Below are 111,543 nucleotides of genomic sequence, written 5' to 3' on the forward strand. Positions count from 1 at the left end.
GCTCGGGGCCCATGGGTGCGATCGGCACCCGGCTTTCCCTGCGCCCTCTGTTCAAGGAGAGGGCGGAACGAAGAGCAAAGCTCGGGCAGATCATGTCGCGAGAGCGCGAAAATATGACTCACAGCGAACCACAAATTCGATGTCGTCCCGGTCAAGCGAAGCGCGACCCGGGACCCATAACCACGAATGCCAGTTGCTATGCACCGCTGGAACGACGAGTCCCGCCTACAACATCTGCTGCGGCGTATGGGTCCTGGCTTTCGCCAGGACGACGGTGGTGAATGTGGCGCCGTCATCGCGCCATTCGCGGACTTGCGCCGCGAACAGAGAATGCCGTTACTAGATCGGCTTGCCTGTATACGGCATCGACGCGGTGAGGCCGCCGTCGACCGGGATGGCCTGGCCGTTGACGTAGGACGCCTCGTCGCTTGCCAGGAACAATCCCATCGCGGCGAGTTCGTGCGGCTGGCCGGGGCGCTTCAGCGGATTGAGCTGGCCGATCTTGTCCTGGGTGCCGCGCTCCTTGGCGCGATCGAACACCGGTTTGGTCATGCCGGTCTCGATCAGGCCCGGGCAGACCGCGTTGATGCGCACGCCGGTGCCGGAGAGCGAGTAGGCGGTGGTCTGCACCAGGCTGATGACGCCGGCCTTGCTGGCGCCATAGGGATGTCCGCTGGCGCCGGCCTTCAGGCCCGCGACGGAGGCGGTGCAGACGATCGAGCCTGAGCCCTGCTTGGTCATATGCGGGATCGAATGCTTGATCGCGAGGAACGGCCCGATCAGATTGACGCGCAGCACCTCCTGCCAATGTTCCGGGGTCTGATCGGCGAGCGGCACGAGGCCGCCGCTGACGCCGGCATTGGCCCAGATCGCATCGAGCTTGCCGTACTTCGACAGCGCCTTGTCGATGAAGGCCTTGACGTCGCTCTCCGAGCCGGCGTCCGCAGTGACCGCTTCGACGGTGCCGCCGGCATCGCGCACCAACTTGGCGGTCTCGTTGACGCCGTCGGTGCGATCGACCGCGATCAGCTTGGCGCCTTCCTTGGTGAACAGCAGCGAGGCGGCGCGGCCGATGCCGCTTCCAGCGCCGGTGATGATGACGGATTTGCCTTCGAGGCGGCCCATGGTTTTTCTCCCTGTTCACATGGTTAGTTCGAGTGATCCTTGGCGCGTCTGCCGCGCGACGGAATTCAAACAAAATTTCAAACGTCCGAAGCACTTGAGACGATGTGCGGCGTGACGTACAGCGAGACGGGACAGTATTGAAGGGCTCATCCGATGTCCAATCCAGACAAGCCTCACGTGACGGTGACGCGGTGGTGGTGGGTTCGCCACGCGCCGGTGCGCAGCGACGGCGGCAACATCTACGGACAAGAGGATATCGACTGCGACACCGGCGACGTCGAAGTGTTCGAGGCGGTCGCCAAGATGCTGCCGCGCGATGCGGTGTGGTATTCGAGCAATTTGAAGCGCACGCACAAGACCGCGGAAGCGATCTGGGCCGCGGGTTTTCCGAAGCCGGCCAACATGACGCAGGAACGCGACTTCGCCGAGCAGCATCTCGGCCGGTGGCAGGGCATGAACCGCGCCGCGCTGCTCGCGCGCCAGCCTCCCGGCAGAAGCTGGTTTGCCGACGTCAACGAGCCCGCGCCCGGCGGCGAGAGTTTCATGGATCTCTACACGCGGGTCTGCCGCACCATCGTGCGGATCACGGCCGCGGAGCCCGGCAAGAATATCATCGCGGTCGGCCATGGCGGCGTGATCCGCGCTGCGGTCGGTCTTGCGCTCGGCGGCCAGCCGGACCGGGGCCTGTCGTTCGATATCGACAATGTCTCGGTGACGCGGCTCGATCATATCGCAGGCGTCGGCCTGTCGACCTGGCGGCTGCCGATGGTGAACCAGCAGCCCTGGATCGCCGATCCGCGCCACGCCGCGATGCATCAGCCGTCCGGACCTGAAGTCCGCCCGGCCAGCAAGCTTGCGTGAATGCCGCTATCGCAACACGATAGCGCTGCCTAAGCTCGACACAGAATTCAAACGCTTACATCAGGGAGAGAAACATGACCTTGTTCGACATGAAGGGAAAAGTCGCCGTCATCACCGGCTCGACGCGCGGCATCGGGCTCGCCATCGCCGAGCGCATGGCCGAGCACGGCGCCAAGGTCGTGATCTCCTCGCGCAAGGCCGACGTCTGCGAGCAGGTCGCGGGCGACATCAACGGCAAGTTCGGCAAGGGCACCGCGGTCGCGATCGCCGCCAACATCTCGTCGAAGGAAAACCTGCAGAACCTGGTCGACGAGAGCAATCGCGCCTTCGGCAAGATCGACGTGCTGGTCTGCAACGCGGCGTCGAACCCGTATTACGGTCCGCTTGCCGGCATCTCTGACGATCAGTTCCGCAAGATCCTCGACAACAACATCGTCGCCAACAACTGGCTGATCTCGATGGTGGTGCCGCAGATGATCGAGCGCAAGGACGGCTCCATCATCATCGTGTCCTCGATCGGCGGCCTCAAGGGCTCGACCGTGCTCGGCGCCTACGCGATCTCGAAGGCCGCCGACATGCAGCTCGCGCGCAACCTCGCCTGCGAATATGGCAAGCACAATATCCGCGTGAACTGCATCGCACCCGGCCTGATCAAGACCGATTTTGCGAAAGCGCTGTGGGACAATCCGGACACGCTGAAGGCCTCGACCGCGCGCTCGCCGCTGCTGCGCATCGGCGTGCCTGACGAGATCGCGGGCGCCGCCGTGTTGATGGGCTCGCGCGCCGGCGACTTCCTCACCGGCCAGACCATCGTGATCGACGGCGGCGCGACGATCAGCTGACGCGAAGCGTCATCTCCGGGGCGCGCGTGGGCGCGAACCCCGATGCGCGATTGCGCATCGGGGATCTCGATCCGCAACGGCTTTATTCCACCGCCGCGTACACGCCGTTGCGCACCAGCGAGCGGGTGTATTCGCGCTGGCCCGGGCCCTGCATCATGAAGACCGCGATCAGGTCTTCGCGCGGATCGATCCAGAAGAACGTGCCGGCCATACCGCTCCAGAAGTACTGGCCGACCGAGCCGGAGAATGGCGCGACGCCCTGCTGCATGCGCACGGCGAAGCCGAGGCCGAAGCTGTGGCCGGGCGACACCAGCGTGCCCTGGACCTTGACGCCGGTGCCGAGGTGATCGGAGGCCATGAATTCGAGCGTCTTGCGTCCGATGATCCTGGTGCCGTCGAGCGAACCGCCGCCCAGCAGCATCTGCGCGAAGCGGGCATAGTCCATCGTGGTCGACACCAGTCCGCCGCCGCCGGATTCCATCGCCGGCTTCTCCAGCATGTTGAACAGCTGCACCATCTCGTTGGTCCAGGGATCGTTGGCAAAGGCCTCGGCGAGCCGGCCGGCATTGGCTTCCGGGGTGTGGAAGGCGGTTTCGTTCATCTGCAGTGGCGCGAGGATGCGCTCGGTGAGGAATTCGCCGAGCGTCTTGCCGCTGACGACTTCGATGATGCGACCCAGGATGTCGGTGGAGCGGCTGTAGTTCCACTCGGCGCCGGGCTGGCAGACCAGCGGCATGGCGGCGAGCATGCTGGCGTGCTCGGCATTGGTGATCTTGCGGCTGCGCAGCCGCGACTGCTTGTAGAGCTCCTGCACCGGGCCGTTGCCGGTGTGGTCGTAGGTCAGGCCCGACGTGTGGCGCAGCAAGTCCTGGATCGTCATCTGCCGCTGCACGGGGACCAGCTCGAGCTTGCCGTTGTGCTCGACGCCGACCTTGGTCTCGGCGAATTCCGGGATGAACTTCGCGACGGGATCGTTGAGCAGGAAGTGGCCGTCCTCGAGCAGCTGCATGATGCCGATTGAGACGATCGGCTTGGTCATCGAGAAGATGCGGAAGATCGTGTCATGCGTCATCGGCGCCGCGGCCGTCGGGCCTTGCCGGCCGATCGCGTCGAACCAGCCGATCTGGCCGCGCCGCGCCACCAGCACCGTGAAGCCGGGCGCGGTTCCCTTGTCGACCTCGCGCTTGAAGGTGTCGGACAGGGCCTGCAGCCGCGCGCTCGACAGCCCGATCGATTCGGGTTTGGCGAGGGGGAGGGACGGGGTGGTTTGGCCGGCGGCGTGCTTGGCGGCAGTCTGGGCGTTCATGGTCTCTCCCGGTTCTTGATTCTTGCGGCGGAGTGCCGACGTGGTGTGATGGCCGAACTCTGGCGCAGAAGTTTTGCAATGAACAGAAGCTTCGCCGCTTCGCCCTTGCAAACCGGCCATGCCCTGTGCTTGAAACGGCGCGAACCGGCGGCGACGCTGGTTCCCTGCAGGAGTGTAGCTCAATTGGTAGAGCACCGGTCTCCAAAACCGGGGGTCGCAGGTTCGAGCCCTGCCACTCCTGCCAGCTTTTACCCAATCATTTGAATGTCTTGGCCGAGGTCCTGGACCCGGGCCATGATCATTTTGACTTACTTGATGAGCGGGCAGCCGCCGTCCTTGAGTGGCCGGAACGCCTGCTCGCCGGGCACCTCGGCGAGCACCTTGTAGTAATCCCACGGCGCCTTCGATTCCTCGGGCTTCTTCACCTCGAACAGGAACATCGAGTGCACCATGCGGCCGTCCTCGCGCACCACGCCATTGTCGGTGAAGGCGTCGCGCACCGGAGTCGCGCGCATCTTCGCCAGCACCGGCTTGGTCTCCCTGGTGCCGGCGGCCTTCACCGCATTGAGGTAGTGCAGGGTGGCGCTGTAGGTCGCGGCCTGGTTCATCGTCGGCATCCGCTTCATGCGCTCGAAGAAGCGCTTGCCGAAGGCGCGGGTGCGGTCGTTGAGATCCCAGTAGTAAGCCTCGGTGATGATCAGGCCCTGGGCGAGTTTCAGCCCGAGGCTGTGGATGTCCGAGATGAACATCACGATGCCGGCGAGGTTCTGCCCGCCCGCGACGATGCCGAATTCGGCGGCCTGCTTGATCGCGTTGATGGTGTCGCCGCCGCCATTGGCGAGGCCGACGATCTTCGCCTTCGACGATTGCGCCTGCAGCAGGAATGACGAGAAGTCCGGCGTGTTGAGCGGATGCCGGGCGCTGCCGAGCACCTTTCCGCCGGCGGCGCGGACCACATCGCCGGTGTCGCGCTCGATCGAATGGCCGAACACGTAGTCGGCGGTGATGAAGAACCAGCTGTCGCCGCCGTTCTTCACGATCGCGCTGCCGACGGTGTGGGCGTTGGCGTAGGTGTCGTAGGTCCAGTGCAGCGTGTAGGGCGAGCAGGACTTGCCGGTGATGTCGGAGCTCGCCGCATCCGTCACGATCATGATCTTCTCGAACTGCTTCGACATCTCCATGCCGGCAAGCGCGGTCGCCGAGGTCGGCATGTCGATGATCATGTCGACATTCTCCGCCTCGTACCATTTGCGGGTGATGGTGGCGGCGACGTCGGCCTTGTTGAGGGCGTCGGCGGTGACGAGCTCGATCGGCTTGCCGAACATCGAGCCGCCGAACTCCTCGATTGCCATCTTGGTGGCTTCGACATTCCCGGCGCCGCCGATGTCCGAATAGACCGACTGGAAATCGGTCAGCACGCCGATCTTGAGCGGCGTCTGCTGCGCGAGCGCAGGCCCCGTCAGCGCGGCGGCGATCAGGCCGGCCGCGGACAGACTCGTGACGATGGATTTCATGGTGATGCGCCTCCCCGGGGGTGTTCTTATCGGTTTGTCCGACAAAGCTAGATTTGGCCGGTTCCGCTGTCAATTCCGGTCGGTCGGGTGCGACAATCCGGCCAGTATGGGCCAGTTTGACGCTTTAGGGGCCGTCGCCTATTCTTTGTCCGACAAACGACAATTGAAAGCCCCGGGAGCTGAAGATGCCCGCCACGCCGCTGTTCCGGCGCATCGACGTCGCGCCGGCCTATCAGAAGGTCGCGGATGCGATCGAACGCGAGATCGTCAACGGCCGGATCAAGCCGGGCGAGCCGATCGGCACCGAGCAGCAGTTGGTCGAACAGTTCGGCGTCAATCGCTCGACGGTGCGTGAAGGCATTCGCGTGCTCGAGGAAGGCGGGCTGATCCGCCGCGATTCCAGCCGCCGCCTGCAGGCCTGCCTGCCGCGCTACAACAAGCTCGCCACGCGGCTGTCCCGCGCGCTGATCCTGCACGAGGTGACGTTCCGCGAATTGTTCGAGACCTCGATGACGCTGGAGGTCGCGAGCGTCGAGGGCGCGGTGGAGCGCGCGACCGATGACAACATCGCCGAACTCGCCGGCAATCTCGAGCGCAGCGCCGCTGTCGTCGGCAATCCCGCCGATCTCGCCGAGCTCGATGCGGAGTTCCACTTGCTGATGGCCAAGGCCTCGCAGAACCGCGTGCTGCAGCTCGCCCGCGAGCCCGCCGCGCAGCTGTTCTTTCCGACCACGGAGATGATCGTCGGCGGCGTGCCGGAAGGCGGCGCGCGGCTCGTCGAGGCGCATCGCCACATCCTCGATGCGATCACGCGGCGCGACAAGGAGGCCGGCGTGTTGTGGACGCGGCGGCACTTGCAGGACTGGCGGCGCGGCTTTGAGAAGATCGCCTCGCTCGATCGCTCGGTCGAGCACACCTACATGGAACACGTCTACGCTGCCCGGCAGTAGGGACGGCAAGGCCAAGAGCGATAAAGACAAGACAACGACAAAAAGCACATTCGGGAGGGACAAATGAGCGGAGACATCGCAGCAACCATCCAGCGCGCCCGCGAGCACAGCATCGGCGATCTGTTGCGCCGGTCGGCCAAGCGCTACCCCAACAAGACCGCACTGATCTGCGGCGAGGTGAGCTGGACCTTCGCGGAGATGGACGCGATCTGCAATCGGCTCGGCCGCGGCTTGCTCGGCCTTGGCGTTGCGAAGGGTGACCGCGTCGCGGTGCTGTCGCGCAACTCGCACGGCTTCGCCGCGCTGCGTTTCGCGGTGGCGCGGATCGGCGCGATCCTGGTGCCGATCAACTTCATGCTCAATCCCGACGAGATCAATTTCATCCTCGCCAATTCCGGCGCGAAGCTGCTGGCGGTCGGCCCAGATTTCGTGGAGACCGCGCACGCGGCTGCCGCCAAGGGCTCGGCGGTGGAAACCCTGATCTGGCTGCCCGGCGAGGATCCGGCCACCGCGCCCGACGGCATCACGACCTTCGACAGCCTGCTGCACAGCGACGCCTCGGCGCCGGATGCTTCGGTCGACAGCCGCGATCCCGCGCAGATCATCTACACCAGCGGCACCGAGTCGCTGCCGAAGGGCGCGATCCTGACCCATGAAGCCGTGATGTGGCAGTATGTCAGCTGCATCATCGACGGCGGCATGGCAACCGACGACACCGTGCTGCACGCGCTGCCGCTCTATCATTGCGCGCAGCTCGACGTCTTCCTCGGGCCCGCGATCTATCTCGGTGCCACCAGCCTCATTACCGGCAAGCCGGTGCCCGACAATGTCCTGGCGCTGATCGCCGCCCACAAGATCAATTCGTTCTTCGCGCCGCCGACGATCTGGATCGCGATGCTGCGTTCGCCTTCATTCGACCGCACCGACCTGTCGACGTTGCGCAAGGGCTATTACGGCGCCTCGATCATGCCGGTCGAAGTGCTGCTCGAATTGCAGCGCCGGCTGCCGGACGTAAAATTCTGGAACTTCTACGGCCAGACCGAGATCGCGCCGCTCGCGACCGTGCTTTCGCCGGAGCACCAGCTGCCGAAGGCAGGCTCGGCCGGCAAGCCCGCGATCAATGTCGAGACGCGGGTGGTCAGGCCTGACATGACCGATGTCGGGGTGGGCGAGGTCGGCGAGATCGTGCATCGCTCGCCGCATCTGTTGTCCGGTTACTACAACGATCCGGTCAAGACCGCGGCGGCGTTTGCCGGCGGCTGGTTTCATTCCGGCGATCTCGCGACCGTGGATGCTGACGGCTACATCACCGTCGTCGATCGTGTGAAGGACATGATCAAGAGCGGCGGCGAGAACGTCGCGAGCCGCGAGGTCGAGGAGATGATTTACCGGCTGCCCGCGGTGTCGGAGGTCGCGGTGGTCGGGCTGCCCGATCCGCGCTGGATCGAGGCGGTGACGGCGATCGTCGTGGTCAAGGCCGGCGCGAACCTCGATGCTGACGCCGTGATCAAGCACTGCGCGGCGTCGATGGCCCATTTCAAGGTGCCGAAGCGGGTCATCTTCGTCGATGCCCTGCCGAAGAACCCGAGCGGCAAGCTGCTGAAGCGCGAGCTGCGCCAGCGTTATGTCGGCGGCGCCACGCTGGATCAGGCGGTCCAGAAGAGCTTTGCCGGGTGATCCGCCCGGCTTCCGCGGTAGGCGGCCGGGGCAACGGACCTCGTGCCGTCCGGCTAAGTATTTGATTCGAGAGGCCCCGTTCCGGCTTGCCGTAGCCCTGGGTGGGGCGGGGCGCGGCCCCGCCGACCTTGACCTTTGGCCGGTCCCGCAGTAGATACCCGACACTCGCAGCCGGCCCGCTTTGATCGCGGATATCCGGCGCGGCCTAATTCCCCGAACATTCGAGCTCGTTTATCGGCTCAACCTTCCAAACGAGGGCTGGGTCCGCAAGGTCGGCTGTTCGGATTCCTTGAAACGTTGCAAATCGTCCGGAGACGGACGCGGATCTCACGATGGCTTTCAGCCCGTTCAAATTCCTGCAGGAAGTACGCTCGGAGACCGCCAAGGTCACCTGGCCGACGCGCCGCGAGACGACCATCACCACCATCATGGTGTTCGTGATGGTGGCGCTGGCCTCGATCTTCTTCTTCGCCGCAGATCAGATCATCCGCTATCTGATTACCCTGATACTGGGCATCCACTGATGAGCATGGGAACTCAATTGATGGACAAGCGCTGGTACATCGTTCACGCCTATTCGAACTTCGAGAAGAAGGTTCAGGAATCGATCCGCGAACAGGCCAAGCAGCGCGGGCTGGAAGAGCTGTTCGAGCAGATCCTGGTGCCGACCGAGAAGGTCACCGAGGTGCGCCGCGGCCGCAAGATCGACGCCGAGCGCAAATTCTTCCCGGGCTATGTCCTGGTGAAGATGAAGCTGACCGACGAGGCGTTCCATCTGATCAAGAACACCCCGAAGGTGACCGGCTTCCTCGGCGCGGAAAACAAGCCGATGCCGATCTCCGAGGCCGAGGCGATGCGCATCCTGCACCAAGTGCAGGAGGGCGTGGAGCGTCCGAAGGCGTCGGTGTCGTTCGAAATCGGCGAGAACGTGCGCGTGGCCGACGGCCCGTTCGCCTCGTTCTCCGGCGTGGTGGAAGAAATCGACGAGGCGCGCTCGCGCGTGAAGGTCGCGGTGTCGATCTTCGGCCGTGCGACCCCCGTGGAACTGGAATTCGGTCAGGTCGAAAAGGTGGTCTGACCGGACGGCGCGGGGTATATGCGCCCTGCGTCAAGTGAGAGGCCGTGGGAGGGAGGAGGCGGTCGCCAGCCCCTTCAACCGAACCACGGAACCTGAAACCGCCGGCCCGTCCGGCACAACAGGAGTGATAAATGGCAAAGAAAGTGACCGGATACCTGAAGCTTCAGGTCCCGGCCGGTGCGGCGAATCCTTCGCCCCCGATCGGTCCCGCGCTTGGTCAGCGCGGTCTCAACATCATGGAGTTCTGCAAGGCGTTCAACGCGCAGACCCAGAAGGAAGAGAAGAACACCCCAATCCCGGTGGTGATCACGATCTACGCCGATCGTTCGTTCACCTTCGAGATGAAGACCCCCCCGATGTCGTTCTTCCTCAAGCAGGCTGCCAAGATCCAGTCCGGCTCGAAGGCGCCGGGCCGTGACAAGGCCGGCAAGGTGACCAAGGCGCAGGTGCGCGAGATCGCCGAGAAGAAGATGAAGGACTTGAATTGCGACTCCATCGAATCGGCCATGAAGATGGTCGAGGGCTCTGCCCGTTCGATGGGTCTGGAAGTTGCGGGGTAACGGGCCATGGCAATCGGAAAGCGTTTGAAGAAGGCCCGCGAGGGTGTCGATCGCGAGAAGCTCTACCCGCTCGCGGACGCCATCAAGATGGTCAAGGAGCGCGCCAAGTCGAAGTTCGACGAGACGATCGAGATCGCGATCAATCTCGGCGTCGACCCGCGCCACGCCGACCAGATGGTCCGCGGCGTCGTCAACCTGCCGAACGGCACCGGCCGTACGCTCCGCGTCGGCGTGTTCGCGCGCGGCGCCAAGGCTGAGGAAGCCAAGGCCGCCGGTGCCGACGTCGTCGGTGCCGAAGACCTGGTCGAGAAGGTGCAGGGCGGTGCGATCGATTTCGATCGTTGTATCGCCACTCCCGACATGATGCCGCTGGTCGGCCGCCTCGGTAAGGTGCTCGGTCCGCGCGGCATGATGCCGAACCCGAAGATCGGAACCGTGACCATGGACGTCACCAACGCCGTGAAGGGTGCCAAGGGCGGTTCGGTCGAGTTCCGCGTCGAGAAGGCCGGCATCGTGCAGGCCGGCATCGGCAAGGCCTCGTTCTCCGAGGACAAGCTGGTCGAGAACGTCAAGGCGCTCGCGGACGCGGTGTCGAAGGCGAAGCCGGCGGGTTCCAAGGGTACCTACATCCAGCGCGTGGCGGTCTCCTCCACCATGGGTCCGGGCGTAAAGGTCGAGCCGGGCACGATCCTCGGCTGAGATCTCTGACCGTGACGAGATAAACAAGGGCGGGATCGGGCAACCGGTTCCGCCCTTTTTGCTGGCGCGTAATCGAGCGAAGTGGCTAGGCGGCTTCGCGTGAAGAAAGCAAGAATCCAAAGAAAGCAAGAATCCAAAGCCTCATTCCGATTCAACTGGAATGGAAAAGGCTCCAGGTGAAGTTTCTCGCAGGAAACAACAACAATGCCCGATAAGGTGCTGGTCTATTCCCGCTTTCCCAGAAACGAGCTGGTGCGCTTCGGCGAGCGCTACGAGCTTTTGAATGCCGCCGGCAAGCCGCCGACTGAGATGTTTTCGGCCGAAGAGCTCGGCGAGATCCGGGCGATGGTCACTGCGGGCGGGACCCCACTTGGCGGTGAGGCGATGGATATGCTGCCGAAGCTTGGCGCGATCATCTGCTACGGCACCGGGTATGAGGGGATCGACCGTGCTGCGGCCGCCGCGCGTGGCATTGCGGTCGGCCACAGCCCCGGCGCCAACGCCGCATCCGTTGCCGACATCGCTGTGACGCTGATGCTGGCGGCGGTCCGCCGACTGCCGGTCGTCGATAACTACGTCCGCAGCGGCGACTGGATCGCCGCCAAGCCGTCGCCAATGATGCGGCCGCAGGCCGGCATGCGCGACCGCAAGGTCGGCGTCTATGGCCTCGGCGAGATCGGCCGCAAGATCGCGGCGCGCGCAGCCGCGTTCGAAACCGAGGTCGGCTATTTCAGCCGGTCGCGGCAGGACGTGCCGTATCAGCATTTTCCGAGCCTCGAGGCGCTCGCCGACTGGTGCAGCGTGCTGATGATCGCGGTGCGCGCCGGTGCGGACACGGTCCATGCCGTCAATGCCGACATCCTGCGCCGGCTCGGCAGCAGCGGCATCGTCGTCAACATCTCGCGCGGCTCCGTCATCGACCAGAAGGCGCTGGTGGCGGCCCTTGCCAATCAGTCGATCGCCGGCGCCGGCCTCGACGTGTTCGCTAGGGAGCCGCACGCGCCGGATGAGCTGACGGCGCTGCCGAACGTCGTGCTGTCGCCACATATCGGCGGTCACACCCTGGAATCGCATGTGGCGATGCAGGACTGCGTGCTCGCCAATCTGGAGGCGTTCTTCGCCGGCAAGCCGCTGCCGTATGGGGTAAGGGGCACCTGAACGCCGCCGGTTCCTGCCTCGGAACCGGCTCATCGGCCGCAAGACGAAACTGGTCTGAAATTTGCTCTTGGCAAGCAGAGCGGGACCGGTTACATAACGGCTTCCGGGCGTGCTGGCACTTGCTGGCATGTCCGTGCTCGCATTCCGAAAACCTGAGATGATAGGAGATCATTCCTTTCCGCATGCCCGCAAGGATGCTCGAAAGGAAGGAAACCCGTCGCCTCCACCGGAATGAGGGCAGGGCGTTCGGCCTCGGCCGATAGCCCGATCCTGTCCAAGACTGCAGGCGCCCGCGAGAACTTCGTGTTTTCAACGGCTTAATCGCATAGCCTGCATAGACGGGTGAAGACCGGATTTTGTGCTCCACGTCGCGGCTTGTTCGCGGCTTGGAGGCTGGTTTGGTTCGAACCTCGACAGCCCATGGCCGCAAGGCTCTGGGAGGGCAGGCTTCTAGATGTCGTCTTGCCCGGCATGTCCGATGGGCGTTGCGCCCGAAGGATCAGGTTTAGGGCGGGACGATGGGTGCAACCCGGCGGTCCTGCCTTCGCGGAAAGGCCGCCAACCGGAAAGAGCTTGCTGTGGAACGAGCGGCAAAAAAGGAGTCGGTCGAACAACTCAACGAGGTCTTCAAGACCACGTCGGTTGCGATCGTTGCTCATTATTCCGGCCTCACCGTGGCCCAGATGCAGAAGCTGCGCATGCAGATGAAGCAGGCGGGCGCATCGGTGAAGGTCTCGAAGAACCGTCTCGCCAAAATTGCTCTTGAAGGCACTGACGTCGCTGCCATCGGCTCCCTGCTGAAGGGACCGACCGTGATCGCTACTTCGAACGATCCGGTTGCGGCGCCAAAGGTTGCCATCGAATTCGCCAAGGCGAACGAGAAGTTCGTCATCCTCGGCGGCTCGATGGGTAAAACCGTCCTGAATGTCGACAGCGTGAAGGCGCTTGCCTCACTGCCGTCGCTCGACGAACTGCGCGGCAAGATCGTTGGCCTCCTGGTGGCGCCGGCGACCAAGCTTGCTCAGCTGTCCAACGCGCCCGCGGCCAAGCTCGCACGCGTCATTCAGGCTCATGCCTCAAAGAGCGAAGCGGCCTGACCCCTTCGCTAATCTCAAACCTGGTTCGAACCAAACGTTTAAGGAACTGAACAATGGCTGATCTGCAGAAAATCGTCGACGACCTCTCGAGCCTCACCGTGCTCGAAGCGGCCGAACTCGCCAAGCTCCTCGAAGAAAAGTGGGGCGTGTCCGCCGCTGCCGCCGTCGCGGTTGCCGGCCCGGCTGCCGGCGGCGCTGCCGCTGCTCCGGCTGAAGAGAAGACCGACTTCACCGTCGTGCTGGCTGCCGCCGGCGACAAGAAGATCGAAGTCATCAAGGAAGTCCGCGCCATCACCGGCCTGGGCCTGAAGGAAGCCAAGGACCTCGTCGAAGGCGCTCCGAAGCCCGTCAAGGAAGGCGTGAACAAGGAAGAAGCCGACAAGATCAAGGCCCAGCTCGAGAAGGCTGGCGCCAAGGTCGAACTCAAGTAATGCGCGATCCGGGAGCGCCGCAGGGCGCTCCCGGGCCATCCAAACGGCGTGCGACAGGTTGTCGCGTGGCGTACCGGACACAAAAAAGTGTGGGGATCCGTGGACTTAACCCTCGAATCTCCTTTATTGCCATCCCATATCGGGTTGGCAGCGGAAAAACACGGTAGGCGGCGGGGGCGGCAGGGCACCCGGCGGAAGCCGTTGGGAGACAGTCAGATTTCGGGCTTTTTCAGTCCGTAAAGCGAAGCGTTTGGACGAGCGGGTGCAGTGATGTGCCTCGCGCGTCGTTTTGCGTTTTGGAGGTAATGGGGGCCGGGCCGGGGATTTAATTCCTGACTTTGCGCTTCGTTCCTTCGGGACGATTCGAAATTCAACCCGGGGTCGATGGCAGTCGCTCCCGGAAGGTTCGCCCCACAAAGGCGACGAAAATGAGAGGCCACGATGGCGCAGCAGACATTCACCGGTCGCAAACGCGTACGCAAGTTTTTCGGTCACATCAAGGAAGTCGCCGAGATGCCGAACCTCATCGAGGTTCAGAAGGCGTCCTATGACCAGTTCCTGATGGTTGACGAGCCGGCCGGCGGTCGCCTCGACGAGGGCCTGCAGGCGGTATTCCGCTCGGTATTTCCGATCTCGGATTTCTCGGGCACCTCGATGCTCGAATTCGTCCGCTACGAGTTCGAACAGCCGAAATATGACGTCGACGAGTGCCGCCAGCGCGGCATGACCTTCGCTGCGCCGCTCAAGGTGACGCTGCGCCTCATCGTGTTCGATATCGACGAGGAAACCGGCGCCAAGTCGGTGAAGGACATCAAGGAGCAGGACGTCTACATGGGCGATATTCCGCTCATGACGATGAACGGCACCTTCGTCGTCAACGGCACCGAGCGCGTCATCGTCTCGCAGATGCACCGTTCGCCCGGCGTGTTCTTCGACCACGACAAGGGCAAGACCCACTCGTCCGGCAAGCTGTTGTTTGCCGCGCGCGTGATTCCGTATCGCGGTTCCTGGCTCGACATCGAGTTCGACGCCAAGGACATCGTGTTCGCGCGCATCGATCGCCGCCGCAAGCTGCCCGTGACCTCGCTGATGTATGCGCTCGGTCTCGACGGCGAGCAGATCCTGTCGACCTTCTACAAGAAGATCACCTACAAGCGGACCAAGGACGGATGGCGCGTGCCGTTCGACGCCAACCGCTTCCGCGGCTACTCGACCATCAACGACCTGATCGACGCCGACACCGGCAAGGTGGTGCTCGAGGCCGGCAAGAAGCTGACCGTGCGCAGCGCGCGCCAGATGCAGGAAAAGGGCCTCAAGGCGCTCCGCATGTCGGACGAGGAGCTCGTCGGCAACTATCTCGCCGAGGATCTCGTCAACCCGAAGACCGGTGAGATCTACGCCGAAGCCGGCGAGGAGATCACCGAGAAGTCGCTCAAGGTGCTGAACGAGCAGGGCTACAAGGACCTGCCGCTGCTCGACATCGACCATGTCAACGTCGGCGCCTACATCCGCAACACGCTGTCGGCGGACAAGAACATGACGCGTGAGGACGCGCTGTTCGACATCTACCGCGTGATGCGTCCGGGCGAGCCGCCGACGCTGGATTCGGCGCAGGCGATGTTCCAGTCGCTGTTCTTCGATGCCGAGCGCTACGACCTTTCCGCGGTCGGCCGCGTCAAGATGAACATGCGCCTCGAGCTCGATGCGCCCGACACCCATCGCACGCTGCGCAAGGAAGACATCCTGGCGGTCATCAAGACGCTGGTCGACCTGCGCGACGGCAAGGGCGAGATCGACGACATCGACCACCTCGGCAACCGCCGGGTTCGCTCGGTCGGCGAGCTGATGGAGAACCAGTACCGGATCGGCCTGCTCCGCATGGAGCGCGCCATCAAGGAGCGCATGTCGAGCGTCGATATCGACACCGTGATGCCGCAGGACCTGATCAACGCCAAGCCCGCGGCTGCCGCGGTGCGCGAGTTCTTCGGTTCCTCGCAGCTGTCGCAGTTCATGGACCAGACCAACCCGCTGTCGGAGATCACCCACAAGCGGCGCCTGTCGGCGCTTGGCCCGGGCGGTCTGACCCGCGAGCGTGCCGGCTTCGAAGTCCGCGACGTGCATCCGACGCATTACGGCCGCATCTGCCCGATCGAAACGCCGGAAGGTCCGAACATCGGTCTGATCAACTCGCTGGCGACGTTCGCGCGCGTCAACAAGTACGGCTTCGTCGAGACGCCCTATCGCAAGATCAAGGACGGCCGGGTCACCGACGAGGTGGTCTATCTGTCGGCGATGGAAGAGGGCCGCTACCGCGTCGCGCAGGCCAACGTGCCGCTCGATGCCAAGGGCCGCTTCACCGACGACCTCGTGGTCTGCCGTCATGCCGGCGAAGTGCTGCCTGTGACGCCGGACAAGGTCGACTACATGGACGTGTCGCCGAAGCAGCTGGTTTCGGTCGCCGCGGCGCTGATCCCGTTCCTCGAGAACGACGACGCCAACCGCGCGCTGATGGGCTCGAACATGCAGCGCCAGGCGGTGCCGCTGGTTCGCGCCGAGGCGCCGTTCGTCGGCACCGGCATGGAAGGCGTGGTCGCTCGTGACTCGGGCGCGGCGATTGCCGCGCGCCGTTCGGGCGTGATCGACCAGATCGACGCCACCCGCGTCGTGATCCGCGCCACCGAGGATCTCGATCCGACCAAGTCGGGCGTCGATATCTACCGGCTGATGAAGTACCAGCGCTCGAACCAGTCGACCTGCATCAACCAGCGTCCGCTGGTGAAGGTCGGCGACATCGTCAAGAAGGGCGACATCATCGCTGACGGTCCGTCGACCGATCTCGGCGAGCTCGCGCTCGGCCGCAACGTGCTGGTCGCGTTCATGCCGTGGAACGGCTACAACTTCGAAGACTCGATCCTGCTCTCCGAGCGGATCGTGAAGGACGACGTGTTTACCTCAATTCACATCGAAGAATTCGAGGTGATGGCCCGCGACACCAAGCTGGGCCCTGAGGAAATCACCCGCGACATTCCGAACGTCTCGGAAGAAGCGCTGAAGAACCTCGACGAAGCCGGTATCGTCTACATCGGTGCGGAAGTTCGCGCCGGCGACATCCTGGTCGGCAAGATCACGCCGAAGGGCGAAAGCCCGATGACGCCGGAAGAGAAGCTGCTCCGCGCGATCTTCGGCGAGAAGGCCTCCGACGTCCGCGATACCTCGCTGCGCGTGCCTCCGGGCGTGCAGGGCACCATCGTGGAAGTCCGCGTGTTCAACCGCCACGGCGTCGACAAGGACGAGCGTGCGCTGGCGATCGAGCGGGAAGAGATCGAGCGTCTTGCCAAGGACCGCGACGACGAACAGGCGATCCTGGACCGCAACGTCTACAACCGCCTCGCCGAGCTGCTGGAGAACCGCCAGGGCATCGCCGGTCCGAAGGGCTTCAAGAAGGATACCAAGATCACCCGTGCGGTGCTCGACGAGTATCCGAAGTCGCAGTGGTGGCTGTTCGCTTCGCCGAACGACAAGCTGATGGCCGAGATCGAGGCCATGCGGAAGCAGTACGACGAGTCGAAGAAGGGCCTCGAGCAGCGCTTCCTCGACAAGGTCGAGAAGCTGCAGCGTGGCGACGAGCTGCCGCCCGGCGTGATGAAGATGGTCAAGGTCTTCGTCGCGGTGAAGCGCAAGATCCAGCCCGGCGACAAGATGGCCGGCCGTCACGGCAACAAGGGCGTGGTGTCGAAGATCGTGCCGATCGAGGACATGCCGTTCCTCGAGGACGGAACGCACGCCGACATCGTGCTCAATCCGCTCGGCGTGCCTTCGCGCATGAACGTCGGTCAGATCCTCGAGACCCATCTCGGTTGGGCCTGCGCCGGCCTCGGCAAGCGCATCGGCCAGACCATCGACGCCTACTATCAGAAGCAGGACCTCAAGCCGCTGCGCGAGACCCTGAAGAAGATCTATGGCGAGGATGAAACCATCAAGTCGCTGAACGACAACGAACTGGTCGAACTCGGCCGCAATCTGAGCCACGGCGTGCCGATCGCAACGCCGGTGTTCGACGGCGCCAAGGAAGCCGACATCGAGGAGATGCTGAAGCTCGCGGGCTTCGACGCCTCCGGCCAGTCGACCGTCTATGACGGCCGCACCGGCGACCAGTTCGATCGCAAGGTGACGATGGGCTACATCTACATGCTCAAGCTGCACCATCTCGTGGACGACAAGATCCACGCGCGTTCGATCGGTCCGTACTCGCTCGTCACCCAGCAGCCGCTGGGCGGCAAGGCGCAGTTCGGCGGCCAGCGCTTCGGCGAAATGGAGGTCTGGGCGCTGGAAGCCTACGGCGCCGCCTACACGCTGCAGGAGATGCTGACCGTGAAGTCGGACGACGTCGCCGGCCGTACCAAGGTGTACGAGGCGATCGTGCGCGGCGACGACACCTTCGAGGCCGGCATTCCGGAATCGTTCAACGTGCTGGTCAAGGAAATGCGCTCGCTCGGCCTCAACGTCGACCTGCACAATTCCAAGGTGGGACCGGCGTCGACGTCGGAAGCGGCCGAGTAACGCTGAGATTTACGCCCGGCGCGAAAGCGCCGGGCCTTCGCGCTCCGCTCGGACGTTGAGTGGGGCGCGCGTTGAATAAAAGTTTCGAATTTGCTGCCGGTGACGATCGGCACGCGAGGAGAAGACCATGAATCAAGAGATTATGAATCTTTTCAATCCGACGACGCCGGCTCAGGTCTTCGACCAGATCCGGATTTCGATCGCGTCTCCGGAGAAGATTCTGTCCTGGTCCTACGGCGAGATCAAGAAGCCGGAGACCATCAACTACCGCACCTTCAAGCCGGAGCGTGACGGTCTGTTCTGCGCGCGCATCTTCGGGCCGATCAAGGACTACGAGTGCTTGTGCGGCAAGTACAAGCGGATGAAGTACAAGGGCATCATCTGCGAGAAGTGCTCGGTCGAGGTGACGCTGTCGCGCGTCCGGCGCGAGCGCATGGGCCATATCGAGCTGGCGGCGCCGGTCGCCCACATCTGGTTCCTGAAGTCGCTGCCGTCGCGCATCGGCCTGCTGCTCGACATGACGCTGAAGGATCTCGAGCGGATCCTGTACTTCGAATACTACGTCGTTCTCGAGCCGGGTCTCACCGCGCTGAAGGACCGTCAGCTGCTGTCGGAAGACGAGTATCTGAAGGCGCAGGACGAGTACGGCCAGGACAGCTTCACCGCCATGATCGGCGCGGAAGCGATCCGCGAGCTGCTGAAGGGGCTCGAGCTCGAGAAGCTCGAGGCGACGCTGCGTGCCGACATGGCGGAGACCGACTCCGACATCAAGCACAAGAAGCTCGCCAAGCGTCTGAAGATCGTCGAGGCCTTCCGCGTCTCCGGCAACAAGCCGGAATGGATGATCATGACGGTGGTGCCGGTGATTCCGCCGGACCTGCGTCCGCTGGTGCCGCTCGACGGCGGCCGGTTCGCGACCTCCGACCTCAACGACCTCTACCGCCGCGTCATCAACCGCAACAACCGCCTGAAGCGGCTGATGGAGCTGCGTGCGCCCGACATCATCATCCGCAACGAAAAGCGCATGCTGCAGGAGGCCGTCGACGCGCTGTTCGACAACGGCCGCCGCGGCCGCGTCATCACCGGCGCCAACAAGCGCCCGCTGAAGTCGCTCGCCGACATGCTGAAGGGCAAGCAGGGCCGGTTCCGTCAGAACCTGCTCGGCAAGCGCGTCGACTATTCGGGCCGTTCGGTGATCGTGGTCGGTCCCGAGCTGCGCCTGCATCAGTGCGGCCTGCCGAAGAAGATGGCGCTCGAGCTGTTCAAGCCGTTCATCTACTCGAGGCTCGACGCCAAGGGTCTGTCCACCACGGTGAAGCAGGCCAAGAAGCTGGTCGAAAAGGAGCGTCCGGAGGTCTGGGATATCCTCGATGAGGTGATCCGCGAGCATCCGGTGCTGCTCAACCGCGCGCCGACGCTGCATCGCCTGGGCATCCAGGCGTTCGAGCCGGTGCTGATCGAAGGCAAGGCGATCCAGCTGCATCCGCTGGTCTGCGCCGCCTTCAACGCCGACTTCGACGGCGACCAGATGGCCGTGCACGTTCCGCTGTCGCTCGAAGCGCAGCTGGAAGCGCGCGTCCTGATGATGTCGACCAACAACATCCTGCATCCGGCGAACGGCCAGCCGATCATCGTGCCGTCGCAGGACATCGTGCTCGGCCTCTACTACGTCTCGATCATGCGCGAAGGCCTGCCCGGCGAGGGCAAGATCTTCGGCGATATGGCCGAGCTCGAGCACGCCCTGCATTCGAAGGTCATCCACCTCCACACCAAGATCAAGTACCGGTGGGAAGGCCTCGACGAGGAAGGCAAGATGTCCAAGCGGTGGATCGAAACCACCGCGGGCCGCGTCATGCTCGGCAACCTGCTGCCGAAGAGCACCAAGATCTCGTACGACATCATCAACAAGCTGATGACCAAGCGCGAGATCTCCGGCGTGATCGACCAGGTCTACCGTCACTGCGGTCAGAAGGAGACGGTGATCTTCTGCGACCGCATCATGGCGCTCGGCTTCTACAACGCCTTCAAGGCGGGCATCTCGTTCGGCAAGGACGACATGGTCGTGCCGGCGTCGAAGTGGAAGATCGTGGACCAGACCCGTACGCTGGCGAAGGATTTCGAGCAGCAGTACAATGACGGCCTGATCACCCATGGCGAGAAGTACAACAAGGTCGTCGACGCCTGGTCGAAGGCCGGTGAAGAAGTCGCCAAGGCGATGATGAAGGAGATCTCGTCCACCAAGAAGACGGCGGCGGGCGCGGATGCCGACATCAACTCGATCTACATGATGGCGCACTCCGGTGCGCGTGGTTCGCCGGCCCAGATGCGTCAGCTCGCCGGCATGCGCGGCCTGATGGCCAAGCCGTCGGGCGAGATCATCGAAACGCCGATCATTTCCAACTTCAAGGAAGGTCTGTCGGTGCTCGAATACTTCAACTCGACCCACGGCGCCCGCAAGGGCCTCGCGGACACCGCGTTGAAGACCGCGAACTCCGGCTACCTGACCCGCCGTCTGGTCGACGTCGCGCAGGACTGCATCATCACGCAGACCGATTGCGGCACCACGCTCGGCATCAAGATGCGCGCCATCGTCGATGCCGGCACGGTCGTTGCCTCGCTCGGCTCGCGCATCCTGGGCCGCACGGCTTGCGACGACGTGCGCGATCCCGCCACCAACGAGGTCATCATCAAGCGTGACACCTTGATGGAGGAGACCCATGTCGACGCGATCCAGCAGGCCGGCATCCAGGAAGTGAAGATCCGTTCGGCACTGACCTGCGAGCTGGTCAACGGCATCTGCGCCAAGTGCTACGGCCGCGATCTGGCCCGCGGCACCCCGGTCAACCACGGTGAGGCCGTCGGCGTTATCGCGGCACAGTCGATCGGTGAACCCGGCACGCAGCTGACGATGCGCACGTTCCACATCGGCGGCGCCGCGCAGCTCAACGAGCAGTCGTTCGTCGAATCGAACTTCGACGGCAAGATCGTGATCAGGAACAAGGCCATCGCCCGCAACAGCGAAGGCAATCTGGTCGCGATGGTGCGCAACATGGTCGTTGCGATCGTCGATGCCGACGGCACCGAGCGTGCAACGCACCGTATTCAGTACGGTTCGAAGATGCACGTCGACGAAGGCGACATGGTCAAGCGCGGCCAGCGCATCGCGGAGTGGGATCCCTATACCCGTCCGGTGCTCACCGAAGTCGAGGGCACGATCGGGTTCGAGGATCTGGTCGAAGGCCAGTCGATCTCGGAAACGCTCGACGAATCGACCGGTATCGCCAAGCGCGTGGTCATCGACTGGCGTACGACGCGCGGCGGTTCGGACCTGCGTCCGGCCATCGTGGTCAAGGGCAAGGACGGCAAGGTGATGAAGCTCGCGCGTGGCGGCGATGCCCGCTACATGCTGTCGGTCGACGCCATTCTGTCGGTCGACGTCGGCGCGAAGGTGATGCCCGGCGACATCCTGGCGCGTATCTCGACCGAGAGCGCCAAGACGCGTGACATCACCGGCGGTCTGCCGCGGGTGGCCGAACTGTTCGAGGCTCGCAAGCCGAAGGATGCGGCGATCATCGCGGAGACCGCGGGAACGATCCGCTTCGGCCGCGACTACAAGAACAAGCGCCGCATCTCGATCGAGCCGATGGACAAGACCGAGGAGCCGCGCGAGTACCTGATCCCGAAGGGCAAGCACATCCACCTTCAGGACGGCGACATCGTCGAAAAGGGCGATTTCATCGTCGAAGGCAATCCGGCGCCGCACGACATCCTGGCGATCAAGGGCATCGAGGAACTCGCTGCCTATCTGGTCAACGAAATCCAGGAGGTCTACCGGTTGCAGGGCGTGCTCATCAACGACAAGCACATCGAGGTGATTGTCCGTCAGATGCTGCAGAAGGTCGAGGTCACCGATCAGGGCGACACCGACATGATCTCGGGCGAGCAGGTCGACAAGATCGAGTTCGACGCGCTCAACACCAAGGCCAAGGAGGAGGGCAAGAAGCCCGCCACGGGTACGCCGGTTCTGCTCGGCATCACCAAGGCGAGCTTGCAGACCCGCTCCTTCTTCTCGGCGGCGTCGTTCCAGGAGACCACGCGCGTGCTCACCGAAGCTGCCGTCAACGGCAAGGTGGACCCGCTCGAAGGCCTCAAGGAGAACGTCATCGTCGGCCGTCTGATCCCGGCCGGCACCGGCGCCTCGATGGCGCGGATCCGCGAAGTTGCGGTCAAGCGCGACAAGCTGATCCTCGACGAGCGCGAGAAGCAGCAGGCGGCGATCGTGCCGACGGCTCCGGAGGCGGAGCCGCTGGCGCTGCCGCCCGCGGAATAGGCATCCGCAAGACTACGGGTGCGACGAGAAGGCCGGCGTTCTGCCGGCCTTTTTGTTGCTTTCTTGCCTTGCTGCGGTGCAGGGACGCAGTTTGTTCATCTTCCCTTCAGGCAAAAAAGTGCCTTTGCTAGGGTGACTTAGACCGGCTGTTTGGCTCGTGCCGGAGACGACGGAAGCGATATGCTCGACTTGGCGATTGTAGGCGGCGGCCCCGGGGGGCTGATGAGCGCCTGGTATCTGAAGCGCAAACTCGGCGACCTCTGCCGCATCACCATCTTCGAGGCGTCGAACCGTCTCGGCGGCAAGATTGTCACGCGCAAATTCGACACCGCGCCTGCGATGTACGAGGCCGGCGTCGCCGAGATCTACGACTACTCGATGACGGGACCGGACCCGCTGCGCGAGTTGATCCAGCATTTCGGCTTGCAGACCATCCCGATGGATGCCGAGCAGGTGCAGCTCGACGGCGAACTGCTGGCCGACGTTCCCGGCATGCGCCGCAAATACGGCGCGAAGACCGCGGCCGCGATCGAGGCGTTCCGCAAGCGCTGCAGCGAGCTGGTGTCGCCGATCGAGTATTACGAGGGCGTCGGCGCCCACGACAACGAACATCCCTGGGCCTACAAGACCGCCGAGCAGATCCTCGACGAAGAGGTCGAGGACGTGACTGCCAAGCGGTTCTTCAAGGTGATGGCGCGCTCGGACCTTGCGACCGAGAGCCACAACACCAACGGCCTCAACGCGCTGAAGAACTACGTGATGGACGTCGACGGCTATATCGGCCTGTATTCGATCCAGAACGGCAACGAGCAGCTGATCGATTGCCTGCGCTCGGAGGTCAGCGCCGACATCCAGCTCAACCATCGCGTGCTCAAGGTCGGCAAGACCGCAAGCGGCCGCTACCAGCTCAACATGATGAACGGCAAGGGCCCGGAGACGCGCGACTTCGACCTCGTGCTGGTCTGCCTGCCGCACTCCTGGCTCGCCACCATGCGCTGGGACGGCGAGCAGCTGCGCAAGTCGATGGTCAAGCACGTCGCCTATTTCGACCGTCCCGCGCATTATCTGCGCGTCTCGATCCTGTTCGACGAGCCGTTCTGGGGCGAGAAGATCCCGGGCGCCTGGTTCATGTCGGAAGCGTTCGGCGGCTGCTGCGTCTACAATGAGGGCGCGCGCCACGACGTCGGCAAGCACGGCGTGCTGAACTGGCTGATCGCCGGCTCCGACGCGCTCGCCTTCGCCAATCTCAGCGACGAGGAACTGATCGACGCCGCGCTGAAGTCGCTGCCGGCCTCGCTCGGCGATGCCCGTGCGCATTTCCTCGAGGGCAAGACCCATCGCTGGCTGTCGTCGGTCAACGCGCTGCCGGGCGGCCTGCCGGTGCGCGACGTCATGACCAACCACCGCCCGGATCCGAAGGAGCACCCCGGCATCGTGGTGGTCGGCGACTATCTGTTCGATTCCACGCTGAACGGGCTGCTCGATTCCTCCGATGCCGCGACCGACATCGTCGTCACCGAGATGATGCGGCTGCGCCGCGCCCGTGCGCAGGACGAAGGCGCGCTGTCCGACAAGATCGACCGCAACTATTTCGAGAATTATCGCGGCGCCGGTCCCTACAACGAAGTCTGGCGCAACTTCACCGACCCGGCCTACCTGACCGACCTGATCAAGACGGTGTGGGGCAGGGCGAAGGGCTACAAGCTGCTGATCGCCGGCTCCGCCAGCGGCGAGCTGGTCGGCGCGCTGCGCGAGCGCGGCATCGATGCCTGGGGCATCGAGAACAACCGCTACATCCACGGCAAGACGCCGAAGGCGCTCAAGAAGTACAACAAGCTCGGCTCGATCGCCGACATGCCGTTCAAGGACAACGAGTTCGACTTCGTGTTCGAGACCTCGCTGTGCCATCTCGGCGAGAAGCAGGTGGTGCGCGGGGTGCGCGAACTCAACCGCGTGGTCAAGACCGGTGTCGTGTTCGCGTCGGTGACCTCGGACATGGCGCCGGCGGTGATCGATCGCTACGACCTGCTGCGCGGCGTGAAGAAGCTCGGCACCTGGTGGGAATGGTCGGAATTGTTCTTCGGCAACGGCTTCGACCTGTCGATGCACCGCCGCGACTGCACCGATGCGCTGTGGACGTTGACGCTTGCCGCCAACAAGGGGCCGGGGCAGTGGTACGCCGACTCCGACAGCCTGCGCTATTCCTTCTTCGACAAGGTCGAGGCCGATCACGACGACTAGCGGCAACACGGCCATGCCGTGATCCCGAATCCACGGGACCACGCGGCGCGCTGTTCCAAACGCTTTGCCGAATTCATTGTGATCGCATAGGATTGTACCAGCAGCGTTCGCCGCTGCGGTTTCGATTTGCGGTCATGCCGGCCGTGGAGCATCGGTTGGTTTCATGGCGCCAAGACCTCCTGCATCAGACGACCCGAATCGATCGGCGGCCGATGATCCCGAGCTGAAGAAAAAGTCTGCCGCCGCGGCCGGTCCGCCGGTGGCAACCGCCTCCGCCAAGCCCGTCTCCGCCAAGCCGGCCGCCGCGCCCGACGACGACGATGATGACGAGGACGACGAGTTCGAGCTCGATGACGATGATGACGAGGATCTCGTCGTCTTCACCGCCAAGGAAGCCGCCGGCGCGCTCTCCACGATCTTCGGCTTCATCAAGCCGATCCTGACCAACTACAAGAAGCCGCTCGCTTTCGTCGCCGTCGGCGTGCTGGTCGAGACGTTGTTCAACGTCATCATGCCGCTCAGCCTGAAATTCCTGATCGACGACGCGCTCGGCGAGGAGGATTTCCAGGCCCTTTACAAGATCCTCGGCGTACTCGCGGTCGCCGGCATCGTCACCTCGATCATCGCGGTCTGGTACGAGCGCTGGGATGCGCGGCTTGGCGCGGGTATCATCGCCGACGTCCGGACCCGCATCTTCGATCACGTCCAGAACCTGCCATCGGCCTATTTCGCGCGCACCAAGCGCGGCGAGATCCTGTCGCGCTTCTCGATCGATCTGTCGGCCTTCGAGGGCTCGATCAAGACCTTCGCCAACAGCGCGGCGCTGCCGGGTCTTGAGCTGGTGGCCGGCATCATCCTGATGCTGTTCCTCAACTGGCAGCTTGCCGCGGTCGCCCTGCTGGTGTTTCCGATCACCCTGATCGGACCGCGCATCCTGACGCCGAAGGCGGTGCAGGCCAATTACGAGCAGAAGCAGAACGAGGCCGCACTGCTCGGCATGGTGCAGGAGAACGTCGCCGCCCAGGCCGTGGTGAAGGCATTCAATCTGCAGCGCCGGGCGCTCGGCTGGTTCACGCTGCGCAACCGCGACGTCCGCGCCAAGGCCGCGTCAGCCATGTTCCTGTCGACCATGGTGGAGCGCACCGTCACCATTTCGGTGCTGCTGCTCCACCTCGTCGTGTTGGCGATCGGCGCCTATCTCGCCACCAAGGGACAGATCACGGTCGGCACCTTCGTGACCTTCGAGAGCGCATTCTGGGAGGTGTCGTACAACATCGCCCATCTCATGCATTTCATCCCGGTGTCGATCTCGTCGGCGGCGGCGGTGCGGCACATCCAGGAGCTGCTCGACGAGCCGACCCGTGGCGCCGACCGTCCCGGTGCGCCGGATCTGCCGCGCATCACCAACGATATCTCGTTCGACCGCGTCACCTTCAAGTATGAGGGGGCGCAGACGCCGGTGCTCGACAATCTCAGCCTCAAGCTCAATGCCGGCAAGAGCATTGCGATCGTCGGTCCCAGCGGCTCCGGCAAGAGCACGCTGATCAACCTGATCCTGCGGCTCTACGTGCCGGACGAGGGCCGCGTCGCGATCGACGGCGTCGACATCCGCCGGGTGACGCGCGAGTCGCTGCGGGCCAGCATGGCGGTCGTGTTCCAGGAAAACATGCTGTTCAACATGTCGATCCGCGAGAACATCCGGCTCGGCAAGGAAGGCGCCACCGACGCCGAGGTCGAGGACGCCGCGAAGAAGGCGGAGATCCATCGCTACATCATGAGCCTGCCGCAGCGCTACGACACGCCGGTCGGCGAGCGCGGCGATACCCTGTCCGGCGGCCAGCGCCAGCGCATCGCGATCGCGCGCGCGATCATCCGCAACCCGTCGGTGCTGCTGCTCGATGAAGCCACCTCGGCGCTCGACCAGACCACGGAGGCGGCGATCAACCGCACGCTGCTCAAGGTCGCCGAGGGGCGCACCATGATCTGGTCGACGCACCGTCTGACCTCGGTGGTCGAGATGGACGAGATCATTGTGATATCAGGCGGCAGGGCGATCGAACGCGGTTCGCACGAGGAGCTGCTGGCGAGGGGCGGCGTCTACCGCAAGCTGTGGGACGATCAGGGGCACAAGCATCACGACGCGGACGACGAGGATGACGACGACGCGGACGATGATGAAGACGACGAGGATGAGGACGACGACGAGGAGGCGTGATATCCGCCCCGTTGCTCATGACGCCCTGGTGCTAGGCCCTGTCGGCTGCGTGCGGACGTTGCCGGAAGTGACTGGCCGGCCGGGTCGCTGACGCCGCCTGCGGACGCTGCAGCCGGCGCAGCGAGCCCCGGCCGAGATAGCCGAGGAAGCGCGCCCAGCGCTGGGCCTGCCAGTACGGCCCGCTGCCGATCGACACCTCGCGGAAGTTGAACGCCTTGGCGTTCGACCAGGCGTCGCATTCCGTCTTGACCGGATCGTCGTAGAACGCCGTGATCTTCTCCTCGCCCATGCCGTCGGTCGCGAGCCAGGCCGGGATGTGGACATTGCAGAGCTGGGACACGTCTGTGAACACCTTGTCGGTCCCGGTGCCGGTGACGGGGCAGGTGCTGGCGAAGGCGTCGCCGACCAGCACGACGCCGGCCTGCCGATAGCCGGTGCTGACATAGACGTCGGCCGGCCTGATCTTGATGTCGCCGGCGACGTCGAATTCGCCGGTGAGCCGGCGCAGCCGTGGCAGCGCGGCATTCAGAGTCTCGACCGGATTGCGCCGCATCGCGCGCAACCACGGATCGTCGGCCTGGCGATAGGTGAAGAGGTTGGCGCGCATCCGGTTTCCGACCGGGAACAGCGTGATGTAGGGGATACGGTCGCTCGGCCGCTCCGAGAAATAGGTCATTGCCGCGAACGGGAAGGCCGGACGGCCTACGGGCACGAAATCGAATCCGAGCGAGATCGAGTGGCAGAAGCTGGTCACCAGCCGCTCGATGCCGAGCATCCGGCGCAGCCCGACATTCAGGCCGTTGGCGAGCACCACGAGGCGCGCCGAAATCTCCTCGCCGCCCGACAGCACCAGCCGCTGCCGCTCGGAGCTGGTCGCGACATTGACGACCTTGTCGCGGATGAATTCCGCCGGCCCGGCGATCTCGGCCCGAATTGCCGTGATCAGCGCGTCATACATGATGCCGTATTGCCGGCTCGGCTGCCGGTCGAGCAGATGGCCGAATCGCGCGATCCAGTTCTCGCCGTCCAGCGTCGCCGAGCGGAGCACGGATTCGGCAAGGCCGGTCTTGGCGAATCGCGCGAGCTGGAGGTCGCCGCCGATCTTTTCGACGCGAAAGTCGAATGGATAGGTCTGATGGGGGTCGATCATGACGGTCGGCATCCCGGCACGGCCGAGCATGGCGGCCGCGGTCGAGCCCGCAAGACCTCCGCCGATGATCGCGATGTCGGTGTACCGCATGACGTTTTCCGTGGCCGTAGACCGCAATTTTTGCGCTGCGAATGGCAAATAAAGGCTTAGTTTCGAATTTCGCCTTCAGGTCCAAGTTGGGAAGAATTGTTTCTAATCATATTTTACCCGGGTATAATACGATTCCGCCGACGTGCCGGGGATTCGGATTCGGGCGAGGGGAGTCGCAGACGCTGTCATATTTCGACGCGCGACGAGCGCCGTGAAATGCGAAATCTGCAAGCGCCAGAGGCGTTTCTTTGCTTGTCGTTTTGCTTGACTTCACTATCTCTCGCTTATACAAGGCGCTCACTTAACGACAGGCGGTGAGCTACGCCAGCGTCGGAACGGACCACCCGAAGGCCCTTTTTCAGGCGCCGGACGGGCACCAACCTCGACGAATGCTGCTCAAACGCTGTCGATGATAGCTAGGCAATGCCAGGACGATTTTAGTTCTCTTGAGCACGTCCTCTTGAGAGTGAATTCGGATGCATGACCTCGGTGGCGGGCCGGACAGCGAACGCTGGACGGTTCGGGATCGCGGTCCTCTGTGGCGTCGATGCGCTTTCCGCTCAGTGATGAGTGGTTGGCGCGATTTCGCTTTGCGCGGTTGCTTGTTTCGCGTCGAGCGGGCCGTACGGGACGGCTAGTCCTGAGAAGAAATTTGCGGAGCCATTCAAGGCTTTCGCGCGAACTAAAGGGTGAAGGCTGCATGCCGACGATCAACCAGCTGATCGCAAAACCACGTGAAGTGCAGAAGTCGCGCAAGAAGGTGCCGGCGCTGCAGCAGTCGCCGCAGAAGCGCGGCGTGTGCACGCGCGTCTACACCACGACCCCGAAGAAGCCGAACTCGGCGCTTCGTAAGGTCGCCAAGGTGCGCCTGACCAACGGCTTCGAGGTGATCGGCTACATCCCGGGTGAAGGCCATAACCTGCAGGAGCACTCGGTGGTCATGATCCGCGGCGGCCGCGTCAAGGACTTGCCCGGCGTGCGCTACCACATCCTCCGTGGCGTGCTGGATACCCAGGGCGTCAAGAACCGTAAGCAGCGTCGTTCGAAGTACGGCGCGAAGCGTCCGAAGTAAGCGGGAAACGATCAGATGTCGCGTCGCCATTCTGCTGAGAAGCGTGAAGTTCTTCCGGATCCGAAGTTCGGGAACATCATCATTACGAAGTTCATGAACTCGGTGATGTACGCCGGGAAGAAGTCGGTCGCCGAAAACATCGTCTACGGTGCGCTCGGCATGATCGAGGCCAAGACCAAGCAGCCCCCGCTCGGCGTGTTCGAGCAGGCGCTCGAGAACGTGATGCCGACCATCGAGGTTCGCTCCCGCCGCGTCGGCGGCGCGACCTACCAGGTGCCGGTGGAAGTCCGCTCGGTGCGCCGTCAGGCGCTCGGCATCCGCTGGCTGATCTCGGCCGCCCGTGAGCGCAACGAGAAGACCATGACGGAGCGCCTCTCGGCGGAGCTGCTCGACGCCTCGAACAATCGCGGCAACGCCGTGAAGAAGCGTGAAGACGTGCACCGGATGGCGGAAGCCAACCGCGCCTTCTCGCACTATCGCTGGTAAGGCGAACAACGGAATTTAAGGAACAGTCTCATGCCCCGCCAACATGCCATCGAGGACTACCGTAACTTCGGTATCATGGCGCATATCGACGCCGGCAAGACCACGACCACCGAGCGCATCCTGTATTACACCGGCAAGAGCCACAAGATCGGCGAAGTGCACGAAGGTGCCGCGACGATGGACTGGATGGAGCAGGAGCAGGAGCGTGGCATCACGATCACCTCGGCTGCCACCACCGCGTTCTGGAACGGCAAGCGCCTGAACATCATCGACACCCCCGGCCACGTCGACTTCACCATTGAAGTCGAGCGTTCGCTGCGCGTGCTCGACGGCGCCGTTTGCGTTCTCGACTCCAACCAGGGCGTCGAGCCGCAGACCGAGACCGTCTGGCGCCAGGGCGACAAGTACAAGGTTCCGCGCATCGTCTTCGCCAACAAGATGGACAAGACCGGCGCCGACTTCTTCAAGTGCCTGTCCGACATCGTCGACCGCCTCGGCGCCAAGCCGATCGCGATCCAGCTGCCGATCGGTGCCGAGAACAACTTCAAGGGTCTCGTCGACCTCGTGAAGATGAAGGGCATCGTCTGGAACGACGAATCGCTCGGCGCCAAGTTCGACTATGTCGACATCCCGGAAGATCTGGTCGAGCAGGCCAAGGAATATCGCGAGAAGATGGTGGAAGCCGCCGTCGAGCTCGACGACGATGCTCTGGCCGCCTTCCTCGATGGCAAGGAGCCGGACGAGGCGACCCTGAAGCGCCTGATCCGCAAGGCCGTGCTGACCGGCGCGTTCTATCCGGTGCTGTGCGGTTCCGCGTTCAAGAACAAGGGCGTGCAGCCGCTGCTCGACGCCGTCGTCGACTATCTGCCGTCGCCGATCGACGTGCCCGCGATCAAGGGCACCGATGACGACGGCAACGAAGTCGTGCGCAAGGCGGACGACAAGGAGCCGCTGGCGTTGCTCGCGTTCAAGATCATGGACGACCCCTTCGTCGGCACCATCACGTTCTGCCGCATCTATTCCGGCATCCTGCAGTCGGGCACCGGCGTGGTGAACTCGACCCGCGAGAAGAAGGAACGTATCGGCCGCATGCTGCTGATGCACGCGAACAACCGCGAAGACATCAAGGAAGCCTATGCCGGCGACATCGTCGCGCTGGCTGGCCTGAAGGAAGCGCGCACCGGCGACACGCTGTGCGATCCCGACAAGCCGGTGATCCTCGAGAAGATGGAATTCCCGGAGCCGGTGATCGAGATCGCGATCGAGCCGAAGTCGAAAGCCGACCAGGAAAAGCTGGGCGTGGCGCTGGCGAAGCTCGCCGCGGAGGATCCGTCGTTCCGCGTGTCGACCGACCAGGAGTCCGGCCAGACCATTCTCAAGGGCATGGGCGAACTGCATCTCGACATCAAGGTCGACATTCTCAAGCGCACCTACAAGGTCGATGCCAACATCGGCGCACCGCAGGTGGCGTTCCGCGAGCGCGTGACCAAGAAGGCCGAAGTCAAGTACACGCACAAGAAGCAGACCGGCGGTACCGGTCAGTTCGCCGAAGTGTCGATCGTCGTCGAGCCGAACGAGCCCGGCAAGGGCTATGAGTTCGAATCGAAGATCGTCGGCGGCGCGGTGCCGAAGGAATACATCCCCGGCGTCGAAAAGGGCCTCAACAGCGTGATGGGCTCCGGCGTCGTCGCCGGCTTCCCGGTGGTGGACGTCAAGGTGCAGCTGGTCGACGGCAAGTATCACGACGTCGACTCGTCGGCACTGGCGTTCGAAATTGCGTCGCGGGCCGCGTTCCGCGAGGCGCTGACGAAGGGCAAGTCCGTTCTGCTCGAGCCGATCATGAAGGTCGAGGTGGTGACCCCGGAAGACTACACCGGTTCGGTCATCGGCGACCTGAATTCCCGGCGCGGCCAGATCCAGGGTCAAGACATGCGCGGCAACGCCAACGTCATCAATGCGATGGTGCCGCTCATGAACATGTTCGGTTACGTGAACAACCTGCGCTCGATGAGCCAGGGTCGCGCGACCTTCACAATGCAGTTCGATCACTACGCCGAAGCTCCGGCGAACGTGTCGGCTGAAGTCCAGAAGAAGTTTGCCTGATTGTCGTTGATGGCAGTCAACGATTGAACGGAGAGTCAAATGGCCAAAGCTAAATTCGAACGTAACAAGCCCCACTGCAACATCGGCACCATCGGTCACGTCGACCATGGCAAGACCTCGCTGACCGCAGCGATCACCAAGGTGCTCGCAGAAACCGGCGGCGCGACGTTCACCGCCTACGACCAGATCGACAAGGCGCCGGAAGAGAAGGCGCGCGGCATCACGATCTCGACCGCTCACGTCGAGTACGAGACGCAGAACCGCCACTACGCTCACGTCGACTGCCCCGGCCACGCCGACTACGTGAAGAACATGATCACCGGTGCCGCCCAGATGGACGGCGCGATCCTGGTCGTGTCGGCTGCTGACGGCCCGATGCCGCAGACCCGCGAGCACATCCTGCTCGCCCGCCAGGTCGGCGTGCCGGCGCTCGTCGTGTTCCTGAACAAGTGCGACATGGTCGACGATCCGGAGCTGCTCGAGCTGGTCGAGATGGAAGTTCGCGAACTGCTCTCGAAGTACGAGTTCCCGGGCGACGATATTCCGATCATCAAGGGCTCGGCTCTCGCCGCCCTCGAAGACAAGGACAAGAAGCTCGGCCACGACGCCATCCTCGAGCTGATGCGCAATGTCGACGAATACATCCCGCAGCCGGAGCGTCCGATCGACCAGCCGTTCCTGATGCCGGTTGAAGACGTGTTCTCGATCTCGGGCCGCGGCACCGTCGTCACCGGCCGTGTCGAGCGCGGCATCGTCAAGGTCGGCGAGGAAATCGAGATCGTCGGTATCCGCGCCACCCAGAAGACCATCGTCACCGGCGTCGAAATGTTCCGCAAGCTGCTCGATCAGGGCCAGGCCGGCGACAACATCGGTGCGCTGCTCCGCGGCACCAAGCGCGAGGAAGTCGAGCGTGGCCAGGTGCTGTGCAAGCCCGGTTCGGTCAAGCCGCACACCAAGTTCAAGGCTGAGGCTTACATCCTCACCAAGGAAGAGGGCGGTCGTCACACCCCGTTCTTCACCAACTACCGTCCGCAGTTCTACTTCCGCACCACCGACGTGACCGGCGTTGTGCACCTGCCCGAAGGCACCGAGATGGTGATGCCGGGCGACAACATCGCGATGGAAGTGCACCTGATCGTGCCGATCGCGATGGAAGAGAAGCTGCGCTTCGCGATCCGCGAAGGCGGCCGCACCGTCGGCGCCGGCGTCGTCGCCGCCATCATCGAGTAAGGGTGGATCAGTCAGTTTGCAGCGGGTGGGTTCGCCCACCCGCCGCTCACCACTCGCTATTCGCTAATTGAGCGACGAAGAAAGAGATACGGCAATGAACGGCCAAAACATTCGCATCCGTCTCAAGGCGTTCGACCATCGAATCCTCGATACGTCGACCCGTGAGATCGTGAACACGGCGAAGCGCACCGGTGCGCAGGTTCGCGGACCGATTCCGCTGCCGACCCGCATCGAGAAGTTCACCGTCAACCGTTCGCCGCACGTTGACAAGAAGAGCCGCGAGCAATTCGAGATGCGCACTCACAAGCGCCTTCTCGACATTGTCGACCCGACCCCGCAGACCGTCGATGCGCTGATGAAGCTCGACCTGGCCGCCGGTGTCGACGTCGAGATCAAGCTCTAAGGTTTTGGATTTTTACGTCCGCCGCTTGCGGACAGAAAGACAGGAAGCACGCCGATGCGCTCCGGAGTGATCGCACAGAAGGTCGGGATGACGCGGGTCTTTACGGAGACCGGCGAGCATATCCCTGTGACCGTGCTGAAGTTGGGCAACTGCCAGGTGCTGGGCCACCGCACGACCGAGAAGAACGGCTATGTCGCTCTTCAGCTCGGCTCGGGCGCCCGCAAGACGGTGTACATGCCGAAGGCCGAACGCGGCCAGTTCGCGGTCGCCAAGGTCGAGCCGAAGCGCAAGGTTGCCGAGTTCCGCGTGTCCGAGGACGCGTTGATCCCGGTCGGCGCGGAAATCCAGGCGGACCATTTCGTGGTCGGCCAGTTCGTCGACGTGACCGGCACCTCGATCGGTAAGGGCTTTGCCGGCGGCATGAAGCGCTGGAATTTCGGCGGTCTGCGCGCCACCCACGGTGTCTCGGTCTCGCACCGCTCGATCGGTTCGACCGGTGGCCGTCAGGACCCCGGCAAGACCTTCAAGAACAAGAAGATGCCCGGCCACATGGGCGTCGACCGCATCACCACGCTCAATCTGCGGGTGGTTTCGACCGACGTCGAGCGCGGCCTGATCCTCGTCGAAGGCGCCGTCCCCGGCTCCAAGGGCGGCTGGATCTCGGTGCGCGACGCGGTCAAGAAGCCGCTGCCGAAGGAAGCTCCGAAGCCCGGCAAGTTCAAGGTTGCCGGCGGCGAAGCTGCCGAGGCTGTGGCCGAGAAGGAGGGTGTGTGAGATGGAACTGAAAGTCACCACCCTTGAAGGCAAGGAAGCTGGTTCGGTCCAGCTGTCGGACGAGATCTTCGGTCTCGAGCCGCGCAAGGATATCATCCAGCGTTGCGTGCAGTGGCAGCTCAACAAGCGCCAGGCCGGCACCCACAAGGCGAAAGGTCGCGCCGAGATCTGGCGCACCGGCAAGAAGATGTACAAGCAGAAGGGCACCGGCGGCGCCCGTCACGGCTCGGCCCGCGTGCCGCAGTTCCGCGGCGGTGGCCGTGCCTTCGGTCCGGTTGTTCGCTCCCATGCGACCGACCTGCCGAAGAAGGTGCGCGCGCTCGCGCTGAAGCATGCGCTGTCGGCCAAGGCCAAGGACGGCGGGCTGATCGTGATCGACAATGCGCAGCTCGAGGCGGCCAAGACCAAGGCCCTGATCGGTCACTTCTCCGGCCTCGGCCTGACCAACGCGCTGATCATCGACGGCGCCGAGCTGCATAACGGTTTCGCGACCGCTGCCCGCAACATCCCGAACATCGACGTGCTGCCGATCCAGGGCATCAACGTCTACGACATTCTCCGCCGCCACAAGCTGGTGCTGACCAAGGCTGCGGTTGATGCGCTGGAGGCGCGCTTCAAATGAAGAACATCGATCCGCGCCACTACGACGTCATCATCTCGCCGGTCGTGACGGAAAAGGCGACGCTCGCCTCCGAGCACAACAAGGTGCTGTTCAAGGTCGCCGCCAAGGCGACCAAGCCGCAGATCAAGGAAGCGGTCGAGAAGCTGTTCGACGTCAAGGTGAAGAGCGTCAACACGCTCGTCCGCAAGGGCAAGACCAAGGTGTTCCGCGGCAATCTCGGCTCGCAGTCGGATTCCAAGCGCGCGATCGTGACCCTTGAAGAGGGCCACCGCATCGACGTGACTACCGGACTATAAGGCGCAACGACGATGGCATTGAAAACCTACAATCCCACGACGCCGGGCCAGCGCCAGCTGGTCATGGTCGATCGTTCGGCGCTCTACAAGGGCAAGCCGGTGAAGACCCTGACCGAGGGCAAGCTCGGCAACGGCGGTCGCAACAACACCGGTCGCATCACGGTGCGTTTCCGCGGCGGCGGCCACAAGAAGGCCTACCGCACCGTCGACTTCCGCCGCGACAAGGTGGACATGCCGGCGGTCGTGGAGCGGCTCGAGTACGATCCGAACCGCACTGCGTTCATCGCGCTGATCAAGTATCAGGACGGTGAGCTGGCCTACATCCTGGCGCCGCAGCGTCTGGCGGCGGGCGACACCGTCGTCGCCGGCAACTATGTCGACGTCAAGCCGGGCAACGTCATGCCGCTCGGCAACATGCCGGTCGGCACGATCGTGCACAACATCGAGCTGAAGATCGGCAAGGGCGGCCAGCTGGCGCGCTCCGCCGGTACCTACGCCCAGATCGTCGGCCGCGACCAGGACTACGTGATCGTCCGCCTGAACTCGGGCGAGCAGCGTCTTGTGCACGGCCGTTGCCGCGGCACGATCGGTGCGGTCTCGAACCCGGATCACATGAACATCTCGATCGGCAAGGCCGGTCGCACCCGCTGGCTCGGCTGGCGTCCGCACAACCGCGGCGTCGTCATGAACCCGATCGATCACCCGCACGGCGGTGGTGAAGGTCGTACCTCGGGCGGTCGTCACCCGGTCACTCCGTGGGGCAAGCCGACCAAGGGCAAGAAGACCCGCACCAACAAGTCGACCAACAAATTCATTCTCCTCAGCCGCCACAAGCGGAAGAAGTAAGGAACGCCGGACATGGTTCGTTCAGTCTGGAAAGGCCCGTTCGTCGAGGGTTCTCTGCTCAAGAAGGCAGATGCCGCCCGCGCGTCCGGCCGTCACGACGTCATCAAGATCTGGAGCCGTCGCTCCACCATCCTGCCGCAGTTCGTCGGCCTGACCTTCGGTGTCTACAACGGCCAGAAGCATGTGCCGGTGGCGATCAACGAGGAAATGGTGGGTCACAAGTTCGGCGAGTTCTCGCCGACCCGGACCTTCCACGGCCACTCGGGCGACAAGAAAGCCAAGAAGGCTTGAGGAATAGACGATGAGCAAACCAAAGCGCGAACGTAGCCTCGCGGACAATGAGGCCAAGGCCGTCGCCCGCATGCTGCGCGTCAGCCCGCAGAAGCTCAACCTGGTGGCGCAGCTGATCCGCGGCCGCAAGGCTTCGGCTGCGCTCGCCGACCTGCAGTTCTCGCGCAAGCGGATCGCGGTCGACGTCAAGAAGTGCCTGGAATCGGCGATCGCGAACGCCGAGAACAACCATGACCTCGATGTCGACGATCTCGTCGTTGCCGAGGCGCATGTCGGCAATGGCATCGTGATGAAGCGTTTTGCTCCGCGCGGCCGTGGCCGTTCGGGCCGTGTGTTCAAACCGTTCTCGCACCTGACCATCGTGGTTCGTCAGGTCGAGGCCGAGGCAAGCGCCTAAGAAGGGCGCAGGAGAAGACGATGGGTCAAAAGATCAATCCAATCGGGCTGCGTCTCGGCATCAACCGGACCTGGGACTCCCGTTGGTTCGCCGGCAAGCAGGAATACGGCAAGCTGCTGCACGAAGACGTCAAGATCCGCGAGATCCTGCACAAGGAGCTCAAGCAGGCGGCCGTCGCCCGCATCGTGATCGAGCGTCCGCACAAGAAGTGCCGCGTGACGATCCACTCGGCCCGTCCGGGCGTCGTGATCGGCAAGAAGGGCGCCGACATCGACAAGCTGCGCAAGAAGGTTGCCGACATCACCTCGTCGGACGTCGTGATCAACATCGTCGAAATCCGCAAGCCGGAGCTCGACGCGACCCTGGTCGCTGAATCGATCGCCCAGCAGCTCGAGCGCCGCGTTGCGTTCCGCCGCGCCATGAAGCGCGCCGTGCAGTCGGCGATGCGTCTCGGTGCCGAGGGCATCCGCATCAACTGCTCGGGCCGTCTCGGCGGCGCCGAAATCGCGCGCATGGAGTGGTATCGCGAAGGTCGCGTGCCGCTGCACACGCTGCGCGCCGACGTCGACTACGGCGTCGCCACCGCGTTCACGACCTTCGGCACCTGCGGCGTCAAGGTCTGGATCTTCAAGGGCGAGATCCTCGAGCACGATCCGATGGCCCAGGACAAGAAGATGGCCGAGGGCGACAGCACGCCGCGTTCGCGCCGCGACGCCGCTTGAGGCAAAGCAGGAATTTGAGGGCTTAAAGCCATGATGCAACCTAAGAAGACGAAGTTCCGGAAGGCGCATAAGGGCCGTATCCACGGCGTTGCGACCTCTGGCGCGACGTTGGCGTTCGGCCAGTTCGGCCTGAAGGCGATGGAGCCTGAGCGCGTCACCGCCCGTCAGATCGAAGCCGCCCGCCGCGCGCTGACCCGTCACATGAAGCGCGCCGGCCGCGTCTGGATCCGGGTGTTCCCGGACGTGCCGGTGTCGAAGAAGCCCGCCGAAGTCCGCATGGGCTCCGGCAAGGGTGCGCCTGAATTGTGGGTGGTCCGGATCAAGCCGGGCCGCGTGATGTTCGAGATCGATGGCGTGCCGGTGCAGACCGCCAAGGAGGCGCTGTCGCTCGCCGCCGCCAAGCTGCCGATCAAGACGCGCTTCGTTGCGCGCATTGCGGAGTAATCGCCATGGCCGAGATGAAAGTTGAAGACATTCGCGCGATGAGCGACGACCAGCGGGAAGACGCGGTCCTCAACCTGAAGAAGGAACGCTTCAACCTGCGTTTCCAGCGCGCCACCGGGCAGCTGGAGAACACGTCGCGGATGCGGGAAGCCCGCCGCGATATCGCTCGTATCAAGACCATCGCCGCGCAGCAGCGCGCGAACAAGAAGTAAGGGGCCAGCTATGCCGAAACGTACTCTGCAGGGCGTGGTCGTCAGCGACAAGCAAGCCAAGACCGTCGTGGTGCGCGTCGATCGCCGCTTCACCCACCCGATCTACAAGAAGACGATCCGCCGTTCCAAGAACTACCACGCGCACGACGAGAACAACCAGTTCAAGCCGGGCGACATGGTCTGGATCGAGGAATCGAAGCCGATCTCGAAGCTGAAGCGCTGGACCGTGGTCCGGGGCGAACACAAGAAAACGGCCTGATTACCTCGGCCTGGCCGAAGTCATTCAGGGAAATTTTGGGCGCGCTAAAGCGCAGAAAGAGGACGAGGTGCATCAATGATTCAGATGCAGACCAACCTCGACGTGGCCGATAATTCAGGCGCACGCCGTGTCATGTGCATCAAGGTTCTTGGAGGTTCCAAGCGCCGCTATGCCACCGTGGGCGACGTTATCGTTGTGTCGATCAAGGAAGCCATCCCGCGTGGCAAGGTGAAGAAGGGCGATGTGATGAAGGCCGTCGTGGTCCGGGTCCGCAAGGACATCCGCCGCGCCGACGGTTCGGTCATCCGTTTCGACCGCAACGCTGCCGTGCTGATCAACAATCAGTCCGAGCCGGTCGGCACCCGTATCTTCGGGCCGGTGCCGCGCGAGCTGCGCGCCAAGAACCACATGAAGATCATTTCGCTCGCGCCGGAGGTGCTGTGATGGCTGCCAAGATCCGCAAGGGCGACAAGGTGATGGTGCTCACCGGCCGCGACAAGGGTCGCACCGGCGAGGTGTTCGAGGTGCGTCCGGACGAGAACAAGGCTCTCGTTCGCGGCATCAATCTGGTCAAGCGTCACCAGAAGCAGAGCCAGACCCAGGAAGGCGGCATCATCTCCAAGGAGATGCCGATCGACCTGTCCAACATTGCGTATGTCGGCAAGGACGGAAAGCCGACCCGCATTGGGTTCAAGATTCAGGCCGATGGCAAGAAGGTTCGTGTTGCCAAGAGCTCGGGAGCAGAGATCGATGGCTGAGACAGCTTACACGCCGCGCCTGCGCGCGGAGTATGACAAGAAGATCCGCGGCATGATGACCGAGAAGTTCGGTTATGCCAACGTGATGCAGGTGCCGCGCCTCGACAAGGTCGTGCTCAACATGGGCGTCGGCGATTCCGTCAACGACCGCAAGAAGGCCGAGACCGCCGCTGCCGAGCTCAGCCAGATCGCCGGCCAGAAGGCGATCGTGACCTATTCGCGGATCGCGATCGCGACCTTCAAGCTGCGTGAGAACCAGCCGATCGGCTGCAAGGTCACGCTGCGCAAGGCCCATATGTACGAGTTCATCGACCGCCTGGTGAACGTGGCGCTGCCCCGCGTCCGCGACTTCCGCGGCCTGAACCCGAAGAGCTTCGACGGCCGTGGCAACTATTCGCTCGGCATCAAGGAGCACATCATTTTCCCCGAGATCGACTTCGACAAGGTCTCGGAAGCGCGTGGCATGGACATCACGGTGTGCACCACCGCCAAGACCGACGACGAGGCGCGTGCCTTGTTGACCGCTTTCAATTTCCCGTTCCGGCAGTGAGTAGCTGAGGCAAAGCCACTCAAACGCGGATACCCAGGAGCCAAGCATGGCAAAGAAGAGTTCGATCGAGAAGAACAACCGGCGCAAGCGGATGGCGAAGAACGCTGCCCCGCAGCGCGAGAAGCTGAAGGCGATCATCGCCGACAAGACCAAGCCGATGGAAGAGCGCTTCGCGGCGACGCTGAAGCTCGCCGAGATGCCGCGCAACTCGTCGCCGACGCGCATCCGCAACCGTTGCGAGCTGACCGGGCGTCCGCGCTCGAACTATCGCAAGAACAAGCTCTCGCGCATCGCGCTGCGTGAACTCGGCTCCAAGGGCCTGGTTCCCGGCCTCGTGAAGTCGAGCTGGTAAGGGGAGGGTCGGAACAATGTCTACGCACGATCCGATCAGCGATCTCATCACCCGCATCCGCAACGCGCAGATGCGCTCCAAGTCCAAGGTCTCGAGCCCCGGCTCGAAGATGCGCGCCAACGTGCTCGAAGTGCTGAAGTCCGAGGGTTACATCCGCGGCTACGCCAGCGTCGAGCACGCGTCGGGCCGCAGCGAGCTCGAGATTGAGCTGAAGTATTTCGACGGCGAGCCCGTCATCCGCGAGATCGAGCGGGTGTCGAAGCCGGGCCGCCGCGTTTACGCCTCGGTGAAGAACCTGCCGCGCGTGAACAACGGTCTCGGCATTTCGGTGTTGTCGACGCCGAAGGGAATCATGGCTGACCACGAGGCGCGCGACGCCAATGTGGGCGGCGAAGTTCTCTTCACGGTGTTCTGAGGAAGGATTTTACGATGTCACGTATCGGCAAAAGGCCGGTGGCGATCCCGTCGGGTGTGACGGCAAGCGTCGAGGGCCAGACGGTGAAGGTGAAGGGGCCGAAGGGCCAGCTTCAGTTCGTCGTGCATGACGACGTCGAGGTGAAGTTCGAGAACGGCCAGGTCAAGGTCGCTCCGCGCGTCAAGACCAACCGCGCGCAGGCGATGTACGGCACCGCGCGCGCGCAGGTCGCCAACCTCGTCGAGGGCGTCACCAAGGGCTTCGAGAAGAAGCTCGAGATCACCGGCGTCGGTTACCGCGCCGCGATGCAGGGCAAGAACCTGCAGCTCGCGCTCGGCTACAGCCACGACGTGGTCTACGCGATCCCGGAAGGCATCACCATTGCGGTGCCGAAGCCGACCGAGATCACGATCACCGGCAACGATCCGCAGCGCGTCGGCCAGGTCGCCGCCGAGATCCGCGCCTACCGTCCGCCGGAGCCCTACAAGGGCAAGGGCGTGAAGTACGCCAACGAATTCATCTTCCGCAAGGAAGGCAAGAAGAAGTAACGGAGCCGGTCATGTCACTCAAGGTTACGAATGCCCGGCGCAAGCAGCGCGTCCGCCTTGCGCTTCGCCGCTCGGCTGGCGGCCGTCCGCGGCTGTCGGTGTTCCGCTCGTCCAAGCACATCTACGCTCAGGTCATCGACGACCAGAAGGGCGAGACGCTCGCGTCCGCCTCGTCGCTGGAGAAGAACCTGCGCGACGCCGGCAAGACCGGCGCCGACATCGATGCGGCGAAGGCCGTCGGCAAGCTGCTGGCGGAACGCGCGGCGCAGAAGGGCGTCAAGGAAGTCGTGTTCGATCGCGGCGCCTACATCTATCACGGGCGCGTCAAGGCGCTCGCGGATGCGGCGCGCGAAGGCGGATTGAGCTTCTAAACTTTACGAACGATTACAGGATAGAGGCGTAAGGCCTCCTAGAGATTGGAAAACACCATGGCAGGTGAACGCGAACGCGGCGGACGCGAACGGAGCAGGGATCGCGAAGAGCGCGACAGCGAGTTCGTCGACAAGCTCGTCCACATCAATCGCGTGGCGAAGGTCGTCAAGGGCGGCAAGCGCTTCGGCTTTGCGGCGCTGGTCGTGATCGGCGATCAGAAGGGCCGGGTCGGTTTCGGCCACGGCAAGGCGCGCGAAGTTCCGGAAGCGATCCGCAAGGCGACCGAGTCGGCGAAGCGCAACCTGACGCGCGTCGCGCTGCGCGAAGGCCGCACGCTGCATCACGACGTCGCCGGCCGTCACGGCGCCGGTCGCGTCTATCTGCGTACCGCTCCGGCGGGTACCGGCATCATCGCCGGCGGCCCGATGCGCGCGGTGTTCGAGACGCTCGGCATCCAGGACGTGGTGGCGAAGTCGATCGGTTCGTCGAATCCCTACAACATGGTTCGCGCAACCTTCGACGCGTTGAAGCATCAGGATTCGCCGCGCTCGGTGGCTGCCCGCCGCAACATCAAGGTCTCCACCCTGCAGTCGCGCCGCGTCGGCGGCGACGCCGAAGTGGTGGCGGAATAACAACGCGCGCTTCTCGAAGCGCTATTCGGAGTTACTGTCATGGCCCAGGCCAGCAAGACCATCAAGGTCGAGCAGATCGGCAGCGCAATCCGCCGCCATCACTCGCAGCGTTCGACGCTGATCGGCCTCAAGCTCAACAAGATCGGCCGGGTTGCCGAGCTGCAGGATACCCCTGAAGTTCGCGGCATGATCAGCAAAGTTCAGCATCTCGTCCGCGTCGTCGGCGAGTAAGCAGAGATAAGGAGAAGGGCGATGAAGCTCAGCGATATCGCCGACAACGCCGGCTCGCGCAAGAAGCGCATGCGTGTCGGCCGTGGCATCGGTTCCGGCAAGGGCAAGACCTCGGGCCGCGGCGGCAAGGGCCAGACCGCGCGTTCGGGCGTCCGCATCAAGGGTTTCGAAGGCGGCCAGATGCCGATGCATCGCCGTCTGCCGAAGCGCGGCTTCAACAACATCTTCCGGCTCGACTTCGCCGAGATCAATCTCGACCGTCTGCAGGAAGCGATTGACAACAAGCTGGTCGATGCGAGCGCGACGGTGACCGTCGAAACGCTGGTGAAGGCCGGCGTGCTGCGCCGCGCCAAGGACGGCCTGCGGCTGCTCGGCCGCGGCGAGATCAAGACCAAGCTGACCATCGAGGCGCACGGCGCTTCCAAGTCGGCTATTGCTGCGGTCGAGAAGGCCGGCGGCTCGGTCAAGATCCTGGCTCCCGCCAAGGACGAAGGCGAGGCGGCGTAACATCTGCGTCATTGCCCGCGGCCTGCGCGGGCAATCCGCAGATCGAATGATGGACTTATCGAGGCCGAGCACCAGATAATGTCCGGTGTCTGCCGACGGCCCCGAGAGGACTGGTTCCTTGGGGGCGTCGGCGAAGCGGGCTCCGGGAGAAAGCCGAACATGGTCTCAGCAGCCGAACAACTTGCCGCAAACCTCAATTTCGGACAGCTGGCGAAAGCCGACGAGCTGAAGAAGCGCATCTGGTTCACCCTGGGTGCGCTGCTTGTTTATCGGCTGGGCACCTACATCCCGCTGCCGGGCATCGACCCCAACATTTGGGAGCAGGTGTTCCGCAGCCAGTCCGGCGGCATCCTCGGCATGTTCAACATGTTCGCCGGCGGCGGCATCCACCGCATGGCGATCTTCGCGCTGAACATCATGCCGTACATTTCGGCATCGATCATCGTCCAGCTCTTGACCACCGTGTCGCCGCAGCTCGAGGCGCTCAAGAAGGAAGGCGAGGCGGGCCGCAAGACGCTGAACCAGTACACCCGCTATCTGACGGTGATCCTGGCGCTGTTCCAGTCCTACGGCATCGCGATCGGCCTCGAAGGCGCCGGTAATGTCGTCAGCGACCCCGGCATGTTCTTCCGGATCTCGACCGCGATCACGCTGACCGGCGGCACCATGTTCCTGATGTGGCTCGGCGAGCAGATTACCTCGCGCGGCATCGGCAACGGTATCTCGCTCATCATCCTGTCCGGCATCGTCGCCGAGCTGCCGTCGGCACTCGCCAACATGCTGGAGCTCGGCCGCCAGGGCGCGATGTCGACCGGCCTGATCCTGATCGTCATCGTGATGGCGGTCGCCGTGATCGCCTTCATCGTGTTCATGGAGCGCGCGCAGCGCCGCCTGCTGATCCAGTATCCGAAGCGCCAGGTCGGCAACAAGATGTTCGAGGGCCAGTCCTCGCATCTGCCGCTCAAGCTCAACACCTCGGGCGTGATTCCGCCGATCTTCGCCTCGTCGCTGCTGCTGCTGCCGACCACGGTCGCGAACTTCAACGCCGGCAAGGGGCCGGAGTGGTTCCAGTGGCTCACCACCCAGCTCAGCCACGGCCGCCCGCTGTTCCTGCTGATGTATCTGGCGCTGATCGTGTTCTTCGCCTTCTTCTACACCGCGATCGTGTTCAACCCGACCGAGACCGCGGACAATCTGAAGAAGCATGGCGGCTTCATCCCGGGCATCCGGCCCGGTGAGCGCACCGCCGAATACATCGACTACGTGCTGTCGCGCATCACGGTGCTCGGTGCGATCTATCTCGCGATCGTCTGCCTGATTCCTGAAATTCTGATTTCCTACGCCTCGGTCCCGTTCTACTTTGGCGGCACTTCGCTCCTGATCGTCGTCAGCGTGACGATGGATACGGTGTCGCAGGTGCAGGGCTATCTGCTCGCGCATCAGTATGAAGGGTTGATCAGGAAGTCGAAGCTCAGGGGAGGCCGCCGCCGCTGATCGCGGCGCGGCTTCAAACTCAAAACACAGGTGTGCGGACGTCGCCCACCTAGCCGGGGGGCGAAACAGATATGAGATTGATCCTTTTGGGGCCGCCGGGCTCGGGCAAGGGAACCCAGGCGCAGCGGCTGGTGCACCGGCATGGCATCGTTCAGCTCTCGACCGGCGAGATGCTGCGCGCAGCGGTTGCCGCGGGCACCCCGGTCGGCTTGCAGGCCAAGGAGATCATGGCCAATGGCGGTCTGGTGCCCGACGAGGTCGTGGTGGGAATCATCGCTGACCGGATCGAGGAGCCTGACGCCAAGAAGGGCTTCATTCTCGACGGCTTCCCGCGCACGGTGCCGCAGGCGGAGGCGCTCGACGAACTGCTCCGGAAAAAGCACCTCAAGCTCGACGCCGTCGTTGAGCTGCGCGTCAACGAGAGCGCGCTGCTCGCCCGCGTCGAGAAGCGTGCCGAGGAAACCCGCGCGCGCGGCGAGGAAGTTCGCCTGGACGATACGCCGGAAGTGCTGACCAAGCGCCTCGCGCAGTATCGTTCGCTGACGGAACCGCTGATTCACTATTATTCGGAGCGGCGGAAGCTTCTGACGGTCGATGGCATGATGACCATCGAGCACGTCACCCGCGAGATCAACCGGATCCTGACTGCGCTCGGCGCGCTGGAACCGAAGGAGCACGAGGAGCCCAAGGGAGCTTCAAAGAGCGCCTCGAAGGCGTCCAGGACGGCCAAGAAGACCGCGAAGACGGCGACGAAGAAAGCTGCCGAATCGGCAAAAAAGGCCGCCAAACCGGCCCGGAAGGCCGCCAAGTCGGCCTCAAAGCCGGTCTCCAAGGCCAAAGCTGCCAAGAAAGCTACCAAGAAGGCTGCGAAGCAGCCGACCAGGAAGACCGTGAAGAAGGCCGCAAAGCAGGCCGCCCGTGCCGCGAATGCCCGGAAGGGGGCAAAAGCGGCCAAAAAGGCAGCAAAAAAGCTCACGAAAAAGCGAGCTAAACGCTAGGAGCGGTTGACGAAACCGACATGAATCCTTTAATAAGCCCCGCATCCAAGTTGGATAGTTTTATGACGATGCCGGGCCCCGAAGGACATGAGGGGAAGGGCGTCGTGTTCGCGTTTGTGGACACAAGCCCGCAGAGAGCAAGAACTTGAGAAGCCCGTATCCGTGATGGAGCGGCGACAGGAGAGAAGTCCGTGGCCCGTATTGCCGGCGTCAACATTCCTACCAACAAGCGCGTCCTGATCGCGCTTCAGTACATCCATGGTATCGGCCAGAAGAACGCGGCCGACATCATCGAGAAGGTCAAGATCCCGGTGGACCGTCGCGTCAACCAGTTGACCGACCAGGAAGTCCTGCAGATCCGCGAAGTGATCGACCGCGACTATCTGGTCGAGGGCGACCTCCGTCGTGAGGTCGGCATCAACATCAAGCGGCTGATGGACCTCGGCTGCTATCGCGGCCTGCGTCATCGCCGTGGTCTGCCGGTGCGCGGCCAGCGCACCCACACCAATGCGCGCACGCGCAAGGGTCCGGCCAAGGCGATCGCCGGCAAGAAGAAGTAAGTTTTGCGAATTGCAGGTGGGGGGTAGCGAATCGAATTTCGCTACTCGCCATTTGCGTTTTGAGGTGTAGCCGCTGGCACTACGGCGGCGTTGAGATCACAGGAAAGGTTTGAAATGGGCAAGGAAGCCACCCGCGTACGTCGCCGCGAACGCAAGAACATCGCCTCCGGCATCGCGCACGTGAATTCGTCGTTCAACAACACGACCATCACCATCACCGACGCGCAGGGCAACACCATCGCCTGGTCGTCGGCCGGCACCATGGGCTTCAAGGGCTCGCGCAAGTCGACCCCCTATGCCGCGCAGGTCGCGGCCGAAGACGTCTCCAAGAAGGCGCAGGAACACGGCATGCGTACGCTGGAGGTTGAAGTGGCCGGCCCGGGTTCGGGCCGTGAGTCGGCGCTCCGTGCGCTGCAGGCTGCGGGCTTCACCGTCACCTCGATCCGCGACGTGACCACGATCCCGCACAATGGCTGCCGTCCGCGCAAGCGTCGGCGCGTTTGATCTGTAAATCGCGGGCGGCTGCTAGCCGCCCTGCGATGGTTTTTGGAATTGACCGCGCGGACTGTTCCGCGATCTCCAACGCCAGGTTCGGCCATTCGACGGGCCCAACGACTGGCACATGGGTGAACAAGTGACGATCCAGAAAAATTGGCAAGAACTCATTCGACCGAACAAGCTGCAGGTGACGCCGGGCTCGGACGCGAGCCGGTTCGCCACCGTGGTCGCCGAGCCGCTCGAGCGCGGCTTCGGCCAGACGCTCGGCAACGCGCTGCGCCGCATCCTGCTGTCCTCGCTGCAGGGCGCGGCGGTGCAGTCGGTGCATATCGACGGCGTGCTGCACGAGTTCTCCTCGATCGCCGGTGTCCGTGAAGACGTCACCGACATGGTGCTCAACATCAAGGACATCTCGATCAAGATGCAGGGCGAAGGCCCGAAGCGCATGGTCGTGAAGAAGCAGGGCCCGGGCGCCGTCACCGCCGGCGACATTCAGACCGTCGGCGACGTCACCGTGCTCAACCCTGACCTGCAGCTCTGCACGCTGGACGACGGCGCCGAGATCCGCATGGAATTCACGGTCACGACCGGCAAGGGCTATGTCGCCGCCGAGCGCAACCGGCCTGAGGATGCGCCGATCGGCCTGATCCCGGTCGACAGCCTGTTCTCGCCGGTCCGTAAGGTCTCCTACAAGGTCGAGAACACCCGTGAGGGCCAGATCCTCGACTACGACAAGCTGACCATGACGATCGAGACCAACGGCGCGATCACGCCGGAGGACGCGGTGGCCTATGCCGCGCGCATCCTGCAGGATCAGCTCAACGTGTTCGTCAACTTCGAAGAGCCGCGCAAGGAAGTCACGCAGGAGATCATCCCCGATCTCGCGTTCAACCCGGCGTTCCTCAAGAAGGTCGACGAGCTCGAACTGTCGGTGCGTTCGGCAAACTGCCTGAAGAACGACAACATCGTCTACATCGGCGACCTCGTGCAGAAGTCGGAAGCGGAAATGCTCCGCACCCCGAACTTCGGCCGCAAGTCGCTGAACGAGATCAAGGAAGTGCTGGCCCAGATGGGTCTGCACCTCGGCATGGAAGTGCCGGGCTGGCCGCCGGAGAACATCGACGAGCTCGCCAAGCGCTTCGAGGATCACTACTGATCCGATTCAATCATCATGGCCGGGCTCTCCCGGCCATGATTCTACGGCACGATCCCGGAAAAGTGCGCAGCGGTTTTCCGACCAGGATCGCGCCAAACAAAGTAGCAAAAGCGCGAGATCGCGCTTTTGTGGGCGAACGCAGGCAGCCCACCTGAGCAACATGTCCGACGAACCGTCGCGGCAGATTACAAAGTAAGGAATAGACAATGCGTCACGGCAAGGTTCATCGGAAGCTCAACCGCACCGCCGAGCACCGGCGTGCGATGTTCGCCAACATGGCGGCCGCGCTGATCAAGCACGAGCAGATCGTCACCACGCTGCCGAAGGCCAAGGAGCTGCGGCCGATCGTCGAGAAGCTCGTCACCCTCGGCAAGAAGGGCGGTCTCGCCCTGCGCCGCCAGGCGATTTCGGAGTTGCGCGACCTCGACCAGGTCAAGAAGCTGTTCGACACGCTGGCGACCCGCTACAAGGACCGCCAGGGCGGCTACACCCGCATCATCAAGGCCGGCTTCCGCTACGGCGACAACGCGGCGATGGCCGTGATCGAGTTCGTCGACCGCGACGTCGATGCCAAGGGCCAGGACTCCGGTCCGACCCAGGACAAGGAAGCCGAGGCGGCATAAGCCGGTCTCTCCGCACGGATTTCGAAAACGGCGCCTTCGGGCGCCGTTTTTATTTGGCGGCCACGCTCCATCCCCGTCGTCCTGGCGAAAGCCAGGACCCATTACCTCAAATCTCAATTGTTGCGCGACGCTGGGGCTCAAGTCCTTCTCGCGATCACCTGCGGTGGTAATGGGTCCTGGCTTGCGCCAGGACGACGTCGTCTGTGTACTGTCGTCCTCACGCATCGGTGAGACACAATTGCGGTGCATCATGCCGCGCCCGATATCCATCGACATCAATGGAGATGACAGATGAAAATCGACCTTTCCGGAAAGACTGCGCTGGTGACCGGCTCGACCGCGGGCATCGGCAACGCCATTGCAAAGGGGCTGGCGGAGACCGGCGCGGAGGTCGTCATCAACGGCCGTAGCCAGGCCAAGGTCGATGCCGCGATGGCCGCGATCGCCAAGGCGGTGCCGGGCGCCAAGGTCCGCGGCATCGCCGCCGACGTCTCGACATCGGCCGGATGCAAGGCGCTGCTCGCGGCGTTGCCCGAGGTCGACATCCTCGTCAACAATGCCGGCATCTTCGAGCCGAAGGGCTTCTTCGATATTCCGGACGAGGACTGGAGCCGCTTCTTCGAGGTCAACGTGATGTCGGGCGTGCGGCTGTCGCGCGGCTACATGCAGGGCATGCTGAAGCGCAATTGGGGCCGCATCGTCTTCATCTCCTCGGAATCCGGCCTCAACATCCCGACCGAGATGATTCACTACGGCACGACCAAGACCGCGCAGCTTGCGATCGCGCGCGGGCTCGCGGAGCTGACCAAGGGCACCGCCGTCACGGTCAACTCCGTGCTGCCCGGACCGACCATGTCCGAGGGAGTCGAGACCTTCGTCAAGGATCTCGCCAAGCAGAACGGCCAGTCGGTCGAGGAGGCGGCCTCCAACTTCGTCAAGCAGCACCGGCCGACCTCGCTGCTGCAGCGCTTTGCCAGCACCGAGGAGATCGCCAATCTCGTGGTCTATGTCTGCTCCAAGCAGGCCTCGGCAACCAATGGCGCCGCGCTGCGCGCCGAGGGCGGCATCGTCAATACGATCGCGTGAGGCCGCATGTCCGCCTATGTGATCTCGGAGGTCGAGATGCGCGACGCCGCCGCGTTCGAGGCCTATCGCGCGCAGGCGGCGAAGACCATCGAACAGTATGGCGGGCGCTATCTCGTGCGCGGCGGCGCAGCTGAAGTGGTGGAGGGCGCTCCGGCGCCGAACGCCATTGTCATCGTCGAGTTTCCGTCCATGGCACGTCTACGTGAGTGGTACGCCTCACCGGAATATGCCGCGGCACTCAAGCATCGGCGGACCGGGCTGGAGCGCCGGCTGATCTTCGTCGAGGGCATTCTGCCGAGCTAGGCTTTGGCCCCGTCGAGGAACTCGCTGAAGCCTGACGGGTGATAGGGGCCGAAGCATATCTGCTCGAGGACGCCAATTCCCGTCCGGTCGCCTTGGCGGGCGCGCACCACCTGTTGCACGTGCACGTTCTCGCGGGCCAGCGGGTCGAGCGTCAAGGGATCGAACGACTCGCCGCCGATCTCGAGCTCGCCCTTCCACATGCCCTGGCCCCATTGCGGATGACCGTAGCCGAGGCCCTTCATCTGGAATTTGAGGATCGGGTCGAGTGCGATGGTCGAGGTGTGGCCGTCGATGTCGACCAGGTCGATTTCGGCCGACTGCGCCAGCCGCGTGCTCGGCACGTATCTGACGCGGTGCCGCGCGGTCGCCATGCGGCGGTCGAGCCCGTCGACGACGCCCGGGATCTCGGCCTCGCTTCGGTAGAGCGGCGCGGTGATGCCCTCGCGGACCAGCGCCTCGCCGCGCGTGCCGTCGAAGAAGATGGCGTGCGAGATGTGGTCGTCCCAGACCAGCGGCGCCCAGAGGAAGAACACGCTCGGCAGCGGCATCGGCGCGCCGCCCACATCGCGTTCGCCGACATTGCGAACGCCCCAGGAGCGATCCTTGGTGGCGTAGCAGGTGCGATCGTCGACCTTGATCTCGCCATCGGGGTGACGCACGACGCCGCTCCAGCGGCCGAACTGGTCGAACCGGGTCGAATCCATCGCGCGGCGGTCGCCCGACCAGAGCGTCTGGCGCGCTTCCTGGATCGCAGCGGTGCGCGCGGAGAAGGTCAGGTCGCAGGAAAGGCCCGTCGCATTGTCGTCGAGCACGATTCGGGTCCGCAGCATCGGCTCGATGACCTCGAGCCTGAACGGGCCGACCTGCATCTCGGTGCGCTCGAGCGGCGCCCGCCGCGAACCGTAGAAGCAATGCTGCCGTCCGCCGCGCTCCACGACGCTGAAGGCGCAATCGAGGATCTTGCGGTGCGGGTAGATCGCAATGCCGATCCCGAAATAATACGCGCCGTCCGCGGTGTAGCCGTTGAACCAGGTGCGGTCATAGACATTGCGGTCGCTGGTCGAGGGAACCGCGATCGGTTCCGGCGTCTGGTGGATGGGGAAGTCGTCCAGTTTGTTGAGCACGCCGATCCCTTTCGCTAGCCCTCAATCCTGCCAGTATGAGAAACTGTCGTGGTCCAGCGCTTGCGCGCAGGCGCCACGGGTCATTTTCAGGAACAGCGCGTCACCGCGCTCGGAACGCTGGACGCTGAGCGCGGAGACGACGCCCATCATGATGCCGTGTAGCGTGTAGCGCCGGTAATCCCGCCAGCATTCATCCCAGCCATAGTCGCGCACGCCGCGCCGGATCAGCTCCGAGTGATAGAACCGCACCAGATCGGCTTCATGTAGCCGCCGTTCGGACGGATCGATGCCGGCCGACAGGAAATAGGCGACGTCGACGATGCCCGGTCCCATCGTCATCGTCTGCCAGTCCAGCGTGGCCATCGGACGGGTGTTGCCGCGCACGTCGAACAGCATGTTGTCGAGCCGGAAATCCGCATGCTGCAGCGTTCGCGGCACCGATCGATCGGACTGGTAGCGCGGGATCGCGTCCGGAAGCCGGTCGATCAGATCGAGGAATTCCGGCTCGATCACGCCGTGATACCGTTCCTTGTAGAGACCGATGATGCCGGGCAGCACCGCGCGAAGGTCTCGGCGCCGGCTCGCGGCAACCGCGAAGCATTGCACCGCATCGAGCGTCGGATCGTTCCATCGCGGCGCATGCAGCGCGGCGGCCTCACGCATCGCCGTCAGGCTGTCGGCGATCGCGCATCCGGCGAGCTGGTCTCCCGGGCGCGCGGGCGCCAGATCCTCCAGGATCAGTGTGAAGTCGTCGGTCGCCGGATCGATTTCGGCGAGGATCGGCCGCGGGGTGTGAATATCGACGGTCGCCGCCAGCTCGCGATAGAACGCGACCTCGCGGACATAGAGCGTGTGCGCGGAACCGGAGCGGCGGCTGTCGGGATCCGCGGCCGGGAATTTGCCGACCACGCTTGCGGGCGCGTTCGGTTCGTCGCCGTCATAGGTCAGATGAAATCGATAGCTGTCGCCGACGAGGCCATTGCCGACTGGCTTGCAGGCGAGATCGACGACCCTGACCTGGTCGATCATGCCGGCTTCACGCAGCGCCCGTGTCATCCACTCCGGATCGATCCGCGACGGATCGGCCGTGAGCAAACTCATCAGTTTCCTCCCATCCCCGTGGGCGTCACCACCGTTCGGACCGCGTCTCGCGCGACCGGATTGAGGGCGGGGTGATCGTTGCGCAAAGCATACAGGCGATGCTGGCTTTGGCAAAAGCCATGCGCCGCCTGTGGGGATATCTCGGGAGTTCCGTAGGCGCGTAGGGCGGGTTAGCGTCAGCGTAACCCGCCGTTCTTGCGCGTGGCGTGGTGGATTACGCCTTCCGCCTTCGCTCGTTGAGCTACGGTGGACGTCGTCGGCTAATCCACCCTACGCAACGAGTCCTACCAGCCTTCCAGCACGATCTTGCCGCGCGACTTGCCGCTTTCCAGCAGCGCATGGGCGCGCTTGAGGTTGGCGGCGTTGATGGTGCCGAAGGTCTGGTCGAGCGTGGTGCGCAGCACGCCCTTGTCGATCAGGTCGGCGACGTCGTTGAGCAGATGATGCTGCGCGATCATGTCGGGCGTCTGGAACGAGGAGCGCGTGAACATCGATTCCCAGTGCACCGACACCGCCTTGCCCTTGAACGCGGCGACGTTGAATTCGGCGGGATCGTCGATCAGGCCGAACTTGCCCTGCGGTGCGATGAAGTCGGCGATCGACTTGTAGTGCTGGTCGGTGAAGGTGAGGCTGGCGACGAGGCCAACCGGCGGCAGCTTCAAGCTCTCGATCTGCTCCTTCATCGGCTGCGAGTGATCGATCACCGCATGCGCACCGAGATCGCGGCACCACTTCGCAGACTCCGGCCGCGTCGCGGTCGCGACCACCGTCAGCCCGGTGAGGCGGCGCGCGAGCTGGATCAGGATCGAGCCGACGCCGCCGGCGCCGCCGGTGATCAGCAGCGTGCGCGGATCGAGGCTCTTGCCCGGCACCGCGCCGAGGCGGTCGAACAGCAGCTCCCAGGCGGTGATCGAGGTCAGGGGCAGGGCGGCGGCCTGCGCGAAGGACAGCGCGGTGGGCTTGCTGCCGACGATGCGCTCGTCGACCAGATGAAATTCCGAATTGGTGCCCTGGCGCAGGATGGAGCCCGCGTAGAACACTTCGTCACCCGGCTTGAAGAGCGAGACGTCGGGCCCGACGGCGTCGACCACGCCGGCCGCATCGAAGCCGAGGATCTTGTAGCCGCCGTCGGTCGGCGCCGCGCGCTTGCGCACCTTGTAGTCGACCGGGTTGGCCGAGATCGCCTTCACCGCGACGCGGATGTCGTGCCCCTTCGGTTCGGGCTTGGCGATCTCGAAATCGACGAGCGAATCCGCCGCCTCGATCGGCAGCGATTTTTGGTATCCGACGGCCTTCATGGCTGGTCTCCGTGGTGGACGATTGCCTGCCGTCTAACTGTCGCGCTGGCGTCCATTTGGCAAGTACTGTAAAAACAGGGAACTAGTCCCTGTTTGTATACTATTGGGAAAATACCCGATGAAACGGAAGAATTTCGCGCGCCGGCCGGGCTGTGCGGTCGAGGCGGCGCTCGATTTGATCGATGGCAAATGGAAGGGCGTGATCCTGTATCATTTGCAGGCCGGCACCCAGCGCTTCGGCGAGCTGCGGCGGCGGATGCCCGGCATCACCCAGCGCATGCTGACCAAGCAGCTGCGCGCGCTGGAGGACGATGGCCTCGTGATCCGCAAGGTCTATGCCGAGGTGCCGCCGCGGGTCGAATACACGCTCTCCGAACTCGGCGAGAGCCTGCGCCCGGTGATCGATATCTTGAAAGCCTGGGGCGAGGGCCATCAGGAGCGGCTGTCCTGCGCGCCGGCGCCGGAAGTCGTCGTGAAGAAAAAGCGCGCGGCTTGAAAGCATCAGGTTCGCTTGAATCGGTCACGCGGCAAACTCCGCTGCACCTCTCCCGCTTGCGGGGTCGAGACGAGCGAAGCTCGCTCTTAGGTCGCATCGCATTTCATGCGATGCGGGTGGGCGCTCTTTCCACAACGTGACTCGCGGAGAGAGCCCCCACCCTGGCCCTCCCCCGCAAGCGGGAGAGGGAACGCAGTTCCGGTGCCGCTACGTTTCGATGTTCCCACGCACTTCATAACGATGAAAAGCCGGGAGCGGCGTGTCGCTCCCGGCCATTGTTATCGGCGCTGCTCAGATCGCCTCAGAACGCAACCTGTGTGCGCAGCGCGACCGCGTCGAACTTCGAGCCGGTATCCGCAGGCGAGGTTGCCGAGGCCTGCTTGGCCACGTCGCCGTGCAGGTAGTTCAGCATGAAGCGGACGTTGTTGTTGACGTACCAGTTCAGCGCGGCGGTGTAGACGGTCTGCCGTCCGCCGGCGACGCCGACGGCCTGGCCGACCTGGTCGTTGAGGTTCATCGTGCTGACGCGGCCGGCGACTTCCCACGCGCCGATGCCGCCGCCGGCAAGCGAGAACGGATCGTGCGGCTTGATACCGCCGTAGGAGGCCGTGGCCGGATTGTAGGCGTGGTTCTCGCCGGTCAGCACGTAGCCGACCTGAGCGTAACCGCCGTCGAATTTCAGGCTCGGTGCGCCGAACGGCGGCAGCCCGGTGTTCGCAGAACGGTCGACATTGAACCAATAGTACTCGCCCTGTGCGATGAACGAGCCATAGGTCGCCGCCGCCTCGACGCCGTAGACCTGCGCGCCCGAGACGTTGGCGATCGCACCGGTCGAGATCAATGTCGTCGGGTCGATGCGCAGCTCGGGCCGGTCGTTCAGCGTGAGCGTCTGCGCCTGCGTCAGCTGGTTGCGCGGCGGCTGCACCAGCCATTCCGCATCGGCGCCGATATGCACCGAATAGTCCTTGCCGCTGATCGGATTGCCGGCGACACGGATGACGCCGCCATACTGCTCGGAGGTGCCGGCCGGTGTGACTGAGGACGCAGAGTGAATTGCACCCGTCGTCGGTCCGGTGACATAGCCGCCGATCCAGAGCTGGTCGTTCCACCAGCGGGTGCCGGCGCCCGACCGGAAGTCTCCGGCCGCGATGTTCTGTGCGATGATGCCGACCGTGGCGCGCTCCATGAACAGGATATCGTTGGAGCTGGTGGATTCGTCCAGCGTCCACGGGATGTCCATGATGCCGCCTTCGATGGCCATCTTGCCGCCGAACGGCCTGAAGCCGGTGTAGCTCAGATAGGCATTCTCGACGCCGGCGGTGCCGCCGCCCGGCAGCGATCCCGCAGCCGCGCCGCCGAAGCCGTCGGACGAGCCGCCGAAGTCGTAGACCAGCGCGTAATTCCAGTCGCCGAAGAATTTGCCGATGATGCCGATGCGGGCGCGGCGGAGGTTCTCGCCGCTGTCGAGCTTCTGCGGCGAGGTGGCTGCGGTGTTCGGACGATAGTCGTAGCCGCCGACATCCCAGTGCACGCGGCTCGTGATCGCGACGCAGTTCTGTTCGTCCGCAGTGCAAATCGTCGGCCGGTTGTTCGGCATCGTCACCACGACGCCGGACGGCGCGATCGGGCCCTTGACCGGGATCGCGGCGTTGGCGCTTGCGACCCGCGCGGCCTTCGCATCCGCCGCCTTCGCGTTGGCATTTGCGCTGGCTGCGGTCGCGGTATTGGCATTGGTCTGCTTCTGCAGCTTGTCGAGCTTCTGCTCGAGCATCTTCAGCTGCTGCTTCAGCAGCGCGATCTCCGCGTCGCTGCCGCCTCCGGCCGATTGCGAATAGGCCGGCGAGGCGGCGAGCGCCCCTGCAAGCCCTATGGCGATTGCACCAACTTTTATCGCGCCCATTGTGCACCCCTGTTGTGTTTGAATTCCCCACTCACTCACCAAAACGTCCTAGGAGTTGATCGTGACTGACGCACGACAGCGCTTCGAGGCATCGCAGTTCCGCTTGTTGTCCGCAGGCAACAAGCGAAGCGGCGCAGTGAGATGACAGTCATCATAGAAGCTCGGTGGCGCGCTTCAACGCGGCTGCGGCCGGTTTTGCACCGGTCCGGCGGGGGGCCAGTTATCCGCCCCGGCGCCCTTCAATTGCCCGGCGAACACGCCTATATTCCGGCGTTTCCACGAGAGGTGAGAATGCTCCGACCCGTCCGCTTCGCTGCCATATCCGCTCTGTGCACATTGGCTTTCATGGGGAATCTGTCCCCGGCCGCGGCTCAGGATCGCCGTGTGCCGTCCTCGCAGGCCGAGTTGCAGCTGTCCTATGCGCCGATCGTGCAGCGGGTGCAGCCGGCGGTGGTCAACGTCTATGCCGCCAAGACCGTGCAGAACCGCAATCCGTTCCTGGACGATCCGATCTTCCGCCGCTTCTTCGGCGTCCCAGGGCAGCAGCCCGAGCAGATGCAGCGCTCGCTCGGCTCCGGCGTGATGGTCGACGGCTCCGGCCTCGTGGTCACAAACAATCACGTGATCGAGGGCGCCGACCAGGTGAAGGTCTCGCTCGCCGACAAGCGCGAATACGAGGCTGAGATCGTGCTGAAGGACAGCCGCACCGACCTCGCGGTGCTGCGGCTGAAGGGCACCAACAAGGAGAAGTTCGCGACGCTCGACTTCGCCAATTCGGACCAACTGCAGGTCGGCGACGTCGTGCTGGCGATCGGCAATCCATTCGGCGTCGGCCAGACCGTGACGCACGGCATCATCTCGGCCCTGGCGCGCACTCAAGTCGGGATCACGGATTATCAATTCTTTATTCAGACCGACGCGGCGATCAATCCCGGCAATTCGGGCGGCGCGCTGGTCGACATGACCGGCCGGCTCGCCGGCATCAATACCGCGATCTTCTCGCGCTCCGGCGGCTCGCAGGGCATCGGCTTTGCGATCCCCGCCAACATGGTGCGCGTGGTGGTGGCCTCCGCCAAGAGCGGCGGCAAGGCGGTGAAGCGGCCATGGCTCGGCGCGCGGCTGCAGGCCGTGACGCCGGAGATCGCCGAGACGCTTGGGCTGAAGCTGCCGACCGGCGCGCTGGTCGCCAATGTCGCGCCCAACAGCCCGGCGGCGAAGGCCGGGCTCAAACTGTCCGATCTGATCGTCGGGATCGACGGCACGCCGATCGACGATCCCAACGCGTTCGACTACCGCTTCGCGACCCGTCCGCTCGGCGGCAGCGCCGAGATCGAGGTGCAGCGCGCCGGCAAGCCGGTGAAGCTCACCGTGCCGCTGGAGACCGCGCCCGATACCAACCGCGACGAGATCGTGCTGACCGCGCGTTCGCCGTTCCAGGGCGCCAAGGTCGCCAACATCTCGCCGGCGCTGGCCGATGAGCTGCATCTGGACGCCGGCGCGGAGGGCGTCGTCGTCACCGATCTCGCCGATGACGGCACCGCAGCCAATGTCGGCTTCCAGAAGGGCGACATCATTCTCGCCGTCAACAATGAGAAGATCGTCCGCACCAGCGACCTCGACAAGGTATCGAAGGCGGGGTCGCGGATCTGGCGCATCACGCTGGTGCGCGGCGGCCAGCAGATCAACGTGACGCTCGGCGGATGAGCCCAAAGAGACCGCACGAAGCCAGCAATCTCTTTGCCGCGGCGGGGATGGAGCAGGACGCGCCACACCCGCTGCCGGACCGGCTGCGCCCGCGCACGCTGGCCGACGTCGTCGGCCAGGATCACATCCTCGGTCCCGACGGCGCGCTGACCCGCATGCTGGAGACGCGCACGCTGGGCTCGCTGGTGTTCTGGGGGCCGCCCGGCACCGGCAAGACCACGGTGGCGCGGCTTCTGGCCGACGCCACCGAGCTGCATTTCGAGCAGATCTCCGCGGTGTTCTCCGGCGTCGCCGACCTGAAGAAGGCGTTCGATGCCGCGCGTGCCCGGCGCGAGACCGGCAAGGGCACGCTGCTGTTCGTCGACGAGGTGCACAGGTTCAACCGCGCGCAGCAGGATTCCTTCCTGCCTGTCATGGAGGACGGCACCGTGGTGCTGGTCGGCGCCACCACTGAGAACCCGTCGTTCGAGCTCAACGCGGCGCTTCTGTCGCGGGCTCGCGTGCTGGTGTTTCACTCGCTCGATACGGCTGCGATCGAACGGCTGTTTGCCAATGCCGAGAAGATCGAGGGCAAGGCCCTGCCGCTCGATGCGGAAGCGCGCGCCGTGCTGGTGCGGATGGCCGACGGCGACGGCCGCGCCTCGCTGACATTGGCCGAAGAGGTCTGGCGCGCCGCGCGCAAGGGCGAGGTGTTCAACGCCGAGCAGTTGCAGGCCATCCTGCAACGCCGTGCACCGATCTACGACAAGTCGGCCGATGGCCACTACAACCTGATCTCGGCGCTGCATAAATCGGTGCGCGGCTCCGATCCGGATGCGGCGCTGTATTATCTCGCGCGCATGCTCGATGCCGGCGAGGATCCGCTGTTCCTGGCGCGGCGCGTGGTGCGCATGGCCGTCGAGGACATCGGTCTCGCCGATCCGCAGGCGCTGGCGGTGTGCAACGCAGCCAAGGATGCCTATGACTTCCTGGGCTCGCCGGAGGGCGAACTCGCGATTGCGCAGGCCGTGGTCTATCTCGCCACCGCGCCGAAATCGAACGCGGTGTACACGGCGTTCGGCGCCGCGATGCAGACCGCAAAGCAGGGCGGCTCGCTGCTGCCGCCGAAGCACATCCTGAATTCGCCGACGAAATTGATGAAGTCGGAAGGCTACGGCTCCGGCTATCAATACGATCACGACGCGCCCGACGCGTTCTCCGGCCAGGACTATTTCCCGGAAGCACTGGGACGCCAGACCTTCTACGATCCGCCCGACCGCGGCTTCGAACGCGAGATCCGCAAGCGGCTGGATTACTGGAACAGGCTGCGCAAGGAGCGGGGCGGGAGCTAGCGCAAGACGAGATTGGACTGCGGCTGCGAACAACGCGCGCGTTCTTGTTTCCGCCTGCGGCGTGGGAGCGTCAGTTGCAGAAGCCCGCAAATGCCATATGCAATTCGCACAACTTCGGAATATTAGAAATGTATCCCTGAGTTGCCCGACGTGTCAAGTTGCCTGGTCGAACGTCGGCCGTCACCGCTACTGTGCATGGGGTTGTTTTCGATATTTTGGCAGCGCCCGTTGCGACGGCCCATGACTTCACATTGCTCCAGTGCGTCACTTGACGCTCTTCACGAACTCCAGGATCTCGTCCGTCAGCCGTGTGTCCGCGGTGTTGATCGCATAGACCTCCGAGATGTGGCTGTGCTGCGGCAGCATGAAGCTGCGGGCACAGCCGCTCGGCCGCTTGCAGCTGGCCTGCTTCAACAGTTCGAACTGCTCGACGAAGCGCGGCGGATCGAGCTCGGCCGCGGTGGTCAGGAACGGGATCGGGCTCGCGAGCAGGCCTTGCAACGAGGAGCGTTCGGCATAGCGCGACGGGTCGGAGCCGTAATAGGCGAGCTCGGCATCGCCGGCGGGCGAAGCCGTCAGGTCGTAGATGCCCGACACCATGATCGCGCCGGCAAGGCCGCCGCCCTTCACCTTGTGGAATTCGCTGTGAGAGACATAGCTCGCGACATGGACCGCGCCGGCCGACTGGCCCATCAGGAAGATGCGCCGGGGGTCGCCGCCGCGGCTCGCGATGTTGTCCGCGATCCACTGCACGATCGCGCCCATGTCTTCAGCGCCTGCCGGCCACGGAAAGGCCGGCGCCAGGCGATAGGTGGCATTGACGCCGACGAAGCCGCTCTTGGTCGCCCACAGCATGACGTTGTCGTAGAACGGGCTGCCGGGGTTGCGCTTGCTGCCGGCAATGAAGCCGCCGCCGTGGATGTAGATCAGCACCGGCCGGGGCGCCGCCGCCGCGGTGTCCGGCGTGAAGACGTCGAGCAGATGGCGGTCGGCGGGCCCATACTTGACGTCGCGCTCGACCTTGACGCCCTGATAGGGCTCCTTCTGCTGCAGCGGTGCGTAGAGCTCGGCCGTCTTGGGCGGGTCGATGACGCGGCCGAGTTCCAGCAGCTTCCAGGCCAGATCTTCCGGCATCGGGCTCTGCTGGGCCAGCGCGGGGCCTGACATGATCAGGGCCGCCGCCATAGCCGATACCGCCAGTCTCATTCCAGGGCTCTCCTCGATTTTGCCGCGTGCGGCCGAACATGGCCGATGTTGCGCCGGATTTGTACCGTTTTCGCCGTGACGATTCGCGGCATTTGCGCTACCCACGGGCTTAACTTCGGAGTTGCAACCCCATGAGCCGCCGCGTCAAGAGACCTCTCCGCCCAGCGAGTGATCGCGCCAAAGGTGCGCGTCCCCATCGCGGCCCAGCCGCCGAGCGGGGGCCGGCGCATCGTGCGGGCGGCAAGTCGGCCGCGGTGCGCCTCGGCGACAAGCAGCGGGCGCCCAAGCCATTCGTGCCGCCCGAGCCCGAAAAGAGCGTCGCCGAACCGCCGCTGCCGACCAAGGTGCAGACCGTGGTGGTGACGGCGGACGAGGACAACATGCGCGTCGACCGCTTTCTCGAGGCGCGTTTCCCCGGCCTGTCGTTTTCCCACATCCAGCGCATCGTTCGGAAGGGCGAGTTGCGCGTCAACGGCAAGCGCGCGGACAGCAAGGACCGGCTGGAAGAAGGGCAGAGCGTCCGTATTCCGCCGCTGCGGCTCGATACGCCGAAGGCCGCAGCCAGCCTGTCTGAAGCGGCCAAGAAGACCCTCCAGGACCTCAAGGACATGACCCTGTTCGAGGACGCCGACGTGATGGTGCTGAACAAGCCCGCAGGTCTGGCGGTTCAGGGCGGCTCCGGCATCACGCGCAATGTCGACGACATGCTGGAGGTGATGCGCGACGCCAAGGGCCAGAAGCCGCGGCTGGTGCATCGGCTCGATCGCGAAACCTCGGGCTGCCTCTTGATCGCCAAGACGCGCTTCGCCGCGACCGCGTTGACCGGCTCGTTCCGTCATCGCTCCGCGCGCAAGATCTATTGGGCGCTGGTTGCCGGTGTGCCGAAGCCGAAGCAGGGCCGCATCTCGACCTATCTCGCCAAGGAGGAGAGCGAGGAGGACAGCATCATGCGGATTGCGGCGCATGGCGACGAGGGCGCCAGCCATGCAGTGACCTACTATGCCGTGGTCGAGACCTCGGCGACGAAGCTCGCCTGGGTGTCGCTGAAGCCGGTGACCGGCCGCACCCATCAATTGCGCGCCCACATGGCGCATATCGATCACGCGATCGTCGGCGATCCCAAGTACTTCAACAAGGAAAACTGGCAGCTGCCGGGCGGCCTGCAGAACCGGCTGCATCTGCTCGCCCGCCGTATCGTGATTCCGCACCCGCGCGGCGGCGTGATCGATGCGACGGCGCCGCTGCCGCCGCATATGCTGCAATCCTGGAATCTGCTCGGGCTCGAGGCCGATCGCTTCGACCCGATCGAGAACGCGCCCGAGGAGTGACGGCGGACATTGCCGCCCGATTCCGTCGCGGACAGCAAGAACGATCAAAGCGGCTCATCGCGCCGCGGCTATGTTGCCGCGCGCCGGGCACCGCCGGCAGCACCCATCAAAGAGGCTGTCCATGACCGGGACCTGGCTACGCGTCGCGCTTTTCCTGATTGGCTCGGCTCTCGCTCCTGCACATGCCGAGACCGTGGTGCTCCGTGGCGGCACGCTTTACGCAACGGCTGATGCGGCTGCGCTGCCGGATGCGGCGATCGTGATCACGGACGGCGTCATCAGCGCGGTCGGCAAGTCCGGCGACGTCAAGCTGCCCTCGGACGCGCGCCTGATCGATTGCAGCGGCAAGACTGTCGTTGCCGGGTTCTGGAACAGCCACGTGCATTTCACAGAACATGTTTGGCACAATGCCGGCGAGGCGCCCGCCGCACCGTTGACGCAGCACATGCAGGAGATGCTGACCCGATGGGGCTTCACCACAGTCTGGGATCTCGGTTCCGATCCACGCAACACGCTGCCGCTGCGCAAGCGCATCGCGGCGGGTGAAGTCGCCGGCCCCACCATCCTGCTCGCCGGCAACGTGTTTCCCAAGGGCGGGCATCCCGTCTATCTGCCGCCCGAAATCCAGCTTCCTGAAGCCGCGACACCGGAGGAGGCGGCGAAGTGGGCGCGCGACTGGCTCACGATGGGCGAGGACGGCATCAAGCTGTTCACCGGCGCGTTCATGGGTGACAAGCCCGTGATCAACATGGACCCGGCGATCGCCAAGGCGGCCGTCGATGTCGCGCATGCGCAGGGCAGGCCGGTGTTTGCGCATCCGCAGAACAAGATCGGCGTCGAGACGGTGATCGCAGCGGACGTCGACGTGCTGGCGCACACGACGCCCAGCGAGCGGAGCTACACGGATGACCAGCTAGCGCGGTTCAAGGCGCAGGGGACGGCGCTGATCCCGACATTGTCGCTGTTCACGACGGTGGTTCTCGACCCCAACGTCACCAACCGTCTGGTGGCCGCGACCGTCAACCAGCTCAAGCAGTTCTCTGACAACGGCGGCACCGTGCTGTTCGGCACCGATGTCGGCTTCACCAAGCAATACGACACCACGCAGGAAGTCCAGCTGATGCACCGCGCGCTGTCGGAGCGCCAGGTGCTGGCCTCGCTGACCACCAATCCGGCGCGGTTCTTCAAGGCCGCGAAGAAGGGCAAGGTGGAGCCGGGCTTCGATGCCGATCTCGTGGTGCTCGACGGCGATCCGCTCAGCGACGTCGCCAATCTTGCGAAAGTGAGCACCACGATCCGTGCCGGTCACGTGATCTATCGGAAGCCGTGAACGGCTGCGCCGGTTTATTTGGCGGGAAGGCGCAAGGTGGCGAGATCCGAGCCGACGATCGTCGAGCCGGTGAATCCGCCGGCCTCTGCGGCGGCGCGATAGTCCGCTTCGGTGAGCGCACCCCCGGGCACTTTGTAGGGGCCGTGATGCGTTGCCCCGACCTGCGGCGCGAGGTGGGTCAGCATCAGGTATTTGGCGCCCACGCGTTGTGCCATGGCGCCGAGGTCGGGCGCCAGGCTCTGGCGGTAGAAGACGGGCGGCGGCATGCCGCTGTCGCGCTCCGGACCCATGATGGGATGCATGGTCGAGTGCACGATCACGTCGGCGCCTTGTGCCAGCTTCTCGACTTGCGCCGACGTCGACGTCGCCCGCGGCGGAGCGGCACTGTCATTGCTGGCATCGCCGCCGATCACGACGCTGCCGGCCGGCGTGTCGACGCGATAGGAGGCGTGGCCTGCGATGTGGGTCGAGCGGATCGCACTGACCCGGACTTCGCCCTTCGACCAGATCACCTGTGGCTCGTCCGTCGGCTCGAATGTGATGAGATGCACAAGTTCGGCGGGGCCGTCGGCCAACCGTCTCTTGTCCTCTGAAACCCGTTGGGCGATTTCGCCGGACTGAATGAAGGCGTCGCCGATATGCGCGACATACTTGCCGCAGCTCAAGGTGAAGCCGAGCGGCGAGGGTGCATCGCTGCTGCAGACGACATCGAGCTTGGGCCCAGCGGAATTCCAGTTCCAGCGCGCGAGCAGCAGGTCGACGAGGCCCTCGGTGTGATCCGAGTGCATATGCGTGAGGAAGACGGCGTCGACCTGGCCGGGTTCGACGTCCAGTTGCGACAGCCGCAGTTCGGTGCCGCGGCCTGCGTCGAACTGCAGCTTCAGCGTTCCGCAATCGGCACTGTCGTCTCCGTAGCCCACAAGTGTGCCGGCGCCCGCCACACCATTGCGCAAGGCGGGACCGCTCATGGTGCCGGTCAAGGTGACGAGCAGGCAGGGCGCCGATTGGGCTGGAAGCGGTAGCAGCAGCCAGATAATGGCCAGCAGGTGTATCGGAAGAATGAAGTGCCGCATGCTGTCGGCTCCCGCGTCGTTCCGGTCTGCACCGAGACTGCCAAAGTCGGCGCCACATCTCAACGCCCGGGCGCATCGCATCGAGGTGTTGTGATCGCGCGTGGTCTCGCCGCAAGGTGCGGCAAGCTCAAAGCATCAGCTTGTAGCCGAGATGGCTGCCGACGAATCCCAGGCGCTCATAGAAGCGGTGTGCGTCGGGGCGTGCCTTATCGGTCGTCAGCTGCACGAGATCGCAACCTCTCGCTTTGCATTGTGCGATCGCCCATTCGAACATCTGTTGCCCGACGCCCGAGCTGCGATGCATCTCGGCAATCCGGACCGCCTCGATCTGCCCGCGCCAGGCGCCCAGGCGTGCCATTCCGGGAATGAAGCTGAGTTGAAGGGTCCCGATCACCTCGTCGTCGAGGGTTGCCACGACCAGCAATTGGTTGGGATCGGCGAGGATGGCATCGAATGCGTCGACATAGCGTCGGTTCGGCGGCGAGCTCGGATCCTCGCGCTGCTGCCCCAGCACGTCGTTGGCGAGGAGAGCAATGATCGCCGGAAGGTCGGCGGGCTGAGCCTTGCGGAAAGAAATTGACGTCATTGAACAGGAGTCCATGGAGGTGAGATCGGTGTCACCAGGCACGTTACAGGCTCGCACAGGTTATGGACATCCAGCTTGACGCAAAACGAAATCCGCCGGCCTTTCGGGCCGGCGGATCGTTGTGTCGCGAGGTGCGGTGATCAGTGGTTCCAGTTGCCGCCTTGATCGTCGCCGTCACCATGATGATGGCCGCCGCCGTCGAAGTCGAAGAAGTCGAACAGATCGCTGAGCGCCGGGCTGTTGACCGGAACATAGGGATTGCCGGGCGCCGCAACCGGGTTCGGGAAGTTGTCGCGGCTGCGGTTCGTGATCGGCTCCAGGCGCCAATTCCGCTCGATGAATTTGATGATCGAGACGTGATCGGCATATTCATGCGAGATGTGGCCGTGCCGCGCGAACGGCGACACCACGATCAGCGGAATACGCGTGCCGTCGCCGAAATAGTCGAGCGGCTGCACATAGCCGGAGTCGAAGTAGCCGCCGCCTTCATCGAAGGTGATGAAGATCGCGGTGTCCTTCGCATAGTCCGAGGCCTGGACCTGGTCGACGATCTTCTTGGCGAAGCCTTCGAACAGGTTGAGCTTGGAGGACGACGGGTGACCGTCAGTGAAGCCGCTCGGCTTGACGATGGAGACCGCCGGCAGCGAGTGCTTGGAGAGGTCGGAGTAGAGATCAACCGAGTCCTTGATATGGGCTGCGACCTGGTCCGGGTGCGACATGATCGAGGTGTCGTACTGGAACGGATTGCAGATGTTGCAGTACTCGTCGGCGTTCGGACCAGCTACGCCCCAGTTGAGCTGGTAGGGATCGTTGACGTAGTTGTTCCACTGGTCGCCGTAATATTTCCAGGAGATGTTCCGCTCGTTCAGGCTGTCGCCGATGCTCTTGCGGGTCGACGGCGGGATCGTGAATGGCGTGTTGGACGGGTTGGTGTCAGTGTAGGCGTTCTTGCCGTTGCCGAAGTAACCGGGATTGTAGTTGTTCAAGAGATAATAGTGACCCGGTTCGCAGTTCGCGTTGATGTGGATCCCCTTCAGATAGTCCAGGATGGGCTTGACGCCGGGCTGGGTCGGATCCGAGCAGTCGCTGTAGGAGCCGCCGCCGGACACCGGGCTGGTCTGGAAGGGCGGCGGGAAGCCGCCATTGCCGCCGGCGCCGTAGCCGTCTTCGGTGTACCAGTTGTTGGTGCCGGAAGCCGGATTCGGATTCTCGATCTGATGGACGATGCCGGCGTCGGGCGTGCCGCCGAACACCTGCGTGCCGTTCGGCGGCACCGCGGCGTTGCCGTAGGTGTCGCTGAAGTAGAGCATGTCGGCATGACCAAACATGATGTGGTTGGCGCCGGTGCCGCCGTTGACGGACTGGTGGAAGTTATCGCTCATCGCATATTTCTGCGCGAGCGAGGTGAAGTAGGGCACGTCACCCTTCTGCACGTTGTAGAAGCCGAGCGCCGTCGAACCTTCGCCCGTGGTCGTCGCCGTCGGCGAATAGTCGGTGGAGAAGTTGGAGGGCTGTGCCGCACCGTTGGCGCCGGCGCCGACGGTGACTTCGACCCAGGCGAACAGATTGCCGCCGCAGCCCGACGGATTGTCGCGGTTGGCCGCCGAGTAGTTGCAGTTCAGCTGCTGCCACATCTGGTAGAAGCGATGCACCGGGCTTGCCGAATAGGAGTCGTAGGGCATCGCATCGGTGTTGGTGAGCTGGAACGGACCGGCCGGCAGCGCGCTGACATTGGTGATGCGCTGGTCGGGGGTCTGCGAGCTCTGGCCGGTGCCGCCGGACAGCAGGAATTGGTAGTACTCGGACGGCAGGCCGGATTCCGACTGCTGCGCAAGCACGAGCGACGCCTCGCAGGTGGTGATCGGCGAGCTGCCGCATTTGTTCGGGATGTAGGAGACCTTGGGGCCGCCGACGAGCGGAGCCGGCAGTTGATCCTTGGGGAAGTTCTGCTTCGGCGGGCTCAGCAGGAACGCGTCGTTCAGGCCGGTATCGGTCGCTGCCTGCTGATGCGCCTTCTCGAAGTTCGGCCCGGGGATCGCATTCTTGTTGTGATCGAGCTTGACGATGCCCTGCGACAGCAGGTTGAACACGCTCTGGTCGTGCCGTTCAGGCACGTAGGTCGCGAACACGTGGTCGAAGCTGCGGTTCTCGCCGATGATGACGATCACGTGCTTGATCGGCGACCGTGTCTCGTGCCCGCCGTGATGATTCCAGTCATCCGCAAGCACCGGGCCGGCGGTGAATTGGCCCAGCGCAAGCGCGCTGAGGGTGAGGCGGCAACCCTGCAGCCAACGTGACCTGTGCTTGTCGCGCATTAAAGCTCTCCTTTTTGCAGACTAGGTGGCTTGGTGGAACTTGCGGTGTCTTGCGGCACGACCCTGATGCGCCCCATCATGCCGCCGTCCTCATGCTCGAGGACGTGGCAGTGGTAGACGAAGGTGCCGACGATGTTGGGATCGCGAAAATCCATGCGCAGGCGCACGCTCGGATATTTCAGCATCCGGCCGTTGTAGTAGGGGACGTTGACGGTATCGCGCAGGAACGGCTCGTTGACGGCGACGCCGGACCAGTCGAGCAGCTGGAAGTGCAGCTGATGGATGTGGAAATCATGCAGCTCCATCGAGCGGTTCTCGATGATCCAGTCCTCGACGTCGCCTTGCCTCACGGTGATGTCGGGAATATCCGATTGCGGATCGACCGGTTTCGGCGTCTCTCCGTCGAGCGTCATGAAGAACTTGGTCGGGCTGTTTGGATCGTTCGGGTTCTCCGGCTGCTCGGAGAAGAACAGTTTTCTGACGCGCACCGGTGCGACGGTCCCGACCCACGGCCGCTCCGGGCGCGGCAGCGGCTCGGCGTGAGCGGGCAGCACGGCCTGCGGTTCGCTTGCATCGACTGAGGACGTGATCGCCAACAGGGCGCGGTTGGGATCGTTCTCGCCGGCGGGCCCGGTGTCGACCGCGCGTGTCACCAGCAACGCCGAGCCGGCGGCCGGCGGTCCCTCGACGATGAATTCGGCGCGCGAGCCCGGCGGCAGGCCGATATGGTTGACCCATTGCACTGACGGCGAGGGGCTGCCCTGGAATTGCAGCGGCACGCCATCGAGCCCGACGATTCCGATCCGCTGTGGCGCGCGGCCGACCAGCAGCGCGAGGTTGAGATAGGTGATCGCGGACGCGTTCAGCACCCGCCAGAGCTGCCGCTCGCCCGGCTTCATCGTCAGCGTCGCCGGCGGATAGTTCGGAAAGGGCACGGGCACGAAGTTGACGGAGAGATCTTTCGACGGCTTGCCGAAGCCGGTGCCGGAGTTGGCGACGTCGCCGTCATTGTCGAGCTGGCTCTTGGTCATGACCGGCTCGGATTTCGACGGCGGCGCGTCGGGATTGACGAGATCCTGGTCGCGGATCACGAGCAGACGCTCGGGGAGGCCAGCGAGCTGTGGATCGGCGCGCTCGATGCCTTCGATGATGATGGCGCCTGAGGCGCCGCCGAGCACCTGCGTCTTGCTGAAGCCGTGCAGATGCGGGTGATACCAATAGAGGCCGGGCGGCGCGTCGTCCGGGATGCGCAAGCGGTACTCGAACGGTGCGTCGTCGGGCTGGATCGAGGTCTTCAGCACATCATCCTGATGGCAGACCGGCGGCACCGTCAGCCCGTGGAAGTGCAGATTGGTCGAGATCGGCGTCATCGCGCCGCTCTCGCAAACGTCGACTTGCTTTCGCGTCGTGCAGATCGGCGCGCCGGCGAGCGGGCGGTCGATCGCAGGCGTTGCCGTGTCGAGGTCGACGAGGTCGTTCTTGAAATGGATGACCAGCTGATCGCCCGGCTTCGCGCGCAAGGTCGGCGACGGCTTGCCGTCCGGTGTCAGATAGCAATAGCGGCTCGTGCCATCCGGCAGCTTCTGATCGTGGATGCTGAGGTCGGTTTCGAGCACGCCGTCGCGGCTGCGCAGCTCGGCGGGGTCATCGATCGCGCTTCCGGGTTCGGGCCGCGCACAGACGTCGCGTTGCGCTCGCGGCGCATCCTGAAGGCCGGTTGCGCCGAGCCACGCCATTGCGCCGCTCGCAGCAAGCCCGAGGCAGGCCGCGGCGATGACACAACAAACGGTCGAAAGTCGTCGTGCCACGCCGCCCTGCCAATACGTCGACATAGGCGCGCAAGCGCGCACGGACGCCCCCCACGTGACGTCAGTCCACGTCTTGCGACCGCAATGGTCGACAAATGCTTCTGTTTGGTATCGGGACGCTAGCCGCGCGTTGTTGCCGGAATCTGGCAGGTTCTTAACACGCAGATGACAGGAACTTGCGGCACTTCGACGCGGAGCGTGCGTGCGATGTTCAAACTCGCTGACCAATCAACCGGATGGACCATTCGCCGGCTGAATTGCGGAGAAAGCAGGACGCGCAGGCGAACGTCAGATATTTTTTCGGTGTCGCCGATCTCGTCATCTGCCGTCGTGCCGACAAGCGAGATCAGCGCTTGAACTGTACGAGAAACATCCGCAGCGAATCGTGCGGGCTCTCGACGTCCGATATCACCCAGCCGTCGGGACTGTTGACGACGATGAAGTTGAGCGTGACCGCGCGGCCTTCATTGTCGAATGTCACCGTCACGTCGGTCTTGTCGAACTGCCGGCGCGGGATCGCGATCGAAATCGGGCCGAGCCGCCAGGTCGGGCTCTGCACCAGGAAATCGTACGGCGCATCGTGCAGAGCAGTCCAGACGCCGCGCAGGGGGGCATCGAAGTATTGGCGTGCCGTTTCCTCGTCGCGCGGCAGGCCGTTGGAAAACGCCGGGCTGCCTTTTCCGTAATAGGCGTAGACGTTGCGGATCAGCGATTCCGGCGAGCGGAACCCGGCGTCGGCGCGGGCGGCCCCGAGGGCGGCCGCAACGAGCAGGAAACCGGCGAGGATTTGGACGCGTCCCATCAGCTTTATTTGCCGTTGCCGCTGACGTATCTTGCAGGGAAATCCTCCCGAACGAAAGCCGACCGGCGCGATGCGCGAACTCTTTGACGACGTCCCAGACCAATCCCCGCTCGATCCGCAGGAGGCTGTCCGGCGTCACATCCGCACGCCCCAGCGCAAGCGCTTCTACACCAGCGCCGGCGTGGCCGAGGCCGATGGTGGATTTTCGATCACGCTCGACGGCAAGCAGGTCCGCTCGCCGTCCGGCAAGCCGGTCGTGGTGCCGACCCGCGCCATGGCGGATGCGGTCGCGGCGGAATGGAATGCACAGGGCGAGACCATCGATCCCATGACCATGCCGCTGACGCGCCTTGCCAACAGCGTGATCGAGGGGGTGATCGATCGCGTCGACGAGGTCGCCGACGATGCGGCCAAATTCCTCGGCAGCGACCTGCTGTTCTATCGCGCCGGCCATCCCGAGGCGCTGGTGGCGCGCGAGGCCCAGCACTGGGACCCGATCCTGTTCTGGGCCGCCGATGCGCTCGGTGCCCATTTCGTGATGGCCGAAGGGGTCATGCATGTCGGCCAGCCCGAACCCGCGATCAAGGCGGCGCGTGCGGCGTTCCCGACCGATCCGTGGTCGGTCGCGGCACTCCATGTGGTGACGACCCTGACCGGCTCGGCGCTGCTGGCGTTGGCGCTGGCCCATGGCGTCCGCGGCGAGGACGAGGTCTGGGCCGCCGCCCACGTCGACGAGGACTGGAACATCGAGAAGTGGGGTGTCGACGAGGAGGTCGCCGCGCGCCGCGCTGCCCGGCAGGCCGATTTCAAGGCCGCCGCCGGCGTCCTGAGGGCGTTCAGGCCAGCTGCCGGTTAACGAGACCTTTACGGCGCCGGGCTAGCCTGCGGCTCGATCCTGCCGCCTGGCCGAGACCTCCGACATGGCACTTGCCGTCAATCCCGTGCTGCCGGTGCTCGCCTCGAAGGAGGCGGATAGCGTTGCGCCTGATCTCACGCTGGAGGCCGGCAGCGTCGTCAACGCGCAAGTCTTGAAGGTCTTGTCCGCCGAACTGGTGCGGATTGCGATCGCGAGCCTGTCGATCGACGTCCAGACCGAGGTGCCGCTGCAGCAGGGCCAGAACCTGCAGCTTGCGGTCTCGCAGACCAGCGACGGCATCCGCCTGCAACTGGTCGGGCCGGGGGCCGAGGCGGGCGATGCCGTCCAATTGTCGCCGGCGGCGGCCAACGTCACCGCCGCTCCGCAACCCGTCGCCGCGGCGCCGAAGGCCGCGCTGTCGCCGCTTGAGCGCATCACCATCACCGCGACGGCTCAGCATGCGGCGGCCGTGCAGGGCAGCCAGGCGCCGCTGTTTGCCAATCTCACTGCGGTCGCCACGGCCAATCTGCCGCCGAAGCTGCAGGCCGCGATCGCGCAGGTGCTGGCGCAGCAGACCGGCCTCACCGAGAATTTGAGCGGCGATGCCGTCAAGGCCGGTTTCCAGAAATCCGGCGTGCTGCTGGAGACGACGCTCGCCGCGGGCGTAGCACCGGCGAGCGGCGGCGTGCCCGACCTGAAGGCCGCGCTGATCGTGCTGCGCCAGGCGCTGACCTCGCTCGGCGCCGGCGATGCCACAAGGCCTGCCTCCACACCGCTGCAGCAGCCGGCGCTCGCCAGCACCGGCACGGCGCCGAGCATTGTGCCATCAGGCATGCCCGAACTCGAGGTTCAGGAGATCCTGCTGCCGCAGGCGCGCGTGCCGGTTGCCGAGGATCTCACCCGCGGCGCCACCCGCCTTGCCGGCGCGCTCGCGGACGCGCTCGATGCCGGCCCGTCATCCGGCGGCGCGCTCAATCTCATTCAGGAAGCGTTGCACGAACTCGGCAATCCGGCACGGCAGGGCGCCACGCCGCGGGAGATGCTGCCCGGCGACGTGCCCGCACGCGGCAGCACGCCGCCGCCGCCGTTTCACGGTGCGCTGCCGTCGGCGCAGGCCGTTGCCGAGCCGTCGATTACATCAGGCACGCCGCTCTCGAGCGCCGCGCATCGCCTGTTGGAAAACACCGACGCGGCGCTGGCGCGGCAGACACTGCTGCAGATCGCCTCGTTGCCGGACCGTGGTGACGGCACGCGCCCACAGGTCGATGCCATGGTGCCGCGCTGGAATTTCGAGATTCCGTTCCTGATCCAGCAGGGCACGGCGATGGCGCAGTTCGAGATTTCCCGCGACGGCGGCGGCAACGAGGTCGAAGCCGCCAAGCGGGTGTGGCGGGCGCGCTTCACCCTCGACGTCGAGCCGGCCGGGCCGGTGCACGCGCTGGTCTCGCTGAACGGCGAGCGCACCTCGGTGCGGATGTGGGCGGAGCGTCCGTCGACCGCGGCCCAATTGCGCGCCGGCGCTTCCGAACTGAGCCTGGCGCTGACCAGGGCAGAGCTTACGCCCGGCGACATCGAAATCCGCGACGGCAGCCCGCCGCAGCCCGCGCCCGCACGCGCCGGCCATTTCCTGGATCGCGCATCATGAGCGAGACGCAGAACCAGCTCGCGGTCGCATTGCATTACGACCACGCCGGCGCGCCGCGCGTGGTGGCGAAAGGCAAGGGCGCGATCGGCGCCAAGATCATCGAGGTCGCAAAGGCCAACGACATCCCGATCGAGGAGAACGAGGTTTTGGCCGGCGCGCTCTCCAACGTCGAGCTCGGCGACGAAATCCCGGCCGAGCTCTACAAGGCCGTCGCCGAAGTGCTGGTGTTCGTGCTGCGGATGTCGGGCCAGGCGCGCTAGCAATAGCGTTTTCAAGCGGAGTGGGCACCGGTTCGCGCAAAGAAAACGCGTCAAACAAGTGAGTCCCATTGCCATCCTTTCACCACGATGGCATCAGCATCGTCGCCAACCCGAATTAGCCAGGTCCTGTCGTGATCCATCGCCGCCATGCGCTCGGTCTGTTCGCTGCCGCCGCCATCCTGCCGTCGCGCAGCTTCGCCAACGTGTCGTACCAGCGCAGCGAGTTTCGCGAGGATCTGCAAAAGAGGTTCTTCGATCTCGGCACCGAGGGCACCTTCGTCGGCTACAAGATCGACGACTATCTGATCATCGCGAGCGACAAGGTTCGCTCGGGCGAGGGCAGGCTGCCGGCGTCGACCTTCAAGATCCCGAACGCGCTGATCGCGCTCGAGACCGGCGTGGTGCAGGACCCGGACAAAGACGTCTTCAAGTGGGATGGCACAACGCGCAGCATCGAGGCCTGGAACAGGGATCACACGCTGCGCTCGGCGATCGCGGTGTCGGCCTTCCCGGTGTTCCAGGAGATCGCCCGCCGGATCGGCGCGGAGCGGATGCAGAAGTATCTCGACACGATCGACTATGGCAACCGCGACATCGGCGGCGGCATCGACCAGTTCTGGGTGACCGGCAATCTGCGCGTCGACCCGGTGCAGCAGATCGATTTTCTCGACCGGCTGCGCCGCGGCGTGCTGCCGGTCGGCAAGCGCAGTCAGCAGCTGGTCTGCGACATCCTCCCTGTGACGAAGGTCGGCGACGCCGTCATTCGCGCCAAGACCGGATTGACCGACAAGGAGCACGGCTCGCTCGGCTGGCTGGTCGGCTGGGCCGAGAAGGGCAGCGACGTCACCGTGTTCGCGATGAACATGGACTGCAAGACTAAGGCGCAGATCGATGCGCGGATGAGCGTCACGCAGCAATGCCTCACCGATATCGTCGCACTGTGACGATCTGATCTGCGTGCGCCGCGGCTGGTGAGTGCCGCGCCGCTCGACTAGCATCCTCCGATAAAAGCAAAATCGGAGGAAACCATGCAATCAGTATCCGTCTGGCTGTCGTCGCTCACGCTGGCCGCAGCCGGCGGCTGGCTCGCGGCCACAATGTTCTCGGCGCCGGCCACCAGCAAGGAGCCGCGCTTCCCGCAGCTCACCATGGATCAGCTCAACGACCAGCAGCGGCCGCTCGGCGAAGCCATCATGAAGGTGTCGAGCGTCGGTATCGGCGGGCCCTACAATCCGATGATCCGCAGCCCGGTGCTCGGCCAGCGACTCTATGATCTGTTCTATTATCTGCGCTGGCAAACCTCGGTGCCGACCAGGCTCAACGAGTTCGCGATCCTGATCATCGGCCGGCAGTGGCGCTCGCAGGTCGAGTGGTTCGCGCATGCGCCGCTCGCGGCCAAGGCCGGCTTGTCGGCCGATGTCATTGCCGAGCTCAAGGCCGGCAACCGTCCGTCGAAAATGGCCGACGATGAGGCGGTGGTGTACGATTTCGTCACCGAGCTGACCACGACCAAGAAGGTCGCCGACGCGACCTATGCGCGGGCCAAGAATATCTTCAACGATCAGCAGATCGTCGATCTCACCGCGGTTGCCGGCAATTACGTGATGGTCGCAATGCTGCTGGCGATGGCGGAAGAGACGGTGCCGCCGGGCAAGGAAGAGCCGTTCAAGGTCGGCGAGAAATAGGGCGCAGCCGCATCGATCGGGCGCGTCTCAGCGCCCGATCGCGCGCTGTAGCGCCGGCATCAGTTTCGGGTCGCGGCATTGCGCGACGTTGAAGCGCATGAAGCCGGTGGCCGATTGCGTGGTCGAGAACACGTTGCCCGGCGCCAGCACGATGTTGTCGGCGAGCGCCGCGCGCGCGACGTCGGCGGAGTCGCAGCCGTCGGGCAGGCGGCACCAGAGCTGGAAGCCGCCGCGCGGCATCAGCCACGGCTCGATGCCGATGCGCTGCAGCTTCTCGCCGACGTCGCGGCGGGCCCGCACCAGCCGCCGGCGCAGCTCCTCGACATGCTTGCGGTAGAAGCCGGTGGCCAAAACGCTCGCGATGATTTCGGTCGCGACCGCACAGGGGCCGCCGAACCCGGTCGCGACCTGCAGGTCGACCAGCTGCTCGATCCAGTCGGCGCGGCCTGCGATGAAGCCGCAGCGCAGCGATGCCGACAGCGTCTTGGAGAAGCTGCCGATCCGGATCACGCGGTTCAGTCCGTCGAGCGCTGCGAGCCGTGCCGACGGCTCCGGCTCGAAATCGGCAAAGATGTCGTCCTCGACGATCGTCAGGTCATATGCCGCCGCGGCATTCAGCACGCGGTGCGCGGTCTGCGGCGACATCGTCGCCCCGGTCGGATTGTGCAGCCCTGATACGGTGATGTAGAGCCGCGGCCGCTCGGCCTCGAGCACGGCCTCGAAGCTTGTGATATCGGGCCCTGATGGCGTGTAGGGCACGCTGACCAGCTTGACCTGATGGGCGCGCAGCAGCGCGCGGAAATTGAAATAGCAGGGATCGTCGACCAGCACCGTGTCGCCGGGCCGCAGCAGGAAGCGGCAGATCAGGTCGATCGCCTGGGTGCCGGACATCGTCAGCAGCACTTGCTCGGGCGACACTTCGAGGCCTTCGTCGGCGAACCGCGCCATCAGCATGCGGCGCAGCGCCAGCGAGCCGCGCGTCGCACCGTAGTCGGCGAGCACAGCGTCCTCGGCCCGCGCCAGGTTGCGGAACGCGCGCCGTAGCGCCTCGGTCGGCATCCAGTCGGCGGGCAGCCAGCCGCAGCCCGGCTTCAGCGCGCCGCTCGCGGCGTCGAGCGATTGCCGCGACACCCAGAACGGATCGACGGCGCGGTCGTGCTGCGGCTGGTCCCTCGTGAGCGCCAGCGGCGGCAATGCCGCGGACGAGACATAGAAGCCCGAGCCCGGCCGCGCCCGGATCAGGCCCTCGGCGGCGAGCCGGTCATAGGCCTCGACCACGGTCGAGGGCGAGACGCCCATGGTCGCGGCGAAGCTGCGGATCGAGGGCAGGCGGTCGTCGGCGGCGAGCGCGCGGCTCGCGATCCTGGCGCGGATCGCGTTCATCACGTCGGTGGTTCGGGTCGCCTTCGGCGCACTGGATGGTTGCCGCAAGTGTGTGCCTACCTTTACCGATACAGTTTGACGATATTGTACTGATCCGTAGCTGCCTTGGCCAGCCCGCCGCCGCTATCTTCGCCCGCGAAAGACGAGGTGTGCGATGAGCGATTCCAAGACGTTGTCGGGGAAGTCTCCGTCGGGGAAGTCCTGGGCGGGCGAGGGGCGCGGTGGCGCTTCGCTGGAGGGCTGGGGCAGCGGCCTGCTCGGCGTGATCATCTTCAGCGGCTCGCTGCCGGCGACCCGCGTCGCGGTCGCCGGGTTTACGCCGCTGTTTTTGACCTCGGCACGCGCCGTCATCGCGGCGTTGCTCGGCGCCGTATTGCTGGCGGTGCTGCGCCAGCCCTGGCCGCAGCGCAAGGACCTGGTGTCGCTGACCATCGTCGCCCTCGGCGTCGTGATCGGCTTTCCGCTGCTGACCGCGCTGGCGCTGCAGCACATCACCTCGGCGCACTCGATCGTGTTCATCGGGCTGCTGCCGCTGTCGACCGCGGTGTTCGGCGTGCTGCGCGGCGGCGAGCGGCCGAAGCCGCTGTTCTGGCTGTTCTCCTGTATCGGCAGCGCGACGGTCGGCGCCTTCGCCCTGTCGGGTGACGGATCGGCATCGCTGACCGGCGACTTGCTGATGGTCGCCGCCATCATCGTCTGCGGCCTCGGCTATGCCGAGGGCGCGGCGCTGTCGCGCCGGCTCGGCGGCTGGCAGGTGATCTCCTGGGCGCTGGTGCTCTCGGTGCCGGTGGTGCTCGTGATGACCATCATGACGCTGCCGTCGAGCTGGCAGGGCATCGGCGCGCCGGCCTGGCTCGGGCTCGCCTATGTCTCGATCTTCAGCATGCTGGTCGGCTTCGTGTTCTGGTATCGCGGCCTTGCGCTCGGCGGCATCGCCAGCGTCGGCCAGTTGCAGCTGCTGCAGCCGTTCTTCGGGCTCGCGCTGGCCGGGCTGCTGCTGCACGAGCCGGTCGCCTGGTCGATGATCGCAGCGACCATGTTGGTCGTCGTCTGCGTGGTGTTCGCGCGCCGCTACGCCTGACGGCTAGCCCAGCTTGAACAACGTCTGCAGGAAATCGCTGACTGCCTTGCGGGCCTCGAGCGCGGTGGTCGGGTTGCCGCCGACATGCGGGCTCAACTCGACGCAGGGATCCTTGTAGCTGAACGGGGTCTGCGTCGCCGCGTTCAGCAGCACGCCGCCTTCGCCTTCCTTGATGGTGCAATGGCGCACGGTCTGCGATCCCGTTGCCTCCACCACCGTGCTGTTGCCGATCAGGCCGGCATCGAAGCCATGCGCGGAGTCCGGATATTCGGTCAGTACTACGTCGCGCTTGGCGGCCGCGAGGCGCGCGACGTAGGCCTTGCAGCTTGCGACCGGATTGTAGTCGTCGGGCGTACCGTGAAAGATCCGGATCGGGCGCGCCGCGACCTCGGTGTCGGAGAGATAGCTGGTCGAGCAGTCCGGATAGAACGGGACGTAGGCGGCGAACTGCACGCCGGACTTGTTCCAGAGCTTGTTGAAGCGGTCGAGGCTGGCATAAAGCGTAGCCTGGCCGCCGCGCGAAAATCCCATCAGCACGATGCGTTCGGGATCGACCCGCGGATGCTTCGCGAGGATCTCCAACGCATGATAGATGTCGACGATGAGGTTGAGCCGGCCGAGCAGCGCCTGGTTCGGCCCGGTCGCGGTCAGGCCGCGGCCGGAGAAGCCGTCGATCACGAAGGTCGAGATGCCCATGGCGTTGAAATGGCGGACCCAGCCGTCCATCCCGGCGCCGACGCCGCTTGAGCCGTGCATCAGCACCACGACCGGCAGCCGGCCGCTGCCTTGCGCGATGCGGAATTCGCCGCCGACGGTGACCGGCTTGCCATTGCTGTCGCCGGTCAGGAACTGGTGGTCGGAAATCGTCACCGAGGGGATGGCGTAGATCTCGGTGCGCGCCGCGATCTCCTTCGGGATCTGCTGGGCGCTGGTCTCGATGCAAGCGAGCAGCAGCACGCCGAGAAGCACTGCGCCAATGGCTGTCGAGCGACCGTAGCTGAACATGATCTCCCCCTGTGACCCGGCCGAATTGTAAAGCGCGCGCTAACCATGCCAAGCGGTAATTCGTGCCGCGCGCAGCACGGCCCCGCACGGCTATGGATCAGCTTTCAGTGATCCTTAAGTCGAACTTCCGACCATGCGCGCCGACGCGACACGAGGGGCCGATGCCATTCAGGTTGATTGCGCCTGACGCGGTCAGGTCGGAAAGCCAGCGCGCACTGCTGACTTATTGGGACCAGCTGTCGGCCGGCCGGCCATTTCCCGCTTTCGCCGAGCTGAAACCGGATCCCGCGATGCACGATCCCCGGCAACTCGTCGCATGGGCGGTCGAAGGCGAGGGACGTCTGCGCAAATTCCGCGCGATGTATCAGGGTGAGCATGTCGCCGAGGCGTTCAATTCCGACTGGGCAGGCAAGACCATGGAGCAGGTGGTCTCGATGGCGCTCCGGCGCATTACGCTGGCGCCGGCGAAGCGATGCGCGACGAGCGGCTGTGCAGTGTACATGGTCTTCTCGACCATCGATGCCAACGATCGGCAAGTCGATTGCGAGCGGCTGCTGCTGCCGTTCGGCAGCGACGGCAAGAAGGTCGAGCATCTGCTGGCGTCCCTGCAATTGACCGTGGTCGGAAGCCGGCCACGCATTCTCAAGCATTTCGACATGCAGGCGGACGTGCGGCTGCAAGGCAGGATCCGCGCCGGCTTCTCGACCGGTGCGACCAGCGAGGCCGCTGGCGACCAGCGCAGGGCCCTCAGGCGCAACGTTACGCGCGCGGCGCGGATCAGCTTTGCCCGGCGCGGCATGACCTGCATCGTGCGCAACCTCTCCGCGACCGGCGCCGCGGTCGAGGCGACGAATCCCGCTGTCATCCCCAACAGCTTCAGCCTCGTGCTGGAAATGGAGACGACGGAGCGGCATTGCCGCGTGATCTGGCGCAGGAAAGGCCGGATCGGCGTCCAGTTCAGCTGAGCTTTCCGATCCGCCCGAGATGGGTGAAGCCAAACCCTCTTGAGTATTTCAGCCCGTAGCCGAGCGCGCGGTCGATCCCGATATGGGCGAGCCAGATCATCGCGATCGAGAGCACCAGCGGCCCTTCACCGGCAAAACCCAGCGTCATCAGCGCCACCGGCGCCAGATAGGTGTGGGCGGCGTTGTAGGCGATGGCGCCGGCCCGCGCGCTGATCAGGTAAGCGGCAAAGCTGATGTCCGGCACCAGGAACAGCAGGACATAGACCAGCCAGGAACCCTCCCACTTGTAGTAGAGCACGGTCATTCCGACGAACAGCACCAGCCCCTCCAGCCGGAGCAGGGTGCGCACCCCGCCGGTGGCGGCGCCGGTCTCGGCCGTGGTCGTATCAGTCATCGCTGTCTCCCCAGATGTCGGAAAATCCTACCGTTTCTGCGTCCGAACCCGGTCACAAGCGCCTTTCCGGTTCCGAAATGGCCGTGCTAAAGCCATTCCGAACGAAGCGGGCCCCGGCCCGCGCCGGGACGCGGACTGTAGCTAACACGGGCGGAAACAAATGAAAGACATCCTCGACACCCTCGAAGAGCGGCGCGCCGGCGCCAAGCTGGGCGGCGGCGAAAAGCGCATCGAGGCGCAGCACGCCCGCGGCAAGCTCACCGCCCGCGAGCGAATCGAGCTGCTGCTGGACAAGGGCTCGTTCGAGGAATTCGACATGTTCGTCGAGCACCGCTCGATCGAGTTCGGCATGGAGAAGACCAAGATTCCCGGCGACGGCGTCGTCACCGGTTGGGGCACGGTCAACGGCCGCAAGACTTTTGTCTTTGCCAAGGATTTTACAGTTTTCGGCGGCTCGCTCTCCGAAACCCACGCACTGAAGATCACAAAGCTTCAGGACATGGCGATGAAGGCGAGGGCGCCGATCATCGGTCTCTATGACGCCGGCGGCGCGCGCATCCAGGAGGGCGTCGCTGCGCTCGCGGGCTATTCCTACGTGTTCCGCCGCAACGTGCAGGCCTCGGGCGTGATCCCGCAGATCTCCGTCATCATGGGTCCCTGCGCCGGCGGCGACGTCTATTCGCCTGCGATGACCGACTTCATCTTCATGGTGAAGAACACCAGCTACATGTTCGTCACCGGCCCGGACGTCGTGAAGACCGTCACCAACGAGGTGGTGACGGCGGAAGAACTCGGCGGCGCCTCGGTGCACGCGACGCGCTCCTCGATCGCCGACGGCGCGTTCGAGAACGATGTCGATGCACTGTTGCAGATGCGCCGCCTGATCGACTTCCTGCCGTCCAACAACACCGACGGCGTGCCGGAATGGCCGAGCTTCGACGATATCGGCCGGGTCGACATGTCCTTGGACACGCTGATCCCCGACAATCCGAACAAGCCCTACGACATGAAGGAACTGATCCTGAAGGTCGTCGACGAAGGCGACTTCTTCGAGATCTCGGAGACTTTTGCGAAGAACATCGTCACCGGCTTCGGCCGCATCGCCGGCCGCACCGTCGGCTTCGTCGCAAACCAGCCGATGGTGCTGGCGGGCGTGCTCGACAGCGACGCCTCGCGCAAGGCCGCGCGCTTCGTGCGCTTTTGTGACGCCTTCAACATCCCGATCGTCACCTTCGTCGACGTGCCGGGCTTCCTGCCCGGAACCGCGCAGGAATATGGCGGCCTGATCAAGCACGGCGCGAAACTCTTGTTCGCCTATTCGCAGTGCACGGTGCCGCTCGTCACCATCATCACCCGCAAGGCCTATGGCGGCGCCTTCGACGTGATGGCCTCGAAGGAAATCGGCGCCGACATGAACTACGCCTGGCCGACCGCCCAGATCGCCGTGATGGGTGCCAAGGGCGCGGTGGAGATCATCTTCCGCTCTGACATCGGCGACCCCGACAAGATCGCTGCGCGCACCAAGGAATACGAAGACCGCTTCCTGTCGCCCTTCATCGCCGCCGAGCGCGGCTACATCGACGACGTCATCATGCCGCATTCGACGCGGCGGCGGATCGCACGGGCGCTGGCGATGCTCAGGGACAAGAAGGTCGAGATCCCCGCGAAGAAGCACGACAATCTGCCGTTGTGAGGAGCATCGTAAGCGAAGCGTAGGGTGGGTTAGCGAAGCGTAACCCACCGACTTCGCTCCGCATGATCCGCGGCGGGTTACGGCTTCGCCCAACCCGCCCTACAGGTTCGAACCTGATGAACGACGACGAGCCGACCGACGAGATTTCCCAGATCGAGGCGCAGATCGAGGAGCTTGCCGAGAGCGCCGAGCGATCTCGGCGGATCATTCTCGGGTCAAAGGTCGCGATCGCAGGCGGGGTCGCATTGCTGCTTGCTGCGCTGCTTGGCCTGTTCAGTTCTGGTGAGACCGTAGCGCTCGGATCGATCGCGCTGGTGCTCGGCGGCATCGTGTCGCTTGGATCGAATGTGAGCACGTTGCGGCAGACCGAGGCCGCGATCAGCACCGCCGAGGCGCGCCGTGCGCGGTTGATCGGCAACATCGATCTCCGGCTGGTGCACGATGCGCCGCTGAAGCTGATGTGATGGCTGGAGCGGGCGAGGGCACGCGCATGATCGAAACGCCGCGCCTTCGACTTCACAAATGGAACGACCGCCATCGCGACGCGTTCGCGGCGATGCATGCCGATCCCGACGTCATGGCCGACTACGGCGGACCCATTGGTCGGGCGGAGTGCGACGAGAAATTCGAGCGATATGTTGCTGCGCAGCGCGACCATGGCATATCCCGATGGGCCGTCGAGGATGTCGACGGCTCGTTGCTGGGCTATGCGGGCGTGATGCCGTGGCTGTCGAACGATCATCCGCTCGGCGCGCATTTCGAAATCGGCTGGCGCTTCACGCGCAAGGCCTGGGGCCACGGCTACGCGACCGAGAGCGCCAATGCGGCGCTGCGGCACGCAATCGATGACGCCGGGCTGCGTGAGATCGTGTCATATACCAGCCTGGACAACGTGCGCTCGCAGGCTGTGATGGCGCGGCTCAATCTGCGGCGCGATCCCGCGCGTGACTTCACGACACTGACATTGCGCGGCGAGGCGTGGCGCGGGCTGGTCTGGGGCGTGCCAGCGGGATGGCCGCGCGGCTGATCCCTGTCGCAAAGCTCGGACGATTCATGTCGCGAGAATGCGGATTCATGACCCACGGATCTCGCCACATGTTCGGTGTCGTCCTGGCGAAAGCCAGGACCCATTACCCCAAATGAGAGTTATTGCGCGTCGTCGGAGCTACAGCTTGCTTCGACAATTCAGCGCTGTGGTTATGGCTCCCCGCTTTCGCAGGGACGACGAGCGGAGAGTGTCGCGCCCAATGATGTTAGCCGGATGCCAGCGGCACGTAATCGTATTCCCCGACGCCCTGCAAAACCAGGAACGTCAGCGACGTCGTGCCGGCATTGGTGACGAGGTGAGGGCGGGTGGGCCTCACGGCGTAGACCTCGCCTGGTTTGAGTCGCACTTCCTCGTTCGGCTCCTGCAGGAACAGCCGCATCTGGCCCTCCAGCACATAAAACGTGTCGGAGACGTTGCTGTGGGTGTGCCACGGCACTTTCTGGGTCGGCGAGAGTTGCAACTCCATAATGCGGAAGCCGGGGCGGGCGGCGTGCTGGGCGCGGCGCTCGACGTCGTAGAGGTGGCTGGCATCCTTGATCGGTTGTCCTGACTTCATGGCGGCCTCCCGGAGATGTTCTTGTGATGCGGGATGCTAGTTCCGTTCGGCCGCGCGTGAAACGGTCGGAATCGGCATGACGGGTAGAACGTGAGGAGGCATCGCCGTGATGGTTGTGTGACGTCACGTCGTTGCGGACAGAGCACGCGGCGTCGAATTCCCCGAAACATGAATACGCGGTTCAGCGAGCGTTCAGGTCGCGGCGAAAAAACTGGCTGACGCAGTTGGTCCAACTCAGCAACAAAGGGAAACTCTCATGGAACGCCGGGATTTTCTGAAGATGGCCTTCGGTGTCGCCGCCGGTGTGGCGACTTTTGCTGCAACCGCCCAAGCGGCGCCGCTCGCGCCGCTTCCGCTCAACCAGGACGCCCGCACGCCGGCCGGCAACGATGCGCATCCGGCCGTCACCACCGGCGACGAGGTCGGTCGCCTGAAGCCCGAGCAGGTGCACTGGCATCACGGCCATCGCGGCTGGCATCATCGGCGCTGGCACCACCGGCATTGGGGCTGGCGCCGCCGCCATTGGCGCAGGCATCATCACTGGCGCCGCTGGTGACATCGGCATCACCGCAAAAAAGAAAAACCCCGCGCGAAGCGGGGTTTTGTTTATCCAGGTGTGCCGCGATCAGATCGGGCGGCAGCGGCCATAGCGCCAGGCGAAACCATAGGGGCAGGCGCGAACGCGCGGCGCCACCACGACCGCGCCGGGAGCGACGACGACGGGGCGCTCAACAACGACAGGGCCGGGAGCGACGACGACGGGGCCGCGATTCCTGACGCAGCCGCCATAGGGACCGCGGTGCCAGCCGGGGCCGCAGCCACCAGCAGCATCAGCTGCGCTGATGCCGGCGAATGCGGTCGTCACCAAAACTGCTGCTGCAAAAAGATACTTCATGTCTTCTCCTTTTAATTCGGCCGCGCTGCGGCACCGCAACAAACTTTAGATTACCGATTCGCCCGGCCGGATCATTGCAGAAGCCGTGCCCGATGTCGTCGACCATAATGTTGCGGGCTGAATGCGACATGAATGCTGCAGCTCACAGCTGCGTCAGTGCGCCGCACGCAAGTGAGCCCAGCATCAATTTGAAACATTCGCAATCGCGAGCACGGCGCACCGCTGCGGCGCGCGTGAAGACGTATCGGAGAACGATGCAAGCTGGAGCAAGCGTTCGCGAACGACCGCGACGATGCCGACCTGAATGCGTGATGCTACTCGCCCGCGCCGAACAGCGCTGCGAACCGCTTCTCGCCGTTTCGCGAGAAATTGACCACGCGGCTGCCCGGGGCAGCATCGCGCGCGGCCCACTTCAATTCGGTGAAGCGGTCCATCATCGCAGCGCCCAGCGTGCCGGCGAGGTGGTGGCGCCGCTCGCTCCAGTCGAGGCAGGCCTTGCACACCGGACGGCGCGGATGCGTCAGCGCATCGGCATCGATCTGCAGCTCCTCGGCCATGAAGCGCTTGCCTTCGCCGGTGAGCTCGATCGCCTGCTTGCTCTGGCGCACCAGCTTCTGCCGCCGCATGCTGTCGAGCATCTGCACGCCGAGATCGCCGGCGAGATGGTCGTAGCAGATGCGAGCGCGGCGCAGCGCCGGATCCTTCGGTCCGGTGCGCACCCGCATATGGCCGGCGCGGGCGGCGATGCCCTGCAGCCCTTCGAGCACATCGGCGACATCGGGGTCGGAGAGGCGATAGTAGCGGTGGCGGCCCTGCTTCTCGGGCTCGATCAGGCCGCCGGCCTCGAGCTTGGCGAGATGCGAGCTCGCCGTCTGCGGCGTGATGCCAGCCTCCTGCGCCAGCTCGCTCGCGGTCAGCGCGCGGCCGGTCATCAGCGCGGTCAGCATGTTGCAGCGTGCGGGATCGCCGACCAGAGCGGCGATCCGGGAGATGTCGGGTCCTGCTTTCATAGTTCGATGATAGCCGAAGCATCGAGGTCGGGCAAGGCGGTAGTGTCCATCGTGCCCGTCGCCCGGAATGACGAAACATCAGGAGGCCCAAATGACCGTTACCGTCTTCATCCGCTACCAGCTCGATCCGTTCAAGCGCGCGATGTTCGAGGAGTATTCGCGGAACTGGCTCTCGATCATCCCGCGCTGCGGCGGCCATCTGCTCGGCTACTGGATGCCGCACGAGGGCACCAACAACATCGGCTTCGCGCTGATCTCGTTCGAGAGCCTCGCCGCCTATGAGGCCTATCGCGCGCGGCTGCGCCAGGACGGCGAGGGCGTGGCGAACTTCAACTTCGCGGAACAAAACCGCTTCATCGTCGCCGAGGAACGGACATTTCTGCGCAAGGTCGAGCTATAGTCGCAGCACAACAACAATGCGCGGAGGCGCCCATGATTGCCGTGATCTTCGAAGTCTGGCCGAAGGCTGAGCACCGGGAGCTCTATTTCGACCTGGCCGCCGAGCTGAAGCCGATCCTGCAGGGGATCGACGGCTTCATCTCGGTCGAGCGGTTCGAGAGCCTCACCGAGAAGGGCAAGTTCGTGTCGCTGTCATTCTTCCGCGACGAGGCTGCGGTAGAAGCCTGGCGCAACACGGTCGAGCATCGCCGCACCCAGGCCAAGGGCCGCGCGCGGATCTTCGAGAATTATCGGCTGCGGGTCGCGAGCGTGATGCGCGACTACGGCTTGAACGAACGCGATCAGGCGCCGAAGGACAGCCGCGCGGTGCATGAAGCGAAGCTCTAGCGTTCGCATATACGCGTGCCTATCTGTGCGCGGCCAATGACTCCAGGGAGCGACCAATGCCACTGCCAACTGCTGACAAACGAGCCGCCTTCAAGAAGCTGCACGAGAGCGGGTGCTTCATCATTCCGAACCCGTTCGATGTCGGCAGCGCCCGTGCCTTGCAACATCTCGGCTTCAAGGCGCTGGCCTCGACCAGCGCCGGCTTTGCCTGGACCATCGCCAAGGCCGACAACCGCGTCACGATCGACGATGTCTGCGATCACCTGACCGCGGTGTGCGCGGCGGTGGACATTCCCGTCAACGCCGATTTCGAGGGCGGTTTCGCGGTCGAGCCGGACAAGGTCGCGATCAATGTCGCGCGCGGCGTCAAGACCGGCGTTGCCGGGCTCTCGATCGAGGACTCCACCGGCGATGCCGCCAACCCGCTGTTCGAGCACAAGCTCGCGGTGGAGCGCATCCGGGCAGCGCGCAAGGCCATCGATGCCGACAACAGCGGCGTGCTGCTGACCGGCCGCTGCGAGGCGTTCCTGTGGGGCAAGAAGGACCTCAATCTGGTGATCGAGCGGTTGCAGGCCTATTCGGAAGCCGGGGCGGATGTGTTGTATGCGCCGGGCATCTCGACCAGAGAGGAAATTGCCGCGGTTGTGAAGGCGGTGGCGCCGAAGCCGGTCAATCTCCTGATCGGCGGCGCGTCCGACCTGACGCTGCAGGCGGTTGCCGACCTCGGCGTGCGCCGGATCAGCGTCGGCGGCGCGCTGGCGCGGATGGCCTGGACCGGTGTCATGAAGGCGGCGAAGGAAATGGCCGAGAAGGGCACCTTCACCGAATTCGCCAACGGCTATCCCGGCGGCGAGCTCAACAAGATGTTCAAATAGACCGCGCGCAAAAAGCGGCGGGCCGTTGGGGCCCGCCGCTCGCGCCGGGTCAGTGTCCTTACGTGTTACTTGGCATTCTCGGCCGGCGGGGCGGCCGGCTTGTTCATGTCCGACTTGTTGATGTCGGACGGCGGGGTCGACGGGTTGGCCGGCGCCGCGCCGGTGGTCACGCCGGGCTGGCTGTTCGGCTTCGGCGTCACATCGCGCATGCCCGGAGGCGGCGCGGCCGGGTTGACCGGCTGGGTCTGCGCGGTCTGCGTCGACGGCGTCGTGCCGGCCTCGTGCACCGACGTATTGTTCAACCCGTAGAACAGCGCGCCGAGCACCACGGCCACCGCAACTGCGAACATCGCGACCTTGGTGCTGCTCGCCGGTCCCTCCTGGAGTTCCGGATCCGGCTGCAGCTCGTTGTCCAGGCTGTTGAAGCGCGCCTGACGGCGGATTTCCTCATCGGTCAGGTTGGCGCGATACGGATCGTCAGGGTTGTAAGCCATTTGAAAGTTCCTCCGTTAGCCCCCCAAGGCTAAGCGCGTAGGCTAAACGCAGAGGACAATGGCTGGCGCGTGAGGATGTTCCGCGCGAATGTTGCAACCCGTTCATGCTGGAACCGCCGATTCCCAGGGTTCCGAACCTGTTCCATGAGGCTATTTCATGTGGACCATGCCGCCCACCGATTCGGTGTTGCACGTGCTCTCGTTCATTGCCGTTGCGGCGCAATCGATGACGGCGGCGCTGGCGGCCGGCAGGCGCAGCATGGATTGGGCGGGCGTCTGCATGTTAGGGGCGATCACCGCGCTCGGCGGCGGCACCATCCGCGACGTGCTGCTCGGGCATTATCCGCTGCTCTGGGTCGCGCAACCGATCTACCTGGCGATCGCGGCGGCGGGCGCCTTCGCCACCATCCTGCTGGCGCGGCTGGTGCACCGGCTCAACCTCGCCTTCCTGGTGCTGGATGCGATCGGGCTCGTGGTGTTCACGATGGCCGGCTGCGACGTGGCCTGGCAGGTCGACGCTTCGCTGCCGATCGTGATCGTGTCCGGCATGATCACCGGCTGCGCCGGCGGCGTGCTGCGCGATATCCTCTGCAACGAGGTGCCGCTGCTGTTTCGCAGCGAGCTCTACGCCAGCGTCTCGGTGGTGACGGGGCTGTTCTATGCGACCGCGTTCGGACTGAACCTCAACCCAGCGGTCTGGACCCTGCTGACCTTCGTGCTCGGGCTGACGTTCCGGATGCTCGCGATCCGCTACAAATGGGAGATGCCGAAATTCGTGTTCAGCGGCGAGGAACGCTGATCCGCTATTTCGCCGCCCGCGCCCTTATTTCGCTGTCCTTGCCTTGGCGACCTCATCCGCCGTCACCGCCGGCGCCGCATTGCCCCAGGAATTGCGGATATAGGTCGCGACGTCGGCAATCTCCTGGTCGGTCAGCTTCGGATAGGCTGGCATCGAGCCTGCGTTCGGCGCGCGCGGCGTGGTCAGGGTCTGCGCGCCGTCGAGGATGATGCGCAGCGTGCTCGCAGGATTGGCCGATTGCAGATTGGCGTTGCCGGGCAGCGGCGGATAGATCCGCGGCGCGCCGGAGCCATCGAGCTCATGACAGGCGACGCAGGCGCCGCGATAGATCCGCTCGCCGTCGCTCATCTGCGCCGGCGAGGGCGGGGTGACCGCAGGCTCCGGCGCGCCGGCCGGCAGGCCCTTCAGATAGACCGCGATCGCACGCACATCGGCGTCGCTCATCTTCGAGGTCGAATTGACCACCACCTCGGACATCAGGGGCCCGGCATGGCTGTGCCCGTTGCGGCCGCTCTGCAGATATTCGGCGATGTCGCCCACGCTCCAGGACTTCAGCCCGCTGCGCGCAGCGCCATCGAGCCGCGGCGCGAACATGCGCTGGACTATGCTGCCACTGAGCGCCTGGTCACGCCGGTCGGCGCCGAAGGCATTCTTCGGCGTGTGGCAGGCGCCGCAATGGGCGAGGGCCTCGACGAGGTAGCGGCCGCGATTCCATTCCGCGGTCTTGCTTTGGTCGGGCTGGATGATGCCCGGCGTGAAGAACAGGGCGTTCCAGCCGCGCATCAGCACCCGGTAGTTCAGCGGCCAGCGCAGCTCCGGCGGCGGCGCCTTGTTGCTGACCGGCGCAAGCGTCGCGAGATAGGCGCGGATCGCCAGGATGTCGTCGCGGATCAGCTTGGTGAAATACGGGTAAGGGAAGGCGGGGTAATAATGCGCCCCGTTCGGCGCGACGCCCATCCGCAGCGCGCGCAGGAAATCGTCGTCGCTCCAGCCGCCGATGCCGGTATCGCGATCGGGGGTCAGGTTCGGCGAAAACACCGTGCCGAACGGCGTGTCGATCCGCTTGCCGCCGGCGAACGGCTTTGCCGGGTCGGCGGTGTGGCAGCTCGCGCAGTCGCCGGCGATCGTGAGCGCCTTGCCGCGGGCGACGATGTCGTCGTCGGTTGGCGCAGCCGTGCATTCGCGGGCCGCGAACGCACTGCACAACAGCAGACTGGCCAGAATCGCGCCGGTCGTTCGATGTCGTCGCCGCATCCGTTCCCCTTCTGCACCTTCCGGTCCACAAGACGCGTTACGCCATTTCGCCGCGGGCCTGTCCTGCGACAGAAACCGAAACGGCGCTGCAATATTCCCGGCACGAAATTGCGATTTTCGAGCGACGGGCTCGGTCGCCCAGAATTGTGCTGCGCGGGCCGGAATATCCGACATAGACTGGTTCTAACAAGTTCGGATGACTAGCTAAAAAGCGGGCGTCGCGACCAGCGCAAAGAGGGCTAAATGGGAATCAACCAAGGGCCTATCAGCCTCGACCAGAAATACACCCAAGGCACCGGCCACGTCTTCATGACCGGCATCCAGGCGCTGGTCCGCCTGCCCATGGCGCAGATCAGACGCGACCGCGCCGCAGGCCTCAACACCGCAGGGTTCATCTCCGGCTATCGCGGTTCCCCCCTCGGCGGCTATGACCAGCAGCTGTTCGCTGCCCGCAAGCATCTCGAGCAGTACAACATCAGATTCCAGCCCGGTGTGAACGAGGATCTCGCGGCCACCGCGATCTGGGGCTCGCAGCAGCTCGCTTTGTCGCCGGGCGCCAAATACGACGGGGCGGTCGGCATCTGGTACGGCAAGGGCCCCGGCGTAGATCGTTGCGGCGACGTCTTCCGCCACGGCAACGCGGCAGGCTCGGCCAAGAACGGCGGCGTGCTCTGCCTTGCCGGCGACGATCACGGCGCAAAGTCCTCCACCGTCCCGCATCAGTCCGATCACGCCTTCATCTCCGCGCTGATGCCCTACCTCTACCCCTCCAGCATCCACGAAATGATCGAGATGGGCCTCTTGGGCATCGCGATGTCGCGCTACTCGGGCTGCTGGGTCGGCATGAAGGTGATCACCGAGACGGTCGAGACCACGGCCGAGATCGATCTCACCGACGAGATGACGCCGTTCATCATCCCGGCCGATTTCGAGCTGCCGCCGGGCGGGCTGAACATCCGTTGGCCCGACGACCGGTTCGAGCAGGACCGCCGGCTGCAGGACTACAAGGGCTTTGCCGCGATCGCCTTTGCCCGCGCCAACAAGGTCAACCGCATCACCATGGATTCGCCGAACGCGCGCTACGGCATCATGGCCTCGGGCAAGAGCTATGAGGACATCCGCCAGGCGCTGCGCGAGCTCGGCATCACGCCCGAGATCGCCGCGAAGATCGGCATCCGCCTCTACAAGATCGGCATGCCCTGGCCGCTGGAGCCGGAAGGCGTACGCAATTTCGCGGTCGGCCTCGAGGAGATCTTCATCGTCGAGGAGCGCCGCGAGATCGTCGAAAACCAGGTCAAGCAGGAGCTGTTCAACTGGCGCGACGACGTACGCCCGCGCATCGTCGGCAAGATGGACGATCACGACAAGCGCTTCCTGACCTTCGCCGCCGAACTCAGCGTGGCCTCGCTTGCGAGCTCGCTCACCGAACGGCTGCTTCGACTTAATCTCAATCCTGAAATCGCCGAGATGCTGCGCGCCAAGGCGGACTGGTTCAACGGGCGCCAGTCGTCGCAGATGCAGGCGACCGCACCGGTCAGCCGCACGCCGTATTTCTGCTCGGGCTGCCCGCACAACACCTCGACCAAGGTGCCGGAAGGCAGCCGCGCCCTCGGCGGCATCGGCTGCCACTTCATGGCGCTGTGGATGAACCGCTCGACCGAGACCTTCACGCATATGGGCGGCGAGGGCGTGCCGTGGGTCGGCATCGCGCCGTTCACCAACGAGAACCACATCTTCGCCAATCTCGGCGACGGCACCTATTTCCACTCCGGCATTCTCGCGATCCGTCAGTCGATCGCCTCCAAGGCCAACATCACCTACAAGATCCTCTACAACGACGCGGTCGCCATGACCGGCGGCCAGCGTCACGACGGCGATCTGTCGCCGCAGCAGATCACCTTCCAGCTCCACGCCGAAGGCATTCGCGAGATCTATCTGGTCTCGGAAAATCCCGACGCCTATCCGGCCGACACCATCGCGCCTGACGTCAAGCTGTTCCATCGCGACGAGCTCGAGAACGTCCAGAAGATGTGTCGCGACACCAAGGGCACCTCGGCGATCGTGTTCGTGCAGACCTGCGCCGCGGAAAAGCGTCGTCGCCGCAAGCGCGGCCTGATGGAGGATCCGGCGCGCCGCGTGCTGATCAATCCTGCCGTCTGCGAAGGCTGCGGTGATTGCTCGGTGCAGTCCAACTGCATCTCGGTCGAGCCGCTGGAGACGGAATTGGGGCGCAAGCGCACCATCAACCAGTCGACCTGCAACAAGGACTATTCCTGCGTGAAGGGTTTTTGCCCGTCCTTCGTCACGGTCGACGGCGGCACGCTGAAGCGTCGCGCGCCGACCGAGCTTGGCGATATCGGCGTCTTGCCGGAGCCGACCTCGAAGCCCGCGCTCGACCGGCCCTACAACATCGCGGTCGGCGGCGTCGGCGGTACCGGCGTGCTGACGATCGGTGCGCTGCTCGGCATGGCCGCGCATATCGAGGGCAAGGCCTCGATGATCCTCGACATGTCCGGCCTCGCGCAGAAGGGCGGCGCGGTGCTCAGCCACGTCCGGCTCTCCGAGCATACCGCTGACGTGACCTGCTCGCGCATCGTCACCGGCACGGCCGATCTGGTCCTTGCCGCCGATGAAGTCGTCGCGGTATCGAAGGACACCATCACACTGTGCGAGCCGAGCCGCACCGTCGGCATCATCAACAGCCACATCATCCCGACTGCGGATTTCATCCTCAACCGCGACTTCAATTTCCAGAGCCGCAAGGTCAACAGCGTGCTGGAGACCGAGCTGCGCAAGGACTCCGCCTTCTTCGACTTCACCAAGCCGGCCGAAGCGCTGCTTGGCGACTCCATCGCCACCAACATCATGATGATGGGTTTTGCCTATCAGCGTGGGCTGCTGCCGTTGTCTGCGGAATCGATCCAGCAGGCGATCGAGGTCAATGGCGTCTCGATCAAGATGAACACGCAGGCGTTCCAGCTCGGTCGTCTGGCCGCGGCCGATCCGGCGCGGCTCGCCGCGATGATGAAGGGGCAGGATGACGATGTCGCGCCGGTCAAGCCGCTGGATGCGATGTCGCTCGACGAGATCATTACCCATCGCACGGACCTTCTGACAGGCTATCAGAACGCACGCTTGGCAAAGCGCTACCGCAAGCTGGTCGACCAGGTCCGCGACGCCGCCGTCAGGGGCGGCTATGGCGAGGCGCTGCCGCGCGCGGTCGCGATCAACTACGCCAAGCTGCTCGCCTACAAGGACGAGTATGAGGTGGCGCGGCTGTTCACCGACGGCCGCTTCGAGAAGCAGTTGCGCGACCAGTTCGAGGGTGACTTCAAGTTCAACTTCAATCTCGCCCCGCCGATCCTCGGCGGCGGGCTCGATGCGCAGGGTCGTCCGAAGAAGCGCGCCTTCGGTTCGTGGATGATGTCGGCGTTCAGGGTGATGGCGCGATTCCGCGTCCTGCGCGGCACGCCGCTCGACATCTTCGGCTACAACGCCGACCGCAAGCTCGAGCGCGACCTGATCGCCGGCTACGAGAAGGATGTCGCGACGGTGCTGAGCCTGCTGTCGCCGCTCAATCACGACATCGCGGTCGAACTGCTGTCGCTGCCCGACCGTATCCGCGGCTACGGCCCGGTGAAGGACAAGGCGATCAAGGAGGCAAAGGTTCGCTACGCGCAACTCGCCGCCGACCTCGCCAACCCGCCGCCCGCGCCGCGGCAGATGGCGGCGGAGTAGGGAGGCTGTGTAGGGTGGGTTAGCGAAGCATAACCCACCATCTCGCCCGCTCGCTGATGCATGATGGGGTACGATTTGAGATGGATGCGAGTCAGAGAATCGTTACCGAGACTCCACTCACAGAACTCTGGGACAGCGGCGGGTCCGTGAGCGCGCGTCGCATTGAGCCGATAGGCGAAGCAGCAATTGTACGGCTTCTGCGCGATGGCTCGACCATCGTCGTTGCCGGCGTAGGGCTTCCACTTCAGTGGATAGCAGCGGACGATCGCTTCGCGTTCTGGAAGAATGAAGTGAAGCGTCGTCTGGCGGAACCAAACGCTGATCGCATCGACCTCAGCGTTTATCCGGCCAACTACTGCTATTCCGCATCGATGTGGTCATGCGCGTCGCTTGGGGCAGTGATCGTTCTGGAAAAGCATCACTAGCCTGCCGGCATACGCAATGGTGGGTTACGCCTTCGGCTAACCCGCCCTACGACTTCCGAGCTTGCGAATACAGTCTCGCCTGACGGAATATTTCCGCGCTTGCCAAGGTCGCGCCGCCGGTTCAGAAAAACGCTGGAGCGAGAAACGCCAGCGGAGAGCGATTTGACCATCAAGGGCAAGGCCTACATTGCCGGGATCTACGAGCATCCCACCCGGCATGCACCCGATAAATCAACAGCACAGCTGCACGCCGAGGTCGCCAAGGGTGCGATTGAGGATGCCGGGCTCACCAAGGACGACATCGACGGCTATTTCTGCGCCGGCGATGCGCCGGGCGGGCTGTGGCCGATGGTCGATTACCTCGGCCTCAATACCAAGAAGCTGCGTCACGTCGACTCCACCGAGACCGGTGGCTGTTCCTATCTGATCCATCTCGGTCACGCCGCCGAGGCGATCGCCGCGGGCAAGTGCTCGGTCGCGCTGGTCACGCTGGCAGGCAAGCCGCGCACCGGTCCGATGCCGCCGCGCGCGTCAGGCGCCGAGGCGGATTTCGAACTGGCTTACGGGGCTACCACGCACAATGCCTATGGCATGTGTGCCATGCGCCATATGCACGACTACGGCACCACCTCCGAGCAGCTCGCCTGGATCAAGGTCGCGGCCTCGCATCACGCGCAATATAATCCGCATGCGATGCTGAAGGAGGTCGTCACGGTCGAGGACGTGCTCAACTCGCCGATGATCTCCGACCCGCTGCACCGGATGGATTGCTGCGTCGTCACCGACGGCGGCGGCGCGATGATCGTGACCACACCGGAGATCGCGAAGAGCCTGAAGAAACCGCTGGTGCGCCTGATCGGCCATGGCGAGGCGATGAAGGGCCCGCGCGGCGGCAAGGATCTCGACCTGACTTACTCCGCCGGCGTGTGGTCCGGCCCGCGCGCGTTCGAAGAGGCGGGCGTGACCCCGAAGGACATCAAATACGCCTCGATCTATGACAGCTTCACCATCACCGTGCTGATGCAGCTCGAGGATCTCGGCTTCTGCAAGAAGGGCGAGGGCGGCAAGTTCGTCGCCGACGGCAATCTGATCTCGGGCGTCGGCAAGCTGCCGTTCAATACCGACGGCGGTGGCCTGTGCAGCAACCATCCCGTCAACCGCGGCGGCATGACGAAGATCCTCGAGGCGGTGCGCCAGTTGCGCGGCGAGGCACATCCGAAGGTGCAGGTGCAGAACTGCGACCTCGCGATCGCCCACGGCACCGGCGGTCTGCTCGGCGTTCGCCACGCCGCCTCAACCTGCATTCTGGAGCGTGCGTGATGTCTGAAGCCAAGAAGTACAATGCCCCGGTGACCAATCCGGAGACCGCGCCGTTCTGGGAAGCGGCGAAGGCGGGCAAGTTCATGATCAAGCGCTGCACCACCTGCGGCGAAGCGCATTACTTCCCGCGCGCGATCTGCCCGTTCTGTTTCTCCGACAAGACGGTGTGGGAAGAGTCGAGCGGCGAGGCTACGGTCTACACCTACAGCCTGATGCGGAAGTCGCCGACCGGTCCGTATGCGATTGCTTATGTGACGCTGAAGGAAGGCCCGTCGCTGCAGACCAACATCGTCGATTGCGATCTGGAGACGGTGAAGATCGGCCAGAAGGTCAAGGTGGTGTGGAAGCCCACCGACGGCGCCCCGCTGCCGTTCTTCACGCCGGCGTAAGTACCTTCTCCCCTTGTGGGAGAAGGTGGCGGCCGAAGGCCGCCAGATGAGGGGTTCTCTCCGCGAACGATGTTCTCTCTGCGGCGCGAACCCTCACCGAAGCGAGTTTGTGACGACTGCCGGTGCAGCCCTCTCCCACAAGGGGAGAGGGCGCTTCAACGAGCACCGCCAAGAAGATGTTCGGGAGAAAACAACAATGCCAATCGTGTACGAACAGCTGATGGCCCTGAAGAACCTCGGCCAGAAATACAGCTACAGCGATCGCGACGTGATGCTCTATGCCTACGGTATCGGCCTCGGCGCCGATCCGATGGACGAGAAGGAACTCGCCTTCGTCAATGAGGGCGTGCTGACGCCGCGCCCGCTCAGGGTGGTGCCGACGTTCGCGTCGGTCGCGGCCTGGGGCGCCGGCCCCGGCGAGATGAATCTCAATCGCGTGATGGTGGTCGACGGCGAGCGCGACATTACCTTCCACAAGCCGTTCGCGACCGCGGCCCACATCACAGCCGACTCGACCGTGCTCGACGTGTTCGACAAGGGCAAGGACAAGGGCGCGGTGATCCGCCACCAGACCGTGCTGAAAGACGAGAAGGGCGACAAGCTCGCCACGCTCGTCGCCTCGCGCTTCGCCCGCGGCGATGGCGGCTTCGGCGGCCCCTCCGATGGCCAGCCCGAGCCGCACAAGGTGCCGGAGCGTGCGCCCGACAAGGTGGTCGACATCACCACGCGGCCCGACCAGGCGCTGATCTATCGGCTCTGCGGCGACCGCAACCCGCTGCACTCCGATCCGGAGTTCGCCAAGAAGGCCGGCTTCCCGCGGCCGATCCTGCACGGCATGTGCACCTACGGCATCACCTGCCGCGGCGTGTTGCAGACCTATGCCGACTACGATCCGTCCGCCTTCAAGCAGCACGCGGCGCGGTTCTCCTCGCCGGTGTTTCCCGGCGAGACCGTGACCATGGAACTGTGGAAGGACGGCAACGTGGTGTCGTTCGAAGCCAAGGTGAAGTCGCGCGGCGTCACCGTGATCAAGAGCGGCAAGACGGTGCTGGCTTAGCAACATGCGACGGCCGTCGTCTCCCTCGCCCCGCTCTTGCGGGGAGAGGGTGGGGTGAGGGGCCTTCTCCGCGACGGTGGTCTGCGGACAGACCTGTACCCCCTCACCCGGATCGCATCTCGCGATGCGATCCGACCTCTCCCCGCGAGCGGGGCGAGGTAAGGAAGAGCAACAAAAACGGGAGAAACGACCATGGGATTACTCGACGGCAAGGTGGCGCTGATCACGGGCGCCGGCGGCGGACTTGGTGAGGCCTACGCAAAGCTGTTTGCGCGCGAGGGCGCGGCGGTGGTCGTCAACGATCTCGGCGGCCCGCGTGACGGCTCGGGCTCCGACAAGTCGATGGCCGACAAGGTGGTCGACGCGATCAAGGCCGAGGGCGGCCGCGCGGTCGCCAATGGCGCCGACATCTCGACCATGGCCGGTGGCCAGTCGGTGTTCGACGACGCCATCAAGCATTTCGGCCGTGCCGACATCCTGGTCAACAATGCCGGCATCCTGCTCGACGAGACCTTCCACAAGGCCAAGGAAGCCAACTGGGACAGGGTGATGAAGGTGCATTTGAAGGGCACCTTCTGCTGCACCCAGCCGGTGTTCAAATGGATGCGCGACAATGGCGGCGGCGTCATCGTCAACACCTCCTCGACCTCCGGCCTGATCGGCAATTTCGGCCAGACCAATTACGGCGCGGCCAAGGGCGGCATCTGGGGCCTCTCCAACGTGCTGGCGATCGAAGGCCGCAAGTACAACATCCGGATCTGGACGCTGGCACCGGGCGCGCTGACCCGCATGACGGCGGACCTGCCGCGCTACAAGGAGAACCCGGGTGCGGCGCTCGGGCCTGACGGCATCGCGCCGGCCGTGCTCTACATGGTCAGCGACCTGTCGGGCGACCAGACCGGCAAGGTGCTCGGCGTCTCGGGCCCGCGCGGCGTCCGCGAGATGCGGATGATGGAAATGGAGGGCTGGACACCGCCGTTCACGGGATGGAAGGCCGAGGACATCGTCACCCACGCCAGGGAGATCTTCTTCTCCGAGGAGGAGATCAAGAAGTCGGCGCGGCGGTTCAAGTAGCCAAAGTGACTTTCCGGCCCGATGCGCGGCGTCGGACCGGAAATCCATAGCGCTCGCCCTGGAATGGGGCTTCCGCGGTGCGCAATGGCGCATCGGGGAATGAGGCTGTATAGAGGGCCGAAACAGACGAGGCATCCATGACAAAACTCACCGCCCAGGCCGCAGGAACCTTTGCGATCGCGCCGACCCCGTTCCACGACGACGGCCGCATCGACGAGGCATCGATCGACCGGCTGACCGATTTCTACACCGAGGTCGGCTGCGATGGCGTCACGGTGCTCGGCATTCTGGGCGAGGCGCCGAAGCTCGATGCCGTGGAGGCGGAGCAGGTCGCGCTGCGCTTCGTGAAGCGCGCCAGGAAGCTGCAGGTGATCGTCGGCGTCTCGGCGCCGGGCTTTGCCACGATGCGCTCGCTGGCGAAGAAGTCGATGGATGCGGGCGCCGCGGGCGTCATGATCGCGCCGCCACCGCATCTGCGCACCGACGACCAGATCACGGGCTATTTCAAGCAGGCGCAGGAAGCGATCGGCGACGATATTCCCTGGGTGCTGCAGGACTACCCGCTGACGCTCACCGTCGTGTTCACGCCGGCGGTGATCCGCAAGATCGTGATGGATTCGCCATCCTGCGTGATGCTCAAGCATGAGGACTGGCCGGGCCTGGAGAAGATCTCCACCTTGCGCAACTTCCAGAAGGACGGCTCGCTGCGGCCGCTGTCGATCCTGGTCGGCAATGGCGGCCTGTTCCTCGATTTCGAGATGGAGCGCGGCGCCGATGGCGCGATGACCGGCTATGCCTTCCCCGAACTCCTGATCGACGTCGTCAACCTGTCGAAGGCGGGAAAACGCGACGCCGCGCATGATCTGTTCGACGCGCATCTGCCCTTGATCCGCTACGAGCAGCAGCCGGGCGTTGGCCTGACCGTGCGCAAATACGTGCTGCAGAAGCGCGGCATCATCTCCTCCAGCGCCCAGCGCAAGCCCGGTGCGGTCATCACGCCGCAGGCGAGGGCGGAGGTCGACTATCTGCTCTCCCGCGTGGCGCGCGTCGATCGTCGCGCCAATCTGCAACCGCAATCCAGTGCAGCAGGATAATCATGACCGAGATCGTTGCCCCGCGCCTTGCGTCGACCGTTTTGCTGCTGCGTGACGGAACGCCATCCGAAATCGAAGTCTTCATGATGGTCCGCCATCACCAGATCGAGTTCAACTCGGGTGCGCTGGTGTTTCCGGGCGGCAGCGTCGACAAGAACGACAAGGAGATCGCCGCCGATCCCGCGCTGTATTCCGGTGGGGAAGGGCTCGACGGCGACGCGCTCGGCTTCCGCATCGCTGCGATCCGCGAGACGTTCGAGGAGAGCGGCATCCTGCTGGCACGCCCACAGGGGTCGAAGGATCTGGTCGACGCCGGGCGTGCGAACGAGATCGCGACCGCGCATCGCGCGGCGTTGAACGAAGGCAAGATCACCTTCCTCAAGGTGCTCACGGACAATGGCATGGTGCTCGCACTCGACGAGCTCATGCCGTATGCGCACTGGATCACGCCGGAGGGCATGCCGAAGCGCTTCGATACCTGGTTCTTCCTGGCCGCGGCGCCCCCCGAGCAGCTCGGCGCCCATGACGGCAAGGAATCGACCGACTCGATCTGGGTGTCGACGCGCGAGGCGCTGGAGGGCGGCGAGACCGGCCGCTTCAAGCTGCCGTTCCCGACCACGCGCAATCTGATCAGGCTCGGCAAGCAGCCGAACGTCGCTGCCGCGCTCGCCGACAGCAAGGGCAAGTCGATCGTCGCCGTGATGCCGGTGATGACCAAGACCGCCACCGGCCGCCAGCTCCGCATCCCCAAGGAAGCCGGTTACGACGGCGAGGTGTTCGACGTCGGCGCGATGGGCTGAGGTCGCCCGCGCCGGCGCTACAAAACTTCGGCCTCTATCGAAGTATCACCTCCAGAAGCTCGCTATAACCACGTCGGTCACCGCGCTGGGCCAACCGCCCGGCGCCAAAGGAGCCGACGTGCAAGTCTCTTTGAAAGCGCCAATCTCTGACGAAGCCCATCTGACGCTGCCCGGCAGCGACGACACGCTGTTGCTGCGGCACTGGCCGGGCAAGGGCGATCCCGTGCTTTACGTTCACGGCGCGACGTTCCCGTCGTCGCTGTCGGTCGGCTATCGCTTTGGCGGAAAATCCTGGGCGGACGACCTCAATGCCGCCGGCCTCGACGTCTGGGGTTTCGATTTCACAGGCTTCGGCGGCTCGAGCCGGCCGCGGCCGATGGCGATGCCCGCGAGCGGGGTCGCGCCGTTCGGCCGAGCGCCGGAAGCCGCCGTTCAAGTCAGTGCGGTGGTCGATCACATCCGCAAGACGCGCGCCGGTGTGCCGGTTCATATCGTCGCGCATTCATGGGGCACGACGGTGGCCGGCCGCTTTGTTGCCGACCGTCCTGACGCCGTCGGCCGCCTCGTGCTGTTCGGGCCGATCGTCCGGCGGGAGCTGCGCGGGTTGCCGCTCCCCGAGAGCATCGGTGCATGGCGCGAGGTCACGATCGCGGATCAATTGAAGCGATTTGTCGAGGACGTCCCGCCGTCGCATCCGCCGGTGCTGATCGAGCCTGACCTTGCCGAGTGGGGTCCGGCCTATCTGGCAAGCGATATCGGCGCGGCCGGACGCAACCCGCCGGCGGTCCGGATTCCAAATGGACCGCAGGCCGACATCATCGCTGCGATGTCGGGGCAGCTCGCCTACGATCCACGCCGCGTCCAGGCTCCCACGCTGATCGTCCGCGGCGAATGGGACAACCTTTGCCAGGGTGCGGATGCAGCCTGGCTGACACAGGCGCTGGGCGCCTCGACGAAAGCCGATGTCGTCGTGCCGAGGGCAACGCATTTGATGCATCTTGAACACGGGCGGGAAGGTCTGTTTGCGGCGACCACAGCCTGGCTTGCAGGGAGCGCGTCGTGAGCGGCCCCGCCACTGATGCGCGCCAACCTAACATGGGCTTCGAGCTGGCGCTGCTGCTCGCGCTCGCCACCCTCTGGGGCGGCTCCTACACCTTCATCAAGCTCGGCGTCGCGACCATCCCGCCGATCACGCTGATCGCGGCGCGCACCGCAATCGCCGGGCTCTTGCTGCTCGTCATCATGCGGATGCGCGGCGTGACCATGCCGACGGACGGCGCGACCTGGCGCCGCTTCATCTTCCAGGCCTGCCTCAACAGCGTGATCCCGTGGACGCTGATCGCCTGGGGCGAACGCTTCGTCGATGCCGGCCTTGCCACCATCCTCAATTCGGCCTCGCCGATCTTCACCTTCCTGTTCACGGCTGCGATCACGCGCCACGAGGCCGCGAGCCCGCGCAAGCTGCTCGGGGTGATTGCCGGCATGGCCGGCATCTGCCTGATCGTCGGCGTCGACGCATTCCGCGATCTCGGGGAGGGCATCGTGGCCGAGGTCGCGATCGTCGCCGCCACCATCTGCTACGCCTGCGCCGCGATCTTCAGCCGCGGCTTCAAGGGGCTCGATCCGATGGCGCCGGCCGCCGGCTCGCTGGTCGCGGGCGCCGCGGTCCTGATTCCGCTCAGCCTCGTTGTCGAGCGGCCCTGGACGCTGACGCCGTCGACCGGCTCACTCGCCGCCTTGCTGGCGCTTGCCGTGTTCTCGACCGCGATCGCCTTCGTGATCTACTTCCGCCTGATCCAGACCCTGGGCTCGGTCGGCACCACCGCGCAGGCCTATCTGCGGGTGCCAATCGGGGTTGCGCTCAGCGTCGGTTTTCTGGGCGAGCGGCTGAGCCCGACGGCATGGCTCGGGCTTGCCTGCGTCGTGATCGGCGTCGCCGCGATGACGATTCCGGCTCGTAGGACTGCTGCGGCCTGAGGTCATCACCCGCGATGACAATTCCGGCGCGGACGACCGCCGGCGGCTGATGCCCTGTCTCCCGAAACCGGCTGCCGGCGGGATCTCCCGGGATGCGTCAAGGAGACGGGCGTCCCGTCGGACCAGGCTTGATGCCGCCCTGTGCCGGAATCGGCCATCGGCGGCCCCCGGGTGACACAGGTCACACCTCCGGTCGGCCCGGCCTTTCAGCATGTTTCCCCAAAGCCCGTAATTTCCCGTATATTGACGCGCATTGGACCCCGGCCTTGATGACATGACCGCTGAATTGCCGCCGAATTCGCAAGCGCCGCGTGCGTTCTCCCTCTCGATTGGCCAGCTCACGTTCGGCAGCTTCCTGCTGGTGCTGGCTGTGATCATCATCACGTCCACGGCCAGCGTGATCGCGATCCGGCACATCGATACGACCTTCGCCGAGCTGCAGCGGCTGCAAAGCGTCGGCGACATCGCCGAGGACATCGACCGCCGCACCAACGAGCTGCGGCTGGCGGCGCGGGACTTCGTCACCGAGCCCGGCAACCAGTCGGCCCAGGTCGCCGAGGCGGCCCAGTCGCTGAGCGAGATCCTGAAGAAGACCCGGATCGAGCTGGCGCCCGAGCAGCAGGACATGATCGACGGCGTCACCCAGCGGCTGGCGACCTATCGCAGCGGGATCGAGCGCATCTCGGCGCTGCTCAGCCGCCGCGCCGAGATCGTCGCCGGGCTGCCGCCGCTGCGCGAGGCGTTTGACAAGGCGGTCGACGCGAGCAATGACGCGGCGCTGGCCAACACGCTGTCGCAGACCCAGAGCCGCATCGCCACCGCGCTCCTGGCGCACAACACGTCGGCCGCCGAACAGGCTGCGCAGAGCATGCGGGCGATGACCATCGCCGATCCCACGCTGCGCGGCGCGGTCGACAATTATGCCGAGGCGATCAGCGCGATCTCGGTGCGCGAGGGTCAGATCGCCGACATCGACCGCGAGGTGCTCGGCGCCGAAGGCCGCCTGATCCAGAAGGTCACCGAGCTGTTGCGCGAGCTCAGCTCGCGCCGCGGCCATGTGCTGTCGCGCGATTTCGCGCGCACGCTGGCTGAGGCAAAATGGCAGAGCATCGTGCTCGGCACCGCGGGAGTGCTGATCGGCCTGTTCGCTTCGGTGCTGGTGGTTCGCCGCACCGTTCGCCCGCTCGCCAGGATCGCCGGATCGATCCGCAAGGTCGCGGGCGGCGAGAAGAGCGCGTTCATTCCGGGCGCCGACCTCGACAACGAGATCGGCGACATCGCGCGTGCCGCCGAAGTGTTCCGCCAGACCCTGGTCGACGCCGACAGCGCGCGCGAGGCCGCGCTGCGCGCACTTGCCGAGCAGCGGCTCGCCGAGGAGAGCTACCACAAGCTGTTCGAGGCGTCGGTCGACGGCATCTACGTCACGACGCCGGGCGGCGCGCTGCTCAACGCCAATCCGGCGCTGGCGCGGATGATGGGCTATGCGACGCCGCAGGACCTGATCAATGGGATCGGCGACATCGCCTCCACCGTCTATGTCGATCCGGCAGCGCGCCAGCAGTACCAGCAGCTGATGCAGCGCGACGGCACGGTGCGCGATTACGAGTACCAGGTACGCTCGCGGGACGGCACCGCGCTGTGGCTGTCCGATTCGGCGACCGTCGTGCGCAACGACGAGGGCGAGGTGATCCGCTACGAGGGCACGGTGCGCGACATCACCGACCAGAAGCGCGCCGAGGATGCCATCGCCGAAGGCCGCCGGCTGTTGCAGATGGTCATCGACACGGTGCCCGCCGTCATCAACGTCAAGGAACGCAATTTGCGCTACGTGCTGATGAACCGCTACATGGCGGGCATCTTCGGCATCGAGCCGCAGGACGCGATCGGTCAGACCACCGCCGAGCTGATGTCGCGCTATGGCGCGGCCAAGACCGATGAGAACGACAAGCGCGTGCTGTCGGCGCGCCGCGAGCTTGGTTTTTACGAAGAGGAGTACAAGGACGCCGCCGGTAACATGCGGCAATGGCTCGTCAACAAGCTGCCGATCCTCGATGCCCAGGGCGACATCGAGAACATCGTCACGGTCGCGCTCGACATCGGCGAGCGCAAGCGGTCCGAACAGGAGATGCGCAAGGCGAGGGATTCGGCGGAAGCTGCGCTGCGCAATCTGCGGGAAACCCAGAATTCGCTGATCGAGGCCGAGAAGCTCGCCGCGCTCGGCCGCCTGGTGGCCGGCGTCGCCCATGAGGTCAACAATCCCGTCGGCATCAGCCTCACGGTGGCCTCCGCGCTGGAGCGCAAGACCGCGAACTTCGCGACCCAGGTCGAGCGCGGCGATCTGCGCCGCTCGAGCCTGAACGATTTCCTGAACACGGCGCGGGATGCCTCCTCGCAGCTCGTCGCCAATCTGAACCGCGCCGCCGAGCTGATCCAGTCGTTCAAGCAGGTCGCGGCCGACCGCAACTATTCAGACCAGCGTACCTTCGATCTCGGCGACCTCACCGAGCAGGTGGTGATGAGTCTGCGGCCCGGCCTGCGCAAGCACAATCTGACGCTCAACGTCGATTGCGAGCCGAACCTGATCATGAATTCCTATCCCGGACCGTATGGCCAGGTGCTGACCAATCTGTTCCTCAATGCGGTCGCGCATGCGTTCCCGGACGGCAAGGCCGGCGAGGTCGAGATCCAGGTGCACGCCTCCGGCAACGACTATGTCGAGGTGATCTTCGCCGACAATGGCTGCGGTATGAGCCTCGACGTGCGCCGCCGCGCCTTCGATCCGTTCTTCACGACGCGGCGCGACCAGGGTGGCACCGGGCTCGGGCTGCACATCGTCTACAGCATCGTCACCAATCGCCTCGGCGGCCGGCTCTCGCTCGATTCCGCGCCCGGCAACGGCACCCGCATCCAGATGATCCTGCCGCGCGTCGCGCCGCTGGAGCAGGCGGCGGAGTAGGAGGCGCCGCGAGTTCGCTCCTACCCCGTCGTCCTAAGGTGCGAGCCTCTTCGGCGAGCCTCGAAGGATCGACGGCCACCAACCGGGCCGCGCACCCTTCGAGACGCACGCAAGAGCGCGCTCCTCCAGCGACAAAGGCGAAGCCATTGCGCGGGGGTGACGGGTCGGGGAAGCGCGGCTGCGATGGCGAGATGACCAATATTCGATCGGCATCGATCGATGCCCGAACGGCATTGGACCATCGACGACAACGCTCCTACGGCTCGCTAGCCGACCCGGCGATCAACGGGCGGTACGGGCAGGGAGGACAACATGATTTCACGGCGCAATCTGGTGGCCGGCATCGGCGCGGGCATGGCGAGCGCAGCGGCCGGCCGCGCCATGGCGCAGTCGTTCCCGTTCAAGCCCAATCAGCGCTATCCGGATCCGGCCGTCGAAATCCTCGATCCGGGTTTTGCCAAGTACCGGCTCTACAGCTCTACGCTGGAGCAGGTCGCGACCGGCATGCGCTGGGCGGAAGGGCCGGCTTATTTCCCCGAAGGCGGCTATCTGCTGTTCAGCGACATCCCCAACAACCGCATCATGAAGTACAGCGAGAAGGACGGCAGCCTCAGCGTGTTCCGCAGCCCGGCCAATTTCGCCAACGGCAACACCCGCGACCGCCAGGGCCGGCTCGTCACCTGCGAACATTCGGTGACGCGGCGGATCACGCGCACCGAGAAGAACGGCAAGATCACCGTGCTGGCCGACAGTTTCGAAGGCAAGCGCCTCAATGCGCCGAACGACATCGTGGTCAAATCGGACGACACGATCTGGTTCACCGATCCGGTGTTCGGCATCGCCGGCGAGTGGGAGGGCTTCAAGGCCAAGCGCGAGCAGGACAACACCAATGTGTTCCGGATCGGCACCGACGGCAAGCTCACCGCCGTCATCACCGACCTGGTCAATCCCAACGGGCTGGCGTTCTCGCCGGACGAGAAGAAGCTCTATGTCGTCGAGTGGAAGGGCACGCCGAACCGCAGCATCTGGAGCTACGACGTCAATTCCGATGGCTCCGTCGGCAACAAGACTAAGCTGATCGACGCCGCCGACCAAGGATCGCTCGACGGCTTCCGCGTCGACCGGGACGGCAATCTGTGGTGCGGCTGGGGCAGCAACGGCGCGCTGCAGTCGGAGCCTGTCGAGACGGGCGGCCACAGGGTCTATCAGCTCAAGGGCAAACCTGAGGATGTCGACGGCGTCATGGTGTTCAGCCCGCAGGGCAAGCCGCTCGGCTTCATCCGCCTGCCAGAGCGCTGCGAGAACCTGACCTTCGGCGGACCCAAGAACAACCGCCTCTACATGGCGTCATGCCATTCGATCTACGCGCTCTATGTCGAGGCGCACGGCGCGACGTGAGGCGGCGTTTCCTACGGCGTCATTGCGAGGAGCGTTAGCGACGAAGCAATCCATCCTTCCGCTTGCGGTCCGATGCTTCGCTTCGCTCGCAAAGATGGGGATAGAGAGACGCCGCTCCTATCCGACATCCCGGGGATGACGGGCCTGATGACTCTGAGGCTCTAATTGATATCCGCGAGCCAGTGCAGCGTGGCGCCGAAGATCAGGCTCGCCTTGCCGACCAGCGCCGTTCCACTCATGGTGCCGCGGGTGTCGGTGAAGGTGCCGGAGACGCCGATGCCGACCGGCGCGGGCCCGCCGAACAGCGGATTGTCGGTCTCGCGCGGGGTGGTGTGGCGTTGCACCAGGACCTCGCCTTTGAACGCGTCACCCTTCACCGTGTAGCTGCCGGTGTAATACAGATAGGCATCGCCGCCGAGAATTTGCCCGTCGCGGAAGAGAATCACTCCGCTGCCCTTGCCGACGCGTCCGTCCAGCAGGGTGACGTGGATTGAGTACAGCCCGTTCTTCATAACGTCCCATGTACCGGCTGCCGCGCCCGCAGCAATCCGGATTGGTTTTTTATGCCAAAGCGAGCAACCTCGTGCAATGCGGCAGGTTGATTCCGGGGGTGTCCGGAGTGACCGTGAACCCTCGGTTCCTGCCAGTCGGTGTGACGGCGCGATGACAGCGGACCGTTTGCGCGAATCGGACTGGCCCGCGAAATGCATAGCTCTGGTTGCACTGGCCGGTGAGTGCTGGAGCGAACACATGTCAGACTGGACTGAATCGGGCGGCCGTTTGGCGCGCCCTCGCAATGCCGATGGAACTTGGGCCCGTCGTGCGGGCCGTGTAATGGTGTCTCTCGGGCTGATGACGCTGGTGTTGGCCGCGGCCGTGGAAATCGCGCGGGCGCGCGATCCCGATGGCCGCTACGCCAATTCACCGCTCAAGGAATGGTTCGACGGTCTGCGCAGCGGCAAGGGGCCATGCTGCTCGGATGCCGACGGCAGCGCGGTCAGCGACGTCGATTGGGAATCGAAGGACGGGCACTACCGCGTGCGTCTCGACGGAGCCTGGGTCGACGTCCCAGACGAGGCTGTGGTCACCGAGCCCAACCGGGTCGGCCGCGCCATGGTCTGGCCGATCAAGAGCTACATGGGCGTGACGATCCGCTGCTTCATGCCCGGCAGCATGACGTAGCGGAACGGTCGTCGCTCACACGTATTTCTTGTCGCGCTCGAGCAGCTCGATCGAGATGCCCTGCGGGCCGCGGATGAAGCAGATCCGCACACCGGGGCGGATCGTGGTCGGCTCCTTGGTGAACTCGACGCCCTTGGCCTTGATCTCGGCCGCGACCGCGTCGATGTCCTTCACGGTCAGCCCGAAGTGGTCGAGCCCCTGATACGGCGTCACCGGCGGGGCGTTGACGCCGTCGCCTTGCGTCACCTCCGCGATGAACACCTTGGCGCCGCCGAGCTGGACGTCGATGCGGCCCGGCCCGCGGATGATCTCGCCGCCGAGAATGTCGCGCAACCACGTCGCAGTGGCCTCGGGATCGGGGCTGCGCAGATGGACATGGTCCCAGGTAACGACGGGCATCGCGGTCTCCTTGTTGTTCTCGCGTGAGCTTGGGTGCGCGGCATTCGCTCTCGGGCGGCGCAAATCTAGCGAGCGCTCCGTTGGGATACCATCCCTCCGTGATGCCAGCCGCAAGATTGTCGTCCTGCTGTGAAACCATTGCGGCCGTCGGTGATTGTTCTCGCGTGGCCGCTCGACCTGCGGCCGCCCCGGAGGCCGCACGCTGCGATGCTTGCGGCTTCCCTGCTGGGTGGCGGCGTGATCGGGCGTCGAGGGTGAGGGCACCAGGATGCGGATCGGCTTGGCGTCGTTTCCAAAGCTTGCCGGCGGACGTCTAGGTGAGGGCGGCCTTTACGCCAGCATGCTGCTGTCGGTGATCGCGGTCGCCGGGATTGCGGCGTGGCTCATGCTGCCCGAGCCGAGCGATGCCGGAGACCAGGATGTCTGGCCGCTGCCTTCCGCCGTCATCCGCACCCTGCAGGAGGCATCGACCAGGGCGCAGCCTACAAACCAAGCCGTAAAGGATGCGCCAGCCATCCCGGCAGATGAGCCCGCCACGGTCGGCGTGGCGACCGCCACGCCGCCGGCCGAGGCGGTTAAAGCGTCCGAGCCCAGCACCGAGAGATTGCCGCTAGACCGGCTGCGGATCGCCTCGCAATCCTGGCGGCGCGGCGGGCTGGGTTCGAAGATGCTGGTCACCCTGACGCTGCGCAATGCCAACGATTTCGCGGTGAAGGATATCGAGATCGCCTGCGCCTTCATCCGCAGCGACGGCAGCCCCGTGACCGAACGCAAGCGGCTGATCCCGGACACCATCGCCATGAAGAGCCGCAAGACCTATCCGCAGATGCTGATCGGGTTCGTAAACGTTAACGCAGACAAGGCGAAATGCACGGTCGTGACCGCCAGCCGTGCCTAGAGCACTTTCGGTTCTGATTTCATCAGAAACGAAGTTCTAGCTTTTTGTTTTGACGTGTTTTCTTCACGCGAACCGGTACCCACTTCGCTCGAAAACGCTCCAAACTTGCATCCCGAAAAAGTGACCGGGAATTGACTTGTCGGGTGAACCGTAACGGCCAGGCAGGAACTAACTAATAAGCCGACCGTTAGAGAACGACCCGGAAGCGCGGGATGGCGACTGTCCGGGTGATCATGCGCAGACGATGAGTCCGTTGCGCGATGACGGATGTCGTCGCGTCGAGTTGAGCCGCGCCCGTAGCGCGGGGGGAGCACCCAAAATGCCTGTGGCGCGTTATTTCCTGTTCGTTGGTGGCGTGCTGCTCGCGCTGCTGTTTGTCGTCAATGCGATCGTCCCGCAGGAGGCCGTGGTCGCCAGTCAGGGCCAAGGGCTGTCGTCGCCCGGCGTCGACAACAAGACCATGGTACGCATCAAGTCGACCCAGAAGCTGCCGGAGCGGGTGGTGTACGACACCAACCTGCCGACCATCGTTCCGTCGCAGGTGAACGCGGTTGCCGCAGCCACCCCGCCGGCTGCCAGCGATGCGTCCGCGCAGGCCCGTGTCCGGGACACGTTCGCCCAGTTCATTCCGTCGGAGAGGGCTGACGCGCAGAAGGGCGCGGTTGTGGCCGAGGCGAAGCCGGCCGAGCAGCCGGCGCAGGCGCCGAAGAAGCGCAAGATTGCGCGCAGCCATACCCATTACCAGCAGCCGATACGCCTGGCCCAGCCCGGCATGTATCAGCCTTACCGTGTGGCGCAGCAGCAGCCGCGCATGGGCTTCTTCGGCGGCTTCGGGACCTGGTAGACAACGAGACGCCGCAATCGGAAAATGACGCGCCGCCGCAAATACTTGCGGCGGCATTTTCATGTCCGCGAGATCGGGCGGGCAACCGGTTACGGAAGGCGTCCCGGTGACCGGAACCGGTTAGCGCGGCAGGCGTGGAATCTTGTCGGCGAAGCCGTTGTAGCAGGTCAGCCGCTCGTCCTCTTCCTTGACGAACCGGCAATCGGCGACCCCCTTGGCAGGGGCTGCCTTCGGCTTGGGCTGCGGCTTGAATATCTCATCGTAGCACATCAGCCGCTCCTTGGTGGCGTCGTCGATGTCCTGACAGGCCTGGAGCTTCTGCGCGACCGATTGCGGCTTGCCGGGTGCAGCCTTCTCGCCCTTCTTGGCCGCCGATTTCTTGCCGACCTGGACCAGCGGCTTGTCGCCGACCATCGGCTGCGGGGCCGCCGCCGGCTTGTCGGCGGCGGGAGGGGGCGTGGTGGCTGGAGCGGTGCCTTGAGCAAGCGCGGCAGCCGGGCAGAGGAGCGCCAGCGCGAGGATGATATGTCTCATGATGAAAATATCCGAAGTGGCGTGATGACCGGAAGGATGGCGCCGGGGATCGGAAAAGCCCGGCAAGCGCCGAGACTTATCGCAAGTTCTGTCCGAATCCTACCCCCGGAGGGGGTCCACCTCGCACCGATCCACCGGCAAGAGCAGGGGCAATTCGTCGCCGGTTCGGCCGCAAGGGAGCGTGATTTGCGTTTGCCGGGCCGGGCGGCTATGACGGCGCCATCTGCGCGACTGGCGCTTGGATGGACCACCATCGGGGAGCGCAGAGACTGAACGCCGCGCGCCTGGGCACCGCTTCGAAACGGAGGTGCCATGACGGCGAACATTCTTGATGGGCATGTGCATGCCCAAATTGTCATCGACAAGGTTGCGAGCGAACTGGACCGGCTGCCCCGCGCGCCCGGGCTCACGGTCGTGCTCGTTGGCTGTGACCCGGCAAGCCAGATTTACGTGCAGAGCAAGGTCCGGATGGCCGAGCGGCTTGGCCTGCGCGGCGAGGTCGAACGCCTGCCGGATGATGCCAGCGAGGCCGATCTGCTTGCCAGGATCGACGCGCTCAACGCACGCGACGACATCGACGGCATCCTGATCCAGCTGCCGCTGCCGGCGCATATCGACGCCTTGCGCGTGATGGCAGCGGTCGATCCCGCGAAGGATGTCGACGGCCTGCACGCGCTCAACGCGGGCCGGCTGTTCCACGGCGACGATGCCTTGGTGCCGTGCACGCCGCTCGGCTGTCTCAGGTTGATCAAGTCGATCCGGCCCGATCTCACCGGCGCTCATGCCGTGGTGATCGGCAGCTCCAACATCGTGGGCAAGCCGATGGCCGCGCTGCTGCTGCAGGAGCAGGCGACCGTGACGCAGACCCACATTCATACGCGTGGCATCAGCAAGATCTGCCGTCAGGCCGATATCCTGGTCAGCGCGGTGGGGAAGGCGGGCCTCGTGCGCGGCGACTGGATCAAGCCGCAGGCCATCGTCATCGACGTCGGCACCACGCGCGTCGAGAAGCCGGACGGCGGCTACGCGGTCTGCGGCGACGTCTTGTTCGACGAAGCGGTGCAGGTCGCCGGCGCGATCACGCCGGTGCCCCGCGGCGTCGGCCCGATGACGATCGCCTGCCTGATGGAGAACACGGTGAAGGCCGCGAAGGCGAGGGCGGCCCGGCTGCAATAGCAGCAGGGCGAGACGCGAGCGGCGGGTGCCGCTCGCGTGGTTTCCGCGCACCCGGAGCCGGTGCGCGGAGTTCATGACCCCGGGGGTAATGGAAAGTCCGCAGCCTTGGTCTATCGTCGCGCGACAGACGGAGGCGCAGCGATGCTGTATGCGGAAGATCTCACCGAGGGCCAGACATTCCAGCTCGGCACCTACACGATCGGCGAAGCCGAGATTCTGGAGTTCGCCGGCAAATATGATCCGGTGCCGATCCATACCGATCCCGTCGCGGCTGCGGCTGGCCCGTTCGGCGGCCTGATCGCGAGCGGCTTCAACACCATTGCGATCTATCAGCGGCTGGTTGTGGAGGCGATCTGGACCAAGGTGGCGGGCATCGTCGGGCGCAGCTTCGAGATTCGCCTGCCGAGCCCGGTTCGCCCGGGAACCACGCTCACCGGGCAATCCCAGATCCAGAAAATCACCATCAGGCCGGAGCGGCGCGATGCCGTCGTGATCTTCAAGACCGAGCTCGTCAACGACGAGCAGCGCCCTGTGCTCGTCCTGGTTCTCGATGCGCTGATCCGCCTGCGGCCGCTAGAGCAGGGGCGGACGTAACCTCCGACCGGACCGAACTGGCTGCCCGGCGATGCTGCGGCTAGCATGGCAAGCCTGCGCCGGAGTGCGGCGTATCAATGAGGTCGCGTTGATATGCCGGGCTGCCGGGCGGCTGGTTCGTCGAAACGGTGTCAGACGGGTGGTGTGGGCGTGAAGCGCAGCAAGCAGACGCGCGGCGAGATCGAAGCCAAGCAGCGCAAGGCTGAGGAATGGCGTCGCACGCTGGCACAACGCGCCGCCGAACGGCAGCGCCTGCGCGACTACAAGATCGCGCTGGCGCGCGACGAGGTTGCGGTGGTCGCGAGCCAGCTCGCGCCCTCGAACAGCTATTCGATTCCTGATTTCGTCGAACGCGGAACCTATCGGCCCGAGCCTTTCGTCTGCAAGGATTGCGGCGTTGCCGAGGTCTGGACGCCGTTGCAGCAGAAATGGTGGTACGAGACCGCCAAGGGCGAGGTGTTCACCAAGGCCGTGCGCTGCCGGGCCTGCCGCGCCAGGACGCGCGCACGCAAATCTGCGGCGCGCCGCGTGCATCTGGAAGGGCTCGCCACGAAGAAGCCTTCCGCGACGTAGCGAGCGGGTGCGCCTGACCTGGCGCCACACTTCACGCAGCGATGGATGTGGAACCCCGGATGCAGGCGGTCAATGCGTCGCGCGTGCGGAACGTTTCGTTGCCTGATCGGTTCGAGACTTCGAAGCCTCCGGCAAGGGGGTGCGGGCGGGGAGGAACCAGCCAAGGAATCCATTCAAGGAAACCATTCAAGGCCGGAACCAACAAGAAGGAGCAGCGGATGAAGCTTAATGCCACGCAGGTCAAGCAGACCATGACGCAACTGAACGCCCAGGTGCTTCCGGATGATCATCCGGCGGTCGCGCAACTGAACAGCGTGTTCGGCGAGCACACATTCTTCGTCGACACTAGCGGGCTCAAGGTGCTCGAACCTGCCCAGAGCTCCGACATGGCGGGGCAGACCGGCGAGGTGGTGAGCCTTGCCGAGTGGAGCGATCCGGAGCTGACGTCGCTGCGGCCGCACGAGCCCGAACCGACCGGCGTGCTCATCACGCTCGAACCCAGCAAGCACTAAGCGATTCAATCAGATCATGCTCTGAGTGCCGCATCGGGCGGCACCGCAATCGGCCTTCTTGATGGCGACAGTCTCCAACGTCACATCAAGAGGTGCCGAAAGTCACATGGCAAATCAGCGCCGCCTGCGTATGCATCGGTTCGAGATGGGTATCCAGGCGGTGAGGGCCAGATGGGGATCGTGCGGCGCTGGAGCTCTGACGAGGACGACAAACTCAGAGAACTCGCCAGGGCCGGTAAGAACGCTCTCGAGATCAGCAACGAACTGACCCGCAGTGCGTCGGCCGTGCGCCGGCGCGCCGAGGTGCTGTCGGTCCTCATCATGGCCAAGGCGTTTCGCGCGCGCCCCTCGCATGTCGCCACCCATCTCGAGCGGGTCGCGATCGACGCGATCCGCAATCGCCGTTCGTTTCCCGCGGGCGTCGGCCCCAGCACCATTGCCGGAATGATCGAGAAGGGCTGGATCGTTCCGGAGTTGGGGCGCCGATATCGCGTCACCGATGCCGGCACGGAGGCGGTGCGGCGGAAGATCCCGAGCGGGTGAAGGCAGCGCAGCAACGGTTCGTACTAGCCGGACTATTTGGGGCCGGCTGCAAGATTCTCCGCCCGAGACCGATGTCCCATCCGTTCAATCATCGGAGGCGCGACGACCGGGGTCTCCGCGTGTCCCTCCAGCCGTCCGTGTGATTGCGCCGATGCTCAACGCCCAGTTTGCTCCAGCCGACCGGTACCAGCGCTTCGCCGATCTTGCGCCGTTCGTTCGTGAGGCGATCGGCACCATCGCGGCATTGACCCCGACGCAGCGGCTGGACGTGGAATACCTCGAACGGGAATTCATCCCTGCGCTCGGCCTCAACGACGAGCTTCTGCGTGAGCAGCCGCCGGAGCTTGCGCCGTATTTCGGCAGGGGCCTCCACCTCTGGCAGTATCCGAACCAGCTCGCGCCGTATCTGGCCTGGCTCGCGGGCAACGCGTCCGGCATTTCCTCCTATATGGAAATCGGCTGCCGCTGGGGCGGCATGTTCATCCTGGTTGCGGAGTGGCTAAGGCACAGCGGCGCCGATCTCGAGACCGTAATCGCACTCGATCCGATCGCGCCGACGCCCTTCATCTCGACCTATTTCGATCTGCTGCAGGAGCAGGCCTCTATCGAGCCGGTCTACATACAGGACTTTTCAACATCACCGCTGGTCGGTGCGCATGTCGACCGGCTCAAGCCCGATTTCGTCTTCATCGACGGCGATCACAGCCTGCGCGGCGCGCTGCAGGATCACCTGCTGGTGCGCTCCCACGCCAGCATCATCGTGCACCACGACATCCATTCGCAGGCCTGTCCGGATACGACGCTGCTGTGGAAGGCGCTGAAGGAATTCGAAGCACCTGGCTTCGATGCG

Annotated in this window: 114 protein-coding genes, 1 tRNA gene and 1 riboswitch (1 of these 116 only partly in view); of the genes, 90 read left to right on the forward strand and 25 right to left on the reverse strand. The window is 64.7% G+C overall.

Going from position 1 to position 111,543, the window contains the following annotated elements; all coding sequences use genetic code 11:
- Positions 1-339: 339 nt before the first annotated feature.
- On the reverse strand, positions 340-1,125 hold the full coding sequence (locus tag CO675_RS28075; RefSeq protein ID WP_097675060.1) for an SDR family NAD(P)-dependent oxidoreductase: 786 nt from the start codon (positions 1,123-1,125) through the stop codon (positions 340-342).
- Between the two features lie 153 nt (positions 1,126-1,278).
- Between CO675_RS28075 and CO675_RS28080 the strand changes: the two genes are divergently transcribed.
- A complete protein-coding gene (locus CO675_RS28080; protein ID WP_097675061.1) occupies positions 1,279-1,986 on the forward strand; it encodes a histidine phosphatase family protein in 708 nt (235 codons plus the stop codon).
- Positions 1,987-2,060: 74 nt separating this feature from the next.
- Entirely contained in the window at positions 2,061-2,828 is a 768-nt protein-coding gene (locus tag CO675_RS28085) for an SDR family NAD(P)-dependent oxidoreductase (RefSeq protein WP_092115009.1), read from the forward strand.
- Between the two features lie 82 nt (positions 2,829-2,910).
- Here CO675_RS28085 and CO675_RS28090 read toward each other — a convergent pair whose 3' ends face one another.
- Positions 2,911-4,134: a serine hydrolase domain-containing protein gene (locus CO675_RS28090; RefSeq protein WP_158231320.1), complete on the reverse strand. Its 1,224-nt coding sequence runs from the start codon at positions 4,132-4,134 to the stop codon at positions 2,911-2,913.
- 168 nt (positions 4,135-4,302) lie between these two features.
- On the opposite strand from CO675_RS28090, the gene CO675_RS28095 reads away from it, so the two are divergent.
- A tRNA-Trp gene (locus CO675_RS28095) sits at positions 4,303-4,378 on the forward strand.
- A 64-nt stretch (positions 4,379-4,442) separates the two neighbouring features.
- Here the strand turns inward: CO675_RS28095 and CO675_RS28100 are convergent.
- Positions 4,443-5,648, reverse strand: a complete 1,206-nt coding sequence (locus tag CO675_RS28100; RefSeq protein WP_097675063.1) for an ABC transporter substrate-binding protein — start codon at positions 5,646-5,648, stop codon at positions 4,443-4,445.
- A 185-nt stretch (positions 5,649-5,833) separates the two neighbouring features.
- Here CO675_RS28100 and CO675_RS28105 point away from each other — a divergent pair, with 185 nt between their 5' ends.
- The 13 genes from CO675_RS28105 (at position 5,834) to CO675_RS28165 (ending at position 26,644) form a co-directional block, all read left to right on the forward strand.
- Positions 5,834-6,598: a FadR/GntR family transcriptional regulator gene (locus tag CO675_RS28105; RefSeq protein ID WP_097675064.1), complete on the forward strand. Its 765-nt coding sequence runs from the start codon at positions 5,834-5,836 to the stop codon at positions 6,596-6,598.
- A 63-nt stretch (positions 6,599-6,661) separates the two neighbouring features.
- Positions 6,662-8,275 (forward strand): acyl-CoA synthetase, encoded by a 1,614-nt coding sequence (locus CO675_RS28110; RefSeq protein ID WP_097675065.1) that lies wholly within the window; start codon positions 6,662-6,664, stop codon positions 8,273-8,275.
- 332 nt (positions 8,276-8,607) lie between these two features.
- Positions 8,608-8,799, forward strand: coding sequence for a preprotein translocase subunit SecE (secE, locus tag CO675_RS28115; RefSeq protein WP_016840554.1), 192 nt, complete (start codon positions 8,608-8,610; stop codon positions 8,797-8,799).
- A 20-nt stretch (positions 8,800-8,819) separates the two neighbouring features.
- Entirely contained in the window at positions 8,820-9,353 is a 534-nt protein-coding gene (gene nusG, locus CO675_RS28120) for a transcription termination/antitermination protein NusG (RefSeq protein WP_021081670.1), read from the forward strand.
- A 131-nt stretch (positions 9,354-9,484) separates the two neighbouring features.
- Complete coding sequence (rplK, locus tag CO675_RS28125) at positions 9,485-9,913, forward strand: 50S ribosomal protein L11 (RefSeq protein ID WP_006611824.1); 429 nt, start codon at positions 9,485-9,487, stop codon at positions 9,911-9,913.
- Positions 9,914-9,919: 6 nt separating this feature from the next.
- The gene (rplA, locus tag CO675_RS28130; protein WP_029081784.1) at positions 9,920-10,612 is read left to right on the forward strand and encodes a 50S ribosomal protein L1; all 693 of its coding nucleotides are present in this window, start codon (positions 9,920-9,922) and stop codon (positions 10,610-10,612) included.
- Positions 10,613-10,816: 204 nt separating this feature from the next.
- Entirely contained in the window at positions 10,817-11,770 is a 954-nt protein-coding gene (locus CO675_RS28135; protein ID WP_097675066.1) for a 2-hydroxyacid dehydrogenase, read from the forward strand.
- Between the two features lie 578 nt (positions 11,771-12,348).
- Positions 12,349-12,867 (forward strand): 50S ribosomal protein L10, encoded by a 519-nt coding sequence (gene rplJ / locus CO675_RS28140; RefSeq protein ID WP_050402242.1) that lies wholly within the window; start codon positions 12,349-12,351, stop codon positions 12,865-12,867.
- Between the two features lie 53 nt (positions 12,868-12,920).
- The gene (gene rplL / locus CO675_RS28145) at positions 12,921-13,298 is read left to right on the forward strand and encodes a 50S ribosomal protein L7/L12 (RefSeq protein ID WP_050402243.1); all 378 of its coding nucleotides are present in this window, start codon (positions 12,921-12,923) and stop codon (positions 13,296-13,298) included.
- A 441-nt stretch (positions 13,299-13,739) separates the two neighbouring features.
- Complete coding sequence (rpoB, locus tag CO675_RS28150) at positions 13,740-17,858, forward strand: DNA-directed RNA polymerase subunit beta (RefSeq protein WP_097675067.1); 4,119 nt, start codon at positions 13,740-13,742, stop codon at positions 17,856-17,858.
- A 127-nt stretch (positions 17,859-17,985) separates the two neighbouring features.
- Positions 17,986-22,188, forward strand: coding sequence for a DNA-directed RNA polymerase subunit beta' (rpoC, locus tag CO675_RS28155; RefSeq protein ID WP_097675068.1), 4,203 nt, complete (start codon positions 17,986-17,988; stop codon positions 22,186-22,188).
- A 180-nt stretch (positions 22,189-22,368) separates the two neighbouring features.
- A complete protein-coding gene (locus tag CO675_RS28160; protein ID WP_097675069.1) occupies positions 22,369-24,429 on the forward strand; it encodes an FAD-dependent oxidoreductase in 2,061 nt (686 codons plus the stop codon).
- A 163-nt stretch (positions 24,430-24,592) separates the two neighbouring features.
- On the forward strand, positions 24,593-26,644 hold the full coding sequence (locus tag CO675_RS28165) for an ABC transporter ATP-binding protein (protein WP_097675070.1): 2,052 nt from the start codon (positions 24,593-24,595) through the stop codon (positions 26,642-26,644).
- A 31-nt stretch (positions 26,645-26,675) separates the two neighbouring features.
- Here the strand turns inward: CO675_RS28165 and CO675_RS28170 are convergent, their stop codons facing one another.
- A complete protein-coding gene (locus CO675_RS28170; RefSeq protein ID WP_097675071.1) occupies positions 26,676-27,884 on the reverse strand; it encodes an FAD-dependent oxidoreductase in 1,209 nt (402 codons plus the stop codon).
- Between the two features lie 700 nt (positions 27,885-28,584).
- Here CO675_RS28170 and rpsL point away from each other — a divergent pair.
- The 33 genes from rpsL to CO675_RS28335 all read left to right on the forward strand — a co-directional run bounded on the left by rpsL (position 28,585) and on the right by CO675_RS28335 (position 49,124).
- Positions 28,585-28,956, forward strand: a complete 372-nt coding sequence (rpsL, locus tag CO675_RS28175) for a 30S ribosomal protein S12 (RefSeq protein WP_028168167.1) — start codon at positions 28,585-28,587, stop codon at positions 28,954-28,956.
- 15 nt (positions 28,957-28,971) lie between these two features.
- Complete coding sequence (gene rpsG, locus CO675_RS28180) at positions 28,972-29,442, forward strand: 30S ribosomal protein S7 (protein ID WP_021081660.1); 471 nt, start codon at positions 28,972-28,974, stop codon at positions 29,440-29,442.
- 30 nt (positions 29,443-29,472) lie between these two features.
- Positions 29,473-31,545, forward strand: coding sequence for an elongation factor G (gene fusA, locus CO675_RS28185; RefSeq protein WP_097675072.1), 2,073 nt, complete (start codon positions 29,473-29,475; stop codon positions 31,543-31,545).
- A gap of 39 nt (positions 31,546-31,584) precedes the next feature.
- Positions 31,585-32,775, forward strand: a complete 1,191-nt coding sequence (gene tuf / locus CO675_RS28190) for an elongation factor Tu (RefSeq protein WP_097675073.1) — start codon at positions 31,585-31,587, stop codon at positions 32,773-32,775.
- A gap of 94 nt (positions 32,776-32,869) precedes the next feature.
- Positions 32,870-33,178, forward strand: coding sequence for a 30S ribosomal protein S10 (gene rpsJ, locus CO675_RS28195; protein WP_002712302.1), 309 nt, complete (start codon positions 32,870-32,872; stop codon positions 33,176-33,178).
- 54 nt (positions 33,179-33,232) lie between these two features.
- Positions 33,233-33,952: a 50S ribosomal protein L3 gene (rplC, locus tag CO675_RS28200; protein ID WP_029081772.1), complete on the forward strand. Its 720-nt coding sequence runs from the start codon at positions 33,233-33,235 to the stop codon at positions 33,950-33,952.
- A gap of 1 nt (position 33,953) precedes the next feature.
- A complete protein-coding gene (rplD, locus tag CO675_RS28205) occupies positions 33,954-34,574 on the forward strand; it encodes a 50S ribosomal protein L4 (RefSeq protein WP_097675074.1) in 621 nt (206 codons plus the stop codon).
- A complete protein-coding gene (locus CO675_RS28210; protein WP_097675075.1) occupies positions 34,571-34,870 on the forward strand; it encodes a 50S ribosomal protein L23 in 300 nt (99 codons plus the stop codon). Before rplD ends, CO675_RS28210 begins: the two co-directional genes overlap by 4 nt.
- A 12-nt stretch (positions 34,871-34,882) precedes the next feature.
- A complete protein-coding gene (rplB, locus tag CO675_RS28215) occupies positions 34,883-35,716 on the forward strand; it encodes a 50S ribosomal protein L2 (protein ID WP_021081655.1) in 834 nt (277 codons plus the stop codon).
- Between the two features lie 12 nt (positions 35,717-35,728).
- Entirely contained in the window at positions 35,729-36,007 is a 279-nt protein-coding gene (rpsS, locus tag CO675_RS28220; RefSeq protein WP_018272137.1) for a 30S ribosomal protein S19, read from the forward strand.
- Positions 36,008-36,017: 10 nt separating this feature from the next.
- Positions 36,018-36,404, forward strand: a complete 387-nt coding sequence (gene rplV, locus CO675_RS28225) for a 50S ribosomal protein L22 (RefSeq protein WP_018272136.1) — start codon at positions 36,018-36,020, stop codon at positions 36,402-36,404.
- Between the two features lie 20 nt (positions 36,405-36,424).
- Positions 36,425-37,126: a 30S ribosomal protein S3 gene (gene rpsC / locus CO675_RS28230; RefSeq protein ID WP_097675076.1), complete on the forward strand. Its 702-nt coding sequence runs from the start codon at positions 36,425-36,427 to the stop codon at positions 37,124-37,126.
- 30 nt (positions 37,127-37,156) lie between these two features.
- Positions 37,157-37,570, forward strand: a complete 414-nt coding sequence (rplP, locus tag CO675_RS28235) for a 50S ribosomal protein L16 (RefSeq protein WP_016843752.1) — start codon at positions 37,157-37,159, stop codon at positions 37,568-37,570.
- A 5-nt stretch (positions 37,571-37,575) separates the two neighbouring features.
- On the forward strand, positions 37,576-37,782 hold the full coding sequence (rpmC, locus tag CO675_RS28240) for a 50S ribosomal protein L29 (RefSeq protein ID WP_097675077.1): 207 nt from the start codon (positions 37,576-37,578) through the stop codon (positions 37,780-37,782).
- 10 nt (positions 37,783-37,792) lie between these two features.
- Entirely contained in the window at positions 37,793-38,041 is a 249-nt protein-coding gene (gene rpsQ / locus CO675_RS28245) for a 30S ribosomal protein S17 (RefSeq protein WP_066499426.1), read from the forward strand.
- Between the two features lie 75 nt (positions 38,042-38,116).
- On the forward strand, positions 38,117-38,485 hold the full coding sequence (rplN, locus tag CO675_RS28250; protein WP_011473865.1) for a 50S ribosomal protein L14: 369 nt from the start codon (positions 38,117-38,119) through the stop codon (positions 38,483-38,485).
- Entirely contained in the window at positions 38,485-38,799 is a 315-nt protein-coding gene (gene rplX, locus CO675_RS28255) for a 50S ribosomal protein L24 (RefSeq protein WP_097675078.1), read from the forward strand. Before rplN ends, rplX begins: the two co-directional genes overlap by 1 nt.
- Positions 38,792-39,349 carry a 50S ribosomal protein L5 gene (gene rplE, locus CO675_RS28260; RefSeq protein ID WP_097675079.1) on the forward strand — a complete coding sequence of 186 codons (558 nt, stop codon included), beginning with the start codon at positions 38,792-38,794 and terminating at the stop codon, positions 39,347-39,349. Before rplX ends, rplE begins: the two co-directional genes overlap by 8 nt.
- A gap of 46 nt (positions 39,350-39,395) precedes the next feature.
- Complete coding sequence (rpsN, locus tag CO675_RS28265; RefSeq protein ID WP_029081762.1) at positions 39,396-39,701, forward strand: 30S ribosomal protein S14; 306 nt, start codon at positions 39,396-39,398, stop codon at positions 39,699-39,701.
- A 16-nt stretch (positions 39,702-39,717) separates the two neighbouring features.
- Positions 39,718-40,116 (forward strand): 30S ribosomal protein S8, encoded by a 399-nt coding sequence (gene rpsH, locus CO675_RS28270; RefSeq protein ID WP_021081651.1) that lies wholly within the window; start codon positions 39,718-39,720, stop codon positions 40,114-40,116.
- A 14-nt stretch (positions 40,117-40,130) separates the two neighbouring features.
- Positions 40,131-40,664, forward strand: coding sequence for a 50S ribosomal protein L6 (gene rplF, locus CO675_RS28275; protein WP_092114986.1), 534 nt, complete (start codon positions 40,131-40,133; stop codon positions 40,662-40,664).
- Between the two features lie 11 nt (positions 40,665-40,675).
- Positions 40,676-41,035 (forward strand): 50S ribosomal protein L18, encoded by a 360-nt coding sequence (gene rplR, locus CO675_RS28280; protein ID WP_029081760.1) that lies wholly within the window; start codon positions 40,676-40,678, stop codon positions 41,033-41,035.
- A 57-nt stretch (positions 41,036-41,092) separates the two neighbouring features.
- Positions 41,093-41,668: a 30S ribosomal protein S5 gene (gene rpsE, locus CO675_RS28285; protein WP_097675080.1), complete on the forward strand. Its 576-nt coding sequence runs from the start codon at positions 41,093-41,095 to the stop codon at positions 41,666-41,668.
- A 39-nt stretch (positions 41,669-41,707) separates the two neighbouring features.
- Positions 41,708-41,899, forward strand: coding sequence for a 50S ribosomal protein L30 (rpmD, locus tag CO675_RS28290; protein ID WP_092114985.1), 192 nt, complete (start codon positions 41,708-41,710; stop codon positions 41,897-41,899).
- A gap of 21 nt (positions 41,900-41,920) precedes the next feature.
- Positions 41,921-42,406 (forward strand): 50S ribosomal protein L15, encoded by a 486-nt coding sequence (rplO, locus tag CO675_RS28295; RefSeq protein ID WP_076858257.1) that lies wholly within the window; start codon positions 41,921-41,923, stop codon positions 42,404-42,406.
- A 159-nt stretch (positions 42,407-42,565) separates the two neighbouring features.
- The gene (gene secY, locus CO675_RS28300; protein WP_021081647.1) at positions 42,566-43,900 is read left to right on the forward strand and encodes a preprotein translocase subunit SecY; all 1,335 of its coding nucleotides are present in this window, start codon (positions 42,566-42,568) and stop codon (positions 43,898-43,900) included.
- 71 nt (positions 43,901-43,971) lie between these two features.
- On the forward strand, positions 43,972-44,898 hold the full coding sequence (locus CO675_RS28305; RefSeq protein ID WP_097675081.1) for an adenylate kinase: 927 nt from the start codon (positions 43,972-43,974) through the stop codon (positions 44,896-44,898).
- 191 nt (positions 44,899-45,089) lie between these two features.
- The gene (rpsM, locus tag CO675_RS28310; protein ID WP_050420404.1) at positions 45,090-45,458 is read left to right on the forward strand and encodes a 30S ribosomal protein S13; all 369 of its coding nucleotides are present in this window, start codon (positions 45,090-45,092) and stop codon (positions 45,456-45,458) included.
- A gap of 114 nt (positions 45,459-45,572) precedes the next feature.
- Positions 45,573-45,962 carry a 30S ribosomal protein S11 gene (gene rpsK / locus CO675_RS28315; protein ID WP_006021048.1) on the forward strand — a complete coding sequence of 130 codons (390 nt, stop codon included), beginning with the start codon at positions 45,573-45,575 and terminating at the stop codon, positions 45,960-45,962.
- A gap of 118 nt (positions 45,963-46,080) precedes the next feature.
- Entirely contained in the window at positions 46,081-47,112 is a 1,032-nt protein-coding gene (locus CO675_RS28320; RefSeq protein ID WP_097675082.1) for a DNA-directed RNA polymerase subunit alpha, read from the forward strand.
- A gap of 206 nt (positions 47,113-47,318) precedes the next feature.
- Positions 47,319-47,735, forward strand: a complete 417-nt coding sequence (gene rplQ, locus CO675_RS28325; protein ID WP_097675083.1) for a 50S ribosomal protein L17 — start codon at positions 47,319-47,321, stop codon at positions 47,733-47,735.
- A gap of 291 nt (positions 47,736-48,026) precedes the next feature.
- Positions 48,027-48,821 carry an SDR family NAD(P)-dependent oxidoreductase gene (locus CO675_RS28330; RefSeq protein WP_097675084.1) on the forward strand — a complete coding sequence of 265 codons (795 nt, stop codon included), beginning with the start codon at positions 48,027-48,029 and terminating at the stop codon, positions 48,819-48,821.
- A gap of 6 nt (positions 48,822-48,827) precedes the next feature.
- Complete coding sequence (locus CO675_RS28335) at positions 48,828-49,124, forward strand: DUF1330 domain-containing protein (RefSeq protein WP_097675085.1); 297 nt, start codon at positions 48,828-48,830, stop codon at positions 49,122-49,124.
- Here CO675_RS28335 and CO675_RS28340 read toward each other — a convergent pair.
- The 3 genes from CO675_RS28340 to CO675_RS28350 all read right to left on the reverse strand — a co-directional run bounded on the left by CO675_RS28340 (position 49,121) and on the right by CO675_RS28350 (position 52,647).
- Positions 49,121-50,248, reverse strand: coding sequence for an Rv3169 family protein (locus CO675_RS28340; protein ID WP_097675086.1), 1,128 nt, complete (start codon positions 50,246-50,248; stop codon positions 49,121-49,123). The two genes, CO675_RS28335 and CO675_RS28340, sit on opposite strands and share 4 nt — an antisense overlap.
- A gap of 21 nt (positions 50,249-50,269) precedes the next feature.
- Positions 50,270-51,349 (reverse strand): phosphotransferase, encoded by a 1,080-nt coding sequence (locus CO675_RS28345; protein WP_097675087.1) that lies wholly within the window; start codon positions 51,347-51,349, stop codon positions 50,270-50,272.
- A gap of 284 nt (positions 51,350-51,633) precedes the next feature.
- The gene (locus CO675_RS28350) at positions 51,634-52,647 is read right to left on the reverse strand and encodes a zinc-binding alcohol dehydrogenase family protein (protein WP_097675088.1); all 1,014 of its coding nucleotides are present in this window, start codon (positions 52,645-52,647) and stop codon (positions 51,634-51,636) included.
- A 118-nt stretch (positions 52,648-52,765) separates the two neighbouring features.
- Here CO675_RS28350 and CO675_RS28355 point away from each other — a divergent pair, with 118 nt between their 5' ends.
- The gene (locus tag CO675_RS28355) at positions 52,766-53,143 is read left to right on the forward strand and encodes a winged helix-turn-helix transcriptional regulator (protein ID WP_021081638.1); all 378 of its coding nucleotides are present in this window, start codon (positions 52,766-52,768) and stop codon (positions 53,141-53,143) included.
- 301 nt (positions 53,144-53,444) lie between these two features.
- On the opposite strand, the gene CO675_RS28360 is transcribed toward CO675_RS28355, so the two are convergent.
- Positions 53,445-55,043 (reverse strand): OprO/OprP family phosphate-selective porin, encoded by a 1,599-nt coding sequence (locus tag CO675_RS28360; protein WP_097675089.1) that lies wholly within the window; start codon positions 55,041-55,043, stop codon positions 53,445-53,447.
- Positions 55,044-55,388: 345 nt separating this feature from the next.
- On the opposite strand from CO675_RS28360, the gene CO675_RS28365 reads away from it, so the two are divergent.
- Both CO675_RS28365 and CO675_RS28370 read left to right on the forward strand, forming a co-directional pair.
- The gene (locus CO675_RS28365) at positions 55,389-56,747 is read left to right on the forward strand and encodes a DegQ family serine endoprotease (RefSeq protein WP_097675090.1); all 1,359 of its coding nucleotides are present in this window, start codon (positions 55,389-55,391) and stop codon (positions 56,745-56,747) included.
- Entirely contained in the window at positions 56,744-58,078 is a 1,335-nt protein-coding gene (locus CO675_RS28370) for a replication-associated recombination protein A (protein WP_097675091.1), read from the forward strand. The genes CO675_RS28365 and CO675_RS28370 overlap by 4 nt, the downstream gene beginning before the upstream one ends.
- A gap of 264 nt (positions 58,079-58,342) precedes the next feature.
- Here CO675_RS28370 and CO675_RS28375 read toward each other — a convergent pair whose 3' ends face one another.
- The gene (locus CO675_RS28375; protein ID WP_245452963.1) at positions 58,343-59,284 is read right to left on the reverse strand and encodes an alpha/beta hydrolase; all 942 of its coding nucleotides are present in this window, start codon (positions 59,282-59,284) and stop codon (positions 58,343-58,345) included.
- Positions 59,285-59,415: 131 nt separating this feature from the next.
- Here CO675_RS28375 and CO675_RS28380 point away from each other — a divergent pair, with 131 nt between their 5' ends.
- Complete coding sequence (locus CO675_RS28380; RefSeq protein ID WP_097675093.1) at positions 59,416-60,612, forward strand: RluA family pseudouridine synthase; 1,197 nt, start codon at positions 59,416-59,418, stop codon at positions 60,610-60,612.
- A 121-nt stretch (positions 60,613-60,733) separates the two neighbouring features.
- Positions 60,734-61,942 (forward strand): amidohydrolase family protein, encoded by a 1,209-nt coding sequence (locus CO675_RS28385; protein WP_158231321.1) that lies wholly within the window; start codon positions 60,734-60,736, stop codon positions 61,940-61,942.
- Positions 61,943-61,956: 14 nt separating this feature from the next.
- Here CO675_RS28385 and CO675_RS28390 read toward each other — a convergent pair whose 3' ends face one another.
- The 5 genes from CO675_RS28390 to CO675_RS28410 all read right to left on the reverse strand — a co-directional run bounded on the left by CO675_RS28390 (position 61,957) and on the right by CO675_RS28410 (position 68,526).
- The gene (locus tag CO675_RS28390; RefSeq protein WP_158231322.1) at positions 61,957-63,015 is read right to left on the reverse strand and encodes an MBL fold metallo-hydrolase; all 1,059 of its coding nucleotides are present in this window, start codon (positions 63,013-63,015) and stop codon (positions 61,957-61,959) included.
- A gap of 127 nt (positions 63,016-63,142) precedes the next feature.
- Positions 63,143-63,601 carry a GNAT family N-acetyltransferase gene (locus CO675_RS28395; protein WP_097675096.1) on the reverse strand — a complete coding sequence of 153 codons (459 nt, stop codon included), beginning with the start codon at positions 63,599-63,601 and terminating at the stop codon, positions 63,143-63,145.
- A 140-nt stretch (positions 63,602-63,741) separates the two neighbouring features.
- Positions 63,742-65,916, reverse strand: coding sequence for an alkaline phosphatase family protein (locus CO675_RS28400; protein ID WP_097675097.1), 2,175 nt, complete (start codon positions 65,914-65,916; stop codon positions 63,742-63,744).
- Positions 65,916-67,724 (reverse strand): multicopper oxidase family protein, encoded by a 1,809-nt coding sequence (locus tag CO675_RS28405; protein ID WP_198964775.1) that lies wholly within the window; start codon positions 67,722-67,724, stop codon positions 65,916-65,918. Before CO675_RS28405 ends, CO675_RS28400 begins: the two co-directional genes overlap by 1 nt.
- Before the next feature lie 346 nt (positions 67,725-68,070).
- Positions 68,071-68,526 (reverse strand): hypothetical protein, encoded by a 456-nt coding sequence (locus tag CO675_RS28410; RefSeq protein ID WP_097675099.1) that lies wholly within the window; start codon positions 68,524-68,526, stop codon positions 68,071-68,073.
- A gap of 70 nt (positions 68,527-68,596) precedes the next feature.
- Between CO675_RS28410 and CO675_RS28415 the strand changes: the two genes are divergently transcribed.
- The 5 genes from CO675_RS28415 to CO675_RS28435 all read left to right on the forward strand — a co-directional run bounded on the left by CO675_RS28415 (position 68,597) and on the right by CO675_RS28435 (position 72,972).
- Positions 68,597-69,382, forward strand: coding sequence for an ATP12 family chaperone protein (locus CO675_RS28415; RefSeq protein WP_097675100.1), 786 nt, complete (start codon positions 68,597-68,599; stop codon positions 69,380-69,382).
- Positions 69,383-69,446: 64 nt separating this feature from the next.
- A complete protein-coding gene (gene fliK, locus CO675_RS28420) occupies positions 69,447-71,027 on the forward strand; it encodes a flagellar hook-length control protein FliK (protein WP_097675101.1) in 1,581 nt (526 codons plus the stop codon).
- A complete protein-coding gene (locus tag CO675_RS28425) occupies positions 71,024-71,287 on the forward strand; it encodes an EscU/YscU/HrcU family type III secretion system export apparatus switch protein (RefSeq protein ID WP_245452964.1) in 264 nt (87 codons plus the stop codon). The genes fliK and CO675_RS28425 overlap by 4 nt, the downstream gene beginning before the upstream one ends.
- A 131-nt stretch (positions 71,288-71,418) precedes the next feature.
- On the forward strand, positions 71,419-72,231 hold the full coding sequence (gene blaOXA, locus CO675_RS28430; protein WP_097675102.1) for a class D beta-lactamase: 813 nt from the start codon (positions 71,419-71,421) through the stop codon (positions 72,229-72,231).
- Positions 72,232-72,315: 84 nt separating this feature from the next.
- Entirely contained in the window at positions 72,316-72,972 is a 657-nt protein-coding gene (locus tag CO675_RS28435; RefSeq protein WP_097675103.1) for a carboxymuconolactone decarboxylase family protein, read from the forward strand.
- A gap of 27 nt (positions 72,973-72,999) precedes the next feature.
- Here CO675_RS28435 and CO675_RS28440 read toward each other — a convergent pair whose 3' ends face one another.
- Complete coding sequence (locus CO675_RS28440; RefSeq protein WP_097675104.1) at positions 73,000-74,355, reverse strand: aminotransferase-like domain-containing protein; 1,356 nt, start codon at positions 74,353-74,355, stop codon at positions 73,000-73,002.
- Positions 74,356-74,509: 154 nt separating this feature from the next.
- On the opposite strand from CO675_RS28440, the gene CO675_RS28445 reads away from it, so the two are divergent.
- On the forward strand, positions 74,510-75,436 hold the full coding sequence (locus CO675_RS28445) for a DMT family transporter (protein ID WP_245452965.1): 927 nt from the start codon (positions 74,510-74,512) through the stop codon (positions 75,434-75,436).
- A gap of 3 nt (positions 75,437-75,439) precedes the next feature.
- Here CO675_RS28445 and CO675_RS28450 read toward each other — a convergent pair whose 3' ends face one another.
- Positions 75,440-76,441: a dienelactone hydrolase family protein gene (locus CO675_RS28450; protein ID WP_097675105.1), complete on the reverse strand. Its 1,002-nt coding sequence runs from the start codon at positions 76,439-76,441 to the stop codon at positions 75,440-75,442.
- 161 nt (positions 76,442-76,602) lie between these two features.
- Between CO675_RS28450 and CO675_RS28455 the strand changes: the two genes are divergently transcribed.
- Positions 76,603-77,406: a PilZ domain-containing protein gene (locus CO675_RS28455; RefSeq protein WP_158231323.1), complete on the forward strand. Its 804-nt coding sequence runs from the start codon at positions 76,603-76,605 to the stop codon at positions 77,404-77,406.
- On the opposite strand, the gene CO675_RS28460 is transcribed toward CO675_RS28455, so the two are convergent.
- Positions 77,399-77,800, reverse strand: coding sequence for a DUF4260 domain-containing protein (locus tag CO675_RS28460; protein WP_097675107.1), 402 nt, complete (start codon positions 77,798-77,800; stop codon positions 77,399-77,401). The genes CO675_RS28455 and CO675_RS28460 overlap by 8 nt on opposite strands.
- 160 nt (positions 77,801-77,960) lie before the next feature.
- On the opposite strand from CO675_RS28460, the gene CO675_RS28465 reads away from it, so the two are divergent.
- From CO675_RS28465 to CO675_RS28475, 3 genes are all read left to right on the forward strand, one after another.
- Positions 77,961-79,493 (forward strand): acyl-CoA carboxylase subunit beta, encoded by a 1,533-nt coding sequence (locus tag CO675_RS28465; protein WP_097675108.1) that lies wholly within the window; start codon positions 77,961-77,963, stop codon positions 79,491-79,493.
- A 116-nt stretch (positions 79,494-79,609) separates the two neighbouring features.
- Positions 79,610-79,957, forward strand: a complete 348-nt coding sequence (locus tag CO675_RS28470) for a hypothetical protein (RefSeq protein ID WP_097675109.1) — start codon at positions 79,610-79,612, stop codon at positions 79,955-79,957.
- Positions 79,957-80,520 (forward strand): GNAT family N-acetyltransferase, encoded by a 564-nt coding sequence (locus CO675_RS28475; RefSeq protein ID WP_097675110.1) that lies wholly within the window; start codon positions 79,957-79,959, stop codon positions 80,518-80,520. The genes CO675_RS28470 and CO675_RS28475 overlap by 1 nt, the downstream gene beginning before the upstream one ends.
- A gap of 226 nt (positions 80,521-80,746) precedes the next feature.
- Here CO675_RS28475 and CO675_RS28480 read toward each other — a convergent pair whose 3' ends face one another.
- On the reverse strand, positions 80,747-81,097 hold the full coding sequence (locus CO675_RS28480) for a cupin domain-containing protein (RefSeq protein WP_097675111.1): 351 nt from the start codon (positions 81,095-81,097) through the stop codon (positions 80,747-80,749).
- A 256-nt stretch (positions 81,098-81,353) separates the two neighbouring features.
- On the opposite strand from CO675_RS28480, the gene CO675_RS28485 reads away from it, so the two are divergent.
- Complete coding sequence (locus CO675_RS28485; RefSeq protein WP_097675112.1) at positions 81,354-81,653, forward strand: twin-arginine translocation signal domain-containing protein; 300 nt, start codon at positions 81,354-81,356, stop codon at positions 81,651-81,653.
- A 69-nt stretch (positions 81,654-81,722) separates the two neighbouring features.
- Here the strand turns inward: CO675_RS28485 and CO675_RS28490 are convergent, their stop codons facing one another.
- On the reverse strand, positions 81,723-81,992 hold the full coding sequence (locus CO675_RS28490) for a GCG_CRPN prefix-to-repeats domain-containing protein (protein ID WP_092114950.1): 270 nt from the start codon (positions 81,990-81,992) through the stop codon (positions 81,723-81,725).
- A 314-nt stretch (positions 81,993-82,306) separates the two neighbouring features.
- Positions 82,307-83,002 (reverse strand): ArsR/SmtB family transcription factor, encoded by a 696-nt coding sequence (locus CO675_RS28495; protein WP_050402286.1) that lies wholly within the window; start codon positions 83,000-83,002, stop codon positions 82,307-82,309.
- Between the two features lie 91 nt (positions 83,003-83,093).
- Here CO675_RS28495 and CO675_RS28500 point away from each other — a divergent pair, with 91 nt between their 5' ends.
- The 3 genes from CO675_RS28500 to CO675_RS28510 are packed head-to-tail and all read left to right on the forward strand — an operon-like array spanning position 83,094 to position 84,663.
- Entirely contained in the window at positions 83,094-83,402 is a 309-nt protein-coding gene (locus tag CO675_RS28500) for an NIPSNAP family protein (protein ID WP_097675179.1), read from the forward strand.
- Between the two features lie 32 nt (positions 83,403-83,434).
- Positions 83,435-83,788 carry an antibiotic biosynthesis monooxygenase family protein gene (locus tag CO675_RS28505; RefSeq protein ID WP_097675113.1) on the forward strand — a complete coding sequence of 118 codons (354 nt, stop codon included), beginning with the start codon at positions 83,435-83,437 and terminating at the stop codon, positions 83,786-83,788.
- 56 nt (positions 83,789-83,844) lie between these two features.
- On the forward strand, positions 83,845-84,663 hold the full coding sequence (locus CO675_RS28510) for an isocitrate lyase/PEP mutase family protein (protein WP_097675114.1): 819 nt from the start codon (positions 83,845-83,847) through the stop codon (positions 84,661-84,663).
- Positions 84,664-84,728: 65 nt separating this feature from the next.
- On the opposite strand, the gene CO675_RS28515 is transcribed toward CO675_RS28510, so the two are convergent.
- A complete protein-coding gene (locus CO675_RS28515) occupies positions 84,729-85,157 on the reverse strand; it encodes a RodZ family helix-turn-helix domain-containing protein (RefSeq protein ID WP_097675115.1) in 429 nt (142 codons plus the stop codon).
- A 157-nt stretch (positions 85,158-85,314) separates the two neighbouring features.
- On the opposite strand from CO675_RS28515, the gene CO675_RS28520 reads away from it, so the two are divergent.
- Positions 85,315-85,956: a trimeric intracellular cation channel family protein gene (locus CO675_RS28520; RefSeq protein ID WP_097675116.1), complete on the forward strand. Its 642-nt coding sequence runs from the start codon at positions 85,315-85,317 to the stop codon at positions 85,954-85,956.
- 24 nt (positions 85,957-85,980) lie between these two features.
- Here the strand turns inward: CO675_RS28520 and CO675_RS28525 are convergent, their stop codons facing one another.
- Entirely contained in the window at positions 85,981-87,210 is a 1,230-nt protein-coding gene (locus CO675_RS28525; RefSeq protein ID WP_097675117.1) for a c-type cytochrome, read from the reverse strand.
- Positions 87,211-87,453: 243 nt separating this feature from the next.
- Here CO675_RS28525 and CO675_RS28530 point away from each other — a divergent pair, with 243 nt between their 5' ends.
- The 12 genes from CO675_RS28530 (at position 87,454) to CO675_RS28585 (ending at position 103,438) form a co-directional block, all read left to right on the forward strand.
- Entirely contained in the window at positions 87,454-90,948 is a 3,495-nt protein-coding gene (locus CO675_RS28530; protein WP_097675118.1) for an indolepyruvate ferredoxin oxidoreductase family protein, read from the forward strand.
- A 146-nt stretch (positions 90,949-91,094) separates the two neighbouring features.
- Positions 91,095-91,373: a hypothetical protein gene (locus CO675_RS28535; protein WP_245452966.1), complete on the forward strand. Its 279-nt coding sequence runs from the start codon at positions 91,095-91,097 to the stop codon at positions 91,371-91,373.
- 162 nt (positions 91,374-91,535) lie between these two features.
- Positions 91,536-92,693, forward strand: a complete 1,158-nt coding sequence (locus CO675_RS28540; protein WP_050405615.1) for a thiolase family protein — start codon at positions 91,536-91,538, stop codon at positions 92,691-92,693.
- Entirely contained in the window at positions 92,693-93,082 is a 390-nt protein-coding gene (locus CO675_RS28545) for a Zn-ribbon domain-containing OB-fold protein (protein WP_021080623.1), read from the forward strand. Before CO675_RS28540 ends, CO675_RS28545 begins: the two co-directional genes overlap by 1 nt.
- A 196-nt stretch (positions 93,083-93,278) precedes the next feature.
- Entirely contained in the window at positions 93,279-94,139 is an 861-nt protein-coding gene (locus tag CO675_RS28550; RefSeq protein WP_097675119.1) for a MaoC family dehydratase, read from the forward strand.
- Positions 94,140-94,331: 192 nt separating this feature from the next.
- Positions 94,332-95,213 (forward strand): SDR family oxidoreductase, encoded by an 882-nt coding sequence (locus CO675_RS28555; protein ID WP_097675120.1) that lies wholly within the window; start codon positions 94,332-94,334, stop codon positions 95,211-95,213.
- Between the two features lie 137 nt (positions 95,214-95,350).
- Entirely contained in the window at positions 95,351-96,307 is a 957-nt protein-coding gene (locus tag CO675_RS28560) for a dihydrodipicolinate synthase family protein (protein WP_097675121.1), read from the forward strand.
- Between the two features lie 2 nt (positions 96,308-96,309).
- Positions 96,310-97,107, forward strand: a complete 798-nt coding sequence (locus CO675_RS28565; RefSeq protein ID WP_097675122.1) for an NUDIX hydrolase — start codon at positions 96,310-96,312, stop codon at positions 97,105-97,107.
- Positions 97,108-97,225: 118 nt separating this feature from the next.
- Positions 97,226-98,170: an alpha/beta hydrolase gene (locus CO675_RS28570; RefSeq protein WP_158231324.1), complete on the forward strand. Its 945-nt coding sequence runs from the start codon at positions 97,226-97,228 to the stop codon at positions 98,168-98,170.
- Between the two features lie 32 nt (positions 98,171-98,202).
- Positions 98,203-99,084, forward strand: coding sequence for a DMT family transporter (locus tag CO675_RS28575; RefSeq protein ID WP_097675124.1), 882 nt, complete (start codon positions 98,203-98,205; stop codon positions 99,082-99,084).
- A gap of 274 nt (positions 99,085-99,358) precedes the next feature.
- Positions 99,359-102,040, forward strand: coding sequence for a PAS domain S-box protein (locus CO675_RS28580; protein ID WP_097675125.1), 2,682 nt, complete (start codon positions 99,359-99,361; stop codon positions 102,038-102,040).
- Between the two features lie 312 nt (positions 102,041-102,352).
- The gene (locus CO675_RS28585; protein WP_097675126.1) at positions 102,353-103,438 is read left to right on the forward strand and encodes an SMP-30/gluconolactonase/LRE family protein; all 1,086 of its coding nucleotides are present in this window, start codon (positions 102,353-102,355) and stop codon (positions 103,436-103,438) included.
- A 161-nt stretch (positions 103,439-103,599) separates the two neighbouring features.
- Here the strand turns inward: CO675_RS28585 and CO675_RS28590 are convergent, their stop codons facing one another.
- Positions 103,600-103,950 (reverse strand): GrlR family regulatory protein, encoded by a 351-nt coding sequence (locus CO675_RS28590; RefSeq protein ID WP_097675127.1) that lies wholly within the window; start codon positions 103,948-103,950, stop codon positions 103,600-103,602.
- Between the two features lie 238 nt (positions 103,951-104,188).
- On the opposite strand from CO675_RS28590, the gene CO675_RS28595 reads away from it, so the two are divergent.
- Positions 104,189-104,620 carry a hypothetical protein gene (locus CO675_RS28595; RefSeq protein WP_502693417.1) on the forward strand — a complete coding sequence of 144 codons (432 nt, stop codon included), beginning with the start codon at positions 104,189-104,191 and terminating at the stop codon, positions 104,618-104,620.
- A 15-nt stretch (positions 104,621-104,635) separates the two neighbouring features.
- On the opposite strand, the gene CO675_RS28600 is transcribed toward CO675_RS28595, so the two are convergent.
- Positions 104,636-105,019 carry a VOC family protein gene (locus CO675_RS28600; protein WP_097675182.1) on the reverse strand — a complete coding sequence of 128 codons (384 nt, stop codon included), beginning with the start codon at positions 105,017-105,019 and terminating at the stop codon, positions 104,636-104,638.
- 340 nt (positions 105,020-105,359) lie between these two features.
- Here CO675_RS28600 and CO675_RS28605 point away from each other — a divergent pair, with 340 nt between their 5' ends.
- Both CO675_RS28605 and CO675_RS28610 read left to right on the forward strand, forming a co-directional pair.
- Positions 105,360-105,917, forward strand: a complete 558-nt coding sequence (locus tag CO675_RS28605; RefSeq protein ID WP_143279160.1) for a hypothetical protein — start codon at positions 105,360-105,362, stop codon at positions 105,915-105,917.
- A 319-nt stretch (positions 105,918-106,236) separates the two neighbouring features.
- Entirely contained in the window at positions 106,237-106,761 is a 525-nt protein-coding gene (locus CO675_RS28610) for a hypothetical protein (RefSeq protein ID WP_097675129.1), read from the forward strand.
- Between the two features lie 120 nt (positions 106,762-106,881).
- Here CO675_RS28610 and CO675_RS28615 read toward each other — a convergent pair whose 3' ends face one another.
- The gene (locus CO675_RS28615; RefSeq protein ID WP_097675130.1) at positions 106,882-107,295 is read right to left on the reverse strand and encodes a hypothetical protein; all 414 of its coding nucleotides are present in this window, start codon (positions 107,293-107,295) and stop codon (positions 106,882-106,884) included.
- Positions 107,296-107,512: 217 nt separating this feature from the next.
- Positions 107,513-107,592: riboswitch (ZMP/ZTP riboswitch) on the forward strand.
- A 15-nt stretch (positions 107,593-107,607) separates the two neighbouring features.
- On the opposite strand from CO675_RS28615, the gene CO675_RS28620 reads away from it, so the two are divergent.
- The 6 genes from CO675_RS28620 to CO675_RS28645 all read left to right on the forward strand — a co-directional run.
- Positions 107,608-108,471: a bifunctional 5,10-methylenetetrahydrofolate dehydrogenase/5,10-methenyltetrahydrofolate cyclohydrolase gene (locus tag CO675_RS28620; protein WP_097675131.1), complete on the forward strand. Its 864-nt coding sequence runs from the start codon at positions 107,608-107,610 to the stop codon at positions 108,469-108,471.
- Positions 108,472-108,612: 141 nt separating this feature from the next.
- Positions 108,613-109,065, forward strand: a complete 453-nt coding sequence (locus tag CO675_RS28625; protein WP_097675132.1) for a MaoC/PaaZ C-terminal domain-containing protein — start codon at positions 108,613-108,615, stop codon at positions 109,063-109,065.
- A gap of 150 nt (positions 109,066-109,215) precedes the next feature.
- Positions 109,216-109,638 carry a zinc-ribbon domain containing protein gene (locus tag CO675_RS28630; protein ID WP_198964776.1) on the forward strand — a complete coding sequence of 141 codons (423 nt, stop codon included), beginning with the start codon at positions 109,216-109,218 and terminating at the stop codon, positions 109,636-109,638.
- Positions 109,639-109,856: 218 nt separating this feature from the next.
- On the forward strand, positions 109,857-110,150 hold the full coding sequence (locus tag CO675_RS28635; protein ID WP_097675134.1) for a hypothetical protein: 294 nt from the start codon (positions 109,857-109,859) through the stop codon (positions 110,148-110,150).
- 171 nt (positions 110,151-110,321) lie between these two features.
- Entirely contained in the window at positions 110,322-110,693 is a 372-nt protein-coding gene (locus tag CO675_RS28640) for a hypothetical protein (RefSeq protein ID WP_097675135.1), read from the forward strand.
- Between the two features lie 151 nt (positions 110,694-110,844).
- Positions 110,845-111,543: the 5' portion of a class I SAM-dependent methyltransferase gene (locus CO675_RS28645; protein WP_097675136.1), read on the forward strand. It continues 84 nt past the right edge of the window; only the first 699 of its 783 coding nucleotides appear in the window; its start codon is at positions 110,845-110,847; its stop codon lies beyond the right edge, outside the window.

The organism is Bradyrhizobium sp. C9 (assembly GCF_002532045.1).
Classification (GTDB): Bacteria; Pseudomonadota; Alphaproteobacteria; order Rhizobiales; family Xanthobacteraceae; genus Bradyrhizobium.

Coding starts and splice junctions, on each gene's coding strand:
- rpsC (WP_097675076.1), top strand. CDS start 36,425: ATGGGTCAAAAGATCAATCCAATCGGGCTGCGTCTCGGCATCAACCGG.
- rplD (WP_097675074.1), top strand. CDS start 33,954: ATGGAACTGAAAGTCACCACCCTTGAAGGCAAGGAAGCTGGTTCGGTC.
- rplV (WP_018272136.1), top strand. CDS start 36,018: ATGAGCAAACCAAAGCGCGAACGTAGCCTCGCGGACAATGAGGCCAAG.
- CO675_RS28445 (WP_245452965.1), top strand. CDS start 74,510: ATGAGCGATTCCAAGACGTTGTCGGGGAAGTCTCCGTCGGGGAAGTCC.
- CO675_RS28345 (WP_097675087.1), bottom strand. CDS start 51,349: ATGAGTTTGCTCACGGCCGATCCGTCGCGGATCGATCCGGAGTGGATG.
- CO675_RS28210 (WP_097675075.1), top strand. CDS start 34,571: ATGAAGAACATCGATCCGCGCCACTACGACGTCATCATCTCGCCGGTC.
- rplX (WP_097675078.1), top strand. CDS start 38,485: ATGGCTGCCAAGATCCGCAAGGGCGACAAGGTGATGGTGCTCACCGGC.
- CO675_RS28475 (WP_097675110.1), top strand. CDS start 79,957: ATGGCTGGAGCGGGCGAGGGCACGCGCATGATCGAAACGCCGCGCCTT.
- CO675_RS28490 (WP_092114950.1), bottom strand. CDS start 81,992: ATGAAGTATCTTTTTGCAGCAGCAGTTTTGGTGACGACCGCATTCGCC.
- CO675_RS28585 (WP_097675126.1), top strand. CDS start 102,353: ATGATTTCACGGCGCAATCTGGTGGCCGGCATCGGCGCGGGCATGGCG.
- CO675_RS28075 (WP_097675060.1), bottom strand. CDS start 1,125: ATGGGCCGCCTCGAAGGCAAATCCGTCATCATCACCGGCGCTGGAAGC.
- CO675_RS28410 (WP_097675099.1), bottom strand. CDS start 68,526: ATGGGACGCGTCCAAATCCTCGCCGGTTTCCTGCTCGTTGCGGCCGCC.
- rpoB (WP_097675067.1), top strand. CDS start 13,740: ATGGCGCAGCAGACATTCACCGGTCGCAAACGCGTACGCAAGTTTTTC.
- rpmC (WP_097675077.1), top strand. CDS start 37,576: ATGGCCGAGATGAAAGTTGAAGACATTCGCGCGATGAGCGACGACCAG.
- CO675_RS28520 (WP_097675116.1), top strand. CDS start 85,315: ATGTGGACCATGCCGCCCACCGATTCGGTGTTGCACGTGCTCTCGTTC.
- CO675_RS28605 (WP_143279160.1), top strand. CDS start 105,360: ATGCTGCTGTCGGTGATCGCGGTCGCCGGGATTGCGGCGTGGCTCATG.
- CO675_RS28380 (WP_097675093.1), top strand. CDS start 59,416: ATGAGCCGCCGCGTCAAGAGACCTCTCCGCCCAGCGAGTGATCGCGCC.
- CO675_RS28530 (WP_097675118.1), top strand. CDS start 87,454: ATGGGAATCAACCAAGGGCCTATCAGCCTCGACCAGAAATACACCCAA.
- rplQ (WP_097675083.1), top strand. CDS start 47,319: ATGCGTCACGGCAAGGTTCATCGGAAGCTCAACCGCACCGCCGAGCAC.
- CO675_RS28320 (WP_097675082.1), top strand. CDS start 46,081: ATGGGTGAACAAGTGACGATCCAGAAAAATTGGCAAGAACTCATTCGA.
- CO675_RS28090 (WP_158231320.1), bottom strand. CDS start 4,134: ATGAACGCCCAGACTGCCGCCAAGCACGCCGCCGGCCAAACCACCCCG.
- rpsK (WP_006021048.1), top strand. CDS start 45,573: ATGGGCAAGGAAGCCACCCGCGTACGTCGCCGCGAACGCAAGAACATC.
- CO675_RS28330 (WP_097675084.1), top strand. CDS start 48,027: ATGAAAATCGACCTTTCCGGAAAGACTGCGCTGGTGACCGGCTCGACC.
- CO675_RS28625 (WP_097675132.1), top strand. CDS start 108,613: ATGCTGTATGCGGAAGATCTCACCGAGGGCCAGACATTCCAGCTCGGC.
- rplR (WP_029081760.1), top strand. CDS start 40,676: ATGTCACTCAAGGTTACGAATGCCCGGCGCAAGCAGCGCGTCCGCCTT.
- CO675_RS28080 (WP_097675061.1), top strand. CDS start 1,279: ATGTCCAATCCAGACAAGCCTCACGTGACGGTGACGCGGTGGTGGTGG.
- rpsE (WP_097675080.1), top strand. CDS start 41,093: ATGGCAGGTGAACGCGAACGCGGCGGACGCGAACGGAGCAGGGATCGC.
- CO675_RS28425 (WP_245452964.1), top strand. CDS start 71,024: ATGAGCGAGACGCAGAACCAGCTCGCGGTCGCATTGCATTACGACCAC.
- CO675_RS28160 (WP_097675069.1), top strand. CDS start 22,369: ATGCTCGACTTGGCGATTGTAGGCGGCGGCCCCGGGGGGCTGATGAGC.
- CO675_RS28485 (WP_097675112.1), top strand. CDS start 81,354: ATGGAACGCCGGGATTTTCTGAAGATGGCCTTCGGTGTCGCCGCCGGT.
- CO675_RS28480 (WP_097675111.1), bottom strand. CDS start 81,097: ATGAAGTCAGGACAACCGATCAAGGATGCCAGCCACCTCTACGACGTC.
- CO675_RS28110 (WP_097675065.1), top strand. CDS start 6,662: ATGAGCGGAGACATCGCAGCAACCATCCAGCGCGCCCGCGAGCACAGC.
- CO675_RS28085 (WP_092115009.1), top strand. CDS start 2,061: ATGACCTTGTTCGACATGAAGGGAAAAGTCGCCGTCATCACCGGCTCG.
- CO675_RS28640 (WP_097675135.1), top strand. CDS start 110,322: ATGGGGATCGTGCGGCGCTGGAGCTCTGACGAGGACGACAAACTCAGA.
- CO675_RS28470 (WP_097675109.1), top strand. CDS start 79,610: ATGAACGACGACGAGCCGACCGACGAGATTTCCCAGATCGAGGCGCAG.
- rplN (WP_011473865.1), top strand. CDS start 38,117: ATGATTCAGATGCAGACCAACCTCGACGTGGCCGATAATTCAGGCGCA.
- CO675_RS28360 (WP_097675089.1), bottom strand. CDS start 55,043: ATGGGCGCGATAAAAGTTGGTGCAATCGCCATAGGGCTTGCAGGGGCG.
- CO675_RS28365 (WP_097675090.1), top strand. CDS start 55,389: ATGGGGAATCTGTCCCCGGCCGCGGCTCAGGATCGCCGTGTGCCGTCC.
- rplL (WP_050402243.1), top strand. CDS start 12,921: ATGGCTGATCTGCAGAAAATCGTCGACGACCTCTCGAGCCTCACCGTG.
- CO675_RS28550 (WP_097675119.1), top strand. CDS start 93,279: ATGCCAATCGTGTACGAACAGCTGATGGCCCTGAAGAACCTCGGCCAG.
- CO675_RS28135 (WP_097675066.1), top strand. CDS start 10,817: ATGCCCGATAAGGTGCTGGTCTATTCCCGCTTTCCCAGAAACGAGCTG.
- CO675_RS28495 (WP_050402286.1), bottom strand. CDS start 83,002: ATGAAAGCAGGACCCGACATCTCCCGGATCGCCGCTCTGGTCGGCGAT.
- CO675_RS28455 (WP_158231323.1), top strand. CDS start 76,603: ATGCCATTCAGGTTGATTGCGCCTGACGCGGTCAGGTCGGAAAGCCAG.
- CO675_RS28105 (WP_097675064.1), top strand. CDS start 5,834: ATGCCCGCCACGCCGCTGTTCCGGCGCATCGACGTCGCGCCGGCCTAT.
- CO675_RS28600 (WP_097675182.1), bottom strand. CDS start 105,019: ATGCCCGTCGTTACCTGGGACCATGTCCATCTGCGCAGCCCCGATCCC.
- rpsN (WP_029081762.1), top strand. CDS start 39,396: ATGGCAAAGAAGAGTTCGATCGAGAAGAACAACCGGCGCAAGCGGATG.
- CO675_RS28555 (WP_097675120.1), top strand. CDS start 94,332: ATGGGATTACTCGACGGCAAGGTGGCGCTGATCACGGGCGCCGGCGGC.
- CO675_RS28400 (WP_097675097.1), bottom strand. CDS start 65,916: ATGCGCGACAAGCACAGGTCACGTTGGCTGCAGGGTTGCCGCCTCACC.
- CO675_RS28610 (WP_097675129.1), top strand. CDS start 106,237: ATGCCTGTGGCGCGTTATTTCCTGTTCGTTGGTGGCGTGCTGCTCGCG.
- fliK (WP_097675101.1), top strand. CDS start 69,447: ATGGCACTTGCCGTCAATCCCGTGCTGCCGGTGCTCGCCTCGAAGGAG.
- CO675_RS28450 (WP_097675105.1), bottom strand. CDS start 76,441: ATGTTCAGCTACGGTCGCTCGACAGCCATTGGCGCAGTGCTTCTCGGC.
- CO675_RS28595 (WP_502693417.1), top strand. CDS start 104,189: ATGTCAGACTGGACTGAATCGGGCGGCCGTTTGGCGCGCCCTCGCAAT.
- CO675_RS28575 (WP_097675124.1), top strand. CDS start 98,203: ATGGGCTTCGAGCTGGCGCTGCTGCTCGCGCTCGCCACCCTCTGGGGC.
- rpsS (WP_018272137.1), top strand. CDS start 35,729: ATGGTTCGTTCAGTCTGGAAAGGCCCGTTCGTCGAGGGTTCTCTGCTC.
- rpsJ (WP_002712302.1), top strand. CDS start 32,870: ATGAACGGCCAAAACATTCGCATCCGTCTCAAGGCGTTCGACCATCGA.
- CO675_RS28460 (WP_097675107.1), bottom strand. CDS start 77,800: ATGACTGATACGACCACGGCCGAGACCGGCGCCGCCACCGGCGGGGTG.
- CO675_RS28390 (WP_158231322.1), bottom strand. CDS start 63,015: ATGCGGCACTTCATTCTTCCGATACACCTGCTGGCCATTATCTGGCTG.
- CO675_RS28615 (WP_097675130.1), bottom strand. CDS start 107,295: ATGAGACATATCATCCTCGCGCTGGCGCTCCTCTGCCCGGCTGCCGCG.
- CO675_RS28565 (WP_097675122.1), top strand. CDS start 96,310: ATGACCGAGATCGTTGCCCCGCGCCTTGCGTCGACCGTTTTGCTGCTG.
- CO675_RS28395 (WP_097675096.1), bottom strand. CDS start 63,601: ATGACGTCAATTTCTTTCCGCAAGGCTCAGCCCGCCGACCTTCCGGCG.
- CO675_RS28620 (WP_097675131.1), top strand. CDS start 107,608: ATGACGGCGAACATTCTTGATGGGCATGTGCATGCCCAAATTGTCATC.
- secY (WP_021081647.1), top strand. CDS start 42,566: ATGGTCTCAGCAGCCGAACAACTTGCCGCAAACCTCAATTTCGGACAG.
- CO675_RS28335 (WP_097675085.1), top strand. CDS start 48,828: ATGTCCGCCTATGTGATCTCGGAGGTCGAGATGCGCGACGCCGCCGCG.
- CO675_RS28100 (WP_097675063.1), bottom strand. CDS start 5,648: ATGAAATCCATCGTCACGAGTCTGTCCGCGGCCGGCCTGATCGCCGCC.
- CO675_RS28350 (WP_097675088.1), bottom strand. CDS start 52,647: ATGAAGGCCGTCGGATACCAAAAATCGCTGCCGATCGAGGCGGCGGAT.
- fusA (WP_097675072.1), top strand. CDS start 29,473: ATGCCCCGCCAACATGCCATCGAGGACTACCGTAACTTCGGTATCATG.
- CO675_RS28435 (WP_097675103.1), top strand. CDS start 72,316: ATGCAATCAGTATCCGTCTGGCTGTCGTCGCTCACGCTGGCCGCAGCC.
- rplB (WP_021081655.1), top strand. CDS start 34,883: ATGGCATTGAAAACCTACAATCCCACGACGCCGGGCCAGCGCCAGCTG.
- CO675_RS28165 (WP_097675070.1), top strand. CDS start 24,593: ATGGCGCCAAGACCTCCTGCATCAGACGACCCGAATCGATCGGCGGCC.
- CO675_RS28375 (WP_245452963.1), bottom strand. CDS start 59,284: ATGAGACTGGCGGTATCGGCTATGGCGGCGGCCCTGATCATGTCAGGC.
- CO675_RS28515 (WP_097675115.1), bottom strand. CDS start 85,157: ATGGCTTACAACCCTGACGATCCGTATCGCGCCAACCTGACCGATGAG.
- CO675_RS28590 (WP_097675127.1), bottom strand. CDS start 103,950: ATGAAGAACGGGCTGTACTCAATCCACGTCACCCTGCTGGACGGACGC.
- CO675_RS28170 (WP_097675071.1), bottom strand. CDS start 27,884: ATGCGGTACACCGACATCGCGATCATCGGCGGAGGTCTTGCGGGCTCG.
- rpmD (WP_092114985.1), top strand. CDS start 41,708: ATGGCCCAGGCCAGCAAGACCATCAAGGTCGAGCAGATCGGCAGCGCA.
- CO675_RS28525 (WP_097675117.1), bottom strand. CDS start 87,210: ATGCGGCGACGACATCGAACGACCGGCGCGATTCTGGCCAGTCTGCTG.
- CO675_RS28505 (WP_097675113.1), top strand. CDS start 83,435: ATGATTGCCGTGATCTTCGAAGTCTGGCCGAAGGCTGAGCACCGGGAG.
- CO675_RS28385 (WP_158231321.1), top strand. CDS start 60,734: ATGACCGGGACCTGGCTACGCGTCGCGCTTTTCCTGATTGGCTCGGCT.
- rplO (WP_076858257.1), top strand. CDS start 41,921: ATGAAGCTCAGCGATATCGCCGACAACGCCGGCTCGCGCAAGAAGCGC.
- rpoC (WP_097675068.1), top strand. CDS start 17,986: ATGAATCAAGAGATTATGAATCTTTTCAATCCGACGACGCCGGCTCAG.
- rplC (WP_029081772.1), top strand. CDS start 33,233: ATGCGCTCCGGAGTGATCGCACAGAAGGTCGGGATGACGCGGGTCTTT.
- rplF (WP_092114986.1), top strand. CDS start 40,131: ATGTCACGTATCGGCAAAAGGCCGGTGGCGATCCCGTCGGGTGTGACG.
- CO675_RS28545 (WP_021080623.1), top strand. CDS start 92,693: ATGTCTGAAGCCAAGAAGTACAATGCCCCGGTGACCAATCCGGAGACC.
- rpsQ (WP_066499426.1), top strand. CDS start 37,793: ATGCCGAAACGTACTCTGCAGGGCGTGGTCGTCAGCGACAAGCAAGCC.
- tuf (WP_097675073.1), top strand. CDS start 31,585: ATGGCCAAAGCTAAATTCGAACGTAACAAGCCCCACTGCAACATCGGC.
- CO675_RS28355 (WP_021081638.1), top strand. CDS start 52,766: ATGAAACGGAAGAATTTCGCGCGCCGGCCGGGCTGTGCGGTCGAGGCG.
- CO675_RS28500 (WP_097675179.1), top strand. CDS start 83,094: ATGACCGTTACCGTCTTCATCCGCTACCAGCTCGATCCGTTCAAGCGC.
- rplP (WP_016843752.1), top strand. CDS start 37,157: ATGATGCAACCTAAGAAGACGAAGTTCCGGAAGGCGCATAAGGGCCGT.
- rplE (WP_097675079.1), top strand. CDS start 38,792: ATGGCTGAGACAGCTTACACGCCGCGCCTGCGCGCGGAGTATGACAAG.
- CO675_RS28465 (WP_097675108.1), top strand. CDS start 77,961: ATGAAAGACATCCTCGACACCCTCGAAGAGCGGCGCGCCGGCGCCAAG.
- nusG (WP_021081670.1), top strand. CDS start 8,820: ATGGACAAGCGCTGGTACATCGTTCACGCCTATTCGAACTTCGAGAAG.
- CO675_RS28415 (WP_097675100.1), top strand. CDS start 68,597: ATGCGCGAACTCTTTGACGACGTCCCAGACCAATCCCCGCTCGATCCG.
- rpsG (WP_021081660.1), top strand. CDS start 28,972: ATGTCGCGTCGCCATTCTGCTGAGAAGCGTGAAGTTCTTCCGGATCCG.
- CO675_RS28370 (WP_097675091.1), top strand. CDS start 56,744: ATGAGCCCAAAGAGACCGCACGAAGCCAGCAATCTCTTTGCCGCGGCG.
- rplA (WP_029081784.1), top strand. CDS start 9,920: ATGGCAATCGGAAAGCGTTTGAAGAAGGCCCGCGAGGGTGTCGATCGC.
- rpsL (WP_028168167.1), top strand. CDS start 28,585: ATGCCGACGATCAACCAGCTGATCGCAAAACCACGTGAAGTGCAGAAG.
- CO675_RS28305 (WP_097675081.1), top strand. CDS start 43,972: ATGAGATTGATCCTTTTGGGGCCGCCGGGCTCGGGCAAGGGAACCCAG.
- CO675_RS28510 (WP_097675114.1), top strand. CDS start 83,845: ATGCCACTGCCAACTGCTGACAAACGAGCCGCCTTCAAGAAGCTGCAC.
- CO675_RS28635 (WP_097675134.1), top strand. CDS start 109,857: ATGAAGCTTAATGCCACGCAGGTCAAGCAGACCATGACGCAACTGAAC.
- CO675_RS28440 (WP_097675104.1), bottom strand. CDS start 74,355: ATGAACGCGATCCGCGCCAGGATCGCGAGCCGCGCGCTCGCCGCCGAC.
- CO675_RS28560 (WP_097675121.1), top strand. CDS start 95,351: ATGACAAAACTCACCGCCCAGGCCGCAGGAACCTTTGCGATCGCGCCG.
- rpsH (WP_021081651.1), top strand. CDS start 39,718: ATGTCTACGCACGATCCGATCAGCGATCTCATCACCCGCATCCGCAAC.
- rplK (WP_006611824.1), top strand. CDS start 9,485: ATGGCAAAGAAAGTGACCGGATACCTGAAGCTTCAGGTCCCGGCCGGT.
- CO675_RS28580 (WP_097675125.1), top strand. CDS start 99,359: ATGACCGCTGAATTGCCGCCGAATTCGCAAGCGCCGCGTGCGTTCTCC.
- secE (WP_016840554.1), top strand. CDS start 8,608: ATGGCTTTCAGCCCGTTCAAATTCCTGCAGGAAGTACGCTCGGAGACC.